The organism is Micromonospora sp. RHAY321 (assembly GCF_023896955.1).
Taxonomy (GTDB): Bacteria; Actinomycetota; Actinomycetes; order Mycobacteriales; family Micromonosporaceae; genus Micromonospora.
Window position 1 is genome coordinate 1 of sequence record NZ_JAMHIW010000002.1, and the last position, 114423, is coordinate 114423.

The window sequence follows — 114423 nt, forward strand, 5'->3', positions numbered from 1 at the left end:
GCGCGTCGAATTCCGCGTCCCCGACCCCTCGGCCAACGTCTACCTCGCCTTCTCCGCGATGATGATGGCCGGCCTCGACGGCATCAAGAGCAAAATCGAACCCCCGACGCCGATCGACAAGGACCTCTACGACCTCCCCCCAGAGGAGTGGGGCGACGTCAAGCAGGTCCCCGGTTCCCTCGCCGAGGCCCTGGACGCGCTCGCCGTCGACCACGACTACCTGCTCGACGGCGGCGTCTTCGGCCCGGACCTCATCTCCACCTGGGTCGACTGGAAGCGGGCCAACGAGGTCGACCCGGTGCGCCTGCGCCCCACCCCGCACGAGTTCACCCTCTACTACGACTGCTGACTCGGGCACGGGCCGCGCTGTCAGTCGTTGCCGTGGTTGCCGCTCCAGTAGCCGCCCACGCCCGGGGTGTCGGTCTGGATGGCCGTCGCGTTGCCGTCGAGGTCGTTCTCGACGACGCGGCAGTTGACGCAGCTGCCCCGCTCGGTGATCCAGATCCCGTACGTCTGGGTGCCCGAGCCGCTGTCCCGGATCAGGTTGCCCCGGATGGTGACCGAGTCGGCGGCGGCGTTGACGGTGATACCGGCACGCCCGTCCGGCGCGGCCGGTAGCTCGTACGGCGTTCCCGGCAGGGGCGTGTCGGCGCTCCAGCCGCTGGTACCGCCGGGGCGCAGCGGAGCGAGGGTGAGGGTGTTGGCGTCGTTGGCCGCCACGACGGCGTACCGTTGGCCGACCCGGACGATCTTTCCGCGATGGCCGTCGGCCGGCCAGGCCGCCTGCCGGTCGACGACGGTGTTCTGGCTGTAGCGGACCGACTCGCCGCTTCCCTCCGCGGCGGGAGCGCACTGGCGGCCGTTGTTGCGGATCCGGTTGTTGATGACCACGGTGTCCCGCAGCGGCCGGTCGAAGCGGATCCCGTCGAGGCTGTTGCCCCAGATGTCGTTGCTCTCGAGGACGATCTCCTCGGCCGGCGCCTGACCGCTGTCGCCCAGGTCCTGGTGGTGGTAGCCGTAGCGGCCGTTGCCGGTGATCCGGTTGCCCCGCACCGTGTAGGGGCCACGGGTGTTGCCGATGCTCACGCCGTCGCGCAGGTTTCCGTCGATGACGCAGTCGGTCAGCAAACCACCCTCGCCGGGGACGCCGGTGGTGCCCTTCGCCGACACCTGGAAACCGGCCTCCAGGTTCGCCGTCATGGTGCAGCCGGTGACGATGAGCCCGTCGGCGCCCCAGTCGGAGATGCCGAACCTGTTCCCCTCCGTGTGACAGCCCATGATCCGGATGCCGCGTGGTTGAGGCCGGTCGGGGTGTTGCATCTCCAGGAAGATCCCGTTGGTCGCGTTGCCGACCGCCATGCAGTTGGCGATGGTCACTCGCTCCACCGGCCCCCAACCGCCGATGCCGATTCCGATGCCGGCCCCACCCATCTCCAGGCCGTTGTCCATCCGGCCGCACTCCAGCACCCGGATCGCCTGGACCAGCGTGTCCTGGAGGAAGTCGCAGCCGAAACCCGTGGCGGCGGTGTGGTGGATGAACAGGTTCCGGAACAGCCCCCCGGTCACGTACTGCAATCCCAGGCCCTTGGACAGGGGGTTGTACTCCGCCGACGCCACCCCCGATCCGTCGATCTCGAAGTCGGCGAACGTGCAGTAGGCCAGGTTCCGGTCCGGGCTCGCTCCGTGGAGTTGAGCGGTGTGGAAGGCCAGCGGCACCGGCGTGGAGCGGTCACCCTCGTTGCTCAGGATGAATCGGGTGGCGCCCGGCCCCGCACCCGTCAGGGACACCCCGCTACGCCAGACCGTTCCGGCGTCGCGGATGGCGTACACCCCGGGCGGGCAGTAGATCACCCGGGCGCGTCCGTCGGCGGCGAACGCGTCGCCGAGCCGATCGACGAGCGCGGCGAGCGCCGGCTGGTCGTTGGTCGTGCCGTCACCGGTGAGGCCCTGCTCCCGCGCGTCGCAGAGCAACGGCGCCCCGGCGACGGCGTGCGTGCGCACCCCGTACCCGGGCGACGTCGCCTGACCTGGCACGGGGATCTCCCTCGGGTGGTTGGCAGGCCAACAGGCTGGGAACAGGTAGCCGCGCCGCCGTGGGTCCGCCGCGACATGGGCTTGTCGTCACGGTACGTCGGCCGCCGTCCCGCCACGCCCAGATCGGTGAGGACGCCAGCGATGCCGGGCGGGTCGGGGTCGGCAGCAGCAGACGGACACGTCCGAGGGCGCGAAGCCAGTCAGACGACGAGTCACGACCACCACCGCCGACCGTCGACCCACCACCGGGCAACCGATCGGGCCGGGCCGCCCGGTCAGTCGAGGGCGTCCTTGACCTTCTTGACGACGTTGGTGACCCCCTGGGCGTGGGCTCCGGCGGCGTTGCCCGGCTTACCCGGGCCGCGGGAGCCGTCGTACGTGGCGTAGAGCTTCGGGTCCGGGGGCGGGGGCAGAGCGGTGTCGTCGGTCAGTGCCGCCGGTTCGGCGAGACAGTCGAGGTCCGGTCCGCCGATGAGGCTCGGCCCCTGCGCCCAGCGACCCTCACAGGCCTGGCTGCCGACGCCGAAGCTCCAGAAGGTGTGGTTGTGGTCCTTGTTCTCCTCGTCGAAGTTGGAGTTCTCGATGCCGTGGTCGGCGAAGCCGTCCTCGATGAGCTGTTCGATGCCGAGCAGCCACTGCTGCTGGTGGTAGGTGTCGCGGGCCAGGTTGAACCGCAGCATCTCCTTCACGCCGGGGTCGTCGGTCATGTTCATGACCCGGCTCGTCTGCAGACGGCTCTGCGCCTCGGCGGCGACGTTGGAGCGGAAGTCGGCGACGAGGTTTCCGCTGGCGACGATGTAGCCGGCGTTCCACGGCACGCCCTGGCTGTCGCGGGGCAGCGGGCCGCCGCCGCCGACGATGGCGTGCTGCGGGTTCATGCCGCCGATCACTGCGGCGAGCACCGGGTTCGCGGCGACCGCCTTCTCCGTGGTCTCGGCGGGTGCACCTTCCAGCAGCCGGGCCAGCATCGTGGTCAGCATCTCGACGTGACCGATCTCCTCGGTCCCGATATCCATGATCATGTCCTTGTACTTACCGGGAACACGGCAGGTCCACCCCTGCCACAGGTACTGCATCATCACGGTCATCTCACCGAACTGGCCGCCGAGGATTTCCTGCAGCTTCATGGCGAACAGGGCATCGGGCTTCTCGGGCTTGGCTTGGAACTGCAGGTGTGGGTCATGGCGGAACATGCCGTCCTCCGTCTACGTGTTGCGGTCGTAGGGGGTGCCTTGCGCGGTACCTACCCGACCCGTTGGCCTGTGCGGGTCCCCTCTGGCCCATCAGGGCCACCGTTGGGACATGAGCCGGGTGACCGGGCTGCCGGCGACCTTCCTGGCGGCGTCATCCGCGAGTGTGAAGACGGCGAAGGTGCTTGAATCGGACTAAAGCGAAGCAAAACCCGTAAAACTACTGCCCGTCGAGGAGCCCGGAATGCAGATGACCGCCGCAGACAACCACGCCGTCGCCCAGGCGGTGCACGACATCGGCTCCGCCCTCTGGTTCGGGGGCACGGTGATGGGCGTCGCCGGAGTGAACAAGTCGGGCAGCGATCTGCGCGATGGCATCGACCGCATCCGGGTCGCCGAGTCGGCGTGGGGCCGGTTCGGCCCGGTCCAGTGGCTCGGCATCGGCGCCACCCTGATCGCCGGCGCACAACTGGCCCGCGTGGGTGGGCGACGCATGGCCCTGCAGAAGGGCTTCGGGAGGGTCGGGGCACTGAAAGCCGGCCTCGCCGTCGCGGGAGCCGCGGCCACCGCCTACTCCGCCTACTGCGGCAGCAGGATCGGGCATCTCGCCGAGGAGGCGCATCAACGCGGTGACAAGGTGGACGTACGCGACGCGACCCTGCCGACGCCGGAGACGCCGTCCGAGATCGCCGCCTGGCAGCGGAGGCAGCGACTGGCCCAGTACGTGGTGCCGGTGCTGGCCGGTGCGAACATCGCCTGCGGCTCGTACCTCGTCCAGTCGTACCGGATGGGAGCGACCGGCAAGGGGGTGCTCCGGCGGCTGCTGCCGGACTGAGCGCACGCGCAGGTTGCCGCGACAGGGGGCAGAGGCCCGTCGTCGGTCCCGGCGAAGTGTGTGTCAGGAGCGTTCGGGTACGGCGGCAGGGACCGAGAGAGGGGACTCCCTGATGCCGAGCACCACCAAGCCGATGCTGGACGCGTACCCGAAGTCGATCAATCTGGACCGGGCGAAGCTCGCGGCGGCCATCGATGCGCTCAACGACTGCGCCCAGGCCTGCACCGCGTGCGCCGACGCCTGTCTCAGCGAGGACATGGTCGCGGAACTGACCAAGTGCACCCGGACGGACCTGGACTGCGCGGACATCTGCACGACGACGGCGCGGGTCCTGTCCCGGCACACCGGTTACGACGCCAACATCAGCCGCAGCCTCCTGGAAGCGTGCGCCACGGCCTGCAAGGCGTGCGGGGACGAGTGTGCCCGCCACGCCGACATGCACGAGCACTGCCGGATCTGCGCCGAATCCTGCCGGGCGTGCGAGAAGGCATGCCGGGACCTGCTGGCCACGATCAGCTGAGATCGCGAACGGTGCCGGCACCACCACGGGTGCCGGCACCGTTCCGCGTTGTCAGCGCCTGGCCTGGTTCTTGGCCATCTGCGGCTTTTCGCCCTTGCCGACTCTTCGCAGCGCGTCACGCAGCTGCTGCTCGGTCATCTTGGAGTTGCCCTCGATGCCCGCGTTGTGTGCCTGCTGGCGAAGGTCGTGCAGCTGTTCCCGGTCGCCCATGTCGGCCTCCCCGTGGTGCCGTGGCGCGGGCGGCTCCACGCGCCACTCCACCCGACGCGTTCCCGGGTCGGCCGCGCACAAACGGTGCCCTGCCGGTGAGCGCGTTGGACGACCCCGTTCTACGGCTGTTCCTGCCCGGGATCCCCGGCCGCCCGGTTCCAGTCGCCGTGTGGCGACGAATCAGTGCAGTGGCCGCGTTCAGTCGCATACGAGCCGCGGCCCGCGTGACCGGGCCCCCTGCCTGCTGCCTGTGGCGACGGGCCGTCGGGACACCGGGGCCGGCGGCGGAGGGCGGGGGCTGTCGGACGGGTGTGGTTGCCGGGGTCGACGCGGCTTCGAGGAATCGGGTGCCGAGCCCGGTCGCCGCGAGGACGAAACGGACGCCGGGTGTGATGTCGCGGATCGTGAGCCGCCCGCCGGTTCTGGTGACCAAATCCTCGGCCTTCTGCAGAGCCCGTACGCCGTCGGCGCCGAAGAAGGTGACCCCCGAGAGGTCCAGCATCACCTGGGTTGGTTGGTGCTCGGTGGCCAGGTTCACGAACGCGACGAGGAGGTGGGTGTTGCTCATGTCGATCTCGCCGGCGACCGCGATCAGTCTCGCCCGGCCACCCTCATCCGGGAGGTCGCCGAGCGCCAGCGACATGATCGGCGTTGGTGCGGGTGCCGTCAGGGGCTGGCGGTGACGGATGGGGAAGTTTTCGATCATGGCGTCTCCGTGTGAAGCGGACATCCGTTCTGCGTTAAGGGGCGGTTCAGGCGATGCCCGCTCTGATCCGGGCGAGAGCGCCGGCCGGCTGGCGGCGGTCGTGGGCATGTCGCTGGTCGACCCCGTCGTTCGGCGGCACCTCGAACTCACCGAGGGCGTCGGTCACCGCGAGGATGTACGCCACGCACGGGGAGGGTGGCGTGAGCGTCAGGGGCACGCCACCACGAGTGGCCGTGCTCTGCGCCTGGAGCAGCGCACTGACCCCGTGCGCGCCGAAGAAGGTCACCTCGGACAGGTCCAGGACGAGGCGGGACGGCTGTAGATCGACCAGGTGCTCGACGAGTTCGACGAGCAGGTGTGCGTTGCTCATGTCGACCTCGCCGCAGACGGTGATCCACCTGGCGGATTCGGTGGTGCTCAGTGAGAGGGACATGATGGGGTCGCTGGCAGCGATGCGAGGTCGCGCGGCGACGGGGCGGGCAGTTGACATGACACCTCCGGCAGCCATCGGCGGCTTGGGTGGGTCTCCGGCGAGACGAACTCGGTCGGGAGGACCCCGGGCGCATGTCTTGACCCTGGGCACGACACTACCCTGAGCTGCCGATAAGGGCATTTGGATCTTGAGCGGTGTGGCGCCCCGGTCCGCACCCACCTGCCCACTACCGGACCGTTTGCGTCGCGGGCCCGCAGGGTAGACGGACAGTCGTGACCACACCTGAGCAGAGCCGGCAGCAGGAGAGAGCGCTCGAGCGCGGCGAGTTGTACCAGGACGCCGAGGGGCGCCAGACGACGGACCCGGGCGCCGGAGCCGCGAACGCCGACAGCGAAGCCGACCGCAACGCCGAGCACCTGAGGCGCGGCGAGGTTGGTCCGGGCGTCCCGGAGGAGTAGGTGCCGGGATCACCCGTCACTCGTTTCGACCACTGTCCCAGGGTCACCGCCGGTGGCTGGGATCGTCTTTTCATGGGCGATGAGCCGAGGGTGGCGTGAGAGCGAGGGCGGGGGAGCCGGCTGCGGCCGAAGGAGGCCCTCGTGGTTGACCGGATCGCCGATCCGTGGGGCGAGCGGACCCCGTACGGCCCGGGCGAGGAGTGGCCGGTGCGGGTGGACCGGTTCCTCGACGGCGGGCGAGGTGACGCGGACGTGGACCGGTGGGTGCAGTCGGCGTCGGTGCTGCACTCCAACGGCGACGCGATGGACATCGCGGTCGCCGACGGCCGGATCGTCGGGGTGCGGGGCCGGGCGGTGGACCGGATCAACCGAGGGCGGGTCGACCCGAAGGACCTGTACGGCTGGCAGGCCAACAACAGCCCCGACCGGCTGACCCGTCCGCTGGTGCGCGAGGGTGACCGTCTGGTCGAGACGGACTGGGACACGGCGATGGGTCGGATCGTCGCCCGGTCGAAGGAGTTGCTGGACGGTCCGGGCGGGTGGGGTCACTTCGGCTTCTACACGACCGGTCAGTTGTTCCTGGAGGAGTACTACACCCTCGGCGTGATCGGTAAGGCCGGGTTGGGCACTCCCCACATGGACGGGAACACGCGGCTGTGCACGGCGACGGCGGCGGCGGCGCTGAAGGCGAGTTTCGGCGCCGACGGGCAGCCCGGCTCGTACACCGACGTGGACCACTGCGACGCGATCGCGCTGTGGGGGCACAACGTCGCCGAAACGCAGACGGTGCTGTGGATGCGGATGCTGGACCGGCGGCGCGGCCCGAACCCGCCGACGATGCTCGCCGTGGACCCGCGGGCCACCCCGGTCGCGAGGGAGGCCGACCTGCACCTGGCCGTGCGCAACGGCACCAACATGGCCCTGATGAACGGCCTGCTCCGCGAGATCATCCGGCGCGGCTGGTACGACCGCGACTACGTCGAGGCACACACCCTCGGCTTCGAGGAGTTGTGCCGCACCGTCGACGGCTACCCGCCCGACCGGGTCGCCGACATCTGTGACGTGCCGGCCGCCGACGTGGAGCGGGCCGCCGAGCTGCTCGGCACCTCGCGGCGGCTGCTGTCGACGGTGCTGCAGGGCTTCTACCAGTCCAACCAGGCCACCGCCGCCGCCTGCGGCGTCAACAACCTGCATCTGATCCGAGGCATGATCGGCCGTCCCGGTGCCGGGATCTACCAGATGAACGGTCAGCCGACAGCGCAGAACACCCGCGAGACCGGCGCCGACGGTGACCTGCCCGGTCTGCGCAACTGGGAGAACACCGCGCACATCGAAGAACTGGCCCGGCTCTGGAACGTCGAGGTCGACACGATCCCGCACTGGGCGCCGCCGACGCACGCCATGCAGCTCTTCCGGTACGCCGAGCAGGGTTCGATCAAGCTGCTCTGGATCAGCGCCACCAACCCGGCCGTGTCGCTGCCCGACCTGTCGCGCATCCGCCGGATCCTCCAGCAACCGGAGCTGTTCGTCGTCGTGCAGGACCTCTTCCTGACCGAGACCGCCGAGCTGGCCGACGTGGTGCTGCCCGGCGCCACCTGGGGGGAGAAGACGGGCACGTTCACCAGCGTCGACCGCACCGTGCACATCTCCGACAAGGCCGTCGACCCACCCGGCGAGGCGAAGCCCGACCTGGACATCTTCCTCGACTACGCCCGCCGGATGGACTTCCGCGACCGCGACGGCCAGCCGCTGATCCCGTGGACCGGGCCTGAGGAGGTGTTCGAGGCGTGGAAGGAGTGCAGCCGTGGCCGGCCCTGCGACTACACCGGCATCACCTACGCCAAGCTGCGTGGCGGCTCCGGCGTCCAGTGGCCCTGCACCGACGAGCACCCCGACGGCACCGAGCGCCTCTACACCGACGGGGTCTTTCCCACCGACCCGGACTACTGCGAGACCTACGGTCAGGACCTGGCCACGGGCGCCGAGTTCACCGAGCCGGAATACCGCGCGAAGGAGCCGAAGGGGCGTGCGTTCCTGCACTCCGTCGACTACCAGCCCTCCCCGGAGGTGCCCGACGAGGACCACCCGATGCTGCTCACCACCGGCCGGACCGTCTACCAGTTCCACACCCGCACCAAGACCGGCCGCGCACCACAGCTCAACACCGCCGCCCCCGACGTCTGGGTGGAACTCAACCCGGACGACGCCGAGCGGCTCGGCATCGCCGAGGGCGACCTGGTCGGCATCGCCTCCGCACGCGGTGGCATCCAGGCCAGGGCGCGGATCAGCGGCATCCGTCCGGGCGTCGTCTTCGTGCCGTTCCACTACGGCTACTTCGACCAGGATCCGACCGATCACACTCCCCGCGCCGCCAACGAGCTGACCATCACCGCCTGGGACCCGGTCTCCAAGCAGCCCCTCTTCAAGGTCGCCGCCGTGGCGGTGACGAAACTCGCCGACAGCGGCGGCGTAGCGGCACCGGCGCCGACGGTCGGCGGCAGCGCCCCGCTCTCCGAAGCCGGGGTGCCGACAACCGTCGGTGGGCCACCGGCCGAGGCCACCAGCGGGAAGGAATGAGCCGTGAATCTCGCCCACTACCTCGGCCTGCTGCACCGGGCGCAGGTCAACCTGGCCGACGCGTTCCGGCAGGTCGCCGACGCGCACGCCGAGGAACCCGACGTCCACCACCTCTGCCAGCAGCAGGCGAAGCGCTGCGACGCGCACGCCGAACAGTTGCACCCGTTCGCCGTCCGCTATTCCGAGGACGCCCCCGACGAACCCGACCGACTGCACTCGCAACTGTTCTCCGGCACCCGCACCGGCGGCATCGGCCTCCTGCGTGATCTGCAGGACCTGTACCTGATGGCCGCCGAGTGCGACATCGCCTGGACCGTCGTCGGCCAGGCCGCCTACGGCGCTCGCGACGAGGCCCTGCTGGCCGTCGTCAAGCGGTGCGAGGCCGAGACGGCAATGCAGCTGAAGTGGCTGCGTACCAGGATGAAACAGTCCGCTCCGCAGGCCCTCGTGGTCGCCGACTGAACGGCCGTCCCGCCGGGGAGCTAGCTGCGGCCCGCCTTGCGGGTGCTGCTGCTGTTCGCCTTCTGGATGGCGTCGACCAGGTCGGCCTTGTTCATCTTCGACCGGCCGCGGATGTTGAGCCTCTTCGCCACATCCATCAGGTGTTCCTTGCTGGCGTTCGCATCCACCCCACCGGCCGTTCTGCCCGCCGATCCGCGCCCGCCGGCTGCCTTCTTGTCGCTCGGGCCCCTCCTGCCGCCGGCCTTGGGCTCCCAGTGGTCGCCCACCTTCTCGAAGGAGTGCTTGACGGCCGAGAACGCCGTCCGGTGGGCACGCTCGCCTTCGCCGTAGGAGTCGACCGCCGAATCGTGCGCCTTGACGTACGTCTCCTGCGCCTTCTTCGGCGACCGCTTCAGGGTGCTCGGCATGTCCTCACGCGCTGGCATCATCGCTCCCTTCACAGACGTCCCCGAGGAAGTGCCCTACCGCCCGGGCTGCGAAACGTCGGGCGGCGGCGATCAGGATCGGTCCAGAGTGGTCGATGCGCCACCTATGTGAACGTGTTTTCGGCAGCGCCCTGAGGGAACCGGCGGAGGAACACAGCACCGAGGCGATGGAGAGAGACATGGCGGTCGTAGGCGAGGCCCGGGCCGGTGACATGCCGGCGACGATCCGGTTGCCGGGAGTCGTGCTGGGCGTGGGCCTCGGCGGGTTCGTCGACGGCATCCTGCTGCATCAGCTCCTGCAGTGGCACCACCTGCTCAGCAGCACGAACACGGACAACGTCGGAGTGGCGTACTACGACCCCAGGACCGTTTCCGGGCTGGAGATGAACACGGTGTGGGACGGCGTCTTCCACACCGTCTGCTGGCTCTCCGTGCTCGTGGGCCTTGCGATCCTCTACTCCCGGGTCACCCACCACCGGCGTCGGGTGTGGACGTCGCGGGTGCTGTGGGGCTGGGTGCTGGCCGGTTGGGGTCTGTTCAATCTCGTCGAAGGCGTGCTGGACCATCACATCCTGGGCATCCACCACGTGCACGGCGGCCCCTACCAGCTGTGGTGGGATCTCGGCTTCCTCGCACTGGGCGCGCTGCTGCTCGCCGGTGGATACCTTCTCCAGCGCAGCGGACGGGCCTTCGATCCCGAGACCGCCACCACGCGGGAGCGTGGACGGCGCCCCTGATGGATCAGCTCGTGAGCTCCCCGCACGAGCACGGAGCGGGCAGCAGTGCCGTTCAACTGCTCCTGCCCGCTCTGGCACTGCTCGTGTGTGCCGAGATCTATCTGCAGCTCGCCCACCGGGCCCGCCGCCGTAACCCCGTGCAGGGCTGGAGCCCGTGGCGGACGGCCAGCTTCATCACGGGGCTCACCCTGCTGGCGACCGCGCTCCTGCCGCCGATCGCGTCCCTCGCCCACACCGACTTCCGCGGCCACATGGCACAGCACGTGCTCATCGGCATGTACGCCCCGCTCGCCCTCGTCCTGGGCGCCCCGGTCACGCTGCTGCTGCGCACCGTTGCCCCACGCCGTGGCCGGCAGGTGACCGCCGTCCTGCACAGCCGACCGGTGGTGCTGCTGGCCCATCCGGCGACGGCCCTGCTGCTGTCCACCGGCAGCCTCGCGCCGCTCTACTTCACCCCGCTGTACAACGCCATCTCGGCCGACTCCACCCTGCACTGGCTGTTGCACGCGCACTTCCTGCTCTCCGGCTGCCTGTTCGCCTACGTCATCGCCGGGCCGGACCCGGCACCCGCGCGTTCGGGGGTCCCGACCCGCCTCGTCTATCTCGGCTGCGCCATCGCCGGCCACTCCGTCGTCTCACAGCTGATGTACGGCGGGTTCTGGATCGACATCCACGCCCCGATCCGTCAGGTCCAGGGCGGCGCGGAGATCATGTACTACGGCGGTGACATCGCCGAACTCCTTCTCGCAGCCGCCCTCGTCGCGACCTGGCGCCCGGAGCGGCGGACTCCGCCGCAGGTTCAAAGGATCGGGCGTCCGCCGGTGACGGCGATGCGGGCGCCGGAGACGTAGCTGGCCTCGTCGGAGGCGAGCATGACGTACACCGGAGCCAGTTCCGCCGGTTGGGCCGGCCGCCCCAACGGCACCTGTGTGCCGAAGCTCTTCACCTGCTCCGGCGGCATCGTGCTCGGTATGAGGGGTGTCCACACAGGCCCGGGCGCCACGCTGTTGGCGCGGATGCCTCTGGCCGCCAGCAACTGCGCCAGAGCGGCGGCCATGTTGGCGATACCGGCCTTGGTGGCGTCGTACGGCAGCAGTTGGGGGTTGGGGCTGTCGGAGTTGACCGACGTGGTGCCGATGATCGAGGCGCCGGGGCGCATGTGCGGTACGGCCGCCTTGGCCAGGTGGAAGAACGCACTGATGTTGATCGCCAGGGTGCGGTCCCACTCCTCGTCGGGGATCTCCTCCAGCGTTTCGTGTGTCATCTGGAAGGCGGCGTTGTTGACCAGCACGTCGACGCGCCCGAACTCCTGCACCGCCCGGTCGATGATCGCCCGGCAGTGCGCCGGGTCGGCCACGTCGCCCGGCATCAGGACGCTTCGACGGCCCGCCTGCTCCACCCAGCGGGCCGTCTCGCGCGCGTCGTCGTCCTCGTCGAGGTAGCTGATCAGGACGTCGGCGCCCTCACGGGCGTACGCGATGGCCACCGCCCGTCCGATGCCGCTGTCCGCTCCGGTGATGACCGCCGCCTTGTCGGCCAACCGTCCCGAGCCGCGGTAGGACTCCTCGCCGTGGTCAGGCTGGGGGTCCATGGCGTTGGTGCGCCCCGGCGGCTGTTGCTGCTGTTCCGGTCTCGTCATGGACCCACCTCCGCTCATCACGGTAGTTCGAGGATGGGCCGAAAACGCCCTCAAAGTGATGATTGCCCGAGTTGAGCGTTCAGCGGACGTCGACGGGCCGGACGTGGGTCACCGGGCCGTCAACCGGGCCGCCAGCACGGCCCGCAGGTCGTCGATGCCGGCGCCGGTCAGCGCCGAGACCGCGACCGCGTCCGGGTAGACGCGTTGCAGCGCGAGCACCGACTCCGGCGGCGCTACGTCGATCTTGTTGAGCACCAGCAGCTCGGGAACCTCGCCGGCGCCGATCTCGTGCAGCACCCCGTGGACGGTGGTGATCTGGTCGAGGGCGTCCGGGGCGGAGGCGTCGACCACGTGCATCGTCAGGTCGCTACGGGTCACCTCCTCCAGCGTCGAGCGGAACGCGTCCACCAGTTGGTGGGGCAGGTGACGGACGAAGCCGACGGTGTCGACGACCGTGTAGGTGAGCTGGCCGGTGCTGATCCGGCGCACGGTCGGGTCGAGGGTGGCGAACAGCACGTCCTGCACCTGCGCGTCCGCGCCGGTGAGCCGGTTCAGCAGGGCCGACTTGCCGGCGTTGGTGTAGCCGGTGATCGACACCGAGGGCACCTGGTTGCGGGCGCGTCGACCTCGGGTCCGCTCGCGCCTCCGCGCCAGCTCGGAGGCGCTGCGCCGCAGCCGGGTGGCCCGCTGGCGCAGCGTCCGCCGCTGGGTCTCCAACCGCATCTCACCGGGGCCCCGCACACCCATCCCGGCGCCGCCGGCCATCCGGCCGCCACCAACCCGGGACATCCCCCGGCCGTCGCCCCGCAACCGGGGCAACTGGTACGCGATCTGCGCCAGCTCCACCTGCACCCGACCCTCGCTGGTACGCGCGTGCTCGGCGAAGATGTCGAGGATCAGCGCGGTGCGGTCGACGACCCGGACTCCGACCCGCTCCTCCAGGTTGCGCACCTGCCCGGGGGAGAGCTCGCCGTCGGCGATCACCACGTCCGCGTGCGCGCGTTCGGCCAGCTCGGCCAGCTCGTCGACCTTCCCAGAGCCGACATAGGTGGCGGAATCGGGCCTGCTGCGGTTCTGTACCACCGCGTCGGCGACCGTCAGACCGTCGGTGTCGGCCAACCGGCGCAGCTCGGCCAGCGAGGTGTCGGTGCCGGGCCCGCTGTCGCCCGACCCGTCCTCCTGACGCACCGCCACCAGCACCGCCGTCGGGCGCTCTCCTGGCGTGCCGACCCCGGAGCCCAACAACCACGAACCGGCCATCGTCCACCTCACCTCGTCTCGGTGCCTCCACCTACCCGAAGGGCGATCGGACATGCCGACGGTCGTCCGTCGGGACCCGAGCTGGAGGGTCCGCGGTGAACAGCGAGGTCGTGAGGTGCGGGTACGGCGCGGATCAGGGCTTGCGAGCCACCGCGCCGTACGCGTCGATCCCCTGCGCGTCGGGCTCGTCCGGACGCCACAGCGGGATCGGCACCAGCCCGGGCTCCACCATCGTCAGCCCTTCGAAGCAGCTGGCCAGATCCTGCGGGCTGCGCAGGATGTACGGAACGCCTCCGCTCTCCGCCAGCCGCGCGGCACCGGAGACCACCGCCGGGCTGGTGTCGGTGCCGTCCCACAGCACGAGGTGGCTGCCGGACGTGGTGGCGTTCATCGTCTGGTGGACGATCGAGCGCACGACGTCCAGGTCAGGCTCGTAGCCCATCACGCCCATGTACATGACGGCGATGGGCTGGCGGAAGTCCAACGTCTCCGCCGCCGCGGTGAGGATCTTCTCCGGGTCGTGGTAGTCGGCGGGCACGTAGTTGGTGACGCCCTGGGACGTCGTGTTGGCCAGCAGCGCCCGGGCGTGCACGAGCACCATCGGGTCGTTGTCCACGTAGACGATGCGCGACTCGGGCGCGATCTCCTGGGCGACCGCGTGGGTGTTCTGCATGGTGGGCAGGCCGGTGCCGATGTCCAGGAACTGGCGGATGCCCGCCTCTGCGGCCAGGAAGCGTACGGCCCGCACCAGGAACCGGCGGGACTGCTGCGCCATGACGACGATCTCCGGGTAGACCTCGGCGACGCCGTCACCGGCTGCCCGGTCGGACTGGAAGTTGTCCTTGCCGCCCATCCAGTAGTTCCAGATCCGTGCCGCGTGCGGCACCTCGGGCTGGAGTTTCGCGGCGAGTTCGGAATCCGGGCCGGCCATGCCAGGCTCCCATCGAGGAGGGTGATCGGTGTGGATCATTGCTGCGGTATGACCGGCATCGTACCCGTGGCATCCACTGTCGACGGACCGCCCGGGCCCGATCGGCTCTTGCCGGCTCAGCCCGGGCTACTCAGCGGCGCAGGCTGGTCGCGCACCGCATGTGCGACAGCTTCGCGGGGTTGCGCACGGCGTAGAGGCCGGTGATGAGGCCGTCGTCCATACGCAGCGCCAGGACGGTGTCGATCTCGCCGTCGAGCCGGAGGACCAGTGCCGGGTAGCCGTTGACCTGGGCCGGCTGTATCGACATGGCCGCGATCCTGACCTGCCGGGTGGCCAGCAGTCGGGCTACCTTGTCGGCCCCCGCGACGGGCCGCAGGATCGCCTGTTTGACACCACCGCCGTCACCCAGGAGCACGACGTCCGGCGCGAGGATGTCCAGCAGGCCCTGCATGTCGCCGGTCTGCACCGCCCGCTGGAACGCCTCCAGCGCACGTCGGGTCTCGGCTGGGGAAACGGCCGCACGCGGCCGGCGCGCGGCGACGTGGACCCGTGCCCGCCGGGCGATCTGGCGGACCGCCGCCCGGCTCTTGTCGACCGCTTCGGCGATCTCGTCGTAGGACAGGTCGAACACCTCGCGCAGTACGAACACCGCCCGCTCGGTCGGGGCGAGCGTCTCCAGCACCAGCAGCATCGCCATCGACACGTTCTCGGCCAACTCGACGTCGTCGGCGACGTCGGGCGTGGTCAACAGCGGCTCGGGCAGCCAGGAGCCGACGTAGGACTCCTTGCGGCGGCCGAGCGTCCGCAGCCGGTTGAGGGACTGGCGGGTGACGATCCGTACCAGGTAGGCGCGCTGGTCCCGCACCGTGTCGAGGTCGACGTCCGCCCACCTCAGCCAGGTCTCCTGGAGGACGTCCTCAGCGTCGGCGGCCGAGCCGAGCATCTCGTACGCGACGGTGAAGAGCAGGTTGCGGTGGGTGACGAACGCTTCGGTGGGTTCCTGAGGGCGATCGGCGCTCATGGCCGCGCTCCCGGCATCCGGAATGTGGCTGGCCATGGATGGCTCCTGTCTCCTCGATCGCGACCGTCGCTCAGCAGACACCGGTCCACCAGATTCTGTGACACCGGGCCCTGTGTGGCGGGCGTCACCTGGCGGAGCTGTCACAGGGATCGAGGCGGCGACATCTTCTGTGCGAGTCCGATCGCGGCCCTGGTTCCGGGCCAGCGTCGCCAACACGTCGTAGGGAGAACCAGGTGAACCTCGCTCTGTGGACCGCTGCCGGACTGCTGGCCGCCGTCGCCCTGCTCGGTGGCATCAGCAAGACCTTCGTGCCCAAGGAGAAGCTGGCCGAGGCCCCCGGCGGGGGATGGACGGCACACGCCAGCGTCGGCTTCGTCAAGACCCTCGGGGTCCTCGAACTCCTGGCCGCGGCCGGCCTGATCCTGCCGGCCGCGCTCGACATCGCACCGGTGCTGGTGCCGGTGACCGCCGTCTGCTGGGTGCTGCTGATGGTCGGCGCGATGATCGCCCATCTCCGTGCCGGCGACGCCCGGTTCATCGTGCTGAACCTGCTGTACCTCTGCCTGGCCGCCTACGTCGCCTGGGGCCGGTTCGGACCTGAGGCCTTCACCGGCTGACCGACCCTCGGGCGTGCCACCGCTGGTCAGGCTCGCGGTGGCCACGCCAGCCCGTGACATGATTGCGCCCATGGGAAAGCAGCAGGACGTCGGCGGGCCCGACCGTCACAACGGGTCAGGTTCCACCGCCTACCGGGAGATCGGTGGCGGCGCCGACGCACGGCTCGCCCTCGCGCAGGATCCGGCAACGCCACAGATGACCCTCTTCGACCTGTCGTCCGACCCGTCGCCGGCGGTCCGCAAGGCGGTCGCGTCCCGGACCGACGCACCGGCACAGGCACTGCGGCCGCTGACCCGGGACCCTGACCGTCACGTCCGGGAGGCCGTGGCGAAGAACCCCTCGACCTCGGTCGCCAACCTCCTGCGTCTCGTCAAGGACGCCGACCGGTGGGTTCGCTGGGCGGTCGCCAGCAACCCGGCCTGCGACGAGTCCGTGCGCCGGGTGATGTCAGAGGCACCCGACAAGGAGCTTCGCGGTCTCCTGGCCGAGATGCGGGATTTGGAGCCCGACCTGGCCGCCAGGCTGGTCGACGACGTGTCACCCGAGGTACGGGAACGACTCGCCAGCCACACCCACGAGCCCGACGTGATCACCGCCCTGCTGGCCGACCGCACCGTCCGTGTCCGCAAGGGGGTCGCCCGCAACCCGCGGACCACCGCCGAGCAGCGCAGCGCCCTTGCCCAGGACCCGGTGGTCGACGTCCGTGTCGCACTGGTCCGTGCGCTCGAGTTGGACGAGGCGGATCTGGAGCGGCTCGTCGACGACCGCTCGGTGCAGGTCCGAGTGGCGATGGCCAAGTCCGAGGTCGTCCCGGCGCACATCCGGCGGGCCCTGGAGCGCGACCCCGACGACATGGTGGCCAGCGCGGCGCGGGACTTCCGCCCCGGGTCCGGCAGTTCCCCGGTGGTACGGGCTCCACGCGTCGGTCACCGGCGCCCCGGGAGCGGCCCGGGCCGACCGGGTGGCGCCGCGCGCTGACGCCACCGCCCACCCTGACTCCTTCACGGGGCGGCACGGCTCATGCAGCACCCGCGCCGGCGGTCAGGTCCTTCTCGAACCAGTGGTGCGCGAAGTGCTCGTCGTTGTACGGCTCGATCTCCCGGTAACCGGTCGAGCGGTACATCGCGATCGCCTCGGTGAGGCTCCGGTTCGTGTCCAGCCGGACGGTGGTCCAGCCCCGTTCGTGGGCGTACCGCTCCAGGTCACACAGCATCCGCCGGCCGATGCCGAGCCCGCGCACGGTGTCCGCCACCCAGACCCGCTTGATCTCGGCGGGTGCGTCGGGGTGGAGTTTGACCGCGCCGCAGCCGACGGGCTCGGAGTTGAGGGTGGCGAGGAGGAACACGCCGGCGGGCGGGACGAGTTCCTCGTCGTGGACGGGCTTGCTCAGCGCCGGATCGAATCCACCGTCGAACCGCCGGGCGATGTCCCGCGCGTAGGCGCGTACGCACGCCCGGGCGCGGGGGTCGCCCGGCGGGCAGGGCTCGATGACGACCATCGACGCGACGAGCAGCCGCTCGACCTGGGCCATCGCCTCGACGAGCTGTTCGCGGCTCTGTTCGCTCAGTGGCGTGAGGATCGACGAGGCGAACTCGTCGGAGCGCTCGTCCAGTGCGGCCCACTCCGCGCGGCCGGCTTCGGTGAGCGCGGCGACCCGGACCCGCGCGTCGCAGCCGACCTGGTCGGCCGGTGCGACGGTGACGAGCCCGTCGTTCTCCAAGGCGCGCAGCAGTCGGCTGAGGTAGCCGGAGTCCAGACCGAGGCGGGCCCGTAGCGCGGCGACCTCGGCGCCGGCGGGGCTGATCTCCCACAGCAGTCGCGCCTGCGCGAGGGGGCGTCCGGAGGCCATGTACTCGTCGTCGAGTGCCCCCACCCGCTGCGTGACCGTCCGGTTGAAGCGCCGCACCGCGGCGACGAGCTCAGGTCCCATATAGCTGACTTTAGTCAGGCATGTAGCGCCGGCGCCAGAAATCATCCGGTCAGAAGCGAAGACCGATGGGGCAACGGATCCAGTGCCCTGCCAACCGCCCATTCGCGGCGTAATCTGAGGCGGCGGGCCGCCGCGAGGCGGCCCCAATCCAGCACGCAGCACAGGCTTCACAGCTCATGGCCCGCCTGACCGGCTGGTCGAGCCGACGCCGCCGAGAGACCCGGCGGCCAGGGACCAGCGGGAGCTGCATCGTGAGCGACACCAGTCTCGGCACCGACCGCCAGCGGGGCAGCGACTACGCCGACCTGTCCCGACAGATCCGCGCAGCGGGTCTGCTCGAGCGGCGGCCGGCCTACTACGCGCTGCGGATCGGCCTCGTCGTCGGCTCCTTCGCCGGCCTGTGGGTCGTCTTCGTCCGGCTGGGCGAGTCGTGGTGGCAGCTCGCGGTGGCGGTCGCCCTCGCGGTGGTCATCGCGCAGGCCGGGTTCGTCGGCCACGACGCCGGCCACCGGCAGATCGCCCGCTCGCGCCGGGTGAACGACCTGATCGGCGTCGTACACGGCAACCTGCTCACCGGGATCAGCTACGGGTGGTGGGTGGACAAGCACAACCGGCACCACGCCCACCCGAACACCGAGGGCAAGGACCCGGACATCACCGTGGCGCCCTTGTCGTTCACCACCGAACAGGCCCGGCGACGGCGCGGCCTGGGCGCCCTGTTCGTCCGCCACCAGGCGTATCTCTTCTTCCCGCTGCTCCTGCTGGAGGGCCTGCACCTGCACGCCATCAGCCTGCGGGCCGTCCTCAGCCCACGTCGCCTCGCGCGTCGACCCGTCGAAGCCGGGCTGCTGGCCCTGCACCTGGGCGGCTACCTCGCCGCCGTGTTCCTGGTCCTGAGCCCCGCACAGGCGATCGCGTTCATCGTCGTCAACCAGGGCCTGCTGGGCCTCTACCTCGGCTGCTCCTTCGCCCCCAACCACAAGGGCATGCCGATCCTCGGCACCGACGACGACCTCGACTACCTGCGCCGGCAGGTGCTCACCTCCCGCAACGTCCGGGGTGGGTGGTTCCTCGACGCCGTACTGGGTGGCCTGAACTACCAGATCGAACACCACCTCTTCCCGAGCATGCCGTGCCCCAACCTGCGCCGCGCCCGGCCACTGATCCAGCGGTTCTGCGCCGAGCGCGAGATCGGCTACCACGAAACCAGTCTGGGACGCTCCTGGGCGGAGGGCCTGCGCCACCTGCAGGACATCGGAGCCCCCGAACCTCGTACCGGTGCCGCAACGCGCTGAGCCGCCGCGGCGGAGCCGGCCTCCATCGACGGCCGGCACACGTCGAGACTGGGGGCATGGAGTTCCTCTGCTACCACCGCGACCGGCACGGTTCCGTGGCACTGCGCGACGAACTGCTGCAAGAGCACTGGTCGTACATGGACCGGTACGCGGCGGAAATGATCGCGCGTGGCCCGACCTTCGCCGACGACGGTGGCACGCCCACCGGCAGCCTGCACATCGTCGATTTGCCCGATCCGGCGGCCGCCCGCGCGTTCGCCTTCGACGAGCCCAACTACCAGGCCGGCGTGTACCGGGACGTGCTGCTGCGCCGATGGCGTAACACGCTGGGCCGCACCATGTGGGACTTCGCCGGAGGCCGGACCGACGGCAACCGGTACCTGGTGCTCGGTCTCGGCGCGGGACAGGCCGTCGATCTCGCCGTGCCACCCGCCCGGGACGAGCTGATCGCGTACGGCCCGCTGCTGTCCGACGACGGCGCCACCTGGCTGGGTACGGCGGCGCTGCTCCGGGCCCCGGACCCGGCCGGGGCGCGCGCGGTCCTGACCGCGGACGGGTACGCCGAGATGGAGGTGCACAACTGGGCGTTCGGCGGCCGGCCGTCATGACCCCGGACGGCCCCGGGTGGCCGTCGGGGACACATCTGCGGCGGGGTCGCACCGCCCCTGTGATAGACAGTCCGCGTGGTGGAGGTGAGCCAGTCCGGCGAGCGCAGTGTCGACGACGCGGTTCTCGACGCCGCCCGGGACTGCGTACTGGCCTACGGCGTACGCCGCACGACGATGACGGACGTGGCGCGCCGCGCCGGCGTGTCGCGGATGACCGTCTACCGGCGCTGGCCGGACGTGCAGTCCCTGATCGGCGACCTGATGAACCGGGAGTGGCATCAGGTGTTGATGGCCGCCGCGGACACCGAGACGGGTGGCACGGCTCGGTCCCGCCTCGTGTCGCGCGTGGTGGCGGTGGCGCGGGAGCTACGGGACCATCCGCTGCTGTGCAAGATCCGCGACGTCGATCCCGAGGTGCTGCTCCCGTACCTTCTCCACCGGCGCGGCAACGGCCAGGACGAGATGCTCCAGTTCCTCGCGGCGGCGCTGGCCGGCGGTCACGAGGACCACTCGATCCGGCCGGGCGAGCCCGAGCTCATGGCCCGCGCGGTCTTTCTGACCACGCAGTCCTTCGTGTTGTCCGTCCGCACGGTGGCCGACGACGTGCCGGTGGCCCGGTTCGACCGGGAGCTGGCCCTGTTGGTCGACGGCTACCTGCGACCGGACTAGCCCGCGATGACCCGCAGCGCCCGCGGGCGGATGCCCACGTGTACCTCGCCGGTCCGGCCCACGGGATCGCCGTCGCCGTACACGGTCATCGTGCGGTCGGCGCCGACGGTGACCGACGTACCCCGGTAGGAGAAGACGTGCCCGCGGCGTACGTGCCGGCCGGTGCGCATCTGCCGCAGCGCCATCGGGAACAGCGCCTTCGGCTTGTGGCCGATCACCACGACGTCCAGGGTCCCGTCGTCGGGCTGCGCCGCCGGGGCGACCCACAGGCCGCCGCCGTAGTACCCGCAGTTGGCGACGACCACCGTGTAGGCGTGCCTCTGCTCCGTCCGGCCGTCCACGGTGATGGTGTACCGGGTGCGCGGCCAGCGCAGCAGCGCCCGCAGGCCGGCGGTGGGATACACCAGCGCGGCGGGCAGACGTGAACGGTTGGCCAGTTCGTTGGCCGCCGCGTCGACACCGACGTAGACGCTGCCGACGATGGTCCGCCCCGCGACTTGGAGCACGTCGAGATGCCGTGGCTGCCCGTGCAGGAGCAGCTCGGCGACCGCCTCGGGGGAGTGCGGCAACCCGAGCTGCCGGGCGAAGTCGTTGCCGCGACCGGCGGGAATGACGCCGAGCAGACCGCCGGTGTCGGCGACCACGCCGGCGAGCAGCCGGATGGTGCCGTCGCCTCCGGCGGCCACGACGACCTCACCGGAGTGCACCGCCGCCGTGGCGCGCTGCCGGGCCTGCTCGGCTGTCTGCGTGTATTCGACCCGTAGGCGGGCGCCGGCGGCGCGGAGCAGATGGGCCACCGGCATCAGGCGGGACAGCCCTCGGCGCGCGGTGGGACCGAGGATCACGGCGAAGGACCGCACCTCAGGGCACCAGGATGCCGGGATTGAGGATGCCGGCCGGGTCCAGGTGCTGCTTGACGGCCCGGAGCAGGTCCACCGCGACGTCGCCGATCTCGGCGGCGTACCAGGAACGGTGATCCGCGCCGACACCGTGGTGGTGACTGATCGTGGCACCCGCGGCGGCGATCGCGTCGCTGGCCGCCGCCTTCGCCCTCCGCCACCGGTCGAGCGGATCCGGCCCGGGGGAGCAGATGACCGTGAAGTACAGCGACGCGCCGGTCTCGTAGACGTGGGACACGTGCGCCAGTACCAGCGCCCCGTCCGGCAGCGCATCGATGATCGCCTGCCGCACCCGGTCGTGCACGGCCGGCAGCGCCGACCAGTAGGCCGCCGTCTCCAGCGTCTCCGCGAACGCCCCCGCGTCGAGCAGCGCGTCCCGCAGATACGGGGAGTCGAAACGGTGCCGCGCCCACTGTCGACCCGGCTCCTCGCCCAGCGGCACCCCGCCGTGTGCGGCCAGCACGCCGGCGGCCGCGTCGACCGTGGGGCGTACGTCCGCGCCCTCGTACCCGGCGATCAGTTGGCAGCCGCCGTCGGAGCGGCCGGAGCCTGTCGCCCCGATCGCGGTCTCGACCTCGTCGGACAGTCGCAGCACCGTGGGCCTCGGCCCGTCCTGCGCCAGTCGCCGCACGGCGTGCAGGCCGTCGGCGAACGAACCGAACCGCCAGCCCTCGTAGTGCGACTCGGCCGGTAGGGGCCGGACGCGCACGGTCACGTCGGTGATGACGCCCAGCGTCCCCTCGCTGCCGAGGAACAGCTGCCGCAGATCGGGACCGGCGGCCGAGGCCGGGGCGCGGCCCGCCCGGACGGTGCCTCGGGGCGTGGCGATCGTGAGCGCCATGACCATGTCGTCGAAGCGGCCGTAGCCGGCCGACGCCTGGCCCGACGACCGGGTGGCGGCGAACCCGCCGATGGTGGCGTACTCGAAGGACTGCGGCACGTGGCCGAGGGTGAATCCGTGCTCGGCGAGCAGCTCGGCGGCCCTCGGGGCGCGGAGCCCCGCCTGCAGCGTGGCGGTCCGCGACAGCGGGTCGATCGCCACGACGTCGTCCAGCCGGCTCAGGTCGACGGCGACGTGGTGCGCCGCGGTCGGCGTCAGCCCGCCGACCACCGAGGTGCCACCACCGAACGGGACCACGGCCACCCCCGACCGGGAGCAGAGGTTGAGGATGGACACCACCTCGGCGTGGTCGGCCGGGCACAGCACGGCCTGCGGGGGAGCAGGCACCCGGCCCTGCCGGTGGCGGAGCAGATCCGGCGTCGACATGCCCGACGCGTGCCGTGCCCGGGCGGCCGGGGTGGTGAGCACGTGCTCGGCGCCCAGTGCCCGCCGCAGCGCGTCGAGGACCGCAGAGTCCAGCTCGCAGTCCGGTACGGCCGCTTCCGCCAGCGGCACGGCCTGCGGTGGGGGCGTCAGATCGAGGATCCGGGCCAGCAGGGTCGATGCGGTGTCCGGCAGCGCCTTCGCGTTCCTCGTGGTGCCCCAGCGGGCCCATCCGACGGTCGGCGCTTCCCCTCCCATATTCATGTGTGACAGAGTGACATTCAACGTCACTGCATCGCAAGGAGGCGTGTGAAAACCTCGCTGACCGTCTCCCGAAGGGAACGTGACCTCGCCGAACTGGTGGCCGGCGCGCCCGTCGACGTCCTGGTCGTCGGGCTCGGCGTCACCGGCGCCGGAGTGGCCCTCGACGCGGCGAGCCGCGGGCTGTCCGTGGTCGCCGTCGACGCCCACGACCTCGCCAACGGCACCTCCCGCTGGAGTTCCAAACTGGTCCACGGCGGTCTGCGCTATCTCGCACACGGCCAGGTGGGCGTCGCCTACGAGAGCGCCGCCGAGCGTCACCTGCTGCTGACCCGCACCGCGCCGCACCTGACGCGCCCCCTGCCGATGCTGCTCCCGTCGACGGCGTACACCAGCCGGTGGCAGGCGAGCGCCGCGGCGGCCGGCCTCCGCGCCGGGGACCTGCTGCGTACCTGCGCCGGAACCTCCCGACGGACCCTGCCCGGAACTCGCCGGCTCGGCTCGGCCGAGGCGGGCGCCATCGCACCCGCACTGCGCGCGGAGGGCCTCCGCGGAGCACACCTGTCCTGGGACGGTCAGCTCTGCGACGACGCCCGACTCGTCGTCGGCCTGGCACGAGCGGCCGCGGCCCGATCCGCGCGCATCCTGCCCCGGTGCCGGGCGGTCAGCCTGCACCGCGAGGGCGCCATCATCGAGGACACCCTTACCGGGGCGCGCATGCACGTCGCCGCCCGCGCGGTCGTCAACGCCACCGGCGTGTGGGCCAGCAGTCTGACCCCACACGTACGCCTGCGCCCGTCCCGAGGCACCCACATCGTGCTGTCCGCCGCCCGACTGGGCGGACTCTGGGCCGGCCTGACGATCCCGGTCCCCGGCGAGTTCACCCGCTACGTCTTCGCCCTGCCCCAGACCGACGGCCTGGTGTACGCGGGACTGACCGACGAACCGGTGGACGGACCCGTCCCCGACGTGCCGCAACCCACCGAAGCCGAGATCGCGTTCCTGCTCGACGTCCTCAACAGCGTCCTCGACCAGCCGCTGCAACCCACCGACGTCCTCGGTGCGTACGCCGGGTTGCGACCGCTGCTCGACGACGCCGACAGCCGAACCGCCGACCTGTCCCGCCGCCACGCCGTCATCGACGACCCCGACGGCATCATCAGCGTCATCGGCGGCAAGCTCACCACCTACCGCCGCATGGCCGAGGACGCCGTCGACACCGCCGTCCGCCAGCGCGGCCTCCGTGCCGGCCCCTGCCGCACCCGACGCCTCCCGCTACCCGGTGCCGCGAGCAGGGCCCAGCTGGCCCGTGTCTCCGCACCACGCCGGCTCACCCACCGGTACGGCACGGAGGCCGTCGACGTCCTGGCCGAGGCACCCGCCGAACTCCGCCAGCCGATCGGCCCCGACATCCCCGTCACCGGCGCCGAACTCCTCTGGGCCACCCGCCACGAACTTGCCCTCACCGTCGACGACCTGCTCGACAGGCGTACCCGGATCGGTCTCGTCCCGGCGCACCGCGAGGCCGCGCTGCCGACCGCGCGACACGTCCTCGCGCTGGCCGCCGAGGAGTGACCGGACCGTCCGGTCGTATCCGGGCCGACACCGGGATTGCGGTGGTCGTTCCGGGGGATGCCCCGAGCGGAGCACGGGATGTCCTGAGGACGCGGAGGGGGTCGGCGTCGTGTTTGACGGGTTCGAGGAGTTCGACATTCCCACGTCGGGGGCGACGATCCACGGACGCCGCGGCGGAAGCGGCCCTCCGGTTCTCCTCCTGCACGGCATCCCCGAGACACACCTGATGTGGCACCGCGTGGCGCCGCGGCTCGCCGGGGACCACACCGTGGTCGTCACCGACCTGCGCGGCTGGGGCGACAGCGGCAAGCCGCCGAGCAGCGCCGATCACGAGCCGTACAGCATGCGGGCGATCGCCCGCGACCAGATCGAGGTCATGCGGAGTCTGGGCTACGAGCGGTTCAGCCTCGTCGGCCATGATCGCGGGGCCCGGTGCGCCTACCGTCTCGCGCTCGACGAACCGGATCTCGTCACCCGGCTCGCCGTCCTGGACGTCGTCCCGGTCGGCGACGTCTACAACCGTGCCGACCGGGCGTTCAGCCTCTCGTACTGGGTCTGGTCCTTTCTGGCGGCACCGGCGCCGGTGCCCGAGCGGTTCATCGACGCGGCGCCCGCCGTCCTCGTCGACTTCATGCTCGACACGTGGCCCGAGGTGAAGGACGCGTTCCCGGCCGAGGTGCGCGCCGCGTACGTCAGGCAGTTCAGCGATCCCGCTACCGTCCACGCGGTCTGCGAGGAGTTCCGCGCGGCCGCGACGTTGGACTACCAGCAGGACGAGGCGGACCGCGGCACGCGCAGGATCGCGTGCCCTCTGCTGTTCCTCTGGAGCCAGCGAGGTCAGGTCGCGAAGCTCTACGACGACCCGCTCGGGATTTGGAGGCAGTGGGCCGACGACGTTCGCGGCGAGCCGGTCCCGGTCGGGCACTTCATCCCGGAAGAGGCGCCCGAGGAGACCACGCGGCAGCTCCTGGACTTCCTGAAGTAGCTCCCGGCGGCGCCTGACAAGATGGCGGCATGCCTGGATCGCTCGTCCCGCTCACACTCAGCACGTGGCCCACACCGGTCGAGCCGATGCCCCGGCTGGCCGCCGCGCTCGGGCTCGGCCGCGAAGACCTTCTCGTCAAGAGGGACGACCTCACCGGCATCGCCGGCGGCGGCAACAAGATCCGCAAGTTGGAGTGGACCGTCGCCGAAGCGCTCGCGGACGACGCCGACACCCTCGTCACCACGGGTGGGCCACAGAGCAACCACGCGCGACTCACCGCGGCGGCCGCCGCGCGTCTCGGTCTGCGCGCCGTGCTGGTATTCCCGGGCGAACCGCCGGCAGCCCGATCGGGCAACCTCGTCCTGGACGCGCTCCTCGGCGCCGAGATCGTCTTCACCGGTGTGCAGGGTCAGCAGGCGCTCACGGACGCCGCCGCCGGGGTGTGCGAGCGGCTGCGGTCCGAAGGCGCCCGCCCCGCCCTCATCCCGTTCGGCGGGTCCAGCATGTTGGCCACCCGCGGTTACGCGACCTGCGGCGAGGAGTTGATGGCCCAGGTGCCCGACCTGCGTACCGCTGTGGTCGCGCTCGGGTCCGGTGCCACGATGGCCGGGCTCGTCGCGAGCCTGGGCCCGGACCGCACGCTCGGTGTCGACGTCGGGGCGGTCGAGGACTCCCGGGAGCGCGTGGCGGCCTTCGCCGCCGCGCTCTCGCCGGAGGTACGCGCCGATGACCTGCGCGTCGACCGTGACCACATCGGGAACGGCTACGCGAGCCTCACCGACACGGTCCAGGAGGCGCTCACACTCGTCGCCCGGCTCGAGGGGATCATCCTCGATCCCACGTACACCGGGCGCGCGATGGCGGGCCTCATCGCGGCGACCCGGCGAGGCGAGATCGCTCCGGGCGACCGGACCGTCTTCGTGCACACGGGCGGGCTTCCCGGGATGTTCGGGCACCCCGACGTTCCGGCGTTCGCCGAAAGGGTCCAGAAGCTCGCCTGAGCGGGGGTGACGCGGCGCGGGAACGCAGCGCGTCCTCGGCGGCGGCACCGACCCACCCAACAACCCACTGTCATGCCTCCACTACCCGTAGTGTCGTCATCCGGTGACGGTGGACGGGTAGGGCAGGGTGATCGATGGCAGCGGATCGCGACGCCGGGTTGACGGTTCCGGGCCGGAAGGATCCCGCACACCCGGCGTTCCTGGAGCTGTTCTTCGATCTGGTCTACGTCTTCGCGCTGATCTCCCTCGCCGACAAGCTCGCCACCGACCTGACCTGGACGGGCGTCGCCGAAACGCTGGTGCTGCTGCTCGGCTTCACGTTCATCTGGGCGTTGACCGCGTGGGCGGGTGACACGCTCGACCGGGCACGGCCGGCGCTCCAGGTGCAGTTCATCGGCACGATGGCGGCAAGCCTGCTGCTGGCGGCAACGGTCCCCGACGCGTTCGGCAGCCGGGGCCTGCTGTTCGCGATCACCTACGTGGCGATCCACCTCGGCTCCAGCGCCTACATCCTGCTGGTCGTGCGAGAGCCGTTCCCGCGGCGGAGGAGCAGGCGGGTCCTGTTCTGGGAGACCATCGCCGGGCTCGGGTGGATCAGCGGAGCGCTCCTCGACGGTACGGCCCGCCTGGCGCTCTGGGCGGTGGCGGTGGCGGTCGAATGCCTCGCGGCCGCGCTCGGCTGGCCCGTGCCACGCCTGGGCCGTTCGCACTCCGAGGAGTGGCGGCTGGCGGGGGAGAGGCTCTCCGAGCGGTACCGGCAGTTCGTCATCATCGCGCTCGGCGTGTCGATCTTCGCGACGGCGGAGACGTTCAGCCGCAGCGACTACACCGCCCCGCGGGTCTGGGCGCTCGTGATCATCTTCCTGATGGTGGTGCTCATGTGGCGGATCTACATCTACCGCGCCGGAGAACTGCTGACCGAAGCGATCGCCAAGTCGACGAGACCCTCCCTGCTCGGCCAGTCCGGCGCGGTCACTCATGTGATCATGGTGGCCGGCATCGGAGGTGCGGCGGTCACCAGCAAACTCGTCATCGACCGTCCGCTCGGCGAGACCCCGACGTCCTGGGCTGCGGTCATCCTCGGTGGGCCGGCGCTCTTCCTGCTCGGCCGTGGGGTGCTCGACTACACCGTGTTCGGCCGGGTGTCCAGGTCACGGCTGGCGGGCCTGGCCCTGCTGGGCGGAGTGGCGCCAGCGACCTACCTGCTGCCGCCGGTGGTCGTCGCCCTCCTCGCCACGATCGTGCTGGCCCTGGTCGCCGTGGCGAACCTGCTGAGCACGCGGGTGCACCCCCGGACGGCGGCACCCCCGGCACTGCGCTGAGCCGATTCGGGCCGTTCATCCGGCGGGCAACGGAGCACTGGTCAGTCGCGAACGCGGGGCCACCGCCTCGACGATCAGCGTGAGCAGCAGGACCAGGTTCGCCACGATCATGATCGCCAGCGGTGACAGCAGCGGCATCGCGGGCGCGACGGCGCCCAGCACGACGATCCCCAGCACCCGTGGCCAGAGGATCCGACCGGTGACCACGAAGTCGTACAGGCAGCCGCCGAGCAGGAACAGCGCGGGGCCGCCCAGGATCGCGACGATCAACCCGGCCGGTGCCTCGCCGAACGGGCGGTCGATGACGAGCGAGTCACTGGCCGAGATGACCACCACCCCCGCCACCATGACCAGATGGGTGTACGAGGTGGCGGTGCCCGAACGCACCCGTTCCACCGTCGAGACGGCGGTCGGTGCCAACAGTTGTCGTATCCGGTGGAAGTAGATCTGGAACAGAAGCAGGGCGTTGGCGAGCGCCACCGCGCACGCCGCCACCGGGCCGACCTCGAAGTGGCTGCCGGCCAACCCCATGCCGACGGTCAGGATCAACTCACCGAGCGAGATGATGAAGATCTGCCGGTGTCGTTCGGACAGGTGAGCGCCGGTGAAGATCTGGCTGGCGAGTTCGGTACGACCGAGCCGGGGCGTCGGCCAACCGATCCGGGCCGACCCGAGGTCGACCGCCACCGCGATGGACCAGAGCACCAGCCTGGCCGTGCCGTCCACGAACGCGCCGGCCACCCAGGGCACGACGGTGACGCCGAACCAGAAGAAGACACGGATGCTCCGCGCCTGGATGGGCCGGTTCACCCGCGTGCCGGGGATGAGAACCGAGTCCCGGGCGAGGTGGATGGCGAAGTACGCCGCGACGAAGAGCCACCCGTACGCGCCGAAGGCCCGTGGGACCGCGACGGCCATCAGCAGGGTGCCGAACATGACCACGAGCACGGTGGCCTGGATCAGCGGTAGCCGCGGATTGAACAGATCGGTGAGCCACGCCGTGAGCACCCAGACCCACCATGCGGCGAGCAGCAGAACGGCCGTCTGCGCCGCGTTGCGAACGCTGAGATCGTTCATCAGCCCGACGGCGAGCCGGGAGAACATGAAGATGTAGACCAGATCGAAGAAGAGTTCCAGGAACGTCGGAAACTCGGGCTCGCCGCGTCGGCGGAGAATCCGGGGGAGCGGGCTCGAGGTCACGGCGTCTGCCTCCTGAAGCGACGCCCGACCGGGAGCGGAGGCGCTGGCAACCTGGCGAGGTTCCTGTCACCTCTGAACCTACAAAACAGGACACGCCCGAACAGCCAAAAGGCACCTCCTGGCCCGCGCGTTCAGTCACGCCCGGCGAGCAGCGGTCGGGTTCGCCTCGATCCTGAGGGTGGCCAGCAGCCCCGGGTGGTCGGTCGCCCCGCGCATGCTCACCGACCGGCGGCAACAGATCCGGACGTCGGTCGTCGCCATGGCGTGCTGCAGCGCGCCGTCGTCGATCCGCAGGTAGTCCGGCGGTACGCAGGACCGCACGTCGGGGGAGCCGCCGCTGCGGAGGTTGAGGTCGCCGAGCAGCACGGTGGGCGCGTACCCGGAGCTGCCGCGGATGGTCGACACGACCGTGTCGAGCAGGTGACGGCACTGGGCGAGCGCGACGGCGGCGCTGGTGGCCGCCAGGTGTGTGGTGCAGGCGTGCAGCGTGCCGGCGACCTCGACGCAGAGCCAGGCACGCTCCTCGGGGTCCGTGACATCCTGCGTCGGGTAGATCCCGCTGTGCACGGTGTACGGCGCCGTGACGCGGGCCAGCAGCCCGATGCCGTACGGCTGGCCGTTGCGGCACCGGGTGGCGGCGCCGGAAGGACGGTCGCCGGCGGCCTTGAACGCGGACACGACCCTGGCGCCACCGTGGACCTGCGAGAACGTGCGCTCCAGGGTCGTCACGTCGTCCCGGCAGATCTCGTTGAGGGTGACCAGATCGGGCACCTCGGCGGTGATGACCTCTATGGCCCCGGTCACCGATCGGCCCGTGTAACAGCCGGCGCGCCCGCTGTTGCAGAGGTTCATCTGGAGCACCCGCAGGACCGTCGTCGCGGAGGTGTCCGCCACCGACGAACCGGCCGGCACCGTGGCGGCGGCGATCAGGCACACGACGGCCACGGCTCGGCGGAGACCCCGGTACGAACGATCGCCCAGGACAGGCGGGGTCGTCGCCGCTCGGGCACGACCCCACCTGTTCCGGGTGATCACTGACGCTCCGTCCGCCACCTAGCCGAGTCGGGTCTCGATGGCCTCGATGATGCGTGGACGCAGCTCGGCGGCGCGGATGACCGCGTCCACGGAGCCGACCTCGACGGCGCGCTGGATGTTGTGCACGCGGTCGAACTCCGTGGCGACCTCGCCGAGCTTCTCCGCCCGGACCGACGAGCGCAGCTCGTCGAGTTCCGCGGTCAACGCCGCGCGCTCGGTGCCGGCCGCCACGGCGACGCGGGCCTCCAGGCCCCGGACACGCGGGTCGGCCGCCGTGCGGGCGTTGACGTCGGCGGAGAACACCACCGCGGCGGCGGGGGCGCCGCCCAGCACCGAGGCGAACGAGCCCTCCAGCGCCAGCACCGTCATGTTCGGGTTCAGGGCCTTGGAGAACACCACGAACGCGCCGCCGTGGTAGCGCGAGATCACGCAGAAGACGATCGGCCCGCGGAAGTTCACGATCGCCCGGCCGATCTCGGCGCCGTACTCCAACTGGAGCTTGCGCATCGACTCCGGTGAGCCGTCGAAGCCCGACAGGTTCGCCAGCACCACCAGCGGCCGGTTGCCGCTGGCCGCGTTGATCGCCCGCGCGGCCTTCTTCGACGACCGTGGGAACAGCGTCCCCGCCGTGTAGGTGTCCGGGCCGTCGGTGGGTGGGAAGCCGCGCCGGGGCACCGACCGTGACTCGATGCCGAGCAGGCACACCGGGATGCCGCCGAGGTGTACGTCCTGCACGACGGCGGTCTCCGCGTCGGCCATGCCCGCCCAACGTTCCAGCACCGGGTGGTCCTGGTCGGCGAGCGCCCGCATCACCGTCCGGATGTCGAAGGGCTTCTTGCGGTCGGGGTTGGCCGTGGCGGAGAAGATCTCGCCGACGGTGTTGAACGCGCTGCCGGCGACGTCGTGCGGGAACGCCGAGATGTCGCGGTCCACGGGGTCCGTGGTGGCCGCCCGCCGGGGCGCGTCCTCGCCGGGAGCGACGTACGTGTGGTCGTAGTGCGACATGACCACGTCCCGCGCGGCCGTCAGGTTCGGCGCCCAGTACTGCGCCTGCCCGTTCGGCCCCATCACCCGGTCGTAGCCGCCGATGCCGAAGTTGTCCTCGGCGGACACGCCTCCGGAGAAGTCGAGCGACTGCTTGCCGGTGAGGACCATCGCCGAGTCCGGCGTCATCACCAGGATGCCCTTGGTGTGCATGAGCATCGTCGCCTCGGCGTTCCAGTACGGCTGCGCGCCCACGTTGATGCCCGCCACGACGATGTTGATCTCACCGCCGGCCTGGGTGAACTCGACGATGCGCTTGAGCGCCGCCGCCACCCAGTCCATGTTCTCGGTGCCGGAGGTCATGGAGATCCGCGCCCCGGCGGACAGCGCCCACCACTCCAGTGGCACCCGCATCTGCTCGGCCAGGTCGAGCGCGGCGATCACGCGTCGGCACTCCGGCTCCGACAGCGCACCCAGCGACTTCGTCGGGTCACCGAGCAGCACGACCCGGCTGACACCCTGCGGGTGCCGCTCGGTCGGCGTGGTGACCACGCCGGCGACGATCGCGGCCCAGTTGCGACCCTTCGGCCGCTCCACCGGCACCAACACGTGGTCGTCGTTGAGGTCGTGCTCGACGAAGTCGCCGAGCAGGCCGGTCAGCTCGTACGGGTACACCGTGTTGCGGCTGCTCGCCCGCAGCACCTTCAGCCGGTACTCGTCGAGCGGTTCGACGGGTTCGACGGGCGGCTCGCCGATGGTGAGCTGGGCGCCGCCGGTGGCGTCGAAGGAGATCCGTACGGCGATCTTGGTCAGCTCGCCGGTGCGGCGGTCGCGCTGCCGGGCGACGAAGAGGATCTCCTCCAGCCCTGCCCCCGCGGTCGTCGGGCGTACCCGCCCGGCGATCATCTCCATCTCCTGGCGGGTCAGCTCGCTCGGCGGCCAGACGTAGACCACGATCCGGTTGGTGTTGAAGCGCGTCTTCGACGGCCGCCGGGACTGTGCGCGGCGGATCGAGTCGAGGCAGGCGGCGATGGCGTCCTCGGTCGTCGGCAGCGCGACCAGCCGGCCGTCCTGCTCGCGCAGCTCGGTCAGGTCCCGCACCTGCGCGAACGCGACGAGACGCTCGTCGGACGGGTTCTCCCGCGCCACGCACTGGAAGAGGTAGACCTCCTCGTCCGACGACGGCAGCCGGGTCAGGTCGAACTTGTGCAGCCGCTCCAGCTGCATCCGCTGCGCGATGTACGGGTGCAGGCCGCGGATCAGCCGGTCCTCCGTCATCCCCGCGTCGGACGGGCGGAAGGTGAAGTGGTGGTGCATCACCGCTCCGCCGCGACCGGCGACGGTGGCGGTGAGCCGACGGACCTGGGGCGGCAGCGGGTGCGCGGTGATGACCTCCAGCAGCGCCGCGGCCATCGCGTCGAAGTCCTCCGGCTGGTTCTCCCACCCGAGGTAGATGTCGACGTCGACGGCGTCCTCGCCGCTCGCCAGCTCGGCGAGCCCGCGCAGCGCGTCGCCCAACGCGTCGAAGCTCACCGCCGCGGAGACCACGCTCGAGTCGGCGCGCTCGGCGACGACGAACGTGCAGTCCGCGACCTCGCGGGTGCGTACGCTGGCGAGCGCCTTGTTGCCGTAGTACCGCCGGGTCAGCACCTCCAGCATCACCGCGTTGTCGAGGTGGTCACGGACGAGCCGCTGGCCGAGCAGCCGTACCAGCGGCTCGGTGCTGCGTACCATCTCGGCGATCCGCTCGGTGCGGTCCGCCGCGTCCGGGTGCGCGTCCAGGTGACGCAGGTGCCCGCGGACCTGGGCGTAGACGCGGGCGCGGTTGCGGCGCAGCAGCGGCTGGGCGAACCAGGCGAACACCACACCGCGGGCGAGGTCGGCGACCACGGGGAAGCGGACCTGCGTCGCGGCCACCAGCCGCTCCAGTGCGAGACCCGCCGGCTCGCGCAGCGTCTCGTCCGGCGGGGACTCCCGCAGCCACGCGCGCAGCAGCGTCGCGACGACCGTGGCGTCGGCGGACGCGCGTTGCTGCGCGAGGAAGATCCGGAACACGGCGGCTTCGAGGTCGCCGGAGCGCTCCAGGTCGGTGACGCCGTAGTGCCCGAGCGCCTTGGCGAGCTTGGCCTGAAAGGCATCCGGAAGCCCGGCCCGCTCGACGTCGAGGCTCTGCAGGTACGTGTGGAAGTACTCGCGGGCACTGTGCGCGTGGGCGCCGCCCTCCTCGCCCGTCGGCCGGTTGCGGCTCAGCTCGGTGAGGTCGGCGAACACGTCGACGAGGTCGAGTTCCGCGGCCAGCGGCCGGTGGCCGTCCTCGATGGCCGCCGACCGCGCGGTGAGGTAGTCGTCGAGCACCCGGTCGTCGTCGTGCGGGTCGACGTCGAAGCCGAGCAGCAGGGCGCGCAGGTCCTCCTGGCCGCGCAGGGTGCGCTGGTACGCCGGAACGTCCTCGGCCGAGGTGGGCAGGTCCAGCTCGACGGGGGCGGCGGTCGGATCGTCCGCGGTCTCGGCGGCCTCGTCGGCGAGCGGCTCCAGTCGCAGCAGCGGCGCACCGGCCTCGACCTGGCTGCCGACCGCGACGGCGCACTCCTTCAGCCGCGCCTTGAACGGCGCACGCAGCACCGTCTCCATCTTCATGGCTTCCAGCACCAGCACCGGCGCGCCGGCCTCGACCTCGGCGCCGATCTCCAGCGGTGTGGCGACGACCAGCGCCGGCATGGGGGAGCGGACGACGCCGCCCTCGTCGCGGCTGACCCGGTGCGTCACGCCGTCCACCTCGACCAGGTGGGTCGGCCCGTGCGTGCCGGTGAGCAGCCGGTACCGGATGCCGTTGACGGCGATCTGGCCGGTGTGCCGGTCGAAGCGGTCGAGCTCGACGTCGGCGGTGTGCACGACGGGGCCCACCTCGATGCCGACGCGGAACCGGTGCGCGCCGACCCGCGCCACGCGCATGCGGTAGGTGACGCCGCGCAGCTTCAGGTCCAGCGGCCGGCCGCTCTTGTGCTGCACCTGGGGGCGCCCACCGGACGCCGTCGACAGCAGCCGCTGCCGCTCGACGCGCTCCTCCTCCTCGTACGCCTCGATGGCGGCGGCCGCCAGTGCGACCGCGGAGTGCCGGTGCGCGACGAGCCTGCCCTCGCCACGGACGCGGTCGATCCAGCCGGTGTCCGCGCTGGCGTCGATCACCTCGGGCTGGTCGAGCAGGTCGAGGACGAAGCTCTTGTTCGTCGCGCCGCCCTCGATGATCACCGTGGTGTTCGCCATCGCCCGACGCAGCTTGCCGAGTGCCTCGTCGCGATTGCGGCCGTACGCGATGATCTTCGCGATCATCGAGTCGAAGTCGGCCGGGATGGTGTCACCCTCGCTGACGCCGGTGTCCACCCGGATACCCGGGCCAGCGGGCAGGTCCAGCCGCGCGATCCGGCCGGGGGAGGGCGCGAAGTCGCGGTCGGGGTCCTCGGCGTTCAGGCGGGCCTCGATGGCGTGCCCGCGCTCCGCCGGCGGCTCACCGTCGAGCCGGCCGCCGGAGGCGACGTGCAGCTGGGCCTTGACCAGGTCGAACCCGGTGGTCAGCTCGGTGATCGGGTGCTCGACCTGCAGGCGGGTGTTGACCTCGAGGAACGCGAACAGCTGGTCGCCGGGGTGGTAGAGGAACTCGACGGTCGCCGCGCCGCGGTATCCGACCGCCACGGCCAGCCGTTCGGCCGACGTCTTGAGTTCGGCCGCCTGCGCCGGGCTGAGCACCGGTGACGACGACTCCTCGATGACCTTCTGGTTGCGTCGCTGCACCGAGCAGTCGCGGACGCCGAGCGCCCAGGCCGTGCCCTGCCCGTCGGCGATCACCTGGACCTCGACGTGCCGCGCCCCGGTGACCAGGCGCTCCAGGAAGACGATGCCGCTGCCGAACGCCCGTGCCGCCTCCTGACTCGTGCGCTCGTACGCGTCGACCAGTTCGGCCTCGCTCCTGATCACGCGGATGCCGCGACCGCCGCCGCCCGCGGTCGCCTTCAGCATCAGCGGGTAGCCGATCTCGGCCGCCGCCGTGCGAGCGGCGTCCAGGGTCTTGACGGCACCGCGGCTCCACGGCGCGACCGGCACGCCGACCTCTTCGGCGATCAGCTTCGAGCCGATCTTGTCGCCGAGCTGGCGCATGGCGTCCGCGCTCGGCCCGACGAACGTGACGCCGATCTTCTCGCACAGTTCCGCGAACGCCGGGTCCTCGGCGACGAAACCCCAGCCGACCCACGCGGCGTCGGCCCCGGTCTCCGTCAGCGCGCGCTCCAGCACCGCCAGATTGAGGTACGGGCGGGCGGACGCCGGACCGAGGTCGTAGGCGATGTCCGCCTCGCGCACGAAGGTGGCGGTGCGGTCGACGTCGGTGTAGAGGGCGACGGTTTCGATCCGGATGCCGGTCTCCGCAGCCAACTCGCGGACCGCGTGGATGAGCCGCATGGCGGCCTCACCACGGTTGACGATGGCGACACGGTTGAACACCCGACTGACCCCTTTGGTAGACCCATGATGCGTGTCGCCGGGAGATGACGGCTCCCGGCAGCGATCACTTTTCCGTCTGCCAGCGGCCAGCGCCATGGTGCAATCACCGAACCAATCGCCGCTCAGTTGTAGGAAACCAACAAAAGTTTTTGGTCTTCAGGTGTCGGTCTCCGGGACTGTGGTCGAGGGTAACGGGGGGACGCCGGTGGTTTAGCCGGCCGCGGCGTGGGCGTACCGGTGGGCCAGGTGCGCGAAGGCGTCCTTGAGCTCGGCCGGCCCGACGACCTCGATGTCGGCGTCGAACCTGCCGATGGAGGCGGCCAGGCTGGGCCATGACCAGGAGCCCAGGACGAGTCGGCAGCGGTCCGGGCCGAGTGCCTCGACCAGTCCGTCGCTGGTGTAGGGGGACACGGCCTCGGCGGGGAGGTCGAGGATCACCTCGCCTCGGCAGGGCCAGTCGCCGGAGCCCTGGAACCTGCTGACGACGTAGGCGGCCACGTCCCCTCCGGGCAGTTCGCGGGGGGTGAAGCGGGGACCCGTGGGTGTGCGCGGCGTGATCCGGTCGGCGCGAAAGGTGCGCCAGTCGCCGCGGTCGAGATCCCACGCGACGAGGTACCAGCGCCCACCCCAGGTGACGACATGGTGCGGCTGCACCCGGCGCGGAGGAATCTCGGCGCGCCGGTCGTCGCCCACTCCCTCCCGCAAGGCGGGGGCGTAGTCGAAGCGCAGCACCTCGCGGGCGTGCACGGCGGCGCTGAGCGCCACGAGTACGGCGCTGTCGGCCTGTGGGTTCGATCGGGTTCCGGGTCGTCCGACGGCGGTGACCTGGAGGGTGTCGATGCGGTGGCGCAGCCGTGCCGGCATGACCTGCCGGACGGTGGTCAGCGCCCGCTTCGCGGCCTCCTCGATGCCGGCGCCGGCGGTGGTGGCGATCTGGAGTGCGACGGCGAGCGCGACGGCCTGCTCGTCGTCGAACAGCAGCGGTGGCAGTTCCCTGCCCGCGTCGAGCCGGTAACCGCCGTCGGGGCCCTTGGTCGCGCGGATGGGGTAGCCGAGCTCGCGCAGGCGATCGACGTCGCGGCGCACGGTGCGCGGGCTGACGGCGAGCCGCTCGGCCAACAGTGTCCCCGGCCAGTCCCGGCGGGCCTGGAGCAGAGAGAGCAGCGACAGCAGGCGGGCTGAGGTGTTCGGCACGGGTTCCGATACTGCCAGGAGAAGCGGTCACAAGCTGTCCTCTTCACCTGCGACCGTTGCACTGGCAAGCCGACGAGGACGACCGGAAGGATCCGAGTGCCCGCCACGACGACACCCGCCTCAACTCCCGACCCGGAGCGGGCCGAACTCCTCACCGGCCGCGGAGTGATCCGATGACCGTTCTCGCCGCCCGGGCGCTCAACCGCGCGACGCTCGCCCGGCAGTTCCTGCTCGAACGCGCCGACGTAACGGTCCTGGATGCCGTCGCGCACCTCGGCGGCCTCCAGGCGCAGGAACCGCAGGAGCCGTTCGTCGGGCTCTGGTCGCGGCTGCGCGCGTTCGACCCGGCGGTGCTCTCCGACCTGCTGACCGGGCGACGCCTGGTGCGCACACACCTCATGCGCCGGACCGTCCATCTCCTCACCGCCGACGACGTCCTGGCCTGGCGGGCCCGTCACGACACCATGCTGCGCCAGCGGGTGCTCGGGACCTACCGCGACGAGCTCGACGGGGTGGACCTCGACGAGCTGGCCGCCGCCGGCCTGGCGGTGATGGCCGACGGCGAGCCACGCTCGATGACCGAGCTGGCGCGGGCGCTCGGTGAGCGTTGGCCGAGGCCGGGGCCGCGTGCGCTGGGCGAGATGGTGATCGCCGCGCTCGTCCCGATGGTGCAGCTGCCGCCGCGCGGGCTGTGGCGCACCAGGGCCGGCGTGCGAAACGTTCCGCTCTCCTCCTGGTTGGGCCGGGAGATCGACCCGCCGACCCTGGAGGGGGCCGATCCGGTCGGGCAGACGCTGGTACGTCGCTACCTGGCCGCGTTCGGCCCGGCGGCCACGGCCGACCTGCGGGCCTGGTGCGGCCTCGCCGGACTACCGAGAGCGGTGACCGCTCTGCGTGCGGAACTGGTGACCTTCCGCGACGAGCGCGGCCGTCAACTGATCGACCTTCCCGACGCGCCGCGCCCCGACCCCGACACACCCGCCCCGGTGCGGTTCCTGCCGGCCTTCGACAACGCGGTCCTCGGCTACCACGACCGCAGTCGGATCGTCGACGACGCCCACCGCGGCCTGTCGGTCGCTGGCGAGCGCGTCGTGCTGGTCGACGGGCGGGTCGCCGCGACCTGGGGCGTCGCGGCCGGCACGGTGACCGTGACCCCGCTGGGCCGCTTCTCCCGGACCGAGCGCGCGGCCGTCGCCGAACAGGGGCAGGAGTTGGCGTCGTTCCTCTCCGGCGGGGAGAGCGACCGGGCCATCGTCGCCGGATAGCTCCCATGTCTGCGGCAGCTCCTGCGGCCGGCGACGGCCGTGGATGTCAGCCTGGCCTCGCCGGCCCGCCCGGGTGGCAGGCAGGGCCGGCGGAATTCCGTGCGAGCCTGACGCGCAGGTAGTCTGCGAGACATCGGATGTCCGGGAGGGGGCCACGTGCCGGTTACCGACGAGGCGATCGACAAGATCAAGGCGATGATCGTGCAGGGGGAGCTGGGCCCCGGCTCTCGACTGCCCAGGGAGGCGGACCTCGCCGAGCGGCTCGGCCTCTCCCGCAACTCGTTGCGGGAGGCGGTCAAGGCGTTGTCGCTGATCCGGGTGCTGGACGTGCGGCAGGGGGACGGCACCTACGTGACGAGTCTCGAACCCGCCCTTCTTCTGGACGCCATCGGGTTCGTCGTCGACTTCCACCAGGACGACACGGTGCTGCAGTTCCTGGAGGTACGCCGTGTGCTCGAACCGGCCGCGACGGAGCTGGCCGCGATCCGGATGACCGACGCGGAGATCGCCGGCCTGCGGGGGATCCTCGCCGAGCTGGGAGAGGCGCCGACGATCGAGGCGTTGGTGGCCAATGACCTTCGGTTCCACAACCACATCGCCGCCGGATCCGGCAACAACGTGCTCTGCTCGTTGATCGACAGCCTGTCCGGGCCGACGACGCGGGCACGCATCTGGCGAGGGCTCACCCAGGAGGGTGCCGTGCGGCGCACCCGGGAGCAGCACGAGGCGATCTGCGAGGCGATCGAGGCGCGCCAGCCCGAGGCGGCCCGGGCCTGGGCGACGGTGCACGTCTCCGGTGTCGAGCAGTGGCTCCGCAACGCGCTCGGCGGCCCCGAGTCCGCGCTGCCGCCGGCCTGACCGTCCTGGCCGCCCGGTTCGCTGCTCTTCGCCAACGCAGGCCGTACTGCGGGCCCCTGCGCCGATCCACCCCGCCGGCCATGAGTCGGGCGGTCCTGCTGAGAGCCGCTGCCCTCGCCCGGTCATCCGATCACTTTGGCCGAACTTCCCAGCGTCCTATTGCAACACGTGCGTAACTCAACTATACAACCAGGCAACAGATCCGATGTTTGGCCGGAGGTTGTCGAGTGAAGCTGCTTCGAGTGGGGGCAATCGGCCAGGAACGTCCGGCGGCGCTGGACGCGCACGGCCGGCTCGTGGACCTCTCCGACCTGGTGGTCGAGATCGACGGGGCCTTCCTCTCCGGTGACGGTGTCGAGGTGGTGCGCGCCGCGGTCGAAGGTGGGGACCTGCCCCTGGTGGCCGACCCGGAGACCCGGATCGGCGCGCCGATCGCGCGGCCCGGCAAGATCGTGTGCGTCGGGCTGAACTACTCCGACCATGCCGCGGAGACCGCTGCGCAGCCGCCGACGGAGCCGATCCTGTTCATGAAGGCACCGAACACGGTGGTCGGCCCCAACGACCAGGTGCTCATCCCGCGTGGCAGCGTCAAGACCGACTGGGAGGTCGAGCTCGCCGTCGTCATCGGACGCACCGCGCGCTACCTGGAGAGCGACGACGCGGCGTTGGCCTGCGTCGCCGGCTACGCCATCTCCAACGACCTGTCCGAACGCGAGTTCCAGCTCGAACGCGGCGGCCAGTGGGACAAGGGCAAGTCCTGCGAGACGTTCAACCCGCTCGGACCCTGGCTGGTCACCGCCGACGAGGTGCCCGACCCGCAGCAACTGGGCCTGCGCCTGACCGTCAACGGCACCCGCCGGCAGAACGGCAGCACCAAGACGATGATCTTCGGCGTCGCCGAGCTGATCCGCTACGTGAGCCAGTTCATGGTGCTCGAACCAGGGGACGTCATCAACACCGGCACACCGGCCGGGGTGGCCCTCGGGCAGCCGGATCCGAAGCCCTACCTGCGGCCCGGTGACGTGATCGAGATCGAGATCGACGGCCTCGGCGCGCAGCGTCAGACGGTGGGGGCGGCGGCATGACCGCGAGGATCACCGGCCTGCGGACGTACGACATCCGGTTCCCCACCTCCCGCGAGCTGGACGGCTCGGACGCCATGAACCCGGACCCCGACTACTCGGCGTCCTACGTCATCATCGGCACCGACCACCCGGACGGGCACGAGGGCCACGGGTTCGCCTTCACCATCGGGCGCGGCAACGACATCCAGACCACCGCCATCCGCGCCCTCGAGTCGTACGTCGTCGGACGCCCGCTCGACGCGACGCTGAGCGACCTCGGTGGCGTCTGGCGGGACATGGTGCACGACTCGCAGCTACGCTGGCTCGGCCCGGAGAAGGGCGTCATGCACATGGCGATCTCCGCGGTGGTCAACGCGCTGTGGGACCTGCGTGCCAAGCGCGCGGGCAAGCCACTGTGGAAGCTGCTCGCCGACTCGACCCCCGAAGAGCTTGTCGACCTGGTCGACTTCCGGTACCTGTCCGACGCGCTCACCCCCGGCGAGGCACTGGAGATCCTCCGCCGCGCACAGCCCGGGCGGGCCGAGCGGGAGGCCCACCTCCTCGAACACGGCTATCCGGGCTACACCACCACCCCGGGATGGCTGGGGTACGACGACGCCAAGCTGGCCCGCCTCTGCAAGGAGGCCGTCGCCGACGGCTTCACCCAGCTCAAGCTGAAGGTCGGCGCCAACCTCGACGACGACGTACGGCGGATGGCCCTCGCACGGGAGGCGGTGGGCCCGGACATCCGCATTGCCGTCGACGCCAACCAGCGGTGGGACGTCGGCCAGGCGATCGCCTGGGTACGGGAGCTGTCCCGCTTCGACCCGTGGTGGGTCGAGGAGCCCACCAGCCCGGATGACGTGCTCGGCCACGCCACCATCGCCCGGGCGATCTCCCCCGTGAAGGTCGCCACCGGGGAGCACGTGCAGAACCGCGTGATCTTCAAGCAGCTCCTGCAGACCGGCGCCATCTCGTACCTGCAACTGGACGCCGCCCGGGTGGCCGGGGTCAACGAGAACGTGGCGATCCTGCTGCTGGCGGCGAAGTTCGGGGTGCCGGTGTGCCCGCACGCCGGTGGGGTCGGCCTCTGCGAGCTGGTGCAGCACCTGTCGATGTTCGACTACCTGGCGGTGTCCGGCTCGATGGAGAACCGCGTGATCGAGTTCGTCGACCACCTGCACGAGCACTTCGTCCACCCGGTGGTCATCCGCAACGGCCACTACGTCGCCCCGACCGCACCGGGGTTCAGCGCCGACCTCCGGCCACAGACGCTGCTCGACTACGTCTACCCGGACGGCCCGGTCTGGGCGGACGGGGGAGCGGCATGAGCGCCGAGTTCACCGGCCTGCGCGCCGTGGTCACCGGGGGCGGCTCCGGCATCGGTCTCGCCACCGCCCACCTGCTCGCCGAGCGGGGCGCCGCCGTCGCCTGCCTCGACCTGGATCCGTCCGGTGTGCCGGCCCCGCTGCACGGCATCGTCTGCGACGTCGCGGACGCGGACGTGGTGACCCGGGCCGTCGCCGAGGCCGCGCGGCACCTCGGCGGCATCGACGTTCTCATCAACAACGCCGGTGTCGGCGCGCAGGGCACCGTCGAGGCGAACACCGACGACGAGTGGCACCGCGTCTTCGACGTCAACGTGCTGGGCATCGTCCGGGTCACCCGGGCGGCCCTGCCCCACCTGCGGACGTCGGCCCAGGCGGCCGTGGTCAACACCTGTTCGATCGCCGCCACCGCCGGCCTGCCCAACCGCGCGCTCTACAGCGCGACGAAGGGCGCGGTGCAGTCGCTGACCCTCGCCATGGCCGCCGATCACCTCGCCGAGGGGATCAGGGTCAACTGCGTCAACCCCGGCACCGTCGACACCCCGTGGGTGCGCCGCCTGCTCGCCGCCGCCGACGACCCGGACGCCGAACTGGCCGCGCTGCGTGCACGTCAGCCCATCGGTCGGCTGGTCTCCGCCACCGAGGTCGCCACCGCGATCGCCTACCTGGCCAGCCCGCTGGCCGCGTCCACCACCGGGACCGTGCTCGCCGTCGACGGCGGCATGCACGGGCTCCGCCTCCGACAGGCCGCCACGACGGCCGCGGACCGCGAAAATCCGTCCCTGCCAGTGAATCGAGGAAACCCATGACGATCGGTGTGACCGCCCGAGGGGTGCTCGGGCTGTCCATGGCCGTGGCGCTGGTCGCGTCCGCGGCGGCGTGCAGCAAGGACTCCACCGGACCCGCCACCCCGGGTGGGGGCGGTACGGGTTCGGTCGGTGTCGACCTGCCGCGCGCGGACTCCGACTTCTGGAACGCGTACGCCAGCTACATGACCCCGAAGGCCGCTGAGGTCGGCGTCGAACTCACCGGGCAGACCAACTCGCAGAACGACATCCAGAAGCTCATCAGCAACGTCGACAGCCTGGTCACCCAGGGCGCCAAGGCACTGGTGATCGCTCCGCAGGACACCGGCGCGATCGGGCCGAAGCTCGACGAACTGGCCCAGAAGAAGATCCCGGTGGTCAGTGTCGACACCCGGCCGGACAACGGCAGCGTCTACATGGTCGTCCGCGCCGACAACCGGGCGTACGGCACCAAGGCGTGCGATTTCCTCGGCGGGAAGCTCGGCGGCAAGGGCAAGGTCATCGAGTTCCAGGGCGCGTTGTCGTCGATCAACGGCCGGGACCGCTCCGAGGCGTTCAAGGAGTGCATGACCGCGAAGTTCCCGGGGATCACGGTGTTCGAGGAGCCGACCGAGTGGGAGGGCAGCAAGGCGCAGGCCGCCCTGGAGACCCGCCTGTCGACCGACCCCGACATCAAGGGCGTGTACATGCAGGCCGGCGGGGTGTTCCTCGACCCGACCCTGCAGGTCCTCAAGCAGCGCAAGCTGCTCGTGCCGCCGACGGACCCGCGGCACATCTTCATCGTGTCCAACGACGGCATCCCGCAGGAACTCGACGCGATCCGCAAGGGCGAGATCGACGCGACCGTCTCCCAGCCGGCGGACGCCTACGCGCAGTACGGCCTGCACTGGGCCAAGCAGGCGATGGCCGGCGTGACGCCCACGGAGGGCCCGACCGATCACGGCAGTACCGTCATCAAGCTGCCGAACGGCTACGAGGACCAGCTCCCGGCACCGCTGATCACCAAGGACAACGTCGACGACCCCGCCCTCTGGGGCAACAAGAAGTAGCGCGGACCGTACGGCGTCGGGTGTCCCGTCGGGATGCCCGCCGCCGTACGGCCCGACGCCGGGATCCGGAGGGACGGTGTGATGGTCGACGACGAGTCCAGACCCGTAGTCGAGGCGATCGGGATCGCCAAGCGGTTCGGCCCGACCGTGGCGCTCGCCGACGGAAGCCTGACCGTACTGCCTGGTGAGACGCACGCGCTCGTCGGCCGCAACGGCGCCGGTAAGTCCACCCTGGTCGGTGTCCTGACCGGGCTGCTCAAGCCGGACGCCGGCCAAGTCCGCTTCGCCGGCCGGCCGGCGCCGCCGCTGGGCGACCGCGTCGCCTGGCGTCGACAGGTCGCCTGCGTCTACCAGAAGCCCTCGGTGGTCGGCGAGTTGTCGGTCGCGGAGAACCTCTTCCTCGACCGCCAGCCGCGCGGCCGGTTCGGCCTGCTGTCCCGGTCACGGCTGAGGCGGGCGGCGACCGACCTGCTGGAGTCGTGGTCGGTGCCGGTCGACCCGGCCACGCCGGCGAAGGAGCTGACCGTCGAGCAGCGCCAGCTGGTGGAGATCGCCGGGGCTCTGTCGCACGGTGCCCGCTTCGTCATCCTCGACGAGCCGACCGCGCAGCTCGAAGCCCGGGCCATCGCGCGGCTCTTCGACCGCCTCACCGGCCTCCAGCAGCAGGGCGTGACCTTCCTGTTCATCTCCCACCACCTGCCGGAGATCTACGAGATCTGCCAGCGGGTGACGGTGTTCCGCGACGCCCGGCACATCGTGACCGCCCCGGTGGCGGAGCTGGACCACGCCCGGCTCGTCGAGGCGATGATCGGCGACGCGCACGGGTTGGTGCAGGTCGGGCAGGACCGACCGCCGGTACCGGACGAGGCCGAGCCGGTGCTCACCCTCGACGCCGTCGGGGTCCCCGACGTCACCGAGCCGATCGACCTGACCATCCGGCGCGGCGAGATCGTCGGGGTGGCCGGGTCCGCCGCGAGCGGCAAGCGGCAGTTCGCCGAGGCGGTGGTGGGGCTGCGCCCGCGTACCGGCCAGGTGCGGGTCGCGGGCGTCACGGTGAAGCCGGCCAGCGTCCCGGCCGCGCTACGGGCCGGCATCGGGTACCTGCCGGCGGACCGGAACGCCGACGGGTTCGTTCCCGGGCTCTCGGTGGCGGAGAACGCCACGATGACCGTCGCCGACCGGCTCGGCCCGGCCGGCGTCGTGCTGCCGAAGCGACGCGACGCCCGGGGCCGTCAGGCGATCGCCGACCTCGACGTGCACACCGCCGGCCCTCACCAACCGGTCGGCGAGCTCTCCGGCGGCAACGCGCAGAAGGTCGTGATGGCCCGGGCGCTCGCCCGCGATCCCCGGATCCTGGTGCTGGTGCATCCCACGGTGGGTGTGGACGTGCGGTCGAAGGAGTCCCTGCTCGGGGTGGTGGACGCGGAGACCCGGGCTGGTCGCGGTGCGCTGCTGGTCTCCGACGAACTGGACGACCTGCGGGTGTGTGACCGGGTGGTGGTGATGGTGGCCGGCCGCGTCGTCGCCGAGCACGGTCGCGGGTGGGACGAGGCCACGCTCGTGGCCGAGATCGAAGGGATCGGTGAGAAGCATGTCTGAGACGCTGGCCGTCGGCGCTCCGGAGTCGCCGCAGCGACCGCCGCGACCCACCGGTCGACCCAGCAACCGGCTGCGACTGGCCCGGCTGCGCGACCTCGCCCTGGTGCCACCGATCATCGCGCTGCTCATCTACGGCTACACGCTCAAACCGGACGTGTTCCTCACCAAGTCGTACCTGGTCGACACCGTGCTGAAGTACCAGACCGAGCTGGCGCTGGTGGTGCTGGCGGAGGCTCTGGTGCTGATCGTCGGAAAGTTCGACCTGTCGCTGGAGTCGGTCGTGGGCATCGCACCCGCGGTGGCGGTCTTCCTCGTGGTCGGGCAGACCTCGATGCTCGGCGCGCCGTGGCCCACGTGGACGGTCCTGCCGGTGGCGCTGGCGTTCGGCGCGCTGATCGGGGTGTTCAACGGGCTGCTGGTCGTACGCTTCAAACTCTCCGCGTTCATCGTGACACTGGCGATGTTGATCGCGTTGCGGGGCCTGCAACTGGCGATCGTCGGTGGCGCCACCATCTCCAACCTGGCCAACCGGATCCCCACCATCGACAACCTGGGCAGCCTGCGCATCCTCACGATCCCGCTGTCGATCTGGATCGTGGTCCTGGCGTTCGCCGTCGGCGTCGTCGTGCTCGGCTACACCCGGTTCGGGCGTTCGATCTACGCCGTCGGTGGCAACCCCGACGCGGCCCGCGCCGCGGGTATCCGCGTGGAGCGGGTCATCTGGGTGACGTTCATCGTCGCTGGCGCGCTCGCCGCCCTGGCCGGGCTGATGCTGTCGGCCCGGCTCGGTTCGGTGGCGGCCAACCAGGGCAACGGGATGATCTTCACGGTGTTCGCGGCGGCGGTGATCGGCGGGATCAGTCTCGATGGTGGCAAGGGCTCCCTGGTCGGCGCACTCACCGGTGTCGTGCTGCTCGGGCTGATCCAGAACGTGCTCACGCTGGCCCAGGTCAAACCCGACCAGATCCAGGCCGTCAACGGCCTGGTCATCCTGGTCGCGCTGGTGCTCGCCCGGCTGACCAGCGGCAAGGCGCAGGACTGAGGCGACGGCGACGATGCGGACCCAGCGGCTCGGCCGGTCACCCGTCGAGGTGACGGCTCTCGGCTTCGGCGCGGCCGGAATCGGCAACCTGTACCAGTCGGTGGACGACGACACGGCCCGCCGCGCGATCGACGCCGCGTGGCAGGCCGGGATCCGCTACTTCGACACCGCCCCGCACTACGGCCTCGGGCTGTCCGAGCGGCGGCTCGGCGCCGCGCTGGCGGACCGTCCCCGCGACGAGTTCACCGTCTCCACGAAGGTCGGCCGGCTCCTGGTGCCGGCACCGGGGACCGCGCACCTGACCGACGAGGCCGGGTTCGACGTGCCTGCCGACCACACCCGGCGGTGGGACTTCAGCGCCGACGGCGTACGCCGGTCGCTGGAGTCCAGCCTCGACCGCCTGGGCCTGGACCGGGTCGACGTCGTGCTCCTCCACGACCCCGACGAGCACTGGCGCCCGGCCGTCGAGGAGGCGTATCCGGCGCTGCACGAGCTGCGTGACGAGGGCGTCGTGGGCGCGATCGGCGTCGGCATGAACCAGTGGCGGATGCTGGAGCGGTTCGTCACCGAGACCGACGTCGACACCGTCCTGCTCGCCGGGCGGTACACGTTGCTGGACCAGTCGGCGGCACCCAGCCTGCTGCCCCGCTGCCGGGAACGTGGGGTGTCCGTGCTCGCCGCCGGGGTGTTCAACAGTGGGGTGCTCGCCACCGACGACCCGGGCCGGATGTACGACTACCGGCCGATTCCCGAGGCCCTGTACGGCCGGGCCACCCGGATCGCCGAGGTGTGCCGGTCGCACGGGGTCACGCTGCCGCAGGCCGCCCTGGCGTTCCCCGCGCGGCACCCGGCCGTCGCGTCCCTGGTGGTCGGCGCGCAGACCGCGGCGCAGGTCACCCGCAACGTCGACCTCGCCGCCGCCCGGGTGCCCGACGCGCTCTGGCCCGACCTCGCCGGCGCAGGGCTGGTGCAGCCGTGATCGTCGACGCGCACCACCACCTGTGGGATCCCGCCGTGCGCGCGTACCCGTGGTTGTCCGACGACGCGCTGGCCCCGATCCGCCGTCCCTTCACGCTGGCCGACCTGCGCGCCGCCGCCGACGAACGGGTCGCCGCCACCGTCGTGGTGCAGACCGTGCCGTCGGTGGCCGAAACCGAGGAGTTCCTCACCACCGCGCGGGAGAGCGGGGGACTGATCGCCGGCGTCGTCGGCTGGCTCGACCTGACCCGCGCCGACACCGGCGACGAGATCGACCGGCTGCGTTCCGGTCCGCTCGTGGGTGTCCGCCATCAGGCGCAGGACGAGCCGGACCCGGACTGGCTGCGGCGTGCCGACGTGACGCGGGGGATCGCCGCGGTCGGGGCGCGCGGGCTGCCGTACGACATCCTCGTGCGCGCCCCCCAACGGCCCGCCGCCCTGGCCGCCGCCCAGGGGCTCGACGGTGTCCGGTTCGTCATCGACCACGCGGGAAAGCCGGGCATCGCGGCGGGGGAGTGGGGATCGTGGGCGTCCTGGATCACGGCCATGGCCCGCTGCGAGGGCGTCGTCTGCAAGCTGTCCGGGTTGGTCACCGAGGCGGCCGGGGACTGGAGTGCCGCACGAATCCGGCCCTACGCCGAGCACGTGCTGTCGGCCTTCGGCGCCGACCGGGTGCTGTTCGGCTCGGACTGGCCGGTCTGCGAACTGCACGGCCGGTACGCCGACGTGCTCGCGCTCACCGACGACCTGCTGGCCGGCTGCACCACGAGCGAGCGGGCGGCGGTGCTGGGTGACACCGCGCGCCGCGTCTACGCCCTGCCCTGACGCGCGCCGGGCTTCTTGCACAACGGGGGTGCGCGGAGCGAGGGGGCCCCGGGCGTCATGCCCGGGACCCCCTCAGCGGTGACCGTTCAGGGTGTGAACGTCACCCTTCGAGAGTCGTACGGGTGCGGCGGAGGGCGAGCCGTGCCGCCGTGCCGGTGACGACCAGGGCGAGGCCCGTGCCGAAGAGCCACCACAGGCCGGAGCCGCTGTCACCCGTGACGGGCAGGGTGGGGGTCGCCGTGGGTGCCGGCGGCTGCGTCGGGTCGCCGGCCGGAGGCGCGGTGGGCAGGGTCGGGGACGGTGTGGGCTGCGTCGGCGTCGCCGTCGGCGTGGCCGCCAGCGGCCGCTCGCAGATCGCCTCGGCGAGGATGACGGTGCCGACGGGGATCTCCAGCAGCGGCCCGCCGGCGACGCTGCCGGTGAGCGTCAGGGTCGCCTGCACCGCGATGGCGGTGGCGCCGTCGGCGGTGGTCGTCTCCACGTTGGTCAGCGTGGCGGACAGGCTGGCACCGACGAGACCGGGAACGGTGACCGCGGCGCTGGCGGTGACGCCGGGCGTGTTCGGGAGCAGTTCGACGGGCTCGCCGAACAGCTCCAGCCCGACGAAGGTGGTGTCCGCGGTCTGCGCGCCGACCTGCGGGCAGTTCACCGCCGCCGTGATCACGTCGGCGTCGATCACGGCTGTCCCGAGGACGCCCAGGGCGACGTCGGCGATCTCGGCGCTGGCCGACGACGCGGTGTCGCCGCGGGTCGCGGTCACCTCGACCACGGTGCCGGAGGCCGTGACCCCCAGGGCGCCGGGGATGGTGATCGCCAGCGCGGTGTCGGTGTCGGTGCCGCCGCCGGCCGGGGCGGTCGCGGTGCCGATGACGACGTCGGCGGTGATCACGGGTGCGCCGAGTACCGCGGCGGACAGGTCCACCACCACTCCCCGCGCGCTGGCGTCACCGGGGGCCGCAAGGGCCGGGCCGCCCGTGGACAGGGCCGCAACGCCCGCGACCGCTGTCGCGATCGCTGCAGTAGCTGAAAGTCGCCGGACTAGTTTCACGCTCTTCGCCTCTGATCAGTCAGTCCCTCCCGGCCATCGAGAAGGCGGTTCCGAGGCTAGCGACCTATAAGGTGTGTTTGTACGGATTTGCCGATATCCTTGAAGCTGATCGATGCTCGGATTCGCGTACGCCAGCGATCCACGAGCTTTGTCGGTCCCTCCGGATAGCGTGCGGAGGATTCACTCTGGAGGGAGTGTCGAGATGCGTGACATCACCAGGACCCCGGATCTCCAGCCGGCGTCGCGTGCGTTGACGTCGCTGGTGCTCGGCGTGTCCGACAGCCAGCTCACCCTTCCCACCCCGTGCGAGGGGTGGGTCGTGGGCGACCTGCTCGACCACCTCGTCGGGCTCACGGTCGCGTTCCGGTTGGCCGCCGAGAAGGCTCCCGATGCTGCGCCAGGCGGCCCGGGCAACCCGACGGTCGCCAACCTGGACCCGGAGTGGCGGCACCGTCTGCCCGCGCAGCTCGATCACCTGGTCGAGGCGTGGCGTTCGCCGGGTGCCTGGTCCGGTGACGCGGCGGCGGGCGGCGTCGTGCTGCCGGCCGAGGTCATGGGTCTCTTCGCGCTCGACGAGTTGCTGGTGCACGGGTGGGATCTCGCCCGAGCGACCGGTCAGGCGTACGACGCCGACCCGGAGACCGTCGCCTGGGTGCACGGTCTGGTGTCGCAACAGGAGAGTAGTGGAGGCACTCCGGGCTTGTTCGGGCCGTCGATCATTCTGCCGGCCGAGGCCGCCCTGTTCGACCGGGTCATCGGGCTGACCGGCCGCGACCCGGCCTGGGTCTCGCCGGCGGCAGCGGCCGCGCCCGGGACCGACCGCCGGTTCGCTGTGCCGGAGGGTCGGCAGGCAGGGGGCTAGGCCGTGTTTCGTAGTACGTCGACTTGTCGCGCGGTTCCAGCCTGTCGACCAGCTGCAACGTCCCCGACGGCAGCTTGACCGGTCTCACCTCTACCGTTCCGCCTGGTGGCCTGCGCCTCGGCGCCTGCCGCGAACCGGCCTTTTGCTGATTGTCGGACCCTTCAGGCATCATGCCCGGCCATGGATGTACGACAGGAGTTTCGGCGCGCAGCCAGGGAAAAGGGCGTGCCGGTGGACGAGATCGAGCGCTGGGTGCGGCTAGCCCGACCACAGACGGAGCTGGTTCCGGAGGGCGACGGCCTGCCTGTGGCCGGTCGGTTCGGCGGTCTCGCGGCGTTGCCGGAGGGCGAGAAGTGGCCTCCCGGGCAGTGCCTCGTATTGACGCTCGACCTCGCCGCGATCCCCTCGCACGGGCACGACCTTGACCTGCCGGCCGACGGGTCGCTGCTGTTCTTCGTCGAGCCGCACTTCACGCCCAACGACTGCCGGATCGTTCATGTACCGGCCGGCACTCCGGTAACCGAGCACCCGAACCCCGGGGTGCCAGTCTTCGATCCGATTCTGCTGCACGCCCGTGCCGGCTGGAGCCTTCCGGAGAACGAGCACGAGGTGCCGTTCGACCTTCGCTTGGACGACGAGGTCGAGGAAGTGATCTCTGAGGTGATGTGGGACCTCGAGGACAACGATTACGAGTTTTCTCTCGGCGGTTACGGCGGCGCCAGCACCGGCGGCGCGGACAACCCCATCCTCAACGCAAACGAGCACACCGTGCTGGCCACCGTCTGGCTGGACGAGGGGCAGGTGGGTGACGCGTTCGGCGAGACGCTGATCGTCGTCAACTTCATGATCAAGCATGCGGATCTGGCCGAGCGCGCCTTCGACCGGATCTGGCTGATGACTGACTTCAACGGCTGACGCGGTCAGGACTCCGGCGTGGTGAGCGGCGCTGGAGGCGTTGCTGCCTGCGGGAACGGGTCGTGATCGGCCACGCAGATGGACCATGCGAGTGATCATCGACGGGATCCGGTGGCGGTCGGCCGCGCACCCGCCCGGACATCGTGCTGGCCGACAAGGCGTACACCTCCAAGGCCAACCGGGCCCACCTGCGCCGGCGAGGTATCCGGGCGTGTATCCCGAGCAAGACCTACCGCCTGCGGCACGCCGTCGAGTGCGGCATCAACCAGCTCAAACAGCATCGCGCCATGGCCACCAGGTACGACAAACTCGCCGTCCGCTACGAAGCCACCCTCACCATCGCAGCCATCAACCAATGGCTTCGAGCCCTACGAAACACGGCCTAGTCGCGGGTCAGCCCTGGCGGGAGGGCGTCCTCGTCGGGTCCGACGGGCCGGGCGGCGACCAGCGGATTGCGGTGCAGGGCGGAAATCAGCGCGGCGCTGCCGCCGATGTCGGTCCAGGCGTCGTCCCACAGGGCGGAGACGAGCCAGGAATGATCCGCGGGGAAGAACAGGTCGGGCAGCGATCCGTCGCCGCGCATGTGCCCTGTCCGCCAGGTGAGGGCCTGTGCGGGGCCGGCCTCGACCAGAACGTAGGGCCAGGCCGCGTAGAGGCACAGCTTCGGAGCGCGGGGGAAGACGATGTCGTGGGCGCCGGTGTCGAGGTAACCCAGCCACCACGGCTGGTCCGGGGTGTACCGGGTGAGCTCGTCGACCACGGCGCGTTCGTGGGCTTCGAAGCTGACGCCGCCGGGTGGGTGGAAGGTGGCGTACGCCGCGAACACCGCCGGGATCGCCGTGGTGACCGACAGGCCGTGGGTGGTCTGGCCGGCGAGCCAGGCGACATCGTCGGCCGTCCCGATCCGCCAGCTCCGCCCGTTCCTGGTGACGTCCATGTGTCCATCCAAGCCGACCAGACCCGTTTTCGGTCCGGCCGCGACACGAGTCGGCCACGATCGTGGTTCCCGCGCAGCGGCTAACCTGTGCGTATGCGAAACGCGGTGCCCTGGAGGAACCTCGATGGCTGACGCCGACGACGTCCGCCGCCTGGCCCTGGCGTTGCCGCACGTGGTCGAGATCGAGAGCGCCGGCTTCGACTTCCGGGTCGCCGACAAGGGGTTCATCTGGTCCTACCCCGAGCGGACACCCGGCACCCCGCGCGTCATCCGGACCGACATCGCGGTGCTGTACGTCGGCGACGAGGCGGAGAAGCAGGCCCTGCTCCTCGGCGAACCCGAGGTCTTCTTCACCACGCCCGCGTACGGCGGGCTGCCGCTGGTGATGGTGCGGCTGGAGCAGGTGGACGTCGACCGCCTCGGGGAACTCGTCACCGACGCGTGGCGCATGCGAGTGCCCGACTCGCTCGTCGGCGACCTCGATACCGACAGCGGTCCGTCGAGCCCGGATCTCAGGTACCTGTCCGATGCCCACCCCACCATCCCGTGACATCGCAAGCGCCACGATGACGACGAATCACCCGTTACCGGCCGCTTGCGGGAGCGCGTACAGGGTGGGTGGCCTGGAAAGCGAGCCGGCGGTCCGCGTCGGCGGCGATCCGGTCGAGGATGTCGTCGAGGTCCAGGAACACCGACCAGCGGTCGCGGCCGGTGGCGGCGGCCAGGCGGTCCACGAGCAGGTCTTCCAGGTCGGTGACCCGCTTCCCCTTCCACACCTTGTCGGCCACGCTGACCAGCAGGTCGTCGACGTCGATGCCGTCCTGCTGCCAGGAGGCGTGGGTGCGGGCGAACCGGGCGACAGACGTAGCGACACCGTGCCGTAGCAGCAGGTCGTAGCCGGCCGGTTCGTGAGCGGAACCTGGTCCGGACAGCTCCTCCGGGTGCCGGACCTTGCCGATGTCATGGGTGGCCGCACCGAAGAGCACCGCCGCGCGGTCCACCGGGAGCTGCGGGAACCGGTCGGCCAGCGCATCCGTGAGCTGCGCGGCGACGTCGTGCACGGCCCGCAGGTGCGCGGCCAGCCGCGGCGGTGCCCGCAGTGCCTCCAGTAGGGCGACGACCTGGTCGGGGAGGGGCCGCAGCGCCGGGTCGCCCGGCGCGGTGAGAGCGCGGCGCAGCGCATCGGAGATCACCACGACAAGGGTACGAGGCGCAGCGCCGCCTCCGTCGATATTGAACTGCGGCCGTATCGTTTCCTGGGCAGCACCCTCCGTGGTTAGCGTCGGTGCCATGCAGCCAGTCCTGCCGTCTCACTCGCAACGGGTGGACCCAGCGCCGAAACCTGAGCGGACCGGCTGGATCGTCGCGGGCGGCCTTCTTCTCGGGTTCCTGGCGGTTCTGGGACCACCGGTTGTCGGATTCCTGTTCTGGCTGTCGACAGGGCCCGACCCGGACGAGCCCCGCGCCGCGGCCGACGATTTCGTCCGTCACCTGGAGAGCAACGCCGACGCGGCTGCGTACCAGTCCCTCTGCCCGGAGATCAGGAACCGGACCACGGCGGCGGCGTTCAGCGCGGCGGTCGAGCGCATGGGCAGGCCCGTGTCGCACACCGTTGGCCGTGCGGCCTTCCGGAACGAGCCCGGGACGAATGCCGGGGTGACCGTCCGGCTGACCGACCGGACGGGCCGGACCACCACCTTCCATTGGGACCTTGACGCCAGCTTCGGTTGGCAGATCTGCGACGAGGACTTCGGCTGACCAGCAGGCCTGGCGCTCGGCAACCTGATGGCGGGCAGCGGGGATCACGTCGTCAGCGGCTCGGCCCGCGAGCGTCACGGCGCGTCGACGACCTCGCGGCCGAGCGGCCAGAACGCGGCCGGCACGAGCTTGAAGTTGGCGATGCCGAACGGAATCCCGATGACCGTGACGCAGAGGGCGATGCCGGCGACGATGTGCGACAGCGCGAGCCACCAGCCGGCCAGCACCACCCACAGGACGTTCGCCAGCCCGGAGCCGACGCCCGCGCCGGGCTTGGGCACCAGCGTGCGGCCGAACGGCCAGAGTGAGTAGACGGCGAGCCGCAGCGACGCGACACCGAACGGGATGGTGATGACCAGGGCGAAGCAGATCAGCGCGGCGAGGCCGTAGCCGATCGCCAGCACGATCCCACCGCCGAAGATGAGCCACAGGACGTTCAGTACGAAGCGAATCACTCCTCCAGCATGAGCGACGCCCACCACCCGTCGGCCGTCGATCCCATGTGGAACGTGACGAACGAGCGTGCGCCGACCGGGAGGATCGGCGGGGTCCCGTCGATGACGACCGCTTGTTAGACTTCGCCATTGATGATCATGACGGGGGAAGCATGAACGGCGGCGTTCCGGACGGTGGTGGGGTGCTGGACCCGGACGGCGCCATGGAGCGGCTCTCGGCCTGGAAGGGGCGGATCGGCAAGCTGGCAGCCGACACGAAGGCCATGAGCGACCGCTACCAGCAACTGCGGGTGACCGCGGCCGACGGCAACAGGCTGGTCGAGGTCACCATCGATTCCGTCGGCGCGTTGGTCGATCTGCGGCTGAGTCGGCAGATCCAGCGGGTCGAGCCCGATGTCGTGGCGCGGACGATCATGAACACGATCCGGGAGGCCCGGGAGCAGTTGGCCGACCGTTCGCAGGAGATCATCGCCGAGACCGTGGGGACCGAGTCGGTGGCGGCGCGCGAGATCGCCGAGCGGGTCGGGCAGCAGTTGCGCGGTCCGAACCTGGGCCCGGAGAGCGACGACGACCGAAGCTGGCGGCGAGCCTGATGGACGACGGGTTCGCGGTCGAGGCGGAGGAGATCCGCACGCACGCGCAGAACATCGAGGCCCTGGCGGAGCGCTTCGCGGCCGTGAAGGCCGCCAGCGCGCACATCACGCAGGACGATTCGGCGTACGGGCTGCTGTGCGGCTGGATCTCCGGGGTCCTCGAGGGCAAGCACACTCGACAGGACGAGCTGTTCGCCGAAGTCGAGGAGAATCTGCGACTGGCTGCCGCGGGTCTGCGCCAGACCGCCGACGGCTACGACGCGGTGGACGCGGACAACATGACTGTGATCAACAGCGTGGGAAGCCAGTTGAACCCGTGAGGACGGCGCGATGACCGACATGTCGCTGGTCGCCGATGTCACATCGACCCGGGAGGTCTGGACCGGTGCCTCCCTCGCCGACAGCGTCGAAGGTCTGGTCGACGCGATCAGGAGTGAGGGCTGGGTCGACGACCTGCTGGCGGGCGCCGCTTTCGGGCTCGACGTGGCGGCGAGCGTCATGGACCCCTTCAGCGCGCTGCTGGCCAACGGCCTGGGTTGGGCGATGGAGTACTTCGAGCCGCTGCGGGAGATGCTCGACGAGCTCACCGGGATGCCCGACGTGGTCCGCTCGCACGCCGCGACCTGGGACAACATGGCCGTCGAACTGCACCGCATGGCCGGCGACCTGCGGGCACGCCTCGACGCCGACCTGCCCGAGTGGTGGGGCCAGGCCGCGATGGCGTATCACGGGTTGATGGACCACAACGTCGAAGCCCTCGGCGGGCTCGGCGCGGTCTCCGCCGCGATGGCGGCGGCCACCGAGGGCGCCGGCAATCTGGTGGCCTTCACCCGCGACATCGTCCGCGACCTCATCGCCGACCTGGTGGCGCGCGTGGTCGTCTGGGCGGTCGAGGCCATCTTCGTCGTCACGATCCCGGTGGTCGCCGCACAGATCGTCACGGCCGTCGTCAAGTGGGCCGGCCGCATCCTCATGTACATCGGTGCACTGATCACCAGCCTGACCAACCTCACCCGCATCCTGAACGGATAAGGCGTCCCATGGCGAAGCCCGGAAAGCCCGGCGGCGGCAGCGGTGGTACGGGCGGTGGTGGCGGTGGCACCGGAAAGCCCTCGAAGAGCTATGGCGGTATCAACGCGGGCAAGGGCATCACCAGCGCCCAGCAGGCCACCGGCCAGGCCGCGAAGCAGGGACACCCGCCCGGGGTCGCCGGCAAGGGTTCGACCGGCAACAAGCCGGCGAAGCCCACCCCGCCACCCCCGCCGACCAAGCCGCCGACAGCGGACGGCATCCACCACAGCGACGCGTCGAGGAAACACATCATCAAGGGTGACGGCGGCCGGCAGGGCGGCCACCTCGCGGGCACCGGCTTCTCCAACAAGACGGAGTTCCCGCAGAGCTGGGACGAGCCGAAGATCCTCGACGCCGCGCACCAGGTGACGCAGCAGGGCCCGCCGACGAAGGGGCCGTACCCGACCAAGGACGCGGACGGCAATCCGGTGTGGGCCTACGACTACGTCGGCGTGGTCGACGGTGTCGAGGTCAAGACGACCGTGCTCGCCGACGGCGAGATCCGCACCGCCTACCCGCCGGACAAGACCAACCCGGGCGTCATCAGCAACCCGGCGGCACCCAACCCCGCTCCGCAGGGAATCCCGAATGCCGTCCCGCCTCGTTACAGTAATCCCGCTGTCGGTGGCGACGGCAGTTGGACCTGGGAGGGCCCGAAGGGCAACAGGATCATCAGGGTGGTCCAGGATGACCAGGGGAACGTCACGACGACCGATCTCGGCGAGTACAAGAAGAAATGAACACGATGGATGCGAAGACCTACGCGACGGCCACCGAGGTGTGCCGGCGGCTCGCCGGCCGGTTGTCCGACGACATCCTCGGCACGGTGCGCGAGAACTATGCCGCGGGCGAGTTCGACCTGGCCGACAACACGCTCCTGCTCAGCCTGGCGTACTACGGCGTCGGCATCACCGTCGAGGAACAGACCCTGATGCGATCCTTCCTCGGTGACCCCGACGGCCCAGACCTGGCCGACGTGCCGGTCATCGCCGAGGTTCCGCCACCGCCGTACCGGTTCAGTCCGGCTGGCCCCGCGGACGCCCCCGACCCGACCCAGGCCGACGCCCTCCTGTCCGCCGACGCCCCGCGCCGACACGGCCGCAGCCTGCACCGCGCGTGGCGGGCTCCGCTCGACGGCGCCCCCGACGGAGCGGCGTGGTCGTACGTGCTGCGGGTGGCCGAGGGAACGGACGAGCTTGCGGCGTACTCGGGCGCGATGGCGCAGCTGTGGATCTCGCTGAAGCAGAAGTGGCCTCTGGAGGTCATCGCCGACAACTCGCCGAGGGCGCCCTACCAGGAGGCCGCCCTGGCCGGCTCTTCCGCGGTGTGGCGCGCCTGAGGCGGACGCGAGTGCACGCGTCCCCGCCGTCGATGTCGACGGCGGGGACCTGCGCGGTACGGCGTCGGGCTACTTCAGCGCGAGGGTCCGGGCGTCGGCGGCGATGACGCTGGCCGCCTCGGCCGGCACCAGCCTGCCGGCCTGCCGGTCGACGTACGTGGCCAGCTCGGCGTACTGGGCGTGGGCCAGCTTGACGGTCATCGTGTTGATGGCGGCCGGGTCGGCGCCCGAGGTGAGAAGCAGGTAGCCGAGCCCGGCCTGGCTCACCGTCACGGTGAAGGTGCTGGTGGCCGTCGCGGTGCCCTCGGGCCCGGTCACCTCGGTGCTGATGGTGTGCCGGCCGGCGGTCAACTTGACCAGGTCGAGCTTGCGGCCGACGGCCGACTTCCCGCCGTCGAGCGTGACGGTGACGGTGTCCGCGTTGGTCGCGGCGACCGCGATCACCGGGGACTGTGCCCGGTCGAGCCGCGCACCGTTGGCCGGTGACGTGATCTCCACGGTCGGTCTCGCGTCGGGCCGCTGGACGAAGGCCGAGTTCCAGCCGACCAGCTCGGACGCGCGGTTGGTGATGATCGCGTCGGTGCCGATGCGCTCCAACCGCTGCCACAGGCCGGCGGAGTCCATCGTCCACGCCATCACGGCGACACCGGCGGCGTGCAGCGGGGCGACGACCTCCGGCCTGCCCAGGAGCGCGTTGCCGTCCGGGTTGTACGCGGTCAGGTGCAGCTCCTTCGCGATCGCCACCGGGTCGGCGTCGAGGCTGCTGCGGAGCAGGCCGAGCGGCAGTTCGGGGGCGAGCTCGTAGGTGTAGCGGAGGGCGTCGACCTCGAAGCTCTGGATGAACACGCGGCCCATCATCTGCTCGTCGCGGATCACCCGGATGATCGTCGCGACCTCGTCCCTGGTGTGCCTGCCCTTGATCTCGACCAGCAGGTTGCCGCCCCGGGTACGCAGGTCGGCGAGCTGCTCGGCCAGGGTCGGCACCCGCTCGCCCACGTAGTGCGGGCCGAACCAGGAGCCGGCGTCGAGTGCCTTGATCTGCGCGGCGGTCAGGTTGCGGATGCTGCCCGTGCCGTCGGTGGTCCGGTCGACCGTGCTGTCGTGCAGGATGAACGGGATGCCGTCCTTGCTCGGCTGGACGTCGTTCTCGATCCAGTCGGCGCCACCCCTGCGGGCGATCTCCTGCGCGACCAGGGTGTTCTCCGGCGCGGCGGCGGACGCTCCGCGGTGGGCGATCACGGTGAACGGGCTGCCCTCGGGGCGGATGTAGCCGTTCGGCGCCAGCTCGGTGACGATGACGTCGTCGTAGGAGACGGTGCCGCCGTTGACGAAGAGCGCCTGGACGCCGTTGGCGGAACGCTGGAGGCTGTTCGTGCGCATCGCCTCCCGCCCGTCGAAGATCCAGCGGGCCTGGTTGCCGTGCACCTCGACCGCGACGCGCACGTCCCGACCGGTGCCGGCGGCGTACGGGGCGGAGGCGGTGTTCGTCACGACCCAGGCGTTGGCGGTGGTCCGCTGGGCGAACTCGAGACCGTTGGCGGCGGTGGTGCCGCTGCGCATGGTGGCGATCCACCACGGGGTGGCCCCGTTGGCCGGGACGTCGATGCCGAGCGAGGCCCAGCGGGTGGTGGCGGAGACCGACTCGAACCGCATGGTCGCCTCGAGCCGGAAGTCGTCCAGGTGGCGACCGAACGTGACCTTGTTGTTCTCGCCGGAGCTGGCGGAGGTCCCGTACAGGCGGCCGTTCTCCACCTTCCAGGCGCCGTCGACCGCGTTCCAGCCGGCGGGCAGCGAACCGGAGGTGAAGTTCTCCGAGACCACGACGGTGCCCGGTCCGGCGGTGGCCGGCGGTGAGGTCGCGACGGTCACCGCGACGGCAGCGCCCGTGACGGCGAGCGCGGCGACGACGGCGGCGGCCCGGGTGCGCGTCGCGACGAACCTCGTCTCGTCACGGCCGAGCGGCGATGATGCGGAAAGGACAGTCATGGCCGGAACGGTACGAAGCACAGCCGAATTCATGATCGATTGAGCGTGGCCGACATCGGAACGCTCGGTGTACGGCCCTCGGTCGTGCTCGCCGGACTCCTCGCTGTGGAGGCCGTCGCCGTCGGCTCGCCGGGGCGGATCCCGGGCCGGAAAAGCGTAATCTGATCACGCCTGCACAGTCGGCCCTGAGCTGCGGAGATAACGCTCTCACGGATGGTGGGAGAGTGCTTGACGCAACCGTCATCCAGCCGCAACGATGCATTCACATGTCTCGTGTTCGCGGCGGCGACGGCGCGTCGGGCGAGCCGTAACCACGACCGGCACCACCCCCTCCCACCACCCCAGGCGTGATCGGCGCACGCCGTCCCCGCACCGCGAAAGGACCTACCGTGCGCAGATCCCTGAGATCGTGGCTCGGCGCCGTGCTGAGCGCGATCCTCGTGGTGGGCGGCATCGTCGCCGTGCCACCCACGGCCAGCGCCGCACCGTTCACCGTGCTGGTGTTCAGCAAGACCGCCGGATTCCGGCACGGCTCCATCGGCCCCGGCATCGCCGCCATCCAGCAGCTCGGCGCCGCCAACGGGTTCACCGTCGAGACCACCGAGGACTCGACCCAGTTCACCGACGCCAACCTGGACCGGTTCGCCGCGGTGATCTGGCTGTCCACCACCGGCGACGTGCTCAACGCCGCCCAACAGGCCGCGTTCGAGCGCTACATCCAGGGCGGTGGCGGGTACGTGGGCGTGCACGCCGCCTCCGACACTGAGTACGACTGGCCCTGGTACGGCGGGCTGGTCGGGGCGTACTTCGCCTCGCACCCGGCCGACCAGACCGCCACCATCAAGGTCGCCGACCAGGTGCACCCGTCCACCGCGACGCTGCCGCAACGGTGGACCCGGCTGGACGAGTGGTACAACTACCGCACCAACCCCCGGGGCAACGCGCACGTGCTGGCCACTCTGGACGAGAGCACCTACACCGGCGGGAGCATGGGGTCCGACCACCCGATCTCGTGGTGCCAGAACTACTCCGGCGGCCGGTCCTGGTACACCGGCCTCGGCCACACCGACGCGTCGTACACCGAGGCGAACTTCCGCCAGCACCTGCTCGGCGGCATCATGACGGCCGCCGGTGCGGTCGACGCGGACTGCGGCGCCACCGTCAACAGCAACTTCCAGCAGGTGGAGCTGGCCAAGGGCGCGGCCGAGACCGGCGAGCCGATGAGCCTCACCGTCCTGCCCGACCGGGGCGTGCTGCACACCTCGCGCAACGGCGTGATCCGGCACACCGACGCGGCCGGCAACACCAAGGTCGCCGCCACGCTGCCGGTCTACACCGGGGACGAGGAGGGCCTGCAGGGGATCAAGGCCGACCCGAACTTCGCCACCAACCGCTGGGTGTACGCGTACTACGCACCACCACTCAGCACGCCCGGCGGTGGCGCGCCGGCCACCGGCACCGCGGCCGACTTCGCCGCCTGGAACGGCGTCAACCGACTGTCCCGGTTCACCGTGAACGCGGACAACACCATCAACCTGGCCAGCGAGACGCTGGTCCTGGACGTGCCGACGAGCCGGGGCATGTGCTGCCACGTCGGCGGTGACATGGACTTCGACGCGGCCGGCAACCTGTACCTGTCCACCGGCGACGACACCAACCCGTTCGACTCGGCCGGTTTCACCCCGATCGACGAGCGGGCCGGCCGCAACCCGGCCTTCGACGCCCAGCGCACCTCGGCCAACAGCAACGACCTCCGGGGCAAGGTGCTCCGGATCAAGCCGAGCGCGGCCGGCGGCTACACCATCCCGGCCGGCAACATGTTCGCCCCGGGAACCGCGCGGACCCGCCCGGAGGTCTACGCGATGGGCTTCCGCAACCCGTTCCGGATGAGCGTGGACAAGGCCACCGGCATCGTCTACCTCGGTGACTACGGTCCCGACGCGGGCACCGCCGACCCGAACCGGGGGCCGGCTGGCAACGTGGAGTTCGCCCGGATCGACCGGCCCGGCTTCTACGGCTGGCCGTACTGCACCGCCCGCAACGACGCCTACAACGACTACACCTTCCCGTCCGGCCCGTCCGGGCCGAAGTTCAACTGCGCGGGCGGGCCGGTGAACAACTCACCCAACAACACCGGCATCACCCAGCTGCCGCCGGCCGTTCCGGCGTGGCTGCCGTACGGCGGATCCGGCTCCCCGCCGGAGTTCACCGGTGGCGGCCTGTCCCCGATGGGCGGCCCGGTCTACCGGTACGACCCGAACAACACCTCGGACGTGGCGTTCCCGCAGTACTACGACGGGACCTACTTCGCCGGCGAGTTCGGCCGCCGCTGGATCAAGAACATCAAGCTCGACCCGGCCGGCCAACCGCTGAAGATCAACCCGTTCCCGTGGACCGGCACCCAGGTCATGGACATGGAGTTCGGCCCCGACGGCGCCCTCTACGTCCTCGACTACGGCACCGGCTGGTTCAACGGCGACGCCAACTCGGCGCTGTACCGCATCGAGTACGCCCGCGAGGGCAGAGCGCCCCGCGCGGTGGTCTCGGCCACCCCGACCAGCGGCACGGCGCCGCTGACCGTGGCGTTCTCCTCGGCCGGCACACTCGACCCGGACGGTGACCCGTTCACCTACGCCTGGGACTTCGACAACAACGGGACCACCGACTCGACCGCGGCGAACCCGAGCTTCACGTACACCACCAACGGGACCCGCAGCCCGACGCTGACGGTCCGGGACACCACCGGCAAGACGGCCACCGCGAGCGTGGTCATCACCGTCGGCAACAGCGCCCCCGTGGTCCGGGTGAACACCCCGTTGAACGGGCAGACGTTCACCTTCGGGGACGCGGTGCCGTTCAACGTCACCGTCACGGACGCCCAGGACGGTGCCATCAACTGCGCCCGGGTGAAGGTGAACTACGTCCTCGGTCACGACTCGCACGGCCACCAGCTCGGCAGCGTGCAGGGCTGCACCGGGGTCATCCAGACCTCGGCCGACGGCGAGCACGACACCGCGGCGAACATCTTCGGCATCATCGACGCCGAGTACACCGACCTGGGCGGCGGTGGCCAGCCCGCGCTGACCACCCACACCCAGGCGGTCCTGCAACCGCGTGTCCGTCAGGCCGAGCACTTCGGCGACTCGTCCGGCATCCAGGTCGTCGCCGGGGCAGCCGGGCACGGCGGCGCCGCGGTCGGATACATCGACAACAACGACTGGATCTCGTTCCAGCCGTACAACCTGACCGGCGTCCAGTCGTTCAGTGCCAGGGTCGGCGCCCCGGCCGGCGGCGGCGGCACACTGGAGCTGCGGGTCGACTCGCCCACCGGGCCGCTGGTCGGCTCGGCCACCGTCGTACCCACCGGTGGGTACGCCAACTTCGCCACGGTCACCGGCGGGGTCACCGCCCCGACCGGCACCCGGACCCTGTTCCTGGTCTTCAAGGGCGCCGGCCCGTGGTTCGACATCGACGAGTTCACCCTCTCCACCAGCCCCGGTGGTCCCGGGCCGGATCCCGACCCCGACCCGCCGACCGGGAACCTGGCCCAGGGCAAGCCCGCTCGGGCGTCCAGTTTCGAGGGTGCATTCGTCGCCGGCAACGCGTTCGACGGCGTGGCCGGCACCCGCTGGGGCAGCGCGTTCGGCGACCCGCAGTGGATCGACGTGGACCTCGGCGCCTCCTACGCCATCAACCGGGTCAAGCTGACCTGGGAGGCGGCGTACGGCAGCGGATACCAGATCCAGACCTCGCCGGACGGGGTCAACTTCACCACGATCCGTACGGTGACCGGCGGTGACGGCGGCGTGGACGACCTGACCGGGCTCACCGGCTCCGGCCGGTACGTCCGGCTCCTCGGCACCACCCGAGGGACCGCCTGGGGCTACTCGCTGTTCGAGTTCGAGGTGTACGGCGGTACCGGCGGTCCCACCGGCCCCGGTACCAACCTGCTGCTGAACAAGCCGACGCTGACGTCCAGCAACGAGGGGGCCGACGTGACCGGCGCCCAGGCGGTCGACGGCAGCCTCACCACCCGCTGGTCGAGCACGTTCTCCGACCCGCAGTGGATCCGCATCGACCTCGGTAGCCCCACCGCGATCGGTCGGGTCAAGCTGAGCTGGGAGGCGGCGTACAGCAGCGCCTACCAGATCCAGACCTCGAACGACGGCACCACCTGGACCACCGTGAAGACGGTGACCGGCGCCGACGGCGGCGTGGACGAGCACACCGCGCTCGGTGCCAACGGTCGCTACCTGCGGATCAACGGTACCGCCCGGGGCACCGGATACGGGCATTCGCTCTGGGAGGTGGAGGCGTACGCCAGCTGAACCACCACCGATGACGTGGCCGGCACGGACTTCCGTGCCGGCCACGTCCGTCGTTCGCCGAGAGGCGGGTGGCGCGCGGTGGGTCAGTCGTCGGCGACCGCCACCGGCTCCGAGCCGATGCAGCGCACCTTCAGCTCGTACTCGCCGGCCGACCCCTTGAACGTGACCTCGACGTCGTCGTCCGGGCCCCGGTCGACGTCGCGTACCCGGTAACCCTGCGCGGGCGCCCAGGAGACGAGGCGTACCCCACCGGGGCCGCACTCGGCCACGGCCGTGCCGCCGTCGGTGGCGAACCCCCGGCGCACCCCGGAGCTGGCGGTCGGCGTGGCGCTCACCGTGCCCGGCGTGGCCGGCGCGGCGCTCGTCGTGGCGGCGGGTGGCGGTTCCGGCGAGGCGAGCGCCCGTTCGATCTCCGCCTCGCTGCGCACCCCGCCCGGGGTTCCGGTGATGCTCTCGCCCACCAGTTGGATGGCGCCCAACCCGATGAGGGTGGCCACGGCGGCGGTGGCCACCCACCCTGCGGCGACGAGGATCGAACGACGGCCCATCAGATGACTATCCCCGATCCAGGGTTGTGGCTGGCACATGCGGACGCTAAGGCAGTGTTAACGTCCGCCCCGGTCCCGGCCGCAGCGGCTAGCCTGCCACCTGTGGCCCGCCTGCTGCTCATCGAGGACGACCTGACGATCCGTACGCCGCTGATCCGGGCACTACGGGAACGCGGTCACGCGGTGGCCGCCGCCTCGACGGCGATGGCCGGGCTCCGTGACGCGCTGGACGACCGGCCCGACCTCGTCGTGCTCGACCTGGGCCTGCCCGACCTGGACGGGCGCGAGCTGCTGCGGATGCTGCGCGCGGTCAGCTCGGTGCCGGTCATCGTGGCCACGGCCCGCGACGACGAGGCCGAGATCGTTCGGGTCCTCGACGCGGGCGCCGACGACTACCTGGTCAAGCCGTTCACCGCGGCGCAGCTCGACGCCCGCGCCCGGGCCGTGCTCCGGCGGGGCCCCTCCGGAGCCGGCGCGGCGGACCCGTCGCTGGTCGTGGGCGGGCTGCGGATCGACCCCCGGGCTCGTCAGGTCACCCTGGACGAGGCGCCGGTGGAGCTGACGCCGCGTGAGTTCGACCTGCTGCATCACCTCGCCGGCCGGCCGGGCCAGGTGGTCACCAAGCGCGAACTGCTCACCGAGGTGTGGCAGATCCCGTACGGCGGCGCCGACAAGACCGTCGACGTGCATCTGTCCTGGCTGCGCCGCAAGCTGGGCGAGAGCGCCCAGCAGCCCCGCTACCTGCACACCGTGCGGGGCGTCGGGGTGCGGTTGGAGGCGCCGGGGGAGCAGCGGTGAGGGCTCGCCTCGCGCTGCTGGTCGCCGCGGTCAGCGTGCTCACCCTGATCGCGTTCCTGGTGCCGCTGGCGCTGCTGGTCCGCACCGTCGCCGAGGACCGGGCCACGGTCCGGGCCACCGCCGACGCGCAGAGCCTGGTGCCGGTGGTCGGCACCGCCGACGCGGCGACCATCCGGCTGACCGTCGAGCAGCTCGCGGCGGAGTCCGGCCGACCGGTGAGCGTCTTCCTGCCGGACGGCACGGTGCTCGGCGCGCAGACACCCCGTACGCCGGCGGTGGCGCTGGCCGAGCGGGGGCAGAGCCTCACCGGGGAGTCGGCGGCCGGCCGGGAGGTCGTCATCGCCGTGCAGGGCAGGGCGGACGGCACCGGGGTGATCCGGACCGTGGTCCCCCGGGACGAGCTGACCAGTGGGGTGACCCGGGCCTGGCTGGTGCTGGCCCTGCTCGGAGTGGTCCTGGTGCTGATCGGGTTGGCCGTCGCCGATCGGCTGGCGCGCACCCTGGTCCGGCCGATCGGCGAGCTGTCTGCGGTGTCGAACCGCCTGGCGAACGCCGAACTGGACGCCCGGGTCGTACCGGCCGGCCCGGCGGAGCTACGCGAGGTGGCCGGGGCGCTCAACCATCTGGCGGGGCGGATCCAGGTGCTCCTGGTGCAGGAGCGTGAACAGGTCGCCGACCTGTCGCACCGGCTGCGTACGCCGTTGACGGCGTTGCGGCTGGAGGCGGAGTCGCTGCGCGACCCGGACGACGCGGCCCGTATCACGGCCGCCGCCGACGGGCTGGAACGGGCGGTCACCGGCCTGATCCGGCAGGCCCGGTGGCGGCGGTCCCCGGCGGCCGGACCGGTCGTCTCGGACGCGGCGACGATCGTTGGCGACCGGGTCGCGTTCTGGTCGGTGCTGGCCGAGGACACCGGCCGGGCCGTCACCCTCGACCTGGTACCCGGCCCGCTTCCCGTCTGTGTGCCCGCCGACGACCTGACGGCGGCCGTGGACGCCCTGCTCGGCAACGTCTTCGCGCACACCCCCGACGGGACGCCCTTCGCCGTGCGGCTCGTCCGGGAGGGCGGGCAGGTGCTGCTCATCGTCACCGACGAGGGCCCGGGTATGCCGACCGGGTCGGTCCGGCGAGGCGCCAGCGCGGCCGGCTCGACCGGCCTGGGCCTGGACATCGCCCGGCGTGCCGCACAGGCCGGCGGTGGGCGGCTGGAGCTGCGGACCGCTCCGGGAGGCGGTGCCCAGGTGCTGCTCCGACTCGGGCCGCCGCTGCCCGAGCCGCGGCCGACAGACGGCGGGTCCGGGCCGGCCGAGAAGGGCTTAACCCGGCCTTAGCCTCCGGACAGCGCGGTGCTATCCCGATCCGGCCGATCCTCGAAGTCGACAACGAGGAAAGGTGGACACCACGATGAAGCGCAACTCTCTGCTCCTGGCGTCGGTCGGCGGGGCGGCGGTGCTCGCTGTGGGCGGGGTCGCCCTCGGCGTCAACGCCGCCGACGGCTCGAGGGCCGGCGCCACGGCACTCGCCGCCGTCACCGCCGAGCCGACGACCACGGACGCGCCGGACGACAGCGCCACCAGCGGTACGGCCCCCGCGCCGGGAACCAGTGGTACGCCGTCCAGCGCGGCACCGTCGAGTAACGCGCCGTCGAGTGGCGCCCCGTCGGGCGGCGGATCTCCGGCGGCCGGGGCGGTCGACGAGCAGCGCGCCGGCGAGATCGCGCTCGCCCGGGCCGGCGGTGGCCAGATCGTCGAGGTCGAGGCCGAGCAGGAGCACGGCCGCCCGGTCTGGAGCGTCGAGATCGTGGCCGGCGACACGGAGCACGAGGTGGACGTCGACCGGGACAACGGCACGGTCGTCAAGGCCGAGCAGGAGCCGGTCGACGACGACGGTGACGACCGTGATGACAGTGACGACAGTGATGGGGACGATGACGACGGGTCCGGCGACGACGACTGACCGCCGGATGGCGCCGCCGCCCACCACGATGCGCCGTGGTGGGCGGTGGCACTCCTCAGAGGGTCGCGACGCGCTCCTTGGGAACCGCCGGTTCCTCCTGGTCGAACTGGGTGCGGTACAGCTCCTGGTACCGGCCGCCGGCGGCGAGCAGGTCGGTGTGTCGCCCGCGTTCGACCACGCGCCCGTCCTCGATGACGAGGATCTGGTCGGCCGCGCGGATGGTGGACAGCCGGTGCGCGATGACCACACTCGTCCGCCCGGCCAGAGCCTCGGCGAGGGCGTCCTGCACGGCAGCTTCCGACGTGGAGTCCAGATGCGCCGTGGCCTCGTCGAGGATGACCACCCGGGGACGGGCCAGCAGGAGCCGCGCGATGGTGAGGCGTTGCCGTTCCCCGCCCGACAGGCGGTAGCCGCGTTCACCGACGATCGTGTCGAGCCCGTCCGGGAGTGCACGGACCAGGGCGTCCAGGCGGGCCCGCCGCAGGACGTCCCACATCTCGTCCTCGGTCGCGTCCGGCCGGGCGAACGCCAGGTTGGCGCGGATGCTCTCGTGGAACAGGTGCCCGTCCTGGGTCACCACGCCGAGCGCCGACCGGATCGACTCGGCCGACAGGTCGCGGACGTCGACGTCGGCGAGCTTCACCGCGCCGTCCTCGACGTCGTACAGGCGGGGCACGAGCTGGGCGATCGTCGACTTGCCCGCCCCGGAGGAGCCCACCAGGGCGACCATCTGCCCCGCCTCGGCGCGGAACGACACGCCGTGCAGCACCTCCTCGCCGCCGCGCGTATCGAGCTTCGCCACATCCTCCAAAGACGCGAGCGACACCTTGTCGGCCGACGGGTAGCCGAAACGTACCGCGTCGAACTCCACGGCGACCGGCCCGTCGGGAAGCGGCTGGGCGTCGGCCCTGTCGAGGATCAGCGGCTTGAGGTCGAGGACCTCGAACACCCGCTCGAAGCTCACCAGCGCGCTCATCACCTCGACCCGGGCGCTGGCCAGCGACGTCAACGGCGCGTAGAGGCGCGACAGGAGCAGCGCGAGCGCGACCACGGTGCCGGCGTCGAGGCTGCCCCGCAGGGCGTAGAGACCACCCAGCCCGTAGACCAGGGCCAGCGCCAGCGAGCCGACGACGGTCAGCGCGGTGATGAAGACCCACTGGAGCATGGCGGCGCGAATGCCGATGTCACGCACACGTCGCGCCCGGGCCGCGAACTCGGCCGACTCCTCGGCCGGACGCCCGTACAGCTTGACCAGCGTCGCGCCGGGTGCGGAGAAGCGTTCGGTCATCCGGGTGCTCATGGCCGCGTTGTGCTCGGCGGCCTCGCGCTGCAACTGGGCGAGCCTCGAACCCATCCGGCGGGCCGGGAGGACGAAGATCGGCAGCAGCACCAGCGCCAGCAGCGTGATCTGCCACGAGAAGCTGAGCATGACCGCCAGGGTCAGGATCAGTGTGACGGCGTTGCCGACCACACTGGACAGGGTGTCGCTGAAGGCCCGCTGCGCGCCGATCACGTCGTTGTTCAAGCGGCTGACCAGCGCACCGGTGCGGGTCCGGGTGAAGAACGCCACCGGCATGCGCTGCACGTGGTCGAAGACGGCCGTCCGCAGCTGGACGATCAGCCCCTCACCGATGCTGGCGGACAGGAACCGCGTCACCAGACCCAGGCCGGCCTCGGCCAGGGCGATCACGGCGATCAGCACCGCCAACCGGATCACGATGCCGCTGTCGGCGCCGTCGACGATGGCGTCGACGACCCGACCGGCGAGCACCGGCGCCGCCACGGTGAGGACCGCCGTCACCACGCTCAACAGCAGGAACCTCATGATCAAGGTACGGTGCGGCCGCGCGAACCGTGCGATCCGCTTCAGGGTGGCCCGGGACAATGGTCGTTCGTCCTGCGCGTTCATCGCGTGGTGCAGGGACATCCACGCGGTCACTTCCATGCTCATGCCGTACCTCCGGCAAGCAGGCTAGAACCTCGCGTGAGGTTGAGGTCAAGCCGCCGCGCGGAAGGCATAGGCGGTGCGGTGCCGGGTAGCTGCCGTTCATGGCGCGGTACACGAAGCCCGAACTCAGAGAGCAGATCAAGGAAGAGATCCAGGCTTCCGACAAGGGCGGCAGGAAGGGGCAGTGGTCGGCACGTAAGTCGCAGCTGCTTACTCAGGAGTACAAGAGGCGCGGCGGCGGCTTCGAGGGCCCCAAGGACGAGCGGCAGAAGTCCCTGCAGCGGTGGGGAAACGAGAAATGGCAGACCAAGGAGGGCGACACCCGGGCACGTCACGGTGGCACGACGAGCCGATACCTGCCCAAGCGTGCCTGGGAGGAGCTGTCGGACGCCGAGAAGCGCGCGACCGACGCCAAGAAACGCGAGGCGTCGCGGTCCGGGCGGCAGTACGTGTCGAACACACAGCCGGCCAAGCGGGCGCGCAAGGACGCCACCACGGCGGAACGGTTGTCGGAGCTGCCGGTCGCCGAGGCGGCGAAGCTCGTCCGTGGGCTCGACACCCGACAGCTCAAGGCTGCCCTGCGCACCGAGCGCGACGGCAAGGCCCGCAAGACGCTCATCCAGCGGCTCGAGGCGGAACTCGACCGGCGCTGACCCGCGGCGCACGGGCACCGGGCGTCTGAGGTACACGCTCAGGGTCGCTCGGTGGAAGACCTGAGAACAGAATCAGGGACCGGGCCGGGCTCTGCCCGGAGGTTACCGGGGCACCGGCGGGCAGATGATTCCCGGCATGAGACGTGCTGCTTTCTTTGTGATCGCCGGGCCGGTCGGTATCGCGGCGTACGGACTGGTGCGTCTGTGGGGCAGGTCCGACGGGGTGTACGGCCCGGGCTTCGACTGGCAGGCCGCGCACCTGCTCGGCCTCGCGGGCATGGTGTTCTTCGTCCCGGCGGTCCTCGCGCTGTCCCGTCTGCTACCGCCCAGCCGCTGGCGAACGGCGGTGGTGAGCGTGACGCTGGTCGGGCTCGCCGCCACGATGGTGCAGTTCCTCGCCGACATCGTGGAAGGGCTGATGGCCGCCGACCGGGCGGAGATGTCGGCGCTCGGCGCGGACTTCAAGTCCACACCCGGCGTCGAGGTGGCCTTCTACGACGTCGTACCCCAGCTCTTCTTCCTCGGCCTGGTCGTCCTCGCGGGCATGCTCGCCGCCCGGCGGCGGCTGCCGTGGTGGAGTGCGCCACTGCTGCTCGTCGGGATCGTCCTGCCGGTGTCCACCCTCGACCTGCTCCCGATCAGTGGCCTGTGCATGCTGGTGGCGCTGGCACCGGCCCTGCCGACCCTGCGGCAGCAGGCCGAGCAGGGCGCGGCGCCCGTCACCATCCATCCGGCGAGGACCTAGCCGATGCGGAACTGCTCGCCGTAGACGGCGAACACCAGCGGCGTGTTCAGGTCGACGTTGCCGTTGTTGAGGAAGACCCGCTGGGCCGTGTCCACGCGGGACGTGTCGGAGTGGGCCGCCTCCTTCTTCATCTCGATGACCCGCTCGTCCAGGAACGCGTTGAGCCAGACCCGCTCGTCGCCACCCTGAGCCGGGGGCTTCGCCCGGGCGAGAGCGCGGTTACGGATCGCCCGCATGCCCTCGTACCCGTGCATCACCGCGGCGTCGTAGTAGGCGAACTGGCCGAGTGCCCGGACCTGGTCGGCCTTGCCGTCGCGTACCGACGGGTTGAAGTAGACCCGGTCCCGTTCGGACTCCTGCGCGGCCCGGAACGTGGCGTCGGTGGCCGCGGCCCGCCAGTCGCGGGGGAAGTTGGGGTCGAGACCGGCGTGCGAGTCGGTGCCGTTGACGGCGCGCAGCGCCGGCAGGTACGCGGCGAGCACGTTGCCGGGCTTGGTGCGCGTGTACGCCTCGACCAGTTGCAGCATGTCACCGGTGCCGGAGCAGAAGCCGATGATGCCGGCGGTGTAGCCCCGCCCGTCGCCGATGTCCTCGATGTAGGAGAACTGCGCGCGCCAGTCGAGCGAGGAGTTCTCCGCCGCCGAGACGAGCTGCATGGCGACGTCCTTCTTCGCCGGGTCGTCGAGGTTGGGTCCGGCCGGGGTGGTGGGGCCGCCCCCACCGGGCAGGGTCCACTGCTGGTTGGGGGTGCCCGCGCAGCTCCAGATCTGCAACCGGGTGCCGTTGGCCGTGCTCCGGTCGGTGACGTCGAGGCACTTGCCGGAGCCGGCGTTGACGAGCGCACCGTTGCTGGCCGTCCACTTCTGGGCGCCGGTGCTGTTGCAGTCGTACAGCTGCACCTTGGCGCCGTTGGCGGTCGACGCGGCGGTGACGTCGAGGCACTTGCCGAGTGCCCGGATCGAGCTGTCGGCGTTGCCGACCGTCCACGTCTGGGCGGCGCTGCCGTTGCAGTCGTAGAGCTGGACCGGCGTGCCGTTGGCCGGATTGGCGCCGGCGACGTCGATGCACTTGCCACCGAGGCCGGTGATCGGGCCGGCGGTCGCGGCGCTGGCCGACGGCAGGCCGTAGCCGACCGCCGCGACGCCGATCAGCAGGGCGCCCACGACGTAGGCCGGTGTCCTCGTGCGAACCATGGTGCTCCTCGGGGAAGGGGCGGCATGCCGCCGGCCGGTGTATCGCCCCCGTGCGGCGGATCGGCCCCGACGGGCGCCGCGAGCATCAGGAAACTCTGTTAACAAATAGCAGCACGTCTATTCGGGTGTCAATCGGAGGCACCGGTCGGCGCGCCGCCGAAGCCGATCTCGTTGCCGTCGGGGTCGCGGAAGATGGCCTTGCGGACACCGTTGCCGTAGGTCTCGCGCTCGGCCGGCTCCAGGCCACGTTCGGCGATCTGGGAAAGGCGGGCGTCGAAGTCGGTCACGAAGACGGTGTGCATGGCGTGCCCGGCGTGCTCCGGGCGCACCTCGATGTAGACGTACCGGTGGTCGGCGAGTTCCCACACCGCCTCGGTGTCGTTGGGCAGGAACGCCGGCGGGGTGCCGAGGAGTCGCTCGTACCAGGCCGCCGCCGTCGTGTAGTCACGGACGGGTATGCCCGCGAACAGATCTGTGGTCATGCGGTCATGCTAGAAGCGACGCGGCCTGGTCAGCGCAGTCCGGCGAAGAGGTCGTCCTCGGGTACCGGCGCGTCGGTGGTGTCACGGACGCGGACGAAGGTCTCCAGGCCCATCAGTTCGGCGAACCGCTCCCGCCCGAGTTGCAGGAAGAAGATGTTCTCGGTCTGGCTGGCGTGCGCGGCCAACGCGTCGAACTTCTGCGAGCTGTAGCTGCTCGTGTCCACCCAGGTGCTGATCTCGTCGTCCGGCAGGCCCAGCTCCGGCCCCGGCTCGTCGGGCTCGGCCCACTCGACGCCGAGCTCCTGCATGATCCGACCGAACTCCACGAACATCGTGCGAGGCACGGTCGTCCAGTACACCTTCGCGGGGACGTCCGTCTTCGCCACCGCGGCCATGGTGATCCGGTGGGCCTGGATGTGGTCCGGGTGGCCGTAGAAGCCGTTCTCGTCGTAGGTGACGACGACGTCCGGTCGGTACTGCCGGATCAGGTCGGCCAGCCGGTCCGCCGCCTCGTCCACGGGCGTCGTCCAGAACGAGCCGGGCACCTGGTTCGTCGGCCACCCCATCATCCCGGAGTCGGCGTAGCCGAGGGTCTCCAGGTGCGTGACCTTCAACGCCGCGCAGCTGACCTCCAGCTCGGCCCGGCGCATCGCCACGACGGCGGCCGGGTCGTGCCCCGGGTCGCCGGGCTTGACCCCACCGGGGCCGTCGCCGCATCGTCCGTCCGTGCAGGTCACGAGCACCGTCGTGACCCCTTCCGCCGCGTAACGGGCGAGGACACCACCGGTGCTCGTCGCCTCGTCGTCAGGGTGGGCGTGCACCGCCATCAAGGTCAGAGATCGCTCAGGCATGCCCTCACCCTACGAGGGTCGTCCCGGTCGACCGCTGTCCCACCGGGAGCTTCGCCCGTTCCGGTGCGTCGGGTCACCGGTCCGGCGGTGAGTCGTGCTCCCGGTAGGTGGCCAGGTCGAAGTCGGCGTGGACTCCGTCGCCACCGAGGTCCTGCACCCACAGGCCGAGGACCGCCCCGGTGAAGCCCCACGCCGCCGGCTCACCGTCGATGATCATCGCGGCGTGCTCGTCGGACAGGATTGTCGCGTCCAGGTCCGCCGGAAGCTGCCGCCAACCGGCACCGAGGTCGTAGGCGAAGCGCACGACGGGTCCGTCGAACACCGCCCGCAGGCCGACCCGGGAGACGCCGCTGGCGTCGACGGTCAGTTCGGGGTACGGGGTACGCCGCCCGTTGTCCGAGCTGAGCAGTTCCAGCACGGTCCGCCCGTCGTCGGCGCGGGTCAGGTAGAGGTGGTGCCAGTTGAGGGTGTTGTAGTAGGCGGTTATCCCGGCGAGCTGGCGGTGGTCGACGGGGTCGAACTCGACCACGGTCTCCAGGGCGCAGTGCGTGGCGCCGACGGGCCGGGCGACCAGGCTCGGGGCCCGTCGGCCCACCGGCGACTGCCCGCCGTGGATCCGTAGGTGCGACGGGCGGGACCGCAGGTCGACCCAGTCCGCGGTGGCCGGCCGCCGCAGCGTCGACCAGCAGGGGCTCAGCTCAGGCGTGTCGAAGTGGTCCGTTGCCGGCTCTGGTGGCCACGGGTGCGGGGGCAGGTCGGGAGCGGCCACCTCCTCCGCGGGCACACCTCCGGGGACCCGGGGCCAGCCACCGGACGGCCAGTCGACCCGCTGGATCGCGGTCTCCCGGCCCAGTACGCAGTTGCCGAGTGGCGAGTAGGGGCGGCCGACCAGGTGCGCCAGGTACCACCCGCCGTCCGGGACGCGGACCAGGCTGCCGTGACCGGCCTTCTGCAACCGCAGCTCGGGTCGGTCGACGGAGGTGAGCAGGGGCCCGTCCGGGCTCACCTCGTACGGCCCGAACAGATCCCGTGACCGTGCCACCGTGACCTGGTGCTCCCAGCTGGTACCGCCCTCGGCGGTGATCAGCCAGTACCAGCCGTCGTGGCGGTACAGGTGCGGGCCCTCGGTGACGCCGACCGGGGAGCCGGTGAACAGGATGCGGGGCTGGCCGACGAGACGGCGGGCGGCGCGGTCGTACTGCTGGATCTCGATGCCGCCGAAGCGGTCCCGACCGGGTCGCCAGTCCGCGCTCATGCTCAGCAGCCAACTGGCCCCGTCGTCGTGGAACAGCGCGGCGTCGAAACCCCGCCCGTGCAGCTTCACCGGGTCCGACCAGGGGCCGGCGATGTCGGGGGCGGTGATCAGGTAGTTCTGCGGGTCCCAGTAGCCGCTGGCGAAGCTCGCCACGTCGCTGTAGACGAGATGGAACTCGCCGTCGTGGTAGGTCAGGTCGGGTGCCCACACCCCGTTCGAGTCGCCGCAGCCGCGCAGGTCCAGCAGGCGACGCTCGGTGATGATCCCGCCCAGGGGGCGCCAGTGCACGAGGTCGCGCGAGTGGTGCACGCGTACCCCCGGGTACCACTCGAAGGTCGAGGTGGCCAGGTAGTAGTCGTCGCCGACGCGCAGGATCGACGGATCCGGGTGGAACCCGGCGAGGACGGGGTTGCGGATCGACCCGGTAGCGGTCGCCACGTCAGCGGTGTCGGTCGACACGAGGACTCCTCCGGACGGCTTTTCGGAAACTTCCGGAACTTGCGCCGTGTGTAGCAGCGGCACCGCTGCCTACGCTAGCCGTTCTTTTCGCGATAGGACAGAGCTATTGACCGGGGTGGCGACGACTCGTAGCGTGCCGCCCATCGATCGGTATTACCGCCGAAGCACCGAAAGTTACGAAGGCGGTTCAATCCAGCGCGCGAATCAGGCGAAGGGGGCGGACGGTGGGCACCGACAACGGCCGGAACGTCACCATCGCCATGATCGCGCGGCTGGCCGGCGTGTCCGTGCCCACGGTCTCGCGAGTCGTCAACGGCCGCTCCGACGTCGCCCCGCAGACCCGGAAACGGGTCGAGGAACTGCTCACCCGGTACGGCTACCGCCGCCGGTCGCCGACCCGCCAGACGACCGCCGGCCTGATCGACCTGGTCTTCAACGACCTGGACAGCCCGTGGGCGGTGGAGATCATCCGTGGGGTGGAGGAGGTCGCCAGGAGCAGCGGCGTCGGCACCGCCGTCTCGGCCATCCACTGGCGAATCTCCTCGGCCAGGCAGTGGCTCGACAACATGCGCGCCCGCTCCACCGAGGGCGTCATCCTCGTGACCTCGATGGTGAACCCGCCGTTGCACGCGGAGTTCTGCCGGCTCCACATTCCGGTCGTCATCATCGATCCCGCCGGGGTCGACCCGCGGGAGTCACCCACGATCGGCGCCACCAACTGGGCGGGCAGCCTGAGCGCAAACCAGTACCTGCTCGGCCTCGGCCACCGCCGCATCGGGTTCATCGCCGGACCACCGCACCTGATGTGCAGCCGGGCGCGGCTGGACGGCTACCGGGCTGCCCTCGGCGCGGCCGGTGTCCCCGTCGACCCCGCCCTCGTCCGCCCCGGCAACTTCCACCCCGAGACCGGCTATCTCGCCGGTACGCAGCTGCTGGCCCTGCCCGACCCGCCCACCGCCATCTTCGCCTCCAGCGACCAGATGGCGCTTGGTGTCTACGAGGCGGTCCGCAAACGGGGCCTCCGGGTGCCCGGCGACATCAGCGTGGTCGGCTTCGACGATCTGCCCGAGGTCCGCTGGTGTTCCCCTCCACTGACGACGGTGCGCCAACCCCTGGCCGAGATGGGCATGCTGGCCGCACGGACCGTGCTGCGGCTCGCAGGCGGCGAGAAGACCGACAGCGAGCGCCTCGAACTCGCTACCGAGCTCGTCATCCGCGACAGCGCCGCGCCACCCCGGCGCCGCTGACGAAACGGCCCCGCCTGCCGGACCGGCGGCGATGCCGAGGTACGGCGAAACCGGCGTGCGGTTCGACCTCAGCCGTTGCGGAGGGCGTCCTCGATGCCCGTCTCACGGCGGCCGAGATGCGCCGGATCCCGGCCGGACAGCAGATCCAGCGCGGCCTTGAGGCAGGCGCCGTGTTCCCGGGAGGAGCTGACCCGCCACGTCTGGGCGTACCGCTTCACGGTCTCGTCGCCCACGCCGCGGGCGTCGATGCCGAGGCGCCTGCACAGCGCCACGGCGCGGGGGAGATGGAAGGACTGGGTCACGACGGTCGCCCGTGTCACCCCGAAGATCTGCTCCGCCCGCGCGCAGGAGTCGTACGTGTCGAAACCGGCGTGGTCCAGCACCACCTTCCGCGCCGGCACGCCCCGGTCGACCAGCCACCGCAGCATCGCGGCGGGTTCGTTGTAGTCGGCGTTCATGTTGTCGCCGGACACCAGGATCGCCCGGACCTTGCCGCCGGCGAACAGTCGCCGCGCGATCTCCAGCCGCGCCGCGAGGAACGGCGACGGCGTGCCGTCCGCGTCCACCCTGGTGCCCAGGACCAGGGCGACCGGCGCGTCCGGCACGTCGGCCTCGCTGTAGAGGTGGCCGTCCGCGGCACCGCGAACCCACGTCACGCTGGCCACCGTGCCGCCCGTCAGCAGGACCGCACCAGCCACCAGCGCGAGGAGCGTACGGCGGACGAACCGCCGGTGCTCCCCGTACCACCGCTTGACCGCACCGGATCGTCCCCGCATGCCGGGGGATTATTCCCGCTCCCGTCGCAGCGGTCGGGCCCGGTCCCGGGCTTGAGTTGGTCGAACGACCCGTGACATTCTTGGCCGTCGATGACATGCCGCGCGCGGGGCTGACGCCCGTCCAATGGGCAGCCGGGATCCGACCACGGATTCCCGGGCGGACGGGGACACGAGCGATGGACCAACGAGCGCCATCCGTCCACGAGTCTGCCCGTCGCCGCGCCGCACCCTGACCGGCTGGGCGACTCGTCTCCGTGAAGGAATCCAGCCCATGCAGAAACCGAAAGCCCGGACGGCAGTCCTGGCGAGCCTGCTGCTCGCCGTGGGCGCGTTCGCCGGCGTCAACCCCCCGACCGCCAGCGCGGCACCCGATCCGGTCGCCGTGACCGTGAACGCCCGCGCGGGGCTGGCCACAGTGCCCGACACCGCCCTGGGCGTCAACCACGCCATCTGGGACCAGCACCTCGGCAGCGCCGAGACCTCCGATCTGCTGCGCGACGCCGGTGTGCGGATGATGCGCTATCCCGGCGGCTCGTACGCCGACATCTACCACTGGAAGGACCACACCGCGCCCGGCGGGTATGTCGCACCGGGGACCGACTTCGACACCTTCATGGCGGCGGTCCGGCGGGTCGGCGCGCAACCGATGATCATTGCGAACTACGGCACCGGCTCGCCCGCCGAGGCCGCCGACTGGGTCCGGTACGCCAATGTGACCAGGGGCTACGGCGCGCGGTACTGGACGGTCGGCAACGAGAACTACGGCAACGGCCACTACGGGTCGGCCTGGGAGGCCGACGACCATCCGGACAAGAGCGCGACCCAGTACGCGCGGCTGGTCGTCGAGTACGCCGACGCGATGAAGGCGGTCGACCCGAGCATCAAGGTCGGCGCGGTGCTGACGATGCCGGGCAACTGGCCGGACGGGATCACCGCCGGCAGCGACCCCGGCCCCTGGAACCAGACCGTGCTCTCCCTCGCCGGCCCGAAGATCGACTTCGTGGACGTGCACTGGTACCCGGGTGGCACCGCCGCGGAGTCGCTGGCCCGGACCAGCCACATCCCCGACGCCACCCACCTGCTCCGGGAGCAGCTCACCCGGTACGCCGGCCCGAACGCCGCACGCATCGGCATCAGCTTCACCGAGCTGAACGTCGACGCGGGCCGCACCACCCAGCCGGCGGCACTCTTCCTGGCCGACGCCTACAGCGCGCTGCTGGAGAACGGCGCCTTCACCGTCCACTGGTGGAACGTCCACAACGGCATCGGCACCGTGTCGGAGGTGGCGGGCCAGACCGACTACGGCGACTTCGGCATGCTCTCCAGCGGCGCCTGCACCGAGGACGGCTCGGTCTGCGAGCCACCCCTGAACACACCGTTCGCGCCGTACCACGGGCTGACCATGATGAAGCACTTCGCCCAGCCCGGCGACCAGTTCGTCCGCGCCGGCACGGACGAGCCGCTGGTCACCGCGCACGCCGCCCGGCGGGGCAACGGTGACCTCGCGGTGCTGCTGGTCAACAAGGATCCGGACACGGCGCACCCGGTCACCATCGACTACGCGGGGTTCACCCCGTCGGCCGATGCGCCGACGGTGTCCACCCTCACCAACGGCGCCACCGGTATCGCCACCGGCCGGTCCGGCACCGCCACCAGCCGTACGCTGCCGCCGTACTCGCTGACCACGCTCGTGCTGCGCCCAGCCGGCACGACCGCCGGCCGGCCCGCCGCGCCGGGCCGGCCCACCGCCGGCGGCGTCACCGACCGGACGGCGACGATCTCCTGGCCGGCGGCCGCACCGGGCGGCAGCCCGATCGCCAAGTACGAGGTGTACCGGCAGAACGGTGCGATCAGCGAGCAGCTCGGCGAGACGAGGACCACCTCGTTCACGGCCGGCAACCTGGTGCCCGGCACCAGGTACACCGTCAACGTGCTGGCCCGTGACACCGCCGGCCGGGTCTCCTGGTCCTCGCCGCCGCTCACCTTCGTCACCGGCAGCCCGGCCGCCAGCGCGTGCAGCGTCCGCTTCACCACCAGCGGTGACTGGGGCAACGGCTACATCGGTGGCATCGAGATCACCAACAACGGCACGAGCCCGATCAACGGCTGGACACTCACCTGGACCTGGCCGACGGCCTGGCAGCAGGTGAGCAGCGGTTGGAGCGCCGGTTGGGAGCAGGTCGGCACCGCCGTGCGGGTCACCCCGACCGACGACAACCGGCGGATCGCCGCCGGCGGCAGCGCCAGCGCGGGCTTCGTCGGCGCGTACAGCGGTCCCAACGTGCTGCCCACCGCGTTCAGCCTCAACGGCACCGTCTGCACGAGCGGCTGACACCGCCGGCGTGGTCCGGCCGGCCGGGCGAAGGGGCCGGCCGGACCACGGGGACAGGTCAGCCGACCTGCCGGATGGTGAGCGTCGCCGACCCGGTCTCGTCCGCGTCCAGGTCGAGCGCCAGGGTGTACGCGCCGCCCTCGGGCAGCGGGCCGGTCTCGAAGCGCCCCGTCCCGCCGATGACGCAGCCGCTGCCCACCGGGGCGCCGTCCGGACCGGTCAGGATCAGGATCCCGCACCGGTCGGGCAGGTTGGCGGCGGTCACCTCGACGGCGACGCGCCGGCCGGCGTCGGCGGTGAACCGCAGCCGGCTCACCGCGCCGGGCCGGCTGACGGTCACCGTGCTGGCCCGCGCGTCGGCCACGGTGTCGGCCTGCTCGTCATGGGCGTCACGGAGCCGCACGTCCGCCCAGCCGGTGTCGGTGGAGTACCCGTCGAGCTCCAGGACGTACCGGCCGGTGGCCGGCAGGACGAACCCGTCGACGTGTCCCTGGCCGCGGATCACGCAGCCGCTGGCCACCTGCTCCCCGGCCGGGTCGCGCAGCCGCAGCAGGCCGCACCGGTCGGGCAGGGTGGCACCGGTGACCTGGAGGTAGACCTTCTGGCCGGCGCGCCCGTCGAACGCCAGGCCGCTCACCGCCCCCGGTTGGGCGAGCGTCGCCCGGACCGCCGGCCCCTCGACGCTGAGCGTCTTCTCCTCGTCGGTCACGGTGACGACCCGCACCGTCGCCCGGCCGAGGTCGGCGTCCCACGGGTCGAGCACCACCTGGTGGTCGCCGGTCGCGGTCAGCGTGGTGGTGTCGATGTAGCCGACGCCGCGGATGACGCAGCCGGTCGCCAGCTCGCGCCCCTGCGGGTCGAGGAGGAACAGCACGCTGCACCGGTCCGGAACGGTGGCCGCCGGTACCTCGATGAAGACCTTCTGACCGGCGCGGCCGGGCACCTTCATCGCGGCGGTGGCACCGGGACGCGTCACCTCCAGGCTGACGTCGGCGACGCCGGGAGCGTCGCGCTGAGCCCGCGCGGCGTCGGCGGCGAACGCCACCTGCCCGGTGAGGCCGACGTCGAGCACACAGCCCGCCAGGATCTGCGGATCGGTGACGCCGGCCCGCCGGCAGACGAGTTCGGCGGTGGCCCGGTTGGGCAGGTCGTCGACGGTGACCAGCCGGTCCGGGAAGCGCCGGTCGGTGAACGTGCCGGTGTCCTGACCCGGCTCGTAGTCGAACAGGGACCGCCGGGCCTCCACCCGCCAGCTGTCGGCGAAGCCGGGGTGTAGCGCCTCGAACGTGGGCGGCTGGGCCACTCTGCCCCCGCCACGGACCGCCAGGTCGTCGGCGGGGTCACCGTCGTGGTCGCCGAGCAGGCCCTCCAGCTTCCCGGCCCGCCCGGCCGGCGCGCTGACGCTCACGCTCAGCCCCCACACCCCGAGCGGGTGCGCGTTCAGCGACGTGCCGTCCGGCCATTCCACGGTCACCGTGCCGTCGCCCCAGGTGGTGACGGTGCCGCCGTGGGGCAGCTTCACCCCGGCCGGCGCGGAGACCGGCGGCGCGCCGTTCACCCGGGTCACCGGGCCGTCGGCTGTCGCGTAGACGCCGACCCGATCGCCGGCCACCCGGGCCGCGACGGCGGAGTTGACGGCCACCACGGAGCTGGCCGGGAACATCGTCTGTCGTACCTGGACCTCGAAGTCGTCCCAGGTCGAGCGGCTGAGCACGAACTCTCCGGCGGCCTGGAAGTCGTACCGGAGGCCGTCGTAGGTGAGCAGGTGCGGGTCGCCGTTGCTGTTCGCGCAGCGGTAGCCCTTGCCGATCACGGAGATCGAGCAACCACCGCTCGGCGGTCGGGGCGTGGGTTTGTCACAGTCCTTGCCGTTCGCCGGCAGCTTCATCCCGCTGTACGTCGTGCGCGTCGGCACCCCGACCGCCCGCCGGTACGCGTTCTCCGCCAGCACCGCGTGCACCTCGCCAGGATCCACCTCGCTGGCGAACTGACCGCCCTGGGTGCAGAACTGACCCCGGTCGGTGTCGTTGACCTTGTCGAGGGCGTGGTTCATCTCGTGGATGAGGGTGGCGCACTGGTCCTCGGTGAAGCCGGTACCCTCCTCCGGCAGCTTCCGCCCGTCGTTCTCCGGCACCCAGTTGATCTGCACGTCGCTGCCCGGAACGTACGTCGTCGTGCTGCTCTCCGAGCCGAAGATCGGCCGGCGTACCTTGATCTGCTTGCCGGAGCGTTCCAGCGCGTCGAGCACGGCGCCGTTGCCGGAGCCACGGATCTGTCCGACGCAGCCCGCGTACTCCGTCTGCAGGTCGGCGTTGACGCTGACCACGGCGGACGCCGCCTGCGGGGCGAGCAGTACCAGGACGCCAGCCAGCAGCAGGCCCGCCCGGCCCGCGCGTACGCCGACTCGGTTCCGCAACCCGGTCACCCGCCCTTCACCTCGAACGCCGCCGTGCCCTGCTCGGCCGTCGCGGCGCAGGCATCCGCCGGCACCCCCCGCAGCGGTGCCCTCAGGTAGCCGAGCACCAGCCGGTACGCCCCCGGTTGGTCGACCGGCCACCAGGTGACGGCGGCTCCGCCGTGGCCGTCCGGGGCGGAGGTGGTCAGCGCGGCACCGATCGGGCTCTGCGGGTCGCTGCCGAAGGTCAGCTCCACCGACCCGCGCGGTGGCACCGGGACCAGGTTCTCGACCAGGTACGCGGTGAAGTCCCGGTAGTACGCGGCACCACCGACCGTGGGTGCCACCGGCTCGCCGTCGCGGGTCAGCGACAGCACCGTCACGGCCCCGTCGGGCACCCGGCTCAACCGGCATTCGGCGTCACGGTTGTTGACCAGCTTGAGACGGAGGCTGATCTGCTCACCCACCCGGTACGTCGGCTGCGACGGGCCGACGGTGAGGCCGACCGTCGCGCCGGCATCCCTGGGGGAGGGGTTCGGCCGGGACCGGCGGCATCCGACGGTCGTGGCCATCAGCAGCAGGGCGAGGCAGCCGGCGAGCGCCGTGCGACCCACCGACCCTGCCCGGGGTACGCCCATGGGCCGCGCGCCTCCTCCGGATGCCGACGTCCGTCGCCAGCGATCCCGGCCAGCCTGCGTCGTCGGGTGCCGCGACCGCTGTCGTGATCCGGCCCGGTCGATGTCGGCAAGGCGACGGGGGGTCGTCATGGACTGTGCGCGGCGGGATCGGTGGGGGGTCGACAGACGGCGGGCACCGGAAGATCCGGTGCCCGCCGTTGGTCATGGTGTTGGCGCCGGTCCGGCCCCTGTTCGGCTGCCTCAGCCGTCTTGGCTACGGAACGTGGTGGGGGTGCAGGAGTAGCCCAGGTAGTCCTCAGGACCGTTTGCCCCGCAGATATCCATCCGGACCACGTCGTTCGCGTAGACCTGGGCCGGATCCCAGATGATCGAGGATCCGGAGCCGCCGCCGTTGTACTGGGTGTCGATCAGGACGCCGTTGACGTAGACGCGACCCAGCACACCGTCACCGTTGGCGCACGTGTCCCGCACGACGAAATAGTCATCGTTCATGCCACCGCCGGGTGCACCCTCGCCGTAGTCGACGAAGTCGAGGCGACCAGCCTGGCACGAGGCGTTGTCGTCCCAGAGTGTCACGTAGTGGTCGTCGTTGTAGGCGGCGGCGGCTGGTGAGCCGGTGGCGAGCAGGGCAGCGGCGCCTACCGCGAACGCCATCGACAGTTTGAGCGCAAGACGCTGGACCGACATGTGCGACCTCCGTGAGTGGTAATTCGGCCGATGAATTTCGGTGGCCGATTCCCAGCGTATTGATGCGGCTTGACGTATTGCCACGATCGATGTCTGTCCCGAACAACACGCATCTGTCCGGCCTGGTCAATGGCTGGTTCGGTTTTGTTCCGAACAGATGATCGGCGCCATGTGGTGCACGTCGTAGCCGATTCTGGAACGCGCAGAAGCGCCCGTCCCCACCCGGGGGACGGGCGCTTCGGTGTGCGAGGTCTGTCAGCCGACCACGGACCTCAGTGGAATCGAGGCGTCGCGGAGTGCGCGTACCAGATCACCCAGGAACGGGTGCTCGTCGGCCTGGCGTCCCTCCGGGTTGGGGATCACCAGGTAGGCCGAGCCGCCGGCCACGGACGCCCGGGCATCCGGGGTGAACCTCTCGACGATCGCCCGCGTGCGTGGCAGGTCGGCCGCGGCCACCTGGATGGTGGTCGGCCGCCACCCGCCGCCCAGCTCCGCCGCCACCGGTGCGGCGGCGGCCGCCGCGCGCGCCGGGTCGACCCCGGCCGCGCGCCGGGGGTCCGGCGCGCGGCCCGTGTCCGGGTACAGCAACGCGTTGGCCACCAGGTGCAGACCGTTCTCGTTGTACGCCCGGAACAGCGGGTTGAACGCGAACAGCACCGCCCTGCCGGTGCCGGTCGGCTCGTCGACCACGGCCACCGTCCCCTTCAGCGCGTCCTCACCGACCGTGTAGCCGTTGGCCCAGAACGTGTCACTCGTCGGGTAGCGGAGAACGTTGGTCCCGGTCGTGCTCGGGTTCAGGATCGGGTCACTGTTGTTGAACTCGAAGTCCTCCGCCGGGCGGCCCAGGGCGACCGGGCTGTCCTGATCGACGTCGACCCGTAGGTGTGAGCCGATCACCAGGTAGTCGGCCGGCTTGGCTTTTTCGGTGGTGGAGGTGAGCCCGGCGGCCCGGGCCATCCGGGTGCCCTCGTTGCGCAGCCCGATGTAGGTGTGGCCCTGGGCCACCCAGTCGCGCAGGTTGGCCTGCCCGGTGGCGGTCAGACCGCCGGTCGGGTTGCTGCCGTCCGGCACCAGCAGCACCGTACGTCCGGTGAACGCCTCGGTGTTGTCGTTGATGTCGGCCGTGGTCACCGGGGTGAGGTGCAGACCCCACCGCTTGCCGAGCACGTACCTGGCCTCGCCGTGCGAGCCCGATGTGGTCGAGATGCCGGTGCCCTGGAACAGCCCGACGTCGGGCAGGGCGAGGCGGGTCCCGTTGGCCGGCCCGCCCGGGGTCAGGGTCACCCCGAACGATTCGGCCAGGTCGTCGACCGTACGGCTCAGCCTGGTCGCCGGTAGGGCGACCGAGTTGGTGTTCAGGTCACGCACGAGCGGCACACCCCGCCCGAGCAGGGTGAAGGTGAACTCCGCGGCGGCCGCCGAGTCCAGCGGGTACCGGTACGAGCCCCAGGGCCACGCCAGCCCGCCGCGGCCGCCGGAAATCTGCCGCACCAACTGGGCCCGGGGTCGGACGTTGTCGCCCGTGTAGATGGTGGACACGCCCATGAGCAGCGGGTTGCTCCAGGACGAGACGTCGTAGAAGTAGGGGAAGGGAACGTACGGGTCCTCGCCCATGATGGCCTGGATCCAGTGTTTCTGCGGCTGGTCCATCGGGATCCAGTACGCGCCCTTGGGCACGGTCACGTTGGTGGCCGCCCGGCCGCCGAAGACCCGCGCGGTGGGCAGCCGGGTGGGCTGCTGCACCTCGTACACCTCGACGTCCATCCGGCGCAGCCGCTCGACGAGCTGGCGGACGTCGGCGAGTTGCCGGTCGGGCAGCAGGAAGTACGAGCGGATCGTGATGTCCGGCACCGGGAACTGGACCTCGTTGGTGGGCTGCACCACCTCGTTCGGCTCCAGCGTGCCGGCCCTGCCCTGGGCGAGCGCGTCGGTCCAGATGTCGAAGTAGTCGCTGAGCACCTCGTGCTTGTTCGCGGCTGCCCAGCCGAGCGTCGCCCACTGGGTGTTGAACTGCTGCTGGACCCGGTCGGCCACCGCCGACGCGCTGCCCTTCTCGAACGTCATGCCAGCCGCGCCGAAGCCGGTGGTCGGCACGGTGTCGCCGTAGCCCATGAAGAACATGTCGTACGTGTCGTAGTTGAAGTAGCACTCGGTGGTGACGGTCTCGTCGCAGGCGCCGTTGAAGCCGAAGCCGGCCTTGTTGGCCTCACCGATCCGGTTGATCCAGTCCACGGCCTCGCCGGCGATCTCGTGGTGGATCGGGTCGGCGTTGGGCGGGAAGAAGTACTGCCGGCCGCCCATCTCGTGGGCGTCGATGAAGACCTGCGGCGGGTATCGCCGCAGGAGTTCGAGCTTGCCGTCGGTCTCCTGCTGGGTACGGGCGAACCAGTCCCGGTTCATGTCGAAGCCGAACTCGTTCTGCCGCCGGGTGGCGTCCCGGCCGTCCGGGTTCTGGGTCGGAACGATGATGGTGACCAGGTTGTCGTTGCGCTGGGCGACCGCGCAGGACAGGCCGGCGGCCAGCTCGTACAGCGTCTTGAGCGCCGCGTCGGTGCCGCTCTTCTCGCCGCCGTGCACGTTCGCGGTGACCCAGACGATGGCCGGGCTGTCCTTCGCGGTCCGGGCCGCAGTCCTCGCGCTGGTCCGGCGGGGATCCCGCAGGTCGCGGACGTCGTCGGCGATCCTGCGCAGCGCCGACGGCCGCACGTTGCGCTCGTTGGACACCACCGCGTACGGCAGCGGCTGGCCGAGCACACTCGTGGCCATCACGCCGGTGACCACCCGGTCGGAGGCGCCGTCCACGGCACCGAGGTAGGTCCGGACCTCCTCGTTGGTGACGACCCGCTCCTGACCCACGCCCAGCGGGAAGCCGAGCACGGCCTCCGGAGCCGGCACCGTGCTCAGCCGGGCGGTCGGGTCGTTGCTGCAGGGGGAGGGCCGGGCGGCGCTGGCGGCCGTGCCGCTGAGCAGGGGAGTCATGCCGAGTAGGAGCGTGATCGCGGCGGCGCTCGCCAACCGCCTCGGAGGGACCGTCCAGGACGGACGCATCGATGGGGCCATGTCTCGTGTTTCCCTTCTCGGGAAATGGCTCGCAGTGGCCGGAGCCTATGAACCGCCGGTACCCCGGTCAAGGTCTGATCGATTCCGATGACTGCGTGGGATGCCTGCGTCGGGGACGGCTGGCAGGATGGTGACGTGCCGGAGCTGACGCTGTTCGCCGATCTGGCCGGCCCCGCCGCACGGATGGTGCTCCGCCGGTGGCGGCCAGCGTGAACGAAGTCGATCGACGGCCGCAGTGGTGTTCCACCCGCAGTCGTCGGTCCCGCCCGGAAGGAGGAGACATTGCCCGCGTCTCTGGAGACGATCACGCTCTCGGTCTGTCCGGATCTTCCGTCCGCCGACGCCCAGCGTTCTCTCGCGTCCTGGCTGCGGTCCGAGGACCGGCTTCGCGACAGGGTGACCGCGCCGCCGGCCGGTTCGACGACACCGCCCGACGGGATGTCGGCGGAAGCCACGGACGCGCTGCTGGTGGCCGTCGACAGCAGCGGCGTCGTGATGGTGCTGGTCCAGGCGATCGCCGGCTGGCTGACCCACCGGCGCGACGACGTGACCGTGAAACTCACTGGTCCGGACGGATGGTCGGCCGAGCTGGACGTGCGCCGAGCCCGTGACATGGACGAGGTGACCGCGCTCATCGAGGCCGCGGTAGGCGCGGTGGCACCGCGACGGGGATAGTCGGCCCGCCGCCGGCCGGGGATCCGGTCGGCGGCGGGCCGGAAGAGCGGTACGCCTACCAGGTCGTCAGGCCGAGGCCGATCGTCTTGGTCAGCGTGGCGTTGTCGTCGTCGCCGTCCAGCGACCAGATCATGGCACCGGCCAGGCCGGCCCGCCGGATGTAGAGCATCTTCTGCAACACGACCGCCGGGTCGTCGTACGTCCAGAACGTCGTACCGTCGAACAGCCAGGCGTGACCGGCCCGGAGGTCGCGGTGCACGGTGTAGCCGTTGCCGGCCAGGGTCTTGAGCTGCTTGTAGTCCTCGTACCCGGCCTCGAAGGTGGCCGGCGCGGGTCCGGTGGCGGGCTGGAACAGGCCGTTGCCGCCCCCGGTGATGCCGGTCCAGCCACGGCCGTAGTACGGGATGCCCAGGACCAGCTTGTCGCGCGGCGCGCCGCGGGCGATCCAGCCGTCGACGGCCACCTCGACGGAGAAGTCCGGGTTGTCCGGCGAACCAGCCGGGACGCGCAGAGCGGACTGCTGGTTGGCCACCGCCTCCCAGCCGCCGTGGAAGTCGTACCCCTGCACCGTTGCGAAGTCCAGGTACTTGAAGATCTTGCGACCCTCGTATCCGGCGTCCATGGTCGCCGGGTTGGCCGGCAGGAAGGCGGTCAGCGGGTGGTGCTCGCGGGTCGTGCGACCGTACGCGTCGAGCTGCCGGCGGAACTCGGCGAGCAGCTTGGTGAAGTTCTCCCGGTCCTCGGGGCGGATGACGTTGCCCGGCTCACCGGCCCAGTTCGGCCACTCCCAGTCCAGGTCGATGCCGTCGAAGACGCCGGCCGCGGCACCCGGGCCGCCTGCGGCCCCGTCCCCGCCCGGCAGGTTTCCCTTGAGGTAGAGGTCGATGCAGGAGGCGACGAACGCCTTGCGGGAGGCGTCGGTGCGGGCGGCGTTCGAGAAGTACGTCGACCAGCTCCACCCGCCCAGCGAGATCAGCACCTTCAGGTCGGGGTGCTTGGCCTTCAGCTTGGCCAGCTGACCGAAGTTGCCGTTGAGGGCCTGACCCGGGGCGTCGGCGACTCCGTCGACGCTCTCCTCCGCCGGGACGGGACGCTGGTAGTCGGCCCAGGCGTCACCCTCGCCCGGCCCGCCGTCCACATAGCAGCGCCCGTCCTCGCTGACGTTGCCGAAGGCGTAGTTGACGTGGGTGAGGCGGCTGGCCGCCCCGGAGGTGTCGAGCTTCTTGACGGGGAACGCCCGGCCGTAGATGCCCCACTGGGTGAAGTAGCCGACCCGGTGGTAGCCGGCCCGGCGGTCGGGTTTGTCGGCCGCGTTCGCGGCGGTCGGCGGGGCTGCGGTCACCAGCATCGTCGCCAGGGCGACGACGGCGGTGAGGCGGCGGTGACGGAATGGTCGCATCGGCACTCCCACGAGGAATGGAGCGGAATTAGTAAAGACACTTATCTGATTGATGAAGTTAAGCCGACCAGGGTCCACGGTCAAGAGCCACCAGCCGCACGGGGGATTGTGGGCGCGTTACCCGGTGGTAACGATGTTGTGCCATGGACTCAGCCCTGACCTTGATCGGTCTGCCCATCGCCCTCGGCATCATCATGCTCGGCCTGGGTCTCGGGCTGACCACTGAGGACTTCCGCCGGGTCGCGCAGCATCCGAGGGCCGCCGTCATCGCGCTGGTGTGCCAGGTGCTGGTGCTGCCAGCGCTCTGCTTCGGCCTGGTGCTCGCCTTCGACCTGGCACCCGAGTTGGCCGTCGGGATGATGCTGCTGGCCGCCTCACCGGGCGGAACGACGGCGAACCTCTTCAGTCACCTGTTCGGCGGGCACGTGGCCCTGAACATCACCCTGACCGCCATCAACTCGGTGCTCGCCGTGTTCACCCTGCCGATCCTGGTCAACCTGTCGGCGGCGTACTTCCTGCCCGACGGCAGGAGCATCGGCCTGCAGTTCGACAAGGTGCTGCAGGTGTTCGCCATCGTGCTCGTCCCGGTCGCGATCGGCATGCTGATCCGGGCCCGGGTCCCCGGCGTCGCCGAGCGCCTGAACCGCCCGGTGCGGATCCTGTCCGTCGTGGTGCTCGTCGCGGTCATCGTCGGCGCCGTGCTCGGCGAGCGGGAGAACATCGCCGACTACTTCGTCTCCGTCGGCCTGGCCGTGCTCGCGTTCAACCTGCTGAGCCTCGCGATCGGGTACGGGGTGCCCCGGCTGGCCGGGGTCGACCGGAGCGCCGCGACGGCGGCCGGGTTCGAGATCGGCATCCACAACAGCACCCTGGCCATCACGATCGCGCTCAGCCCGGCGCTGCTCGACAGCACCCAGATGGCGATCCCCGGAGCCGTCTACGGCATCGTCATGTTCTTCACCGCGGCGGCCTTCGGCTACCTGGTGACCCGCGTCCGCGTCCGGTCCGTCACCACCGCCTGAGCCGACGCGTCGCCGACCTCCGGGCGCACGCCCCGGCAGGCGTGCTACCGGAGGTCGGCCAGGATCCGGGCGAGGGTACGCCGGCCCATCCGGCTCATGGCCGGGTTGCTGTGGTGGTAGTACCAGACCGCACCCATGGACTGCTGGAACGCCCACGCCTTCCCGCGCTCCCACTCCAGGTCGCCGGCGCCGAGGTGCTCCCGGAGCGCCTGGCGCGGTCCGGGTTCCAGCAGATGCCACGCGCCCACGAGATCGAGGGCACGGTCCGCCGGACCCAGGCCACCGACATCGAGAACTCCGGCCAGCCGCCCGTCGGAGACGAGCACGTTGCCCGGAATGAGATCACCATGGGTCATCGTGTCCGGGTAGTCGCCACGCGGCAGGTGCCGCAGGCCCGCCCAGACCTGGCGGAGCCGCGCGACGTCGAGGAGCCCTTCGCTGTGCCGAAAACACGTCGCCATCCACTCGTCGTGGTCGGCCAGATCGCCGCCTCGCCCGCGCCCGCTGAACCTCCGGCCCCGGGTGCTGATGGCCCGCACGCCCTGGATGAACTCGGCGAGGTCGTCGGCGAACGCCACGGAGCGGCCCGGGTCCTGATCGGTCGCGACCGCCCCCGGAATCCAGGTCTGCACGGACCAGGGCAGCGGATACCCGGCGCCGGGTTCACCGATGGCGACCGGCTCGGGAGTCGGGAAGCGCGTCCGGCCCAGTAGCTCGCGCGCCGCGTCGGCCTCACTCTCCAGGCAGCGGCGCGCCGGCTCGACCTCCTGCGGCTGCAGAGGGAAACGGGCGGTGTAGCGATGCCCGATGCGGAAGATCGCGTTGACCGTTCCCTGCGAGGAGACAGGCGCGACCTGCAACGCCCGCCACTCGGGGAACTGCGTGTCGACGAGCTTCCGCACCGTCTCGGTGGGCACGCTCAGCTGGCCCTCATGCATCTGCACACCGGGGACCATCGCACCCCCGGGTCACCGTCGCAATCCGGTTCCGCCCGGTCCCGGCGGCCTGAACCGCTCCCGGCGTCAGCCGACCTGGTCGCTGTCCTTCAGCGCACCCCAGCCGTGCCAACGGTCGATCTCGATCCAGGCACTCACCCGACCGCGCTCCCGCCGCGGGTACGCCTGCCCCGTGTACTGCCGGGACAACCGGTCGATGTCCGCCAGGCCCTCGTCCGCGCGTAGCTCGCCGACGTGCCCGATGATGCTGAGGTGGGTGTACCAGCCGGCGTCGTCCAGCACGGTGAGGGAGACCCGGGGGTCGTTCCGGATGTGGGTCAGCCGGCGGCGGCCCTCGTCCATGTTCACCAGGATCCGACCGTCGTCCCACAGGTACCACGTTGCGGCGGACACCGGCTGACCACTCGCCTGGAGGGTGGTCATGACGGCCGGGTTCGGCTTCTGCAGCATGGCGATCGCGGGCCCGGGCAGCGGTGGCTTGGACATTCGGTCTCCTCCTCGCGTCGGCGTACCCCTGCACGTTACGCACCTGCCGTTGCGACCGTTTTCAGGTGAGGGTCGCATGACGTCCGCTGCGCCGATCAGTCCGCCGAACGTCGGTACGCCTGAGCTCTGTGCATCGGACTTCGCGCCTTGGTGATTCGCCCAATGGGGATGAGGCAGGGTCACCCCCTGTACCAGGAGGCTGTCGAGGTACCAGTTCGCTCGGCACCCGAGAGGTGAAGAGTGCAGTCGCGGCACATTGAGGTCAGGGGCTCGTAACTGGTGGTTCGACGGCGATCCGGCTTGAGAGGAGCAACAGGTGGAATACCAGGATTTCATCAACGCAGTGGCCACGCGGGCGAAGGTGTCGACCGATCAGGCGGCGACACTCACCCGCGCGACGTTGGAGACATTGGCAGATCGGATCAGCGCCGGCCAGGCTGAGGACCTTGCCTATCAGCTTCCCGAAGGGCTTGACGATCACCTGCGCAAACCGCCACCGCGTAGAGGGGAACATGCCAAGTCGTTCGGGCTCGACGAGTTCGTGCGGCGGGTGGCGGACCGCCCGGACGTCGACCGTGCACTCGCTGGTGCCGGCGTCCGCGCGGTGCTCACCACGCTACGTGAGGCTGTTTCCCGTGACGAGTTCGCGGACGCGGTGGCCCAGCTTCCGAAGGAGTTCCGGCAGGTGATCGAACCGGTGGGTGTGGTCGGGAAGGAGAACCGGTGAACTACGCCGAGTTTCTCGAAACGGTGGGAAAGCGGGCGGGAATGCCGGCGGCGGAGGCGGCGAACGTCGTCGGAGCCACGCTGACGACCTTGGCGGAAGGGGTCAGTGGCGGCGAGGCGCGCCACCTGGCCACGCGGCTCCCCGAGGAGTTGCGGGGGTACCTACACAAGGAAGTGGACTTCGCCGAACGGCTCGACCTCGTGGAGTTTCTCAATGAGGTAGGGGCCCGCGCGGGAACAGGTGACGAACGGCCCGCTGAGGGTGCCCGCGCCGTGTTGACGACCCTGCGCGAGGCGGTGAGCCCCGAAGACCTCGAGAGTCTGGAATCCGAGCTGCCGAAGGACATCCGGCAGCTGCTTCATCCGGTTCCTCGCGGCGTCGGAGCCTGAACCGAGCCACGTCCTGGCCTGATCCGGGTACGGTGCGCGGGTGGAGGTTGGATTCGCCCCGCCCGTCTCCGGCTCGTGGGCCACACCGGCAAGCATGATCCATGTCGCCCGCCGCGCCGAGCAGCTCGGATACCACTCGCTCTGGACGTTCCAGCGGCTTCTGGTCCCCGCCGACCTCGGTTGGAGCGAGACCTACCACAGCGTCCAGGACCCGCTGACCACGCTGGCGTTCCTGGCGGCCCACACCACGCGGGTCCGGCTCGGCGTCGCGGTGCTCAACATGCCGTTCATCTCTCCGGTGCTGCTGGCCAAGCAGACCGCGACTCTCGACATCCTCGCCGGCGGACGACTCGACGTGGGACTCGGTCTCGGCTGGGCGGATGAGGAGTATCAGGCGACGGGGGTGAGCAAGCGTCGGCGGGGCCAGCGCGCCGAGGAGTTCCTCGCCGTTCTTCGTACCTTGTGGCAGAACGACGTCGCCGAGCATCGCGGGGAGTTCTACCAGATCCCGCCGACTCGTCTGGCGCCGAAGCCCGTGCAGCGGCCACACCCGCCGATTCTGCTCGGCGGCCAGGCGCCCGCCGCATTGCGCCGGGCCGGCAGGCTCGCCGACGGCTGGGTCAGTGGCAGCCAGGCGGACCTGACGGGCATCGGCGAGGCGGTTGCGACCGTCAAGGCCGCCGCTGCGGAGGCCGGCCGCGATCCCGGCTCACTGCGATTCGTCTGCCGCGGCGCGGTCCGCGTACGCCCGATGGGTCCGCCAGGGCGCGAGCCGCTCACCGGCACGCTCGAGCAGATCCGGTCGGATCTCGGCAGACTTGCCGAAGCCGGCATCACGGAATTGTTCGTCGACCTCAACTTCGATCCGGAGATCGGCTCACCCCGCGCCGACGCGCAGGCGTCGCTCCGGCGGGCCGACGAGGTGCTCGACGCCCTCGCTCCGACCCGCTGACACCCCGACCGGCGCTCACCCGGCCGGGTCGGCTGCCGCGTCCGCCGCGGTCCACGCCGACCAGCCGGTCACCCGGATCGCGACCACCGGTCCGGCTGGTGGCCGCTGAACGTACTGCGGGTACTTGTCGGCCAGCGCCGCGCGGGCCGCGGCCTCCTCCGCGCCGTCCTCCACCAGCCGGCCGTGCCCGTCCAGCCGGACCCACCACAGCCGCGACCAGTCCTCGTCGTACTCGTCGACCAGCAGGCAGGCATGCCCCGTCGCCCGGATGTTCTCCACCCGGCGCAGCCGCCGGTGGCGCTTGGGCTTCTCGTCCACCGCGTGGTAGACGACATCCTCGAGCAGCACGAAGCACACGGGCACCAGGTGTGGACGCCCATCCGCCCCGACGGTGGTCAGCCGGGCCACCCTGGCCGACCGGACCCGATGCCGGATCTCGTCGGCGGGCACAGGCCTGACGGTAACAGCCGACACCGGCCATGGTGACTCGTTGTGGCGCGGCGTCGTCGAGCCGGTGGGTGTGCCGGTGCCGCACGCGGGTACGCCCTGCCGATCCGACCCGGGGGAGGCGTGATGGCGAGCGAAGCGCCCGACTACTTCCAGCCCGAGGCTGGGCTGGTGCTGACGCACCTGCTGATCGTGCGGGATGTGGACCGTTCCCGGGAGTTCTACCAGCGGGTGCTGGGGGCGACGGTGGTGCGGGAACGCGAGCCGGCGATCCTGCGGTTCCACAACAGCTACATCGTGATCAACGACGAGGGTGGCCCGACTGACGACAAGCCGGGTGTGCAGGCGCAGGCGCCGCCGGATTCGCGGACGCTCAGCAGCGCCATGAACATCCGGGTCACCGACGTCCGAGCCGTCTACGAGCAGTGGCGGTCACGGGGTGGGGAGTTCCTGACCGAGCCGAAGGACCATGGCGTCGAGGTCCGGTGCTACCTGCGTGATCCGGACGGCTACCTGATCGAGCTCGGTCAGGGCACCGGGATCCTTGCCGAGATGGGTCGCGCCGCCTCCGCCTGAGCGACCGACACCCGCACCCCCGGTCGATTACCCGGCGCGGGGTCGGCATGCTGGGAACCCAGCCCGGGGCAGCTACGTCGTAGGGGGCATGACGGGTAGCAGCGCCCACGTGTCCCATCCAACGGCCGCGACTGGCGTCCCGCGATTCATGACTCCAGCTCGCGTCATGGGACTGGCCCTGGTCGCCGGCTTGGCGCTGGTCACCGGCTGTACGACGGAGCCGGCCCCCGTGCCGGCACGTGACCGGGGAGTGCCGGCCGGCGGATTCCGGCTCGTCGCGTTCGACTCCTGCCCGGAGGCGCTACGGCAGCTGAAGACGGCTGCCAGGGCGTACGTCGGGCCCTGGGGGTTCGGGCCGGACGGGGACATCCGTACCCTCGGCCGCGCCGAACAGGCTGCGGCGCCCGCCGCGGCGGGGCAGGCGGATGCGGCCTCCAAAGCTGCCGCCCCCGGCTACTCGGGCACCAACACGCACGAGGCCGGGGCCGATGAACCGGACCTGGTCAAGACCGACGGCAAGCGGATCGTCACCGTGCAGCACGGCAAGCTGTACGTGGTCGACCCGGCCAGCCGCCGGCTGACCGGAGAGCTGGAACTGACACCGGGTGCCGATCAGTTCGGCGGGGCCGAAGACGGCCTGCTGCTGCACGGTGACCGGGCGCTGGTGCTGCGCCGCGACGGGTGGGCCGGGATGGCGAAACCCGCCGTCCCCGAGGCAGGCGGGCGCGTCACGGACGCCCCGACGCCGGACGGTATCGTCGGCCCCCGGCTGATCATGGTCGACCTGTCCGGCGAGCCGAAGATCATCGGCGAATACCGGATCGACGGCAATCTGGTGGACGCCCGCCAGGTCGGCACGACGGTCCGGGTCGTGGTCCGCTCCGCGCCCCGGCTGGACTTCCCGCACCGGGAACGGGCCACCGATGAGCAGCGCACCACCGCCAATCGCGAGATCATCGACAACGCCACCGCGGACGACTGGCTGCCCCGGTACGAGGTCACCTCCGGCGGGCGAACCAGCGCCGGACGAGTCGGCTGCGAACGGGTGAGCCGGCCGGCCGCCTACTCCGGCACGTCGCTGGTGACCGTGCTCAGCTTCGACCTCGGTGCGGCCACGCTCGGCGCTGGCGACCCGGTCACCGTGATCGCCGATGGCGACACCGTCTACAGCAACGGACCCCGGCTGTACGTCGCCAACGACCAGCGCTGGCGGGTGCTGCCGATGCTGACCGCGCGGAACACCGCACCCGATCCCAGGGACGAGACCACTGATATCTATCAGTTCGACATCTCGGGCGCGGGTGCCCCGCGGTACGTCGCCGCCGCGTCCGTCCCGGGCTGGCTCATCAACCAGTACGCCATGTCGGAGTGGGACGGTCACCTGAGAGTGGCCACCACCAGTGGCCGTACCTGGGGCGACAAGCCGAACTCGACGTCCAGCGTGTACGTCCTGCGCGCCGACGGCACGGCGCTGACCCAGGTCGGCAGAGTCACGGGACTGGGCAAGGGGGAACGGATATACGCGGTGCGGTTCGTCGGCGGCACCGGGTACGTCGTCACCTTCCGGCAGACCGACCCGCTCTACACCGTCGACCTGCGTGATCCGAGGGCGCCGAAGGTGACCGGCGACCTGAAGATCAACGGGTATTCGGCGTACCTGCACCCGGCTGGCGAAGGACGGCTGCTCGGCGTCGGGCAGGAGGCGTCCGACCAGGGCCGTGTCCAGGGCACACAGCTTTCGCTTTTCGACGTCTCCGATCCGACCAAGCCGACCCGGGTCGCCCAGTATCACGTCAAACAGGGGCACTCCGAGGCGGAGTTCGACCCGCACGCGTTCCTCTACTGGCCGACCGAACGTCTGGTCGTGGTCCCACTGACCGTCCACGGCGCGGACGCCGTGAGCGAACCCGGTGCGGTGGACGGCCTGCGCAGCCCGGGCCTGCCGAGCAACATGGCGCTGGCACTGCGGGTCGGCGACGGCGGGTTCACCCAGGTCGGCACGGTCGACCACACGCTGGGCACGGGGCGTCCCGAGGATCTGACGCCGATCCGCCGGTCACTGGTGGTCGACGGAATACTCTGGACCGTTTCCGACGCTGGCCTCAAGGCGACCAGCCTCTCCACGATGAAGACCCTCGGTTGGCTGCGTACGGCGTGAACGGCATGGTGGCCGGCTGTCCGATGGCTTGCCGTCGCCGGAACGGATCGGGCTGCACCCGCGTGCGGGGCATCGCGCCTCGCCGGAGAAGATGTCAGCATGACCCAACAGGTACTGCCGAAGCGTGTCGTCGTCACCGGTGCCACCGGCAAGCTCGGGCGCGCCGTCGTCGCCCACCTGCGCGCCGTCGGCGTCGACGTGTTGGCGGTCGACCGGGCCGGCGGCCGCGACCCGCGCGACGTGCAGGGCGAGTTCCTCCTCGTTGACCTGACCGACTACGGGCAGGTGGTGGAGGCGTTCACCGGCGGCGCCGACGAGCACCCGGGCGGGATCGACGCGATCGTGCACCTCGCGGCGGTCCCGGCCCCGGGGTTGCAGTCCAACGCGACCACCTTCGCGAACAACTCGGCGGCGACGTACAACGTGTTCGCGGCGGCCCGGGCGGCCGGGATCAAGCGGGTGGTGTGGGCGTCGAGTGAGACGGTGCTCGGTCTGCCGTTCGACACCCCGCCGCCGTACGCGCCGGTCGACGAGGAGTACGCGCCGCGCCCGGAGTCGACGTACTCGTTGAACAAGGCGCTCGAGGAGGAGATGGCGCGGCACTTCTGCCGCTGGGACCCGGAGCTGGTCATGGTGGGCCTGCGGTTCTCCAACGTGATGGACGTGGAGGACTACGCGCCCTTCCCCTCGTTCGACGCGGACCCGGCGCTGCGCCGGTGGAACCTGTGGGGCTACATCGACGCCCGCGACGGGGCCCAGGCGGTCGAGCGGGCACTGGCCCATGACCAGCCCGGTGCCGACGTCTTCATCATCGCCAACGCCGACACCGTGATGAGCCGGTCCAGTGCCAGCCTGATGGCCGAGGTCTACCCGGGTGTCGAGGTCCGCAGGGAGCTCGGCGAGCACGAGACCCTGCTCAGCATCGACAAGGCGCGGCGGGTGCTGGGCTACGAGCCGCGGCACTCGTGGCGGGACCACGTGAACCTGACGTAGTCCAGGTCAGCGTGCGGCCTGGTAGGCGCGGCCCACGGCGGTGGCTTCGCTGCCGGTGCGGAAGAGCCCGGTCTGGTCCTTGTCCGTGGCGGGCAGGCCGAACCAGGCGTAGCGGTGCAGCCAGGTCAGCCCGCTCAACATGCGGGTCGCGGCGGTGAGGAACGCGGCCTGCTGCGCCTGGCTGGGGAAGCGGACGCCGTTGGAGAAGTCGATGAGCGCGAACTCGGTGAGCCAGATCGGCAGCCTGTAGCGGTCGTGGACCGCCTGGAGGTAGGACCTGAGCTGGTTGACCGCGTTGGTGGTGGTGAAGTCGCCGCCGTACCAGTGCAGGGCGATGAAGTCGACGCGGTAGCCGCGCTCCTTCGCGCCGGACATGAAACGGTCCAACCACTCGCCGGGCCGGTCGCCGCCCCACGCCACGGCCGGGCTGCCCAGCGGGAGGCCGGTCGCCTCCAGCTGCGGCCACAGCTCCAGCGCCTGTTCCACGCTCATGTTCGCCTGACCGCCCATGTCCGGCTCGTTGAACCCGAGCAGGTGGCGGCCGTTCTGCCTGGCCGCTTGCAGGTTGCCGGCGGTGACGCTCTTCGCCCCCCAGATCATCGGGACGAACTCGCCGCCCTTCGGGGTGGTGACGCCCTGGTGGCCCACGTTCCAGGTGTAGTACCAACTGGCCGTCGAGTTGGCCAGTGCCTGGCTGACGCCGTCGAAGGTCCAGACACCGACGCCCTTCTTCTTCGAGGTGACCGAGGTGACCGCCGGGGCGGCCGGGCGCGCGGTCGTCGGCTTCGGCTTCCGGACGGCCGGGGTCGCCGTCGGGGACGTGGTGGTGGCGGATGCCGTGGCGGTGGGTGGGCTGGACGACGGGGTGATGAATGCCGGTGTCTCGGCGGCCTGCGTCGTGGCCGGGGCGGCTGCCGGGCCGGTCGGTTGGACCACGACGACCACCCCGGTCACCAGTACGGCGACCACGGCGGCCACGGAGACCGGCCACAGCACCCGCCTCGCGCCGAGCGGGAGACGCCAGCGCAGCCCGCGCCGACGCTCCGCGTGGGCACCCCGGGTCGCCTTTCCGGTGTCGGGTCCACCCCGGCCGGTTGCGTGCATCGTCTCGACTCCTTCGCGTGGTCCATCGCTGCCTGATGGAGGCGGTGGTGAGGCAACCCGTTGGCGCCTCCCTTCAGGAGACTTGCCGGCCGTGGCGGGATAACAGTTTCCGGTGCGGTCGGAACCGGACCCAGTGAACGTCTTCACTTGACCACAACGAGCGCGTAGCCTGCCTGAAACGATTCATTGAGCGGAGGCCCGCGTGACTCGTCATACTCCCGGAATCCGGTCGGCAGCCCGGCGGCGTCGGACAGCAGTGCTCCTGGCAGCGGCGACAGTCGTCGCGGTCGTCCTCACTGGAGCCCCACCGGCACTGGCATCGCGGGGGCACGCCCCGGGTGCACCGGTCGCGCTGACGGTTGGCGACCGAAGTCGCCCACTCAACGTCGAGGGCGCTCCACGCTTCGGCTGGCTGCCCCGCGACGCCGACCCCGGTGAGACGCAGACCGCCTACCGGATCACGGTCACCGCGACCGGCGGCGACCGGGTGTGGGACTCCGGCAAGGTCGCCTCCGACCAGCAGTCCTACGTGCCGTACGCGGGACCCGCCCTGCGCCCCGCCTCGGCGTACGAGTGGACCGTCCGCACCTGGGACCGCACCGACCGGCAGTCCCCGCCCGCCACCGGCGCCTTCGAGACCGGCATCGCCGACACCCAGTGGGAGGGCGCCGCCTGGATCCGTCGCGCCACCACCGAGGCCGACGACTACACCCTCGCCCGCACCGAGGTACGCCCCAACGCCAGCCGCGTCGTCCGCGCCCGCGCCTACACGGCCGCCGACCACACCTACGAGCTCTACCTCAACGGCACCCGCGCCGACCGGGGCACCTCCTTCGCCTACCCGGGGGAGGACTACTACCAGGCAGCCGACGTCACCAACCTGGTGAAGGCAGGCGCACCGCTGGTCATCGGGGTGCGCTACCACTGGTACGGCAGCGGCCAGGGTCGCCCGACGGGTGCCCGTGGCCTGCTGATGAAGCTGGTCGTCGAGCACGCCGACGGCACCCGTGAGGTGTACGGGACCGGCGGCTCCTGGCGGGTCGCCCGGGACACGCGGTTCGTCGCGAACGCCGAGCGCCGCAACGGCGAGGGCGACCGGGTCGAGCGGCAGGACGCCCGGGCCGAGGTCGCCGGCTGGATGCGGCCCGGCTACGACGACAGCGCCGCCGGCTTCACCGCCGCCGAGGTGCTCGGCGCGCATCCCACCGCGTCGTCCCCGCACCTGTTCGGGCAGGAGACCCGGCAGGTCGAAACCACGGTCGCCCCGGTCGCGATGCGTACCGCCGCCGACGGCACCGTCGTCGCGGACTTCGGCGTGGTCATCCCCGCCCGTCCGGTCGTCCGGTTCGACGCCGGCATGGCCGGGCGCACGGTCGACCTGCGGGCCGGCTACACCCTCAGCGACACCGGCCGGGTCGCCACGTCCACCCTGGAATCACAGGGCACCAACATGGCCTTCCCGTACCTGCAGAAGAGCGGGGCACAGGAGTTCCGGGCCTTCACCCACCTTGGTTTCCGCTACCTGGAGATCCCCGGCGCCGGCGAGACGATCTCGGCGCGCGACGTCTCCGCCGTCGTGGTGCACACCGACGTACCCGCCGGCAGCCAGGCGAGCTTCACCAGCTCCGACGCGACGCTCGACGCGGTGTGGACGATGATGAAGCGGTCCGCGATCTACTCCGTGCAGGAGGCGTTCGTCGACACTCCCACCCGGGAGAAGGGCCAGTTCCTCGGCGACGCCGCGAACATCTCGTACGCCACGATGGCCGCCTTCGGCGAGCGCGACGCCACCCAGCAGGCCATTCGTGAGTTCCTCCGCTCGGCCGCCCGCTACTGGATCGCCGAGGCCGACCGTGGCCGCTACAACGCCGTCTACCCCAACGGTGACGGCAAGCGCGACATCCCCGACTACTCGCTGATGTTCGTCGACTGGGTGTGGCGGTACTGGACCGAGACCGGCGACCGGGAGTTGCTGGCCGAGGCGTACCCGGCCATCCGCGACACCGCCGAGTACGTGCTGCGCCACATCCCGGCCACCGGCCCCACCGCCGGCCTGGTCACCGACCTGTCCGGCGGGAGCGGCGCCTACCGCTACGGCATCGTCGACTGGCCCGAGCCCGGCCGCTTCGGCTACGACATGACCACCGCCGCCCGGACCACCATCAACGCCCAGGGCGTCGACGTGCTGCGGACCACCGCCCGGATGGCCGAGGCGCTGGGCCGGCCCGCCGACGAGGTGACCGCGTACGACGGGCGGGCCGCCGACCTCACCGACGCGATCAACACCGCGCTGCGCGCCGCCGACGGCAGCTATGTCGACGGACTGTCGGCCACCGGCGAGCGCAGCGGCCACGCCGGGCAGCACGCCACCTCGTACGCCGTCGCCCACGGGGTGGCACCACGGGCCGACCTGCCGGCGCTGGCCGACCACATCGCGTCGATGGGCATGAAGCAGGGGCCGATGACCGCCCACTGGCTGCTGCGCGCGCTCGCCGACGCCGACCGGCCCGACGCGGTGCTGCGGCTGCTGACCAACCCGGACGACCTGGGCTGGGCGAACATCCTCGCCCAGGGCGGCACCTTCACCTGGGAGGCATGGACCCTCGACCCCGGCAGCAACTTCAGTCAGTCGCACGGCTGGGGAGCGCAGGCGGTCGTCGACGTGCAGGAGACCCTGCTGGGCGTCCGCACCGCCAGCCCGGGTGCCGCCGTGGTCGACGTCGTCCCGCCCGCCGTCGGGCTCGACCGGGCCAGTGGCACGGTGCCGACCCAGCGCGGGCCGGTCCGCCTCGACTGGCGACGTACCGGCGCCGGCCTGCGCGTCGACCTCGACGTGCCGGTCAACGTCACCGCCCGGGTCGCGCTGCCCGTTCTCCCCGGAAAGTCCTACCGGGCCGCCGGTCCGAGCAGGGCCACCTTCGTGGGGGTCGAGGACGGCCGCGCCGTCTTCGAGGTGGGCTCCGGCCGGTCCAGCTTCCACCCGGTCGCCGGTCCGGCGGCCCAGCCGCGCTGACCTCCCGTTCGAGGCCGTCCATGGCCTACCGCCACCACCGGAAGGATGAGGACCAGGAATGATGCGCTTGACGCGGCGCCGCGCCGCACCCTCCGCGCTTCTCGTGCTACTGCTCGGCCTGACGCCGATGGTGGTGCCGGGCCCGGCCGCCGCCGCGCCGGCGGCCCCGGCGCTGACCGTGACCGGCCTGACCACCGAACGGGCCACCGAACCGATCGGGCTGGACGTGGCGAAGCCCCGCCTCGGGTGGCGCGTCGAGGCCACCGCCCGGGGCGTGCTCCAGGAGTCGTACCAGGTGCGGGTCGCCACGAGCCCGGCCCGGCTCGACGAGGCCGACGTCTGGGACAGCGGTCGCGTGCGGTCGCGGGAGAGCACCCTCGTCCCGTACGCCGGCCCGCAACTGCGACCACGCACCCGGTACGCCTGGCAGGTCCGGGTCTGGGACACCGCCGGCCGCACCTCCGGGTGGAGCGCGCCCGCGTCGTGGGAGACCGGCGTACGGGGTGCCGACGGCTGGCAGGCCGACTGGGTCGGCATGCCGTCGCCGACCGAGTCCTGGACCGACTACACGGTGCGGACGACGGTACGGCTGGAACGCGACGCGGCCGGTATCTACCTGCGCGCCCGCGGCCCGGCGAACGCGTACATGTGGCAGTTCTCCAGCACCGGCGGCAGTGCGAAACTGCGCCCGCACGTACGGGTCAACGGCGCCTGGACCCTGCTCAAGGAGGTGCCGCTCGGCGGGGTCGTACCGGCCGACAAGCTGACCGCGCCGCACACGCTGCGCATCACCGCGGCCGGTGACACCATCACCACCTGGGTCGACGACACCCAGGTCGACGTCACCCGGAACACCGCGCACCGGGCCGGCGCGGTCGGCCTGCGCACCAACGGGGTGGAGAGCGGCGTCTTCTCCGACTTCTCGGTGACCAGCGGCGACAAGACCCTCTTCGCGGCACCGCTCACCGACGGCGCGAACCCGTTCGGCGCGGGCACGGCCACCCCCGGCGGCCTGCGGGTGGCCGGCGACACCGAGGCCATGCTCGCCGCGCTGGACGCGAACCCGCTGCTGCGCCGGGGCTTCCGGGTCGACGGCACGGTCGCCCGGGCCCGCATCTACGCCACCGCTCTCGGCGTCTACCAGCTGTCGCTCAACGGTCAGCGGGTCGGCGACCACGAGCTGGCACCCGGCTGGACCGACTACGCCAAGCGGGTGCAGTACCAGACGTACGACGTGACCGGCCAGCTCCGCTCGGGTGACAACGCCCTCGGCGCGCTGCTCGGCGACGGCTGGTACGCCGGCAGCATCGCCTGGTTCGGCAGCGACTTCTACGGCTCCCGGCCGCACCTCAGCGCGCAACTGCTGATCGACTACACCGACGGGCGCAGCGAGACGATCGGCACCGACGGCTCGTGGCGCGCCACGGCCGGACCGTTCCTGCAGAGCGACCTGATCCACGGCGAGACCTACGACGCGCGGCGGCTGCCGGCCGGCTGGGACCGACCCGGGTTCGACGACTCCGGCTGGTCGCCCGCCACCGTCGACGACGTCGACGCCACCGACCGGATCGTCGCCCAGGTCGACCCGCCGGTGCGGGTCACCCAGGAACTGCCGGCGAAGGCACTGACCCAACCCACCCCCGGCACCTGGATCTTCGACCTCGGCCAGAACATGGTGGGCAAGGTGCGGCTGAAGGTCGCCGGCCAGGCCGGCGCGACGGTCCGCATCCGGCACGCCGAGGTGCTCAACCCCGACGGCACCGCGTACACCGCCAACCTGCGGACGGCCCGGGCCACCGACCACTACACCCTGCGGGGCGGCGGGGCCGAGGTGTACGAACCGACGTTCACCTTCCACGGCTTCCGCTACGTCGAGCTGACCGGCTATCCGGGCACCCCCGACCTGTCGTCGGTGACCGGCCTGGTCATGCACACCGACGGTGAGCTCACCAGCGAGTTCGAGACGTCCAACGCGATGGTGAACAAGCTGCACAGCAACATCACCTGGGGGCAGCGCGGCAACTTCCTGTCGATCCCGACCGACACACCGGCCCGGGACGAGCGGCTCGGCTGGACCGGGGACATCAACGTCTTCGCCAACACCGCGACGTTCAACATGGACAGCCTGACGTTCCTCACCAAGTGGTTGCAGGACCTGCGCGACGCGCAGTCGACCAACGGCGCGTACCCCGATGTGGCGCCCCGCGCCTGCTGCGGCGACGGCGCGACCGGATGGGCCGACGCCGGCATCACCGTGCCGTACGCGCTCTGGCAGCGCTACGGCGACACCCGCGTGGTGGAGGAGCACTACGCGTCGATGGCGCGGTACGCGTCCTGGCTGGAGAGCACCAGCTCGGGCCACCTGCGGACGAATGCCGGCCCGTACCTCGACTGGCTCAACCTCGACGACCCGACGCCCGCCGGTGTCGTCGGCACCGCCTACTACGCCCACAGCATCCGGCTGCTGGGCCAGATGGCCGCCGCCATCGGCAGGGACGCCGACGCCGCCCGCTACGCGGCGTTGTCGAAGGACATCGCCCAGGCGTTCGTCGACGCGTACGTCTCGGCCGACGGCACGGTGCAGGGCGACAGCCAGACCGGGTACGTGCTGGCCGTCGGCATGGGCCTGCTGCCCGACCCGCTGCGGTCCAGGGCGGCCGACCGGCTGGTCGCCAACGTGCAACGACACGACTGGCACCTGTCCACCGGCTTCCTCGGCACCCCGGACCTGCTGCCGGCGCTCAGTGACACCGGGCACCTGGACGTCGCCTACCGGCTGCTGCTCAACGACACCTACCCGTCGTGGGGCTACGAGATCGCCAAGGGCGCGACCACGATCTGGGAGCGCTGGAACTCGATCATGCCGGACGGCAGCTTCGGCGACGTGTCGATGAACTCCTTCAACCACTACGCCTACGGCGCGGTGGGCGACTGGATGTACCGCACCGTGGCCGGCATCCAACCCGACGCCGGCAACCCCGGGTACGCGCACCTCACCTTCGCCCCCCAGCCCGGTGGCGACCTCACCTCGGCGAAGGCGTCGTACCGCTCGGCGTACGGGCCGATCGGCAGCGACTGGACGCTCGACGCCCGCGGCGACATGCGGCTGCGCCTCACCCTGCCCGCGAACACCTCGGCGACCGTGCGTCTGCCGGCACCCGGGCGGAACGCCGTCACGGAGGGCGGTCGGCCGGCGGCGCAGGCCGACGGTGTGCGGTTCGTCCGCATGGACGGCGCCGTCGCCGTCTACGAGATCGGGTCCGGCACCTACTCGTTCGCCATCGACCGGGTGCTCGGCGACCTGGGCGACGCCGGCGACGCGGCACGGGAGCTGGTGACGCTCACCGACCAGCTCGCCGGTGCGATCGGTCGACCGGTGGCCGAGTACCTGCGGGGCAGGTTCGGCCGACTCTCCACCGAGACGACGGCGGCGCGGACGGCGTACCTGGCGGGCAACTCCCGTTCGGCCGCCGGGGACGTCCACCGGGCACTGGCCACCGCCGCCGACACGGCCCGGTGGCTGCGGACCCAGGTCGCCGCGGGTCGCCTCGACCAGGCCCATGCCGACCGGTTCACCGCGCTGCTCACCCGGGTCGACCAACGGCTCTCCGCGGCGTCGTCGACCCTGGTCGGCGCCGTGGTCAAGCTCGACCTGCCGGTGGGGGAGCGGCTGCCCGGCGACGTCGTACGCGCCACCGTCGTGGTGGCCAACGGGGGGCCGGACCCGCTGACCGGGGTGACCTCCGAGCTGCGAGCACCCGACGGTTGGACGGTGACACCGGTCGGCGGACCGGCCACCACGGTCGCACCGGGCGGCGCCGTCAGCCACCGCTACGACCTGCGGATCCCTGCCGGTCAGGCACCGGTGACCGGGGCCGTCGAGGGCACCGCCAGCTACCGCCACCGGGGCGGCAGCGCCACCCTGCCCGTCGCGGGAACCGTCGTCGTCGCGCCCGCGGTGCAGATCGTGTCGGCGGCGCCGACCCCGGCCGAGGTGACGCCCGGCACGGCCACGACCGTCGGTACGGTGCTGCGCAACCGGGCCGGCGTGCGGGTGGCGGGGCAGCTCACCGTCACCGCGCCGGACGGCTGGCGGGTGGCGCCGGTGACCGCCGGGTACGACCTCGCCCCCGGTGCGGAGACCACCGTGTCGACCGTCCTCACCGCGCCGGTGTCGGTCACGCAGGGGACGGTTGAGGTCACGGTCGCCACCGGCGGCACGGCGGCCGAACGGCACACCCTCACCGTCCCCGTCCGGTTCGACGACCCGCCACCGGGTGCGTACGACCACGTCGACCTCGGCGCCGTGGCGTCCGAGCAGGCGCACCGCCTCGCCGCCTCGACCTACTCGGCCACCAGCACCGAGGCCGGGCTGACCCGCCGGTACACGGACACGACCCGCCCCGGCGGCTGGTTCGAGTTCGACCTCGCCGTCGAGCCCGGCAGGCCCTTCGTCCTGCGGGCGATCGAGACGTACGACGGGCCGCAGCTGAAGGACTACGAGGTGGTCGTGGACGGGGTGGTGGCGCACACCCGCTCGTGGCGGCGCACGGCGGGCGGGGCCGGCACGGTCAGCTACCAGTTCGCCGTCGACCTACCGGACGCCACCCGCGACGGGCTCGTGCGGGTGCGGTTCCAGGACACCGGGGACGGCTACGACCCGTCGATCGCCGACGTCTGGGCCAAGGCCGTACCGGCGAGCTGACCGGGCGGCGCGGTGACGGGGAGCCGGGCGGGCAACCGCCCGGCTTCCCGGTCGTGTGGGGCGGCCGCCGTCAGCGGCGGGTGCGCCGGGGTTGGTCGCTGGAGCGACGGACGACCAGCTCCGGTTGGAACACCACGTGCCGGTGCCGGTGCGTGTCGCGGGACTCGGCCTCCTCCAGCAGCATCTGCGCCGCGGTGCGGCCGAGCTGGTCGCGGGGCTGACGCACCGACGACAGCGGCACCGCCGCCGCGTCGGCGAACTCGATGTCGTCGTAGCCGACGATGGCCACGTCGGCCGGCACCCGCAGGCCGCGCGCGGTCAGCTCCTGCAGTACGCCGAGGGCGATCAGGTCGTTGGCGCAGAAGACGGCGGTGGGGCGCTGCCGGGCCGGCAGCGTCAGCAGTTCCTCGGCGGCGCGCCGGCCGGCGGCGACGGTCAGGCTGGTGGTCACCGCAACGCGCAGCTCGGCGTCGCCGCCCCGCTCCTCCAGTGCCGCGGCGGCGCCGGCGTGCCGGTCGGCGACCTGGGCGATGGACAGGGGGCCGCCGAGGTAGGCGATGCGGTGGTGGCCCTGGTCCAGCAGGTGGTCCATGGCGAGCCGGCCGCCGAGGACGTCGTCGACCGCCACCGAGCAGCGGTTCACCCGGCCGGTGCCCCGGTCCACCAGCACCACCGGGATGCCCCGGTCGATGAGTTTGTCGAGATTGGGTTGCGGGCCGTGGTCGACCGGGGTGATGAGCACGCCCCGGACCCGCTGCTCCTCCAGCAGCTCCAGGTGGCGGCGCTCGCGGGCGCTGTCCTCGCCGCTGTTGCAGACGACCAGCATGGCGCCGGCTTCCTCGATCACCTGCTCGGCGCCGCGGACGACGTCGGTGAAGAACGGGTTGGCCACGTCCAGGACGACGATGGCGACGGTGCGGCTGTGCCCGGCACGCAGTTGGCGGGCGGAGTCGTTGCGGACGTAGCCGAGGGTGGTGATGGCGTCCAGCACCCGTTGGCGGGTGGCGGGGGCGACCATGTCGGGCCGGTTGAGCACGTTGCTCACGGTGCCGAGGGAGACGCCGGCGTGCCGGGCGACCTCCTTGATGTTCGCCGTTGCCATGGCTCCCTCGACGCTCCGTACGGTGGTCGCGGCCCCACGCCCGGCGTGGACGTCACGGTCGCGGCGATCCCCGGGAAGTCCCGAACGCGTCGCGTGGGACGGCTCGACCGGGTCGCCCCGGCAGTGTATAGCGGCTAAAACGTTTCATCTAGCCGACCTGCGGCACCTCGTGTGGCGCCACCGACCCGTCGGTCGTCGAGGGCGGCGTCGGCAACGGGGAAGAAATCACGGCGAAACTCTTGACGCTCTCGAAGGGCGGCCCCTACGGTCCATGCACGACTCATGAAACGATTCAGGAGGGGATCGGATGACCGCCGACGCACCAGGCACGGACGGTGCTCCGCTGCTGGTCCTCGACGGCGTGACGAAGTCCTTCGGGGCCGTCGCCGCGCTGCGCGGGGTGCACCTGGCCCTGCACTCCGGTGAGGCCCACGCCCTGGTCGGCGAGAACGGGGCGGGCAAATCCACCCTCGTCAAGATCCTGGCCGGCGCCCACGCACCGGACGCGGGCGCCATGACCCTGGACGGGCAGCCGCTGCGGCTGCGCGGCCCCGCCGACGCCCGTGCCGCCGGCATCGCCGTCATCTACCAGGAACCGACGCTCTTCCCGGACCTGTCCGTGGCGGAGAACATCTTCATGGGCCGGCAACCGCTTCGTGGTCTGCGCCGCATCGACACCACCGCGATGAACCGCGACGCCGAGCGGCTGTTCCAGCGGCTGGGCGTCCGGATCGACCCGACCCGTCCCGCCCGTGGGCTCTCCATCGCCGACCAGCAGCTCGTCGAGATCGCCAAGGCGATCTCGTTCGACGCCCGCGTCCTGGTCATGGACGAGCCCACCGCCGCGCTCTCCGGTGTGGAGGTCGAGCGGCTCTTCGCGGTCGCCCGGTCGCTCTGCGAGCACGGGGCTGCCGTGCTGTTCATCTCGCACCGGTTCAACGAGGTGTTCGACCTGTGTCACCGCGTCACCGTGCTGCGCGACGGCGCCTGGGTCTCCAGCGACCGCGCCACCGACCTCACGGTCGACGAGGTGGTGCGACGCATGGTCGGCCGGGACGTCGCCTCCCTCTATCCGAAGCAGGACGCCGAGCTGCGGGACACGCTGCTGGAGGTCCGTGGGCTGACCCGGGCCGGCGTCTTCACCGACGTGTCGTTCTCCGTCCGGGGCGGGGAGATCGTGGCGCTCGCCGGGCTGGTTGGCGCCGGCCGCAGCGAGGTCGCCCGTGCCGTCTTCGGCGTCGACCGCTACGACGCGGGCGAGGTGCTGGTGGCCGGCCGAGCCGTCCCGGCGGGAAACCCGGGCCGGGCGATCGCCGCCGGCATGGCGCTGGTCCCCGAGGACCGACGGCAGCAGGGCCTGGTCATGGAGCTCTCGGTCGAGCGCAACGCCACCCTCGCCCGCCGCCGGGCACTGAGCCGGCTGGGCCTCCTGCTGGGCGCCGCCGAGCGTGCCGAGGCCCGCCACTGGACGCGGCGGCTGCAGGTGAAGACCTCCCGGCTCGGCGCACCCGTGGCGACCCTCTCCGGGGGCAACCAGCAGAAGGTCGTGCTCGCCAAGTGGCTCGCCACCGAACCACGGGTCCTGATCATCGACGAACCCACCCGCGGCATCGACGTCGGCACCAAGTCCGAGGTGCACCGGCTGCTCTCGGAGCTGGCCGGTGAGGGCCTGGCCATCCTCATGATCAGCAGCGAACTGCCCGAGGTGCTCGGCATGGCCGACCGGGTCCTGGTCATGCACGAGGGACGGCTCGTCCGCGAACTGCCCCGGGACGAGGCGGACGAGACCTCCATCATGTTCGCCGCCACCGGTCAAGGAGCGACCGCATGAGCCTCACCGACGCCGGCGCGCCCGAACGGGCAGCCGGGAACGCCCCGAGCGACCCCGGCCGGCAGCGCCGCGGCCTCACCGAGCGGCTGCTGGCCGTACGCGAGCTGAGCCTGCTGATCGCGCTCGGCCTGCTGGTCCTGGTGACCACCGTGCGCAACGACCGGTTCCTCAGCGGCCAGAGCGTCAAGGACCTGCTGCTGGGATGCGCGATCCTCGTGATCCTGGCGGTCGGCCAGACCCTGGTCATCATCACCCGCAACGTCGACCTCTCCGTCGGATCCATCCTGGGTCTGGTCGCCTTCGCCACCGGCTCGCTGTTCCTCTCCGCGCCCGGCACGCCCTGGCCTGTGGCGCTCGTCGTGGGCGTCGCGCTGGGCGCCCTGTGCGGTGCGGTCAACGGCGGCCTGATCGCGGTGGCCCGGGTGCCCGCCCTGGTCATCACGCTGGGCACCCTCTACGCCTTCCGCGGCATCGACTACTACTGGGCGTCCGGCAGTCAGATCAACGCCGCCGACATGCCCCCGTCGTTCCTGCGGCTGGGCAACCAGACGGTGCTCGGCGTACCCGTGCTGTTCCTCGTCGCGCTGGTCGTCGTCGCCGTCGTCGGTTTCTACCTGCGCTCCTACCGCAGTGGCCGCGAGCTGTACGCGATCGGCTCCGAACCGGCCGCCGCCCGGCTGTCCGGCATCCCCGTGGGGCGGCGGGTGTTCGCCGTGTTCGTCGCCAGCGGCGCGTTCGCCGGCCTGGCCGGGGTGCTGTACGCGGCCCGGTTCGGCACCCTCGACGCGGCCGCCGGCACCGGCCTGGAACTCCAGGTCGTCGCCGCTGCGGTGGTCGGTGGGGTGGCGATCTTCGGGGGCAGCGGAAGCGCCTACGGCGCGGCGCTCGGCGCCGTGCTGCTGACCACGATCGGCAGCTCGCTCGCCGTCCTGCGCATCGACCCGTTCTGGCAGCAGGCCGTCGTCGGCGCACTCATCCTCGCCGCCATCGGGCTGGACCGGGTCCTGGCCCTGCGGGTGGCGGCCCGGCTCCGAGGGAGAAGCGCACATGGCGCATGACAGCCTGTACGCGGCACCGCCCACCGCCGAGGCCGAGCCCGGCGCGGGCCGCCTCGCCAGCCTGCGCGGGCTGCTCGGCTCCTGGGACGTGGCGGTCGTCGCCGCTCTCGTGGTGGCCGTGCTCGTCGCCAGCCTGACCGTGGAGAACTTCGCCACCGGCCGCAACGCCCAGTTCCTGCTGCTCGACCTGGTGCCGCTGGCGCTCATCGCGCTGCCGATGACCCTGATCGTGATCACCGGCGAGATCGACCTCTCGGTGGCCAGCATGGTCGGCCTGTGCAGCACCCTGATGGGGCAGCTCTGGCTCTCCAGTGGGCTGTCCCTGGAGCTGATCTGCGTCCTCGTGGTGCTCCTCGGCGCCGTGCTCGGCGCGGTCAACGGCCTTTTCGTCACCGGCTTCGGCCTGCCGTCGCTGGCGGTGACCATCGGCACGCTGGCCCTCTACCGTGGCCTGTCCTTCGTCGTGCTCGGCGACCAGGCCGTCGCGGACTTCCCGGCCGACTGGACCGCCGCCGTGGTGCGCACCATCCCCGGCACGTCGATCCCGGTCGTGGTGGTCCCGCTGCTGGTGCTCGCGGTGATCTTCGGGGTCGTGCTGCACGCCACCGCGGCCGGCCGGGCGCTCTACGCCATCGGCAACAACGACCAGGCCGCCACGTTCACCGGCGTCTCGGTGGCCCGGACGAAGTTCTGGCTCTTCGTGGTCTCCGGCGCGGTGTGCGGGCTGGTGGGCATCCTCTGGACCCTGCGGTACGCCAGCGCGCGCGGCGACAACGCCACCGGCCTGGAACTGACCGTGGTGACCGCCGTGCTGCTCGGCGGTGTCTCGATCTTCGGCGGTCGGGGTGCGCTGCTCGGTGTGCTGGCCGGCGTCCTGCTCCTGGGCGTCCTGCGCAACGCGCTGCAACTCGCCGACGTCGACGCCAACGCGCTGACGATCGTCACCGGCACCCTGCTCATCGCGTCCGTCGTGCTGCCCAACGCCGTCGCGGACGTCCGCGCCCGGCTGCACCGTCGACGACAGCGGCACCCCGCCGCTTCGTGACGTCCCCCGCGCACCAACCACCCCCGGAAGGATGACGATGTCCGCGTACCGCAGAGGCCTCCGTGTCGGGGCCACCAGCCTCACCCTCGCCGCACTGCTGCTCAGCGCCACGGCCTGTGGCGGCACCACCCGGGACAACTCCGGCAACGACGCCGGCGCCGGCAACCAGGCCAGCGGCGCCGCCAATCCCGACGCCGCCATCAAGGAAGGGCTCAAGATCGCCTTCCTGCCGAAGGCGCTGAACAACCCCTACTTCACCGTCTCGGACAACGGCGGCAAGGACGCGGTCACCGAGATCAAGGGTGAGTTCAAGGAGGTCGGCCCCTCCGAGGCCAGCGCCTCGTCCCAGGTCAGCTACATCAACACCCTGTCCCAGCAGGGCATGGACGTGATCGTCACGTCGGCCAACGACCCGAACGCGATCTGCGGGGCCCTCAACCAGGCCAAGGCGGCCGGCGCGAAGATCGTCACCTTCGACTCCGACACCAAGCCGGAGTGCCGGCAGATCTTCGTCAACCAGGTGACCGCCGAGGGCATCGCCGAGAACCAGGTCAAGCTCATCTCCGAGCAGATCGGCGGCGAAGGCGAGATCGCCATCCTGTCCGCGACCGCCAACGCGACCAACCAGAACGCCTGGATCGCGCTGATGAAGGACGAGCTGAAGAAGCCCGAGTACAGCAAGATCAAGCTGGTCACCGTGGCGTACGGCAACGACGACGACCAGAAGTCCTTCCAGGAGACCCAGGGTCTGCTGCAGTCGTACCCCAACCTCAAGGGCATCATCTCCCCGACCACGGTCGGCGTCGCGGCGGCCGGCCGCTACCTGAGCGGGTCGCAGTACAAGGGCAAGGTCAAGCTGACCGGGCTGGGCACCCCGAACCAGATGCGCCAGTACGTCAAGGACGGCACCGTCGACGCGTTCGCCCTGTGGAGCCCGGCCGACCTCGGCTACCTCGCGGCGTACGCCGGCGCCGCACTGGCCTCCGGTCAGATCACCGGCGCCGAGGGCGACAAGTTCAAGGCCGGCAAGCTCGGCGAGTTCACCGTCGGCAAGGACGGGGTGGTCGTCCTCGGCCCGCCCACCGTCTTCGACAAGAACAACATCGACCAGTTCCAGTTCTGACCGCACTCCCGGTCGGTGCCGGCGCACGCCGCGCCGCACCGACCGGGGGAGCCGACAGGAGAACCATGCCCCGCGTCTGCTTCACCCTCCAGGTCGACCCCGACCGCCTGGACGAATACCGCGCCCGCCACTCGCGGGTCTGGCCGGAGATGCTCACCGCCCTGGCCGAGAGCGGCTGGCACGACTACTCGCTCTTCCTCCGCGAGGACGGGCTGCTGGTGGGCTACCTGGTCACCGACGACTTCGCGGCCGCCCAGGCCGCCATGCAGACCAGCGACGTCAACGCCCGGTGGCAGGCGGAGATGGCGCCCTACTTCGTCGACCTCGACCACGGCGCCCCCGACCGCGCCATGCGGCCGTTGGACGAGGTCTTCAACCTTGAGGCGCAGCTCGTCGCGGCACGTGCGACGCGGCTCGCCACCGAGCCTGAGACGCGGCCCGCCGCGAAGACGGGAGAAACCCCATGACGCAGCCCGACGCGCAGACCCTCGAACGGGTCAAGCGGGCCCTGCGCGCCCAGCGCATCGAAACCCCGTCCTGGGCGTACGCCAACTCGGGGACCCGGTTCAAGGTGTTCCCGCAGGAGGGCGTGCCGCGCAACCCGTACGAGAAGATCGCCGACGCGGCGGTCGTGCACCAGCTCACCGGCGTGGCACCGACGGTGGCCCTGCACATCCCGTGGGACCGCGTCGACGACTACGCCGACCTGGCCGCCTACGCGGCCGACCACGGCGTCAGCCTGGGCGCGATCAACGCCAACGTCTTCCAGGACAACGACTACAAACTGGGCAGCGTCACCAACCCGGATCCGGGGGTACGCCGCAAGGCGATCGACCACCTGCTCGAGTGCGTCGACATCATGGACCGCACCGGCTCGCGCGACCTGAAGCTCTGGTTCTCCGACGGCACCAACTACCCGGGCCAGGACGACATCCGCGCCCGGCAGGACCGGCTCGCGGCGGCGCTGCGCGAGACGTACGACCGGCTCGGCGAGGGCCAACGGCTGCTGCTGGAGTACAAGCTGTTCGAGCCGGCCTTCTACGCCACCGACGTGCCGGACTGGGGCACCGCGTACGCGCACTGCCTCCAGTTGGGCCCGAAGGCGCAGGTGGTCATCGACACCGGGCACCACGCGCCGGGCACCAACATCGAGTTCATCGTGGCGATCCTGCTGCGCGCCGGAAAGCTCGGCGCCTTCGACTTCAACTCCCGCTTCTACGCCGACGACGACCTGATGGTCGGTTCCGCGGACCCGTTCCAGCTGTTCCGGATCATGCACGAGATCGTCCGCGGCGACGCGCTGGCGCCCGAGGCCGGCATCGCCTTCATGCTCGACCAGTGCCACAACATCGAGCCGAAGATCCCGGCGATCATCCGTTCGGTGCTCAACGTGCAGGAGGCGACGGCCAAGGCGCTGCTCGTCGACCCGGAGACGCTCGCCGCCGCACAGCAGGCCGGCGACGTGCTCGGCGCCAACGCCGCGCTGATGGACGCGTACAACACCGACGTCCGGCCGCTGCTCGCCGAACTCCGTACCGACCTGGGCCTCGATCCGGACCCCATGGCGGCGTACGCCCGCTCCGGGTACTTCGAGAAGATCCGCGCCGAACGCGCCGACGGCCAGCAGGCCGGCTGGGGCGCCTGACCACCACCGAAGAACGCAGACTGGGGACGTGAGGACGATGCAATCCGAGGTTCAGGCGCTGATCGCGCGCAGCAACCGGCTGGGTGCCGACCCGACGACGACGAACTACGCCGGTGGCAACACCTCCGCCAAGGGTGTGGACACCGATCCGGTCACCGGCGGCCCCGTCGAACTGCTCTGGGTCAAGGGTTCCGGCGGTGACCTCGGCACCCTCACCCCGGCCGGTCTGGCCGCACTCCGGCTGGACCGGCTCCGCTCGCTCGTCGAGGTCTACCCCGGGATCGACCGGGAGGACGAGATGGTCGCCGCGTTCGACTACTGCCTGCACGGTCGCGGCGGCGCCGCGCCGTCCATCGACACCGCGATGCACGGGCTGGTCGACGCCGCGCACGTCGACCACCTGCACCCCGACGCCGGCATCGCCATCGCCGCGGCCGTGGACGGGCCGGAGCTGACCAAGGAGATCTTCGGCGACCGGGTGTCGTGGGTCCCGTGGCGGCGGCCGGGCTTCCAGCTCGGCCTGGACATCGCCGCGGTGGCGCGGGCCAATCCGCAGGCGATCGGTGTGATCCTCGGTGGGCACGGGATCACCGCGTGGGGCGCGACCAGCGACGAGTGCGAACGCAACTCGCTGGAGATCATCCGGTCCGCGCAGGCGTACCTCGACCAGCGGGGTGCGGCCGAACCGCTCGGCCCGGTCGTCAGCGGCTACGAGCCACTGCCGACCGACGAGCGACGGCGTCGGGCGGCCGCGCTGTTCCCGGTGCTGCGTGGCCTCGCGTCCACCGACCGACCGCAGGTGGGTCACTTCACCGACAGTGACGTGGTGCTGGACTTCGTGGCGCGGGAGAAGCATCCCGCGCTCGCCGCCCTCGGCACCTCCTGCCCGGACCACTTCCTGCGCACCAAGGTCCGCCCCATGGTGCTCGACCTGCCGCTCACCGCCCCGATCGAGGACGTGACCGCCCGCCTCACGGAGCTGCACGCCTCCTACCGCGACGACTACCGCGCCTACTACGAGCGGCACGCCGGCCCGGACAGCCCTCCGATGCGAGGTGCCGATCCGGCCGTCGTCCTGGTGCCGGGCGTCGGCATGTTCAGCTTCGGGGCCAACAAGCAGACCGCCCGGGTCGCCGGCGAGTTCTACGTCAACGCCATCAACGTCATGCGTGGCGCGGAATCCGTGTCGACGTACGCGCCGATCGACGAGGCCGAAAAGTTCCGGATCGAGTACTGGGCCCTGGAGGAGGCGAAGCTCCAGCGCATGCCGAAGCCGAAGGCCCTCGCCACGCGGATCGCGTTCGTCACCGGCGGTGGCTCCGGCATCGGCCGGGCGATCGCCCACCGGCTCGCCGCCGAGGGCGCGTGCGTCGTGGTCGCCGACCGCGACGCGGAGGCGGCCGCCGCCGTCGCCGCCGAGATCGGCACCACGGACGTGGCGGTCGCCGTCGCCGCCGACGTCAGCGACGGGGACGCCGTGGCCAGCGCCCTGCGTGAGGCGGTGCTCGCCTTCGGTGGCGTGGACCTGGTCGTGAACAACGCCGGGCTGTCGCTGTCCAAGTCGCTGCTGGAGACGACCGAGGCCGACTGGGACATCCAGCACGACGTGATGGCCAAGGGCTCCTTCCTCGTCTCCCGGGAGGCCGCGCGGGTGATGCTGGCGCAGGGGATGGGCGGGGACCTGGTCTACATCTCCAGCAAGAACTCCCTGTTCGCCGGGCCGAACAACGTGGCCTACGGTGCGGCCAAGGCGGATCAGGCACACCAGGTCCGGTTGCTCGCCGCCGAACTCGGCGGCCACGGCATCCGGGTCAACGGCGTCAACCCGGACGGGGTGGTCCGTGGCTCCGGCATCTTCGCCGGTGGCTGGGGAGCCCAGCGGGCCGCCGTCTACGGCGTGCCGGAGGAGAAGCTCGGTGAGTTCTACGCCCAGCGCACGCTGCTCAAGCGCGAGGTGCTGCCCGAGCACGTCGCCAACGCGGTGTTCGTGCTCACCGGTGGGGAGCTCTCGCACACGACGGGAATGCACATCCCGGTGGACGCCGGCGTCGCCGCGGCGTTCCTGCGCTGAGCACGGTCCACCGGAGATGAGGACGATGTGGTGAGCGGTGCCGTG

Annotated in this window: 100 protein-coding genes and 3 pseudogenes (1 of these 103 only partly in view); 64 read left to right on the plus strand and 39 right to left on the minus strand. The window is 71.3% G+C overall.

Annotated elements, in window-relative coordinates; genetic code table 11:
- Nucleotides 1-349 (plus strand): annotated as a pseudogene (locus tag M8C17_RS04490) (glutamine synthetase); the annotation flags it as partial.
- 20 nt (nucleotides 350-369) lie between these two features.
- Here M8C17_RS04490 and M8C17_RS04495 read toward each other — a convergent pair.
- Together M8C17_RS04495 and M8C17_RS04500 are read right to left on the minus strand one after the other, a co-directional pair.
- Nucleotides 370-2034 (minus strand): right-handed parallel beta-helix repeat-containing protein, encoded by a 1665-nt coding sequence (locus M8C17_RS04495; RefSeq protein WP_252415092.1) that lies wholly within the window; start codon nucleotides 2032-2034, stop codon nucleotides 370-372.
- Between the two features lie 275 nt (nucleotides 2035-2309).
- Nucleotides 2310-3227, minus strand: coding sequence for a manganese catalase family protein (locus M8C17_RS04500; RefSeq protein ID WP_252415093.1), 918 nt, complete (start codon nucleotides 3225-3227; stop codon nucleotides 2310-2312).
- 247 nt (nucleotides 3228-3474) lie between these two features.
- On the opposite strand from M8C17_RS04500, the gene M8C17_RS04505 reads away from it, so the two are divergent.
- Both M8C17_RS04505 and M8C17_RS04510 read left to right on the plus strand, forming a co-directional pair.
- On the plus strand, nucleotides 3475-4059 hold the full coding sequence (locus M8C17_RS04505) for a hypothetical protein (RefSeq protein WP_252415094.1): 585 nt from the start codon (nucleotides 3475-3477) through the stop codon (nucleotides 4057-4059).
- Nucleotides 4060-4171: 112 nt separating this feature from the next.
- Nucleotides 4172-4579 carry a four-helix bundle copper-binding protein gene (locus tag M8C17_RS04510; protein ID WP_252415095.1) on the plus strand — a complete coding sequence of 136 codons (408 nt, stop codon included), beginning with the start codon at nucleotides 4172-4174 and terminating at the stop codon, nucleotides 4577-4579.
- A gap of 51 nt (nucleotides 4580-4630) precedes the next feature.
- Here the strand turns inward: M8C17_RS04510 and M8C17_RS04515 are convergent, their stop codons facing one another.
- The 3 genes and pseudogenes from M8C17_RS04515 to M8C17_RS04520 form a co-directional block, all read right to left on the minus strand.
- Entirely contained in the window at nucleotides 4631-4789 is a 159-nt protein-coding gene (locus tag M8C17_RS04515; RefSeq protein WP_252415096.1) for a hypothetical protein, read from the minus strand.
- 358 nt (nucleotides 4790-5147) lie between these two features.
- A pseudogene (locus M8C17_RS32265) lies at nucleotides 5148-5603 on the minus strand (STAS domain-containing protein); the annotation flags it as partial.
- Nucleotides 5542-5928, minus strand: a complete 387-nt coding sequence (locus M8C17_RS04520) for an STAS domain-containing protein (protein ID WP_252415097.1) — start codon at nucleotides 5926-5928, stop codon at nucleotides 5542-5544. The pseudogene M8C17_RS32265 and the gene M8C17_RS04520, both read right to left, overlap by 62 nt.
- Nucleotides 5929-6200: 272 nt before the next feature.
- Between M8C17_RS04520 and M8C17_RS04525 the strand changes: the two genes are divergently transcribed.
- The 3 genes from M8C17_RS04525 to M8C17_RS04535 all read left to right on the plus strand — a co-directional run bounded on the left by M8C17_RS04525 (nucleotide 6201) and on the right by M8C17_RS04535 (nucleotide 9425).
- Entirely contained in the window at nucleotides 6201-6386 is a 186-nt protein-coding gene (locus M8C17_RS04525; RefSeq protein WP_252415098.1) for a ribonuclease, read from the plus strand.
- A 141-nt stretch (nucleotides 6387-6527) separates the two neighbouring features.
- Complete coding sequence (locus M8C17_RS04530; RefSeq protein WP_252415099.1) at nucleotides 6528-8963, plus strand: molybdopterin oxidoreductase family protein; 2436 nt, start codon at nucleotides 6528-6530, stop codon at nucleotides 8961-8963.
- 3 nt (nucleotides 8964-8966) lie between these two features.
- Nucleotides 8967-9425 carry a hypothetical protein gene (locus M8C17_RS04535; protein ID WP_252415100.1) on the plus strand — a complete coding sequence of 153 codons (459 nt, stop codon included), beginning with the start codon at nucleotides 8967-8969 and terminating at the stop codon, nucleotides 9423-9425.
- 20 nt (nucleotides 9426-9445) lie between these two features.
- Here the strand turns inward: M8C17_RS04535 and M8C17_RS04540 are convergent, their stop codons facing one another.
- Nucleotides 9446-9850, minus strand: a complete 405-nt coding sequence (locus M8C17_RS04540; protein ID WP_252415101.1) for a ChaB family protein — start codon at nucleotides 9848-9850, stop codon at nucleotides 9446-9448.
- Nucleotides 9851-10029: 179 nt separating this feature from the next.
- Here M8C17_RS04540 and M8C17_RS04545 point away from each other — a divergent pair, with 179 nt between their 5' ends.
- Both M8C17_RS04545 and M8C17_RS04550 read left to right on the plus strand, forming a co-directional pair.
- Nucleotides 10030-10587, plus strand: coding sequence for a DUF2243 domain-containing protein (locus M8C17_RS04545; RefSeq protein ID WP_252415102.1), 558 nt, complete (start codon nucleotides 10030-10032; stop codon nucleotides 10585-10587).
- On the plus strand, nucleotides 10587-11438 hold the full coding sequence (locus M8C17_RS04550) for a cytochrome c oxidase assembly protein (RefSeq protein WP_252415103.1): 852 nt from the start codon (nucleotides 10587-10589) through the stop codon (nucleotides 11436-11438). The genes M8C17_RS04545 and M8C17_RS04550 overlap by 1 nt, the downstream gene beginning before the upstream one ends.
- On the opposite strand, the gene M8C17_RS04555 is transcribed toward M8C17_RS04550, so the two are convergent.
- From M8C17_RS04555 to M8C17_RS04570, 4 genes are all read right to left on the minus strand, one after another.
- Nucleotides 11387-12226, minus strand: a complete 840-nt coding sequence (locus tag M8C17_RS04555; protein ID WP_252415104.1) for an SDR family oxidoreductase — start codon at nucleotides 12224-12226, stop codon at nucleotides 11387-11389. The two genes, M8C17_RS04550 and M8C17_RS04555, sit on opposite strands and share 52 nt — an antisense overlap.
- 108 nt (nucleotides 12227-12334) lie before the next feature.
- Nucleotides 12335-13486, minus strand: a complete 1152-nt coding sequence (gene hflX, locus M8C17_RS04560) for a GTPase HflX (RefSeq protein WP_252415105.1) — start codon at nucleotides 13484-13486, stop codon at nucleotides 12335-12337.
- A 133-nt stretch (nucleotides 13487-13619) separates the two neighbouring features.
- On the minus strand, nucleotides 13620-14417 hold the full coding sequence (locus M8C17_RS04565) for an SAM-dependent methyltransferase (protein WP_252415106.1): 798 nt from the start codon (nucleotides 14415-14417) through the stop codon (nucleotides 13620-13622).
- Nucleotides 14418-14547: 130 nt separating this feature from the next.
- A complete protein-coding gene (locus M8C17_RS04570) occupies nucleotides 14548-15438 on the minus strand; it encodes an RNA polymerase sigma-70 factor (RefSeq protein ID WP_252415107.1) in 891 nt (296 codons plus the stop codon).
- A gap of 233 nt (nucleotides 15439-15671) precedes the next feature.
- Between M8C17_RS04570 and M8C17_RS04575 the strand changes: the two genes are divergently transcribed.
- Together M8C17_RS04575 and M8C17_RS04580 are read left to right on the plus strand one after the other, a co-directional pair.
- A complete protein-coding gene (locus M8C17_RS04575; RefSeq protein ID WP_252415108.1) occupies nucleotides 15672-16055 on the plus strand; it encodes a DoxX family protein in 384 nt (127 codons plus the stop codon).
- 70 nt (nucleotides 16056-16125) lie between these two features.
- The gene (locus M8C17_RS04580) at nucleotides 16126-17034 is read left to right on the plus strand and encodes a DUF2336 domain-containing protein (RefSeq protein ID WP_252415109.1); all 909 of its coding nucleotides are present in this window, start codon (nucleotides 16126-16128) and stop codon (nucleotides 17032-17034) included.
- Between the two features lie 40 nt (nucleotides 17035-17074).
- On the opposite strand, the gene M8C17_RS04585 is transcribed toward M8C17_RS04580, so the two are convergent.
- Nucleotides 17075-17986, minus strand: coding sequence for a helix-turn-helix domain-containing GNAT family N-acetyltransferase (locus tag M8C17_RS04585; RefSeq protein ID WP_252415110.1), 912 nt, complete (start codon nucleotides 17984-17986; stop codon nucleotides 17075-17077).
- Nucleotides 17987-18234: 248 nt separating this feature from the next.
- On the opposite strand from M8C17_RS04585, the gene M8C17_RS04590 reads away from it, so the two are divergent.
- The 3 genes from M8C17_RS04590 (at nucleotide 18235) to M8C17_RS04600 (ending at nucleotide 20558) form a co-directional block, all read left to right on the plus strand.
- Entirely contained in the window at nucleotides 18235-19281 is a 1047-nt protein-coding gene (locus tag M8C17_RS04590; RefSeq protein WP_374557576.1) for a fatty acid desaturase, read from the plus strand.
- A gap of 56 nt (nucleotides 19282-19337) precedes the next feature.
- On the plus strand, nucleotides 19338-19889 hold the full coding sequence (locus tag M8C17_RS04595; RefSeq protein WP_252415112.1) for a YciI family protein: 552 nt from the start codon (nucleotides 19338-19340) through the stop codon (nucleotides 19887-19889).
- A gap of 75 nt (nucleotides 19890-19964) precedes the next feature.
- A complete protein-coding gene (locus M8C17_RS04600; RefSeq protein WP_252415113.1) occupies nucleotides 19965-20558 on the plus strand; it encodes a TetR/AcrR family transcriptional regulator in 594 nt (197 codons plus the stop codon).
- On the opposite strand, the gene M8C17_RS04605 is transcribed toward M8C17_RS04600, so the two are convergent.
- Both M8C17_RS04605 and M8C17_RS04610 read right to left on the minus strand, forming a co-directional pair.
- Entirely contained in the window at nucleotides 20555-21418 is an 864-nt protein-coding gene (locus M8C17_RS04605) for a diacylglycerol kinase family protein (RefSeq protein ID WP_252415114.1), read from the minus strand. The two genes, M8C17_RS04600 and M8C17_RS04605, sit on opposite strands and share 4 nt — an antisense overlap.
- A 1-nt stretch (nucleotide 21419) precedes the next feature.
- Nucleotides 21420-22985, minus strand: coding sequence for an FAD-binding oxidoreductase (locus tag M8C17_RS04610; RefSeq protein ID WP_252415115.1), 1566 nt, complete (start codon nucleotides 22983-22985; stop codon nucleotides 21420-21422).
- Between the two features lie 45 nt (nucleotides 22986-23030).
- Between M8C17_RS04610 and M8C17_RS04615 the strand changes: the two genes are divergently transcribed.
- The 4 genes from M8C17_RS04615 (at nucleotide 23031) to M8C17_RS04630 (ending at nucleotide 27865) form a co-directional block, all read left to right on the plus strand.
- Nucleotides 23031-24557 (plus strand): glycerol-3-phosphate dehydrogenase/oxidase, encoded by a 1527-nt coding sequence (locus M8C17_RS04615; protein WP_252415116.1) that lies wholly within the window; start codon nucleotides 23031-23033, stop codon nucleotides 24555-24557.
- 109 nt (nucleotides 24558-24666) lie between these two features.
- A complete protein-coding gene (locus tag M8C17_RS04620; protein WP_252415117.1) occupies nucleotides 24667-25542 on the plus strand; it encodes an alpha/beta fold hydrolase in 876 nt (291 codons plus the stop codon).
- Between the two features lie 29 nt (nucleotides 25543-25571).
- Nucleotides 25572-26543 (plus strand): pyridoxal-phosphate dependent enzyme, encoded by a 972-nt coding sequence (locus M8C17_RS04625; protein ID WP_252415118.1) that lies wholly within the window; start codon nucleotides 25572-25574, stop codon nucleotides 26541-26543.
- A 134-nt stretch (nucleotides 26544-26677) separates the two neighbouring features.
- Nucleotides 26678-27865, plus strand: a complete 1188-nt coding sequence (locus M8C17_RS04630; protein ID WP_252415119.1) for a low temperature requirement protein A — start codon at nucleotides 26678-26680, stop codon at nucleotides 27863-27865.
- A gap of 15 nt (nucleotides 27866-27880) precedes the next feature.
- Here the strand turns inward: M8C17_RS04630 and M8C17_RS04635 are convergent, their stop codons facing one another.
- The 4 genes from M8C17_RS04635 to M8C17_RS04650 all read right to left on the minus strand — a co-directional run bounded on the left by M8C17_RS04635 (nucleotide 27881) and on the right by M8C17_RS04650 (nucleotide 36772).
- A complete protein-coding gene (locus M8C17_RS04635; RefSeq protein WP_252415120.1) occupies nucleotides 27881-29065 on the minus strand; it encodes a low temperature requirement protein A in 1185 nt (394 codons plus the stop codon).
- A gap of 135 nt (nucleotides 29066-29200) precedes the next feature.
- On the minus strand, nucleotides 29201-30010 hold the full coding sequence (locus tag M8C17_RS04640) for an endonuclease/exonuclease/phosphatase family protein (protein ID WP_252415121.1): 810 nt from the start codon (nucleotides 30008-30010) through the stop codon (nucleotides 29201-29203).
- Between the two features lie 108 nt (nucleotides 30011-30118).
- Entirely contained in the window at nucleotides 30119-35578 is a 5460-nt protein-coding gene (locus M8C17_RS04645) for a carboxyl transferase domain-containing protein (RefSeq protein ID WP_252415122.1), read from the minus strand.
- A gap of 210 nt (nucleotides 35579-35788) precedes the next feature.
- Nucleotides 35789-36772 carry a YafY family protein gene (locus M8C17_RS04650; protein WP_252415123.1) on the minus strand — a complete coding sequence of 328 codons (984 nt, stop codon included), beginning with the start codon at nucleotides 36770-36772 and terminating at the stop codon, nucleotides 35789-35791.
- 173 nt (nucleotides 36773-36945) lie between these two features.
- Between M8C17_RS04650 and M8C17_RS04655 the strand changes: the two genes are divergently transcribed.
- The 10 genes from M8C17_RS04655 (at nucleotide 36946) to M8C17_RS04700 (ending at nucleotide 47586) form a co-directional block, all read left to right on the plus strand.
- Nucleotides 36946-38037 (plus strand): winged helix DNA-binding domain-containing protein, encoded by a 1092-nt coding sequence (locus tag M8C17_RS04655; protein WP_252415124.1) that lies wholly within the window; start codon nucleotides 36946-36948, stop codon nucleotides 38035-38037.
- Nucleotides 38038-38193: 156 nt separating this feature from the next.
- On the plus strand, nucleotides 38194-38895 hold the full coding sequence (locus M8C17_RS04660) for a FadR/GntR family transcriptional regulator (RefSeq protein WP_252415125.1): 702 nt from the start codon (nucleotides 38194-38196) through the stop codon (nucleotides 38893-38895).
- Nucleotides 38896-39122: 227 nt separating this feature from the next.
- Nucleotides 39123-39980 carry a fumarylacetoacetate hydrolase family protein gene (locus M8C17_RS04665; protein ID WP_252415126.1) on the plus strand — a complete coding sequence of 286 codons (858 nt, stop codon included), beginning with the start codon at nucleotides 39123-39125 and terminating at the stop codon, nucleotides 39978-39980.
- Nucleotides 39977-41290, plus strand: coding sequence for an L-fuconate dehydratase (locus M8C17_RS04670; protein WP_252415127.1), 1314 nt, complete (start codon nucleotides 39977-39979; stop codon nucleotides 41288-41290). Before M8C17_RS04665 ends, M8C17_RS04670 begins: the two co-directional genes overlap by 4 nt.
- Nucleotides 41287-42096 carry an SDR family NAD(P)-dependent oxidoreductase gene (locus M8C17_RS04675; protein ID WP_252415128.1) on the plus strand — a complete coding sequence of 270 codons (810 nt, stop codon included), beginning with the start codon at nucleotides 41287-41289 and terminating at the stop codon, nucleotides 42094-42096. The genes M8C17_RS04670 and M8C17_RS04675 overlap by 4 nt, the downstream gene beginning before the upstream one ends.
- Nucleotides 42093-43142 (plus strand): sugar ABC transporter substrate-binding protein, encoded by a 1050-nt coding sequence (locus M8C17_RS04680; RefSeq protein ID WP_252415129.1) that lies wholly within the window; start codon nucleotides 42093-42095, stop codon nucleotides 43140-43142. Before M8C17_RS04675 ends, M8C17_RS04680 begins: the two co-directional genes overlap by 4 nt.
- A gap of 81 nt (nucleotides 43143-43223) precedes the next feature.
- Nucleotides 43224-44741: a sugar ABC transporter ATP-binding protein gene (locus tag M8C17_RS04685; protein ID WP_252415130.1), complete on the plus strand. Its 1518-nt coding sequence runs from the start codon at nucleotides 43224-43226 to the stop codon at nucleotides 44739-44741.
- The gene (locus M8C17_RS04690; protein WP_252415131.1) at nucleotides 44734-45783 is read left to right on the plus strand and encodes an ABC transporter permease; all 1050 of its coding nucleotides are present in this window, start codon (nucleotides 44734-44736) and stop codon (nucleotides 45781-45783) included. The genes M8C17_RS04685 and M8C17_RS04690 overlap by 8 nt, the downstream gene beginning before the upstream one ends.
- A gap of 13 nt (nucleotides 45784-45796) precedes the next feature.
- Entirely contained in the window at nucleotides 45797-46762 is a 966-nt protein-coding gene (locus tag M8C17_RS04695) for an aldo/keto reductase (RefSeq protein WP_252415132.1), read from the plus strand.
- Nucleotides 46759-47586 carry an amidohydrolase gene (locus M8C17_RS04700; protein WP_252415133.1) on the plus strand — a complete coding sequence of 276 codons (828 nt, stop codon included), beginning with the start codon at nucleotides 46759-46761 and terminating at the stop codon, nucleotides 47584-47586. Before M8C17_RS04695 ends, M8C17_RS04700 begins: the two co-directional genes overlap by 4 nt.
- A 100-nt stretch (nucleotides 47587-47686) precedes the next feature.
- Here the strand turns inward: M8C17_RS04700 and M8C17_RS04705 are convergent, their stop codons facing one another.
- A complete protein-coding gene (locus M8C17_RS04705; RefSeq protein WP_252415134.1) occupies nucleotides 47687-48508 on the minus strand; it encodes a hypothetical protein in 822 nt (273 codons plus the stop codon).
- 328 nt (nucleotides 48509-48836) lie between these two features.
- Here M8C17_RS04705 and M8C17_RS04710 point away from each other — a divergent pair, with 328 nt between their 5' ends.
- The 3 genes and pseudogenes from M8C17_RS04710 to M8C17_RS04720 all read left to right on the plus strand — a co-directional run.
- Entirely contained in the window at nucleotides 48837-49496 is a 660-nt protein-coding gene (locus M8C17_RS04710) for a TIGR03086 family metal-binding protein (RefSeq protein ID WP_252415135.1), read from the plus strand.
- Nucleotides 49497-49676: 180 nt separating this feature from the next.
- Entirely contained in the window at nucleotides 49677-50411 is a 735-nt protein-coding gene (locus M8C17_RS04715; protein WP_252415136.1) for a DUF1963 domain-containing protein, read from the plus strand.
- Nucleotides 50412-50524: 113 nt separating this feature from the next.
- Nucleotides 50525-50797, plus strand: a pseudogene (locus M8C17_RS04720) (transposase); the annotation flags it as partial.
- On the opposite strand, the gene M8C17_RS04725 reads toward M8C17_RS04720, so the two are convergent.
- Entirely contained in the window at nucleotides 50794-51348 is a 555-nt protein-coding gene (locus tag M8C17_RS04725) for a hypothetical protein (protein ID WP_252415137.1), read from the minus strand. The pseudogene M8C17_RS04720 and the gene M8C17_RS04725 overlap by 4 nt on opposite strands.
- Before the next feature lie 124 nt (nucleotides 51349-51472).
- Between M8C17_RS04725 and M8C17_RS04730 the strand changes: the two genes are divergently transcribed.
- The gene (locus tag M8C17_RS04730) at nucleotides 51473-51898 is read left to right on the plus strand and encodes an MmcQ/YjbR family DNA-binding protein (RefSeq protein ID WP_252415138.1); all 426 of its coding nucleotides are present in this window, start codon (nucleotides 51473-51475) and stop codon (nucleotides 51896-51898) included.
- 34 nt (nucleotides 51899-51932) lie between these two features.
- Here the strand turns inward: M8C17_RS04730 and M8C17_RS04735 are convergent, their stop codons facing one another.
- Nucleotides 51933-52541, minus strand: a complete 609-nt coding sequence (locus M8C17_RS04735; protein WP_252415139.1) for an HD domain-containing protein — start codon at nucleotides 52539-52541, stop codon at nucleotides 51933-51935.
- 97 nt (nucleotides 52542-52638) lie between these two features.
- Between M8C17_RS04735 and M8C17_RS04740 the strand changes: the two genes are divergently transcribed.
- On the plus strand, nucleotides 52639-53106 hold the full coding sequence (locus M8C17_RS04740) for a hypothetical protein (protein WP_252415140.1): 468 nt from the start codon (nucleotides 52639-52641) through the stop codon (nucleotides 53104-53106).
- Between the two features lie 74 nt (nucleotides 53107-53180).
- On the opposite strand, the gene M8C17_RS04745 is transcribed toward M8C17_RS04740, so the two are convergent.
- On the minus strand, nucleotides 53181-53561 hold the full coding sequence (locus tag M8C17_RS04745) for a YccF domain-containing protein (RefSeq protein WP_252415141.1): 381 nt from the start codon (nucleotides 53559-53561) through the stop codon (nucleotides 53181-53183).
- A 152-nt stretch (nucleotides 53562-53713) separates the two neighbouring features.
- Between M8C17_RS04745 and M8C17_RS04750 the strand changes: the two genes are divergently transcribed.
- From M8C17_RS04750 to M8C17_RS04770, 5 genes are read left to right on the plus strand one after another with little or no spacing between them, the layout of a single operon-like run.
- Nucleotides 53714-54154, plus strand: a complete 441-nt coding sequence (locus M8C17_RS04750) for a YbaB/EbfC family nucleoid-associated protein (RefSeq protein WP_252415142.1) — start codon at nucleotides 53714-53716, stop codon at nucleotides 54152-54154.
- Nucleotides 54154-54474, plus strand: coding sequence for a type VII secretion target (locus tag M8C17_RS04755; RefSeq protein WP_252415143.1), 321 nt, complete (start codon nucleotides 54154-54156; stop codon nucleotides 54472-54474). Before M8C17_RS04750 ends, M8C17_RS04755 begins: the two co-directional genes overlap by 1 nt.
- Before the next feature lie 10 nt (nucleotides 54475-54484).
- Nucleotides 54485-55186, plus strand: a complete 702-nt coding sequence (locus M8C17_RS04760; RefSeq protein WP_252415144.1) for a WXG100 family type VII secretion target — start codon at nucleotides 54485-54487, stop codon at nucleotides 55184-55186.
- Between the two features lie 8 nt (nucleotides 55187-55194).
- Nucleotides 55195-55965 carry an EndoU domain-containing protein gene (locus M8C17_RS04765; RefSeq protein WP_252415145.1) on the plus strand — a complete coding sequence of 257 codons (771 nt, stop codon included), beginning with the start codon at nucleotides 55195-55197 and terminating at the stop codon, nucleotides 55963-55965.
- 5 nt (nucleotides 55966-55970) lie between these two features.
- A complete protein-coding gene (locus M8C17_RS04770) occupies nucleotides 55971-56564 on the plus strand; it encodes a hypothetical protein (RefSeq protein WP_252415146.1) in 594 nt (197 codons plus the stop codon).
- 69 nt (nucleotides 56565-56633) lie between these two features.
- Here the strand turns inward: M8C17_RS04770 and M8C17_RS04775 are convergent, their stop codons facing one another.
- Nucleotides 56634-58550 (minus strand): glycerophosphodiester phosphodiesterase family protein, encoded by a 1917-nt coding sequence (locus tag M8C17_RS04775; protein ID WP_252415147.1) that lies wholly within the window; start codon nucleotides 58548-58550, stop codon nucleotides 56634-56636.
- A 389-nt stretch (nucleotides 58551-58939) separates the two neighbouring features.
- Between M8C17_RS04775 and M8C17_RS04780 the strand changes: the two genes are divergently transcribed.
- A complete protein-coding gene (locus M8C17_RS04780; RefSeq protein WP_252415148.1) occupies nucleotides 58940-62878 on the plus strand; it encodes a ThuA domain-containing protein in 3939 nt (1312 codons plus the stop codon).
- Between the two features lie 83 nt (nucleotides 62879-62961).
- Here M8C17_RS04780 and M8C17_RS04785 read toward each other — a convergent pair whose 3' ends face one another.
- Nucleotides 62962-63426: a septum formation initiator gene (locus tag M8C17_RS04785; RefSeq protein ID WP_252415149.1), complete on the minus strand. Its 465-nt coding sequence runs from the start codon at nucleotides 63424-63426 to the stop codon at nucleotides 62962-62964.
- Between the two features lie 102 nt (nucleotides 63427-63528).
- Here M8C17_RS04785 and M8C17_RS04790 point away from each other — a divergent pair, with 102 nt between their 5' ends.
- The 3 genes from M8C17_RS04790 to M8C17_RS04800 all read left to right on the plus strand — a co-directional run bounded on the left by M8C17_RS04790 (nucleotide 63529) and on the right by M8C17_RS04800 (nucleotide 66180).
- Complete coding sequence (locus tag M8C17_RS04790) at nucleotides 63529-64224, plus strand: response regulator transcription factor (RefSeq protein WP_252415150.1); 696 nt, start codon at nucleotides 63529-63531, stop codon at nucleotides 64222-64224.
- Complete coding sequence (locus M8C17_RS04795; protein WP_252415151.1) at nucleotides 64221-65555, plus strand: HAMP domain-containing sensor histidine kinase; 1335 nt, start codon at nucleotides 64221-64223, stop codon at nucleotides 65553-65555. Before M8C17_RS04790 ends, M8C17_RS04795 begins: the two co-directional genes overlap by 4 nt.
- Nucleotides 65556-65616: 61 nt before the next feature.
- Complete coding sequence (locus M8C17_RS04800; RefSeq protein ID WP_252415152.1) at nucleotides 65617-66180, plus strand: PepSY domain-containing protein; 564 nt, start codon at nucleotides 65617-65619, stop codon at nucleotides 66178-66180.
- A 55-nt stretch (nucleotides 66181-66235) separates the two neighbouring features.
- Here the strand turns inward: M8C17_RS04800 and M8C17_RS04805 are convergent, their stop codons facing one another.
- On the minus strand, nucleotides 66236-68131 hold the full coding sequence (locus M8C17_RS04805) for an ABC transporter ATP-binding protein (RefSeq protein WP_374557167.1): 1896 nt from the start codon (nucleotides 68129-68131) through the stop codon (nucleotides 66236-66238).
- 98 nt (nucleotides 68132-68229) lie between these two features.
- On the opposite strand from M8C17_RS04805, the gene M8C17_RS04810 reads away from it, so the two are divergent.
- Complete coding sequence (locus tag M8C17_RS04810) at nucleotides 68230-68781, plus strand: DUF5872 domain-containing protein (RefSeq protein WP_252415153.1); 552 nt, start codon at nucleotides 68230-68232, stop codon at nucleotides 68779-68781.
- Between the two features lie 136 nt (nucleotides 68782-68917).
- Nucleotides 68918-69526 (plus strand): hypothetical protein, encoded by a 609-nt coding sequence (locus tag M8C17_RS04815; protein WP_252415154.1) that lies wholly within the window; start codon nucleotides 68918-68920, stop codon nucleotides 69524-69526.
- On the opposite strand, the gene M8C17_RS31800 is transcribed toward M8C17_RS04815, so the two are convergent.
- The 4 genes from M8C17_RS31800 to M8C17_RS04840 all read right to left on the minus strand — a co-directional run bounded on the left by M8C17_RS31800 (nucleotide 69523) and on the right by M8C17_RS04840 (nucleotide 73766).
- Nucleotides 69523-70719, minus strand: coding sequence for a chitosanase (locus M8C17_RS31800; protein WP_256482144.1), 1197 nt, complete (start codon nucleotides 70717-70719; stop codon nucleotides 69523-69525). The two genes, M8C17_RS04815 and M8C17_RS31800, sit on opposite strands and share 4 nt — an antisense overlap.
- 128 nt (nucleotides 70720-70847) lie before the next feature.
- The gene (locus tag M8C17_RS04830; RefSeq protein ID WP_252415155.1) at nucleotides 70848-71201 is read right to left on the minus strand and encodes a VOC family protein; all 354 of its coding nucleotides are present in this window, start codon (nucleotides 71199-71201) and stop codon (nucleotides 70848-70850) included.
- Between the two features lie 29 nt (nucleotides 71202-71230).
- The gene (locus tag M8C17_RS04835; protein ID WP_252415156.1) at nucleotides 71231-72052 is read right to left on the minus strand and encodes a PIG-L family deacetylase; all 822 of its coding nucleotides are present in this window, start codon (nucleotides 72050-72052) and stop codon (nucleotides 71231-71233) included.
- Between the two features lie 73 nt (nucleotides 72053-72125).
- The gene (locus tag M8C17_RS04840) at nucleotides 72126-73766 is read right to left on the minus strand and encodes a glycoside hydrolase family 43 protein (protein WP_252415157.1); all 1641 of its coding nucleotides are present in this window, start codon (nucleotides 73764-73766) and stop codon (nucleotides 72126-72128) included.
- A 224-nt stretch (nucleotides 73767-73990) separates the two neighbouring features.
- Between M8C17_RS04840 and M8C17_RS04845 the strand changes: the two genes are divergently transcribed.
- Nucleotides 73991-75013, plus strand: a complete 1023-nt coding sequence (locus M8C17_RS04845) for a LacI family DNA-binding transcriptional regulator (protein WP_252415158.1) — start codon at nucleotides 73991-73993, stop codon at nucleotides 75011-75013.
- A gap of 68 nt (nucleotides 75014-75081) precedes the next feature.
- Here M8C17_RS04845 and M8C17_RS04850 read toward each other — a convergent pair whose 3' ends face one another.
- The gene (locus M8C17_RS04850; protein ID WP_252415159.1) at nucleotides 75082-75789 is read right to left on the minus strand and encodes a vancomycin high temperature exclusion protein; all 708 of its coding nucleotides are present in this window, start codon (nucleotides 75787-75789) and stop codon (nucleotides 75082-75084) included.
- Nucleotides 75790-76060: 271 nt separating this feature from the next.
- Between M8C17_RS04850 and M8C17_RS04855 the strand changes: the two genes are divergently transcribed.
- Nucleotides 76061-78121, plus strand: a complete 2061-nt coding sequence (locus M8C17_RS04855) for a cellulose binding domain-containing protein (RefSeq protein ID WP_252415160.1) — start codon at nucleotides 76061-76063, stop codon at nucleotides 78119-78121.
- A gap of 58 nt (nucleotides 78122-78179) precedes the next feature.
- On the opposite strand, the gene M8C17_RS04860 is transcribed toward M8C17_RS04855, so the two are convergent.
- The 4 genes from M8C17_RS04860 to M8C17_RS04875 all read right to left on the minus strand — a co-directional run bounded on the left by M8C17_RS04860 (nucleotide 78180) and on the right by M8C17_RS04875 (nucleotide 84820).
- Nucleotides 78180-80546, minus strand: coding sequence for a VWD domain-containing protein (locus tag M8C17_RS04860; RefSeq protein ID WP_252415161.1), 2367 nt, complete (start codon nucleotides 80544-80546; stop codon nucleotides 78180-78182).
- Nucleotides 80543-81154: a hypothetical protein gene (locus tag M8C17_RS04865; protein ID WP_252415162.1), complete on the minus strand. Its 612-nt coding sequence runs from the start codon at nucleotides 81152-81154 to the stop codon at nucleotides 80543-80545. Before M8C17_RS04865 ends, M8C17_RS04860 begins: the two co-directional genes overlap by 4 nt.
- A gap of 240 nt (nucleotides 81155-81394) precedes the next feature.
- Nucleotides 81395-81841, minus strand: coding sequence for a hypothetical protein (locus M8C17_RS04870; protein WP_252415163.1), 447 nt, complete (start codon nucleotides 81839-81841; stop codon nucleotides 81395-81397).
- 255 nt (nucleotides 81842-82096) lie between these two features.
- Nucleotides 82097-84820, minus strand: coding sequence for a M14 family zinc carboxypeptidase (locus M8C17_RS04875; protein WP_252415164.1), 2724 nt, complete (start codon nucleotides 84818-84820; stop codon nucleotides 82097-82099).
- Between the two features lie 168 nt (nucleotides 84821-84988).
- Here M8C17_RS04875 and M8C17_RS31805 point away from each other — a divergent pair, with 168 nt between their 5' ends.
- Both M8C17_RS31805 and M8C17_RS04880 read left to right on the plus strand, forming a co-directional pair.
- Entirely contained in the window at nucleotides 84989-85114 is a 126-nt protein-coding gene (locus M8C17_RS31805) for a hypothetical protein (RefSeq protein ID WP_256482145.1), read from the plus strand.
- Nucleotides 85115-85183: 69 nt separating this feature from the next.
- Nucleotides 85184-85576: a hypothetical protein gene (locus M8C17_RS04880; protein WP_252415165.1), complete on the plus strand. Its 393-nt coding sequence runs from the start codon at nucleotides 85184-85186 to the stop codon at nucleotides 85574-85576.
- A gap of 55 nt (nucleotides 85577-85631) precedes the next feature.
- Here M8C17_RS04880 and M8C17_RS04885 read toward each other — a convergent pair whose 3' ends face one another.
- Nucleotides 85632-86975, minus strand: coding sequence for a glycoside hydrolase family 18 protein (locus M8C17_RS04885; RefSeq protein WP_252415166.1), 1344 nt, complete (start codon nucleotides 86973-86975; stop codon nucleotides 85632-85634).
- Nucleotides 86976-87118: 143 nt separating this feature from the next.
- On the opposite strand from M8C17_RS04885, the gene M8C17_RS04890 reads away from it, so the two are divergent.
- Nucleotides 87119-87997 carry a bile acid:sodium symporter family protein gene (locus M8C17_RS04890; protein WP_252415167.1) on the plus strand — a complete coding sequence of 293 codons (879 nt, stop codon included), beginning with the start codon at nucleotides 87119-87121 and terminating at the stop codon, nucleotides 87995-87997.
- Between the two features lie 44 nt (nucleotides 87998-88041).
- On the opposite strand, the gene M8C17_RS04895 is transcribed toward M8C17_RS04890, so the two are convergent.
- Together M8C17_RS04895 and M8C17_RS04900 are read right to left on the minus strand one after the other, a co-directional pair.
- Complete coding sequence (locus M8C17_RS04895) at nucleotides 88042-88935, minus strand: aminoglycoside phosphotransferase family protein (protein WP_252415737.1); 894 nt, start codon at nucleotides 88933-88935, stop codon at nucleotides 88042-88044.
- Between the two features lie 84 nt (nucleotides 88936-89019).
- A complete protein-coding gene (locus tag M8C17_RS04900) occupies nucleotides 89020-89439 on the minus strand; it encodes a PPOX class F420-dependent oxidoreductase (protein ID WP_252415168.1) in 420 nt (139 codons plus the stop codon).
- A 316-nt stretch (nucleotides 89440-89755) separates the two neighbouring features.
- On the opposite strand from M8C17_RS04900, the gene M8C17_RS04905 reads away from it, so the two are divergent.
- Genes M8C17_RS04905 through M8C17_RS04915 form a run of 3 tightly spaced genes read left to right on the plus strand, consistent with a single transcriptional unit; the run spans nucleotide 89756 to nucleotide 91507 of the window.
- The gene (locus M8C17_RS04905; protein ID WP_252415169.1) at nucleotides 89756-90166 is read left to right on the plus strand and encodes a DUF2267 domain-containing protein; all 411 of its coding nucleotides are present in this window, start codon (nucleotides 89756-89758) and stop codon (nucleotides 90164-90166) included.
- Nucleotides 90163-90555: a DUF2267 domain-containing protein gene (locus tag M8C17_RS04910; RefSeq protein ID WP_252415170.1), complete on the plus strand. Its 393-nt coding sequence runs from the start codon at nucleotides 90163-90165 to the stop codon at nucleotides 90553-90555. Before M8C17_RS04905 ends, M8C17_RS04910 begins: the two co-directional genes overlap by 4 nt.
- A 40-nt stretch (nucleotides 90556-90595) precedes the next feature.
- Nucleotides 90596-91507, plus strand: coding sequence for a TIGR03619 family F420-dependent LLM class oxidoreductase (locus M8C17_RS04915; RefSeq protein WP_252415171.1), 912 nt, complete (start codon nucleotides 90596-90598; stop codon nucleotides 91505-91507).
- Nucleotides 91508-91522: 15 nt separating this feature from the next.
- On the opposite strand, the gene M8C17_RS04920 is transcribed toward M8C17_RS04915, so the two are convergent.
- Nucleotides 91523-91957 carry a TIGR03668 family PPOX class F420-dependent oxidoreductase gene (locus tag M8C17_RS04920; RefSeq protein WP_252415172.1) on the minus strand — a complete coding sequence of 145 codons (435 nt, stop codon included), beginning with the start codon at nucleotides 91955-91957 and terminating at the stop codon, nucleotides 91523-91525.
- 123 nt (nucleotides 91958-92080) lie between these two features.
- Between M8C17_RS04920 and M8C17_RS04925 the strand changes: the two genes are divergently transcribed.
- The 3 genes from M8C17_RS04925 to M8C17_RS04935 all read left to right on the plus strand — a co-directional run bounded on the left by M8C17_RS04925 (nucleotide 92081) and on the right by M8C17_RS04935 (nucleotide 95681).
- The gene (locus M8C17_RS04925) at nucleotides 92081-92530 is read left to right on the plus strand and encodes a VOC family protein (RefSeq protein ID WP_252415173.1); all 450 of its coding nucleotides are present in this window, start codon (nucleotides 92081-92083) and stop codon (nucleotides 92528-92530) included.
- Between the two features lie 166 nt (nucleotides 92531-92696).
- Nucleotides 92697-94688, plus strand: a complete 1992-nt coding sequence (locus M8C17_RS04930; RefSeq protein WP_252415174.1) for a beta-propeller domain-containing protein — start codon at nucleotides 92697-92699, stop codon at nucleotides 94686-94688.
- Nucleotides 94689-94787: 99 nt separating this feature from the next.
- Nucleotides 94788-95681, plus strand: a complete 894-nt coding sequence (locus M8C17_RS04935) for an NAD(P)-dependent oxidoreductase (protein ID WP_252415175.1) — start codon at nucleotides 94788-94790, stop codon at nucleotides 95679-95681.
- A gap of 6 nt (nucleotides 95682-95687) precedes the next feature.
- On the opposite strand, the gene M8C17_RS04940 is transcribed toward M8C17_RS04935, so the two are convergent.
- Nucleotides 95688-96785 carry a glycoside hydrolase family protein gene (locus M8C17_RS04940; RefSeq protein ID WP_252415176.1) on the minus strand — a complete coding sequence of 366 codons (1098 nt, stop codon included), beginning with the start codon at nucleotides 96783-96785 and terminating at the stop codon, nucleotides 95688-95690.
- A gap of 256 nt (nucleotides 96786-97041) precedes the next feature.
- On the opposite strand from M8C17_RS04940, the gene M8C17_RS04945 reads away from it, so the two are divergent.
- A complete protein-coding gene (locus M8C17_RS04945; protein WP_252415177.1) occupies nucleotides 97042-99798 on the plus strand; it encodes a family 78 glycoside hydrolase catalytic domain in 2757 nt (918 codons plus the stop codon).
- 58 nt (nucleotides 99799-99856) lie between these two features.
- On the plus strand, nucleotides 99857-104503 hold the full coding sequence (locus M8C17_RS04950; protein ID WP_252415178.1) for a family 78 glycoside hydrolase catalytic domain: 4647 nt from the start codon (nucleotides 99857-99859) through the stop codon (nucleotides 104501-104503).
- Nucleotides 104504-104573: 70 nt separating this feature from the next.
- Here the strand turns inward: M8C17_RS04950 and M8C17_RS04955 are convergent, their stop codons facing one another.
- The gene (locus M8C17_RS04955; RefSeq protein WP_252415179.1) at nucleotides 104574-105605 is read right to left on the minus strand and encodes a LacI family DNA-binding transcriptional regulator; all 1032 of its coding nucleotides are present in this window, start codon (nucleotides 105603-105605) and stop codon (nucleotides 104574-104576) included.
- Nucleotides 105606-105912: 307 nt separating this feature from the next.
- Here M8C17_RS04955 and M8C17_RS04960 point away from each other — a divergent pair, with 307 nt between their 5' ends.
- The 8 genes from M8C17_RS04960 to M8C17_RS04995 all read left to right on the plus strand — a co-directional run.
- Nucleotides 105913-107436 (plus strand): sugar ABC transporter ATP-binding protein, encoded by a 1524-nt coding sequence (locus M8C17_RS04960; RefSeq protein WP_252415180.1) that lies wholly within the window; start codon nucleotides 105913-105915, stop codon nucleotides 107434-107436.
- On the plus strand, nucleotides 107433-108494 hold the full coding sequence (locus tag M8C17_RS04965; RefSeq protein ID WP_252415181.1) for an ABC transporter permease: 1062 nt from the start codon (nucleotides 107433-107435) through the stop codon (nucleotides 108492-108494). Before M8C17_RS04960 ends, M8C17_RS04965 begins: the two co-directional genes overlap by 4 nt.
- On the plus strand, nucleotides 108484-109539 hold the full coding sequence (locus M8C17_RS04970) for an ABC transporter permease (RefSeq protein WP_252415182.1): 1056 nt from the start codon (nucleotides 108484-108486) through the stop codon (nucleotides 109537-109539). The genes M8C17_RS04965 and M8C17_RS04970 overlap by 11 nt, the downstream gene beginning before the upstream one ends.
- Nucleotides 109540-109576: 37 nt before the next feature.
- Nucleotides 109577-110662, plus strand: a complete 1086-nt coding sequence (rhaS, locus tag M8C17_RS04975) for a rhamnose ABC transporter substrate-binding protein (protein WP_252415183.1) — start codon at nucleotides 109577-109579, stop codon at nucleotides 110660-110662.
- A gap of 65 nt (nucleotides 110663-110727) precedes the next feature.
- Complete coding sequence (locus M8C17_RS04980) at nucleotides 110728-111129, plus strand: L-rhamnose mutarotase (protein ID WP_252415184.1); 402 nt, start codon at nucleotides 110728-110730, stop codon at nucleotides 111127-111129.
- Complete coding sequence (gene rhaI / locus M8C17_RS04985; RefSeq protein ID WP_252415185.1) at nucleotides 111126-112307, plus strand: L-rhamnose isomerase; 1182 nt, start codon at nucleotides 111126-111128, stop codon at nucleotides 112305-112307. The genes M8C17_RS04980 and rhaI overlap by 4 nt, the downstream gene beginning before the upstream one ends.
- 37 nt (nucleotides 112308-112344) lie before the next feature.
- The gene (locus tag M8C17_RS04990) at nucleotides 112345-114378 is read left to right on the plus strand and encodes a bifunctional aldolase/short-chain dehydrogenase (RefSeq protein WP_252415738.1); all 2034 of its coding nucleotides are present in this window, start codon (nucleotides 112345-112347) and stop codon (nucleotides 114376-114378) included.
- Between the two features lie 30 nt (nucleotides 114379-114408).
- On the plus strand, nucleotides 114409-114423 hold the 5' portion of the coding sequence (locus tag M8C17_RS04995; RefSeq protein WP_252415186.1) for a rhamnulokinase family protein. 1425 nt of this gene lie beyond the right edge of the window; 15 of the gene's 1440 nt are visible here — the first part of the coding sequence; it begins with the start codon at nucleotides 114409-114411; the stop codon falls past the right edge of the window.

What these genes read in the sequence shown, in the direction of transcription:
- M8C17_RS04500 (WP_252415093.1), bottom strand. Translation starts at nt 3,227, where the DNA reads ATGTTCCGCCATGACCCACACCTGCAGTTCCAAGCCAAGCCCGAGAAG.
- M8C17_RS04505 (WP_252415094.1), top strand. Translation starts at nt 3,475, where the DNA reads ATGACCGCCGCAGACAACCACGCCGTCGCCCAGGCGGTGCACGACATC.
- M8C17_RS04510 (WP_252415095.1), top strand. Translation starts at nt 4,172, where the DNA reads ATGCCGAGCACCACCAAGCCGATGCTGGACGCGTACCCGAAGTCGATC.
- M8C17_RS04515 (WP_252415096.1), bottom strand. Translation starts at nt 4,789, where the DNA reads ATGGGCGACCGGGAACAGCTGCACGACCTTCGCCAGCAGGCACACAAC.
- M8C17_RS04520 (WP_252415097.1), bottom strand. Translation starts at nt 5,928, where the DNA reads ATGTCCCTCTCACTGAGCACCACCGAATCCGCCAGGTGGATCACCGTC.
- M8C17_RS04540 (WP_252415101.1), bottom strand. Translation starts at nt 9,850, where the DNA reads ATGCCAGCGCGTGAGGACATGCCGAGCACCCTGAAGCGGTCGCCGAAG.
- M8C17_RS04545 (WP_252415102.1), top strand. Translation starts at nt 10,030, where the DNA reads ATGGCGGTCGTAGGCGAGGCCCGGGCCGGTGACATGCCGGCGACGATC.
- M8C17_RS04550 (WP_252415103.1), top strand. Translation starts at nt 10,587, where the DNA reads ATGGATCAGCTCGTGAGCTCCCCGCACGAGCACGGAGCGGGCAGCAGT.
- M8C17_RS04555 (WP_252415104.1), bottom strand. Translation starts at nt 12,226, where the DNA reads ATGACGAGACCGGAACAGCAGCAACAGCCGCCGGGGCGCACCAACGCC.
- hflX (WP_252415105.1), bottom strand. Translation starts at nt 13,486, where the DNA reads ATGGCCGGTTCGTGGTTGTTGGGCTCCGGGGTCGGCACGCCAGGAGAG.
- M8C17_RS04565 (WP_252415106.1), bottom strand. Translation starts at nt 14,417, where the DNA reads ATGGCCGGCCCGGATTCCGAACTCGCCGCGAAACTCCAGCCCGAGGTG.
- M8C17_RS04570 (WP_252415107.1), bottom strand. Translation starts at nt 15,438, where the DNA reads ATGAGCGCCGATCGCCCTCAGGAACCCACCGAAGCGTTCGTCACCCAC.
- M8C17_RS04580 (WP_252415109.1), top strand. Translation starts at nt 16,126, where the DNA reads ATGGGAAAGCAGCAGGACGTCGGCGGGCCCGACCGTCACAACGGGTCA.
- M8C17_RS04585 (WP_252415110.1), bottom strand. Translation starts at nt 17,986, where the DNA reads ATGGGACCTGAGCTCGTCGCCGCGGTGCGGCGCTTCAACCGGACGGTC.
- M8C17_RS04595 (WP_252415112.1), top strand. Translation starts at nt 19,338, where the DNA reads ATGGAGTTCCTCTGCTACCACCGCGACCGGCACGGTTCCGTGGCACTG.
- M8C17_RS04610 (WP_252415115.1), bottom strand. Translation starts at nt 22,985, where the DNA reads ATGAATATGGGAGGGGAAGCGCCGACCGTCGGATGGGCCCGCTGGGGC.
- M8C17_RS04625 (WP_252415118.1), top strand. Translation starts at nt 25,572, where the DNA reads ATGCCTGGATCGCTCGTCCCGCTCACACTCAGCACGTGGCCCACACCG.
- M8C17_RS04630 (WP_252415119.1), top strand. Translation starts at nt 26,678, where the DNA reads ATGGCAGCGGATCGCGACGCCGGGTTGACGGTTCCGGGCCGGAAGGAT.
- M8C17_RS04655 (WP_252415124.1), top strand. Translation starts at nt 36,946, where the DNA reads ATGACCGTTCTCGCCGCCCGGGCGCTCAACCGCGCGACGCTCGCCCGG.
- M8C17_RS04670 (WP_252415127.1), top strand. Translation starts at nt 39,977, where the DNA reads ATGACCGCGAGGATCACCGGCCTGCGGACGTACGACATCCGGTTCCCC.
- M8C17_RS04675 (WP_252415128.1), top strand. Translation starts at nt 41,287, where the DNA reads ATGAGCGCCGAGTTCACCGGCCTGCGCGCCGTGGTCACCGGGGGCGGC.
- M8C17_RS04680 (WP_252415129.1), top strand. Translation starts at nt 42,093, where the DNA reads ATGACGATCGGTGTGACCGCCCGAGGGGTGCTCGGGCTGTCCATGGCC.
- M8C17_RS04685 (WP_252415130.1), top strand. Translation starts at nt 43,224, where the DNA reads ATGGTCGACGACGAGTCCAGACCCGTAGTCGAGGCGATCGGGATCGCC.
- M8C17_RS04690 (WP_252415131.1), top strand. Translation starts at nt 44,734, where the DNA reads ATGTCTGAGACGCTGGCCGTCGGCGCTCCGGAGTCGCCGCAGCGACCG.
- M8C17_RS04695 (WP_252415132.1), top strand. Translation starts at nt 45,797, where the DNA reads ATGCGGACCCAGCGGCTCGGCCGGTCACCCGTCGAGGTGACGGCTCTC.
- M8C17_RS04710 (WP_252415135.1), top strand. Translation starts at nt 48,837, where the DNA reads ATGCGTGACATCACCAGGACCCCGGATCTCCAGCCGGCGTCGCGTGCG.
- M8C17_RS04715 (WP_252415136.1), top strand. Translation starts at nt 49,677, where the DNA reads ATGGATGTACGACAGGAGTTTCGGCGCGCAGCCAGGGAAAAGGGCGTG.
- M8C17_RS04725 (WP_252415137.1), bottom strand. Translation starts at nt 51,348, where the DNA reads ATGGACGTCACCAGGAACGGGCGGAGCTGGCGGATCGGGACGGCCGAC.
- M8C17_RS04730 (WP_252415138.1), top strand. Translation starts at nt 51,473, where the DNA reads ATGGCTGACGCCGACGACGTCCGCCGCCTGGCCCTGGCGTTGCCGCAC.
- M8C17_RS04740 (WP_252415140.1), top strand. Translation starts at nt 52,639, where the DNA reads ATGCAGCCAGTCCTGCCGTCTCACTCGCAACGGGTGGACCCAGCGCCG.
- M8C17_RS04750 (WP_252415142.1), top strand. Translation starts at nt 53,714, where the DNA reads ATGAACGGCGGCGTTCCGGACGGTGGTGGGGTGCTGGACCCGGACGGC.
- M8C17_RS04755 (WP_252415143.1), top strand. Translation starts at nt 54,154, where the DNA reads ATGGACGACGGGTTCGCGGTCGAGGCGGAGGAGATCCGCACGCACGCG.
- M8C17_RS04760 (WP_252415144.1), top strand. Translation starts at nt 54,485, where the DNA reads ATGACCGACATGTCGCTGGTCGCCGATGTCACATCGACCCGGGAGGTC.
- M8C17_RS04765 (WP_252415145.1), top strand. Translation starts at nt 55,195, where the DNA reads ATGGCGAAGCCCGGAAAGCCCGGCGGCGGCAGCGGTGGTACGGGCGGT.
- M8C17_RS04770 (WP_252415146.1), top strand. Translation starts at nt 55,971, where the DNA reads ATGGATGCGAAGACCTACGCGACGGCCACCGAGGTGTGCCGGCGGCTC.
- M8C17_RS04775 (WP_252415147.1), bottom strand. Translation starts at nt 58,550, where the DNA reads ATGACTGTCCTTTCCGCATCATCGCCGCTCGGCCGTGACGAGACGAGG.
- M8C17_RS04785 (WP_252415149.1), bottom strand. Translation starts at nt 63,426, where the DNA reads ATGGGCCGTCGTTCGATCCTCGTCGCCGCAGGGTGGGTGGCCACCGCC.
- M8C17_RS04805 (WP_374557167.1), bottom strand. Translation starts at nt 68,131, where the DNA reads ATGAGCATGGAAGTGACCGCGTGGATGTCCCTGCACCACGCGATGAAC.
- M8C17_RS04810 (WP_252415153.1), top strand. Translation starts at nt 68,230, where the DNA reads ATGGCGCGGTACACGAAGCCCGAACTCAGAGAGCAGATCAAGGAAGAG.
- M8C17_RS04815 (WP_252415154.1), top strand. Translation starts at nt 68,918, where the DNA reads ATGAGACGTGCTGCTTTCTTTGTGATCGCCGGGCCGGTCGGTATCGCG.
- M8C17_RS31800 (WP_256482144.1), bottom strand. Translation starts at nt 70,719, where the DNA reads ATGGTTCGCACGAGGACACCGGCCTACGTCGTGGGCGCCCTGCTGATC.
- M8C17_RS04830 (WP_252415155.1), bottom strand. Translation starts at nt 71,201, where the DNA reads ATGACCACAGATCTGTTCGCGGGCATACCCGTCCGTGACTACACGACG.
- M8C17_RS04835 (WP_252415156.1), bottom strand. Translation starts at nt 72,052, where the DNA reads ATGCCTGAGCGATCTCTGACCTTGATGGCGGTGCACGCCCACCCTGAC.
- M8C17_RS04850 (WP_252415159.1), bottom strand. Translation starts at nt 75,789, where the DNA reads ATGCGGGGACGATCCGGTGCGGTCAAGCGGTGGTACGGGGAGCACCGG.
- M8C17_RS04855 (WP_252415160.1), top strand. Translation starts at nt 76,061, where the DNA reads ATGCAGAAACCGAAAGCCCGGACGGCAGTCCTGGCGAGCCTGCTGCTC.
- M8C17_RS04865 (WP_252415162.1), bottom strand. Translation starts at nt 81,154, where the DNA reads ATGGGCGTACCCCGGGCAGGGTCGGTGGGTCGCACGGCGCTCGCCGGC.
- M8C17_RS04870 (WP_252415163.1), bottom strand. Translation starts at nt 81,841, where the DNA reads ATGTCGGTCCAGCGTCTTGCGCTCAAACTGTCGATGGCGTTCGCGGTA.
- M8C17_RS04875 (WP_252415164.1), bottom strand. Translation starts at nt 84,820, where the DNA reads ATGACTCCCCTGCTCAGCGGCACGGCCGCCAGCGCCGCCCGGCCCTCC.
- M8C17_RS31805 (WP_256482145.1), top strand. Translation starts at nt 84,989, where the DNA reads ATGACTGCGTGGGATGCCTGCGTCGGGGACGGCTGGCAGGATGGTGAC.
- M8C17_RS04885 (WP_252415166.1), bottom strand. Translation starts at nt 86,975, where the DNA reads ATGCGACCATTCCGTCACCGCCGCCTCACCGCCGTCGTCGCCCTGGCG.
- M8C17_RS04890 (WP_252415167.1), top strand. Translation starts at nt 87,119, where the DNA reads ATGGACTCAGCCCTGACCTTGATCGGTCTGCCCATCGCCCTCGGCATC.
- M8C17_RS04895 (WP_252415737.1), bottom strand. Translation starts at nt 88,935, where the DNA reads ATGCATGAGGGCCAGCTGAGCGTGCCCACCGAGACGGTGCGGAAGCTC.
- M8C17_RS04900 (WP_252415168.1), bottom strand. Translation starts at nt 89,439, where the DNA reads ATGTCCAAGCCACCGCTGCCCGGGCCCGCGATCGCCATGCTGCAGAAG.
- M8C17_RS04925 (WP_252415173.1), top strand. Translation starts at nt 92,081, where the DNA reads ATGGCGAGCGAAGCGCCCGACTACTTCCAGCCCGAGGCTGGGCTGGTG.
- M8C17_RS04930 (WP_252415174.1), top strand. Translation starts at nt 92,697, where the DNA reads ATGGGACTGGCCCTGGTCGCCGGCTTGGCGCTGGTCACCGGCTGTACG.
- M8C17_RS04935 (WP_252415175.1), top strand. Translation starts at nt 94,788, where the DNA reads ATGACCCAACAGGTACTGCCGAAGCGTGTCGTCGTCACCGGTGCCACC.
- M8C17_RS04940 (WP_252415176.1), bottom strand. Translation starts at nt 96,785, where the DNA reads ATGCACGCAACCGGCCGGGGTGGACCCGACACCGGAAAGGCGACCCGG.
- M8C17_RS04950 (WP_252415178.1), top strand. Translation starts at nt 99,857, where the DNA reads ATGATGCGCTTGACGCGGCGCCGCGCCGCACCCTCCGCGCTTCTCGTG.
- M8C17_RS04955 (WP_252415179.1), bottom strand. Translation starts at nt 105,605, where the DNA reads ATGGCAACGGCGAACATCAAGGAGGTCGCCCGGCACGCCGGCGTCTCC.
- M8C17_RS04960 (WP_252415180.1), top strand. Translation starts at nt 105,913, where the DNA reads ATGACCGCCGACGCACCAGGCACGGACGGTGCTCCGCTGCTGGTCCTC.
- M8C17_RS04965 (WP_252415181.1), top strand. Translation starts at nt 107,433, where the DNA reads ATGAGCCTCACCGACGCCGGCGCGCCCGAACGGGCAGCCGGGAACGCC.
- M8C17_RS04970 (WP_252415182.1), top strand. Translation starts at nt 108,484, where the DNA reads ATGGCGCATGACAGCCTGTACGCGGCACCGCCCACCGCCGAGGCCGAG.
- rhaS (WP_252415183.1), top strand. Translation starts at nt 109,577, where the DNA reads ATGTCCGCGTACCGCAGAGGCCTCCGTGTCGGGGCCACCAGCCTCACC.
- M8C17_RS04980 (WP_252415184.1), top strand. Translation starts at nt 110,728, where the DNA reads ATGCCCCGCGTCTGCTTCACCCTCCAGGTCGACCCCGACCGCCTGGAC.
- rhaI (WP_252415185.1), top strand. Translation starts at nt 111,126, where the DNA reads ATGACGCAGCCCGACGCGCAGACCCTCGAACGGGTCAAGCGGGCCCTG.
- M8C17_RS04990 (WP_252415738.1), top strand. Translation starts at nt 112,345, where the DNA reads ATGCAATCCGAGGTTCAGGCGCTGATCGCGCGCAGCAACCGGCTGGGT.